Source organism: Thioalkalivibrio sp. ALE9 (assembly GCF_000377445.1).
Lineage (GTDB): Bacteria > Pseudomonadota > Gammaproteobacteria > Ectothiorhodospirales > Ectothiorhodospiraceae > Thioalkalivibrio.
Map to the genome: position 1 here is coordinate 86,704 of NZ_KB898126.1, position 103,902 is coordinate 190,605.

The following is a 103,902-nucleotide window of genomic DNA, read 5'->3' on the forward strand; positions in this document are numbered from 1 at the left end:
GGCAAGACCGTCGGGATGGCCGGTGTCTTGACCTTGACCCCCCGTTGTCGTCGCGCCGAGTGGAGAGGGTTTTCGCGGGAGAAAAGGCGCTGGATGTCTGAGCGAAGCGCAGCGTAGCGAGTTCAGCGCCGCCCGCGAAAACCCTCGGAGCGAGGGAAACCCCGGACCGCGCAGCGGGCCGGGGTCGCGGCAGTCGGGCGTGTTTCTTGGGTACTTCTTTGCACGAGCAAAGAAGTACCTCGCGGCGCGCTGGCGAGTCAGCACCGGGCAGTATGTGGACCGAAGGCACCGTAAACACCGGAGGACGAACCAGGACCAGCCTCACAACGGTTGAGATGAACGGTAAGTCAGGTGATAACCGATATGCGTCCAGCGCGATCTGCGCCACACGGGGTGATGGGGAAGCGCCGGATGGCGGGATTTGCGAGACTGACGTTATGGCGATGAAAAAGCGAATTACGGTTGGGCTGATCGTGCTGGCGGGGGTGGCCGCGCTGGTCTGGGCGCTGCGCCCGCAGCCGGTACCGGTGTCGCTGACCACGGTCGAGGCCGGCCCGTTCGAAGAGACCGTGCGCGAGGAAGGGCGCACGCGGCTGCGCGACACCTTTACGGTGTCGGCGCCGATCGCCGGCTTTCTGCATCGCGTCGAGCTGGAAGAGGGGGACGCGGTCGAACTCGGCGACACATTGTTCCGCATGGAGCCCCTGCCGACCCCGGCGCTGGATGTGCGCTCGCGCGAGCAGGCGCGCGAGAACCTGGCGGCCGCGCGGTCGCGCCTGCAAAGCGCCGAGGCGAATCTCGAGAATCTGCGGGCCGAGGCTCGCTTCGCCGAATCCGAGTACCGCCGGCACCAGGAGCTGTTCGAGCGCGGGGCGGTCTCGGCCACCGAGGTGGAGCGTATGGAGACCGCGCGTGACCGCGCGCGCTCGGCGGTGCGCGCCGGCGAGTCCGCGGTAGAGGTCGCGCGCAGCGAGATCGAGGGGGCCCGGATCGTGCTGGAGATCGCCAGCGGCCAGATGCCGGAATCCGAGGCCGAGACCCTGTCCGTGCGCTCGCCAGCCACGGGTGTGGTGCTGGAGCGCCATCGCTGCTGCGAGGGCACGATCGGGGCCGGCGAGCCGGTGCTGGTCGTGGGCGATCTCGATGATCTCGAGGTGCAGGTGGACCTGCTGTCCATGGACGCGGTGCGCGTGGTGCCGGGCATGCGCGTGCGCCTGACCGACTGGGGCCGCGATGCCGAACTGGAGGGCACCGTACGCCGGGTACAACCGTTCGGCTTTACCAAGATCTCTGCGCTGGGCGTGGACGAGCAGCGCGTGCCGGTGATCGTCGACCTCGACGCGGTGGAGGCCCGCATGGCCGGGCTGGCAGTGGGCTACCGCGTGGAGGCCGAGTTCCTGCTGTGGGAAGGGGATGAGGTGCTGCAGGTCCCGACCAGTGCGCTGTTCCGGGACCGCGGCGAGTGGTCGGTGTTCGTGGTCGAGGACGGCCGTGCCGAGCCGCGCCGGGTCGAGGTGGGGCGTCGCTCGGGCTTCGCCACGCAGATCCTCGAGGGCCTGGAGGCGGGCGAGCGTGTCGTCACCCGCCCGGGGGACCGGGTGCGGGCCGGCACGCGGGTTACCGAGAACTGACCGCTGTAGATGGCCACAGAGTTGAATGAGGCGCCGCAGGCCCGGGCGCTGGAAGGTCTGCTAACCCCCCTGGATGCCGCGCTGCAGACGCGCGGTGCCGCCGTGCTGGTGGCCGAACCCGGTGCCGGCAAGACCACCCGCGTCCCGCTGCATCTGGCCGCCGCCAGCCCCGAGGATCGCGTGATCGTGCTGCAGCCGCGCCGGCTGGCCGCCCGCATGGCGGCGACCTACATGGCCGGGCAGCTCGGTGAAGCGGCCGGGCAGACGGTCGGCTACCGCGTGCGCGACGAGCAGAAGGTCTCGGATCGCACCCGGGTGGAGCTGGTCACCGATGGCCTGTTCCTGCGGCGCATCCAGGGCGACCCGCTGCTGGAAGGGGTTGGCACCGTGGTCTTCGACGAATTCCACCTGCGCCGGCCGGAGGCCGAGCTGGCGCTGGCCTTTGCGCTGCAGGTGCGCCGGCTGCTGCGCCCGGAGCTGCGCATCGTGGTGATGTCGGCGACCCTCGACGACGAGGCCGTGGCGCGGCTGCTGGCCGGCCCGGAGGAGGATGCCGTGCCGGTGCTGCGGGCGCGCGGGCGGCAGTTTCCGGTCGAGGTCCGTTATGCCCCGACGGCGAAGGATGCGCCGCTGGCCGACGGCGTGGCGCAGGCGGTGCGGGACGCGCTGGCGGCGGAGACGGGCTCGATCCTGGTCTTCCTGCCCGGGGAACGCGAGATCCGCGAGGTGGCCGCGCGTCTGGGTGAGGGGGTGGACACGGCCTCCGGCCCCGCGCAGATCGCGCCGCTATTCGGGCGGCTGTCGGCGCAGGAGCAGGCCCGGGCCGTGCGCCCGGCGCCCGCGGGCGAGCGCAAGGTGGTGCTGGCGACCGACATCGCCGAGACCAGCCTGACCATCGAGGGCGTGCGCGTGGTGATCGACGCGGGGCTCTCCCGCGAGCCGCGCTTCGATGCGGCGACGGGGCTCTCGCGGCTGGTGACGCTGCCGGCGTCGAAGGCCGCCGCCGAACAGCGGGCCGGGCGTGCCGGTCGCACCGAACCGGGGGTGGCGATCCGCTTGTGGTCGCGGGCCGACGAGGTCGCGCGCGCGGACTACGCGACCCCGGGGATGCAGCAGGTGGACCTGCTGCCGCTGGCCCTGGAACTGGCCGGCTGGGGCGAGGCGGTGGCCGAGCTCGACTGGCTGGAGCCGCCGCCCGCGCAGGGTCTGGCCTCCGCGCAGGCGGTGCTCGCGGAACTGGGTGCGGTGGATGTCGACGGGCGGATGACCGGGCACGGCCGTGCCCTGCTGCGCCTGCCGACGCACCCGCGGCTGGCGCACATGCTGTTGCGGGGCCGCGAGCGGGGGCTGGCGCGCCTGGCCTGCGAACTGGCGGTAGCCGTAGAAGAACCCGGTGTGGCCGGGCCGGAGGCGCCGCTGGAGCTGGGTGCGCGCCTGGAGCGCGCGCGGCGCTCGGGTAGCCGGGCCTGGCCATCCGGCCTGCGGCGTCTGGAGCAGGCGCTGGCACGAGTCGGGGAGCGCCCCGCGGGTACGGAGGCGGCACTGGACGAAAGCACGGCGCTGGGCGTGCTGGCGGCGCTGGCCTGGCCGGAGCGTATCGCGCGTCGCCGCGGCGAGGTGGCCGGGCGCTTCGTGATGGGGAACGGCCGCGGCGCGTGGCTGCCGGAGCGCGAGCGTCTGGCGCATGCCGACTACCTGGTCGCGGTGGATTGCACGGATGCCGACCGCGAGGCCCGCATCCGCTGTGCGGTGATGCTGGACCTGGCGGCACTGGAGCAGGAGGCCCCGGAGCTCTTCCACCGCGAGATGCGCTGCGACTGGGTGGAGGATGGCTCGCGGCTGGAAAACGCGCGGGTTCGGCGGATCGGCACGCTGGTGGTGGAGCGGCAGATGGTCGCGCTGGACGATCCCGCCGCCACCATCCCGCGCTGGTGCGAGCGGCTGCGCCGCGAGGGGCTTGCGCTGCTGCCCCGGGATGACGCGGCGACCCAGCTGCGTGCGCGCATCCAGCTGCTGCACGAAACCATGCCGGAGGCCGGCTTTCCGGACCTGCGCGACGCTGCGCTGCTGATGACCCTCGAGGAGTGGCTGGGGCCGTATCTGGCCGGGATCACGCGGCTCCGGGATCTCAAGCGGCTGGATCTGGCGGCGATCCTGCGCGCGCGACTGGACTGGGACCACCAGCAGCAACTGGAGCGGGAGGCACCGGCGCGGATCGAGGTCCCCTCCGGCTCCGCCCACCGGATTGATTACACGCAGGACCCGCCGGTGCTGGCGGTCAAGCTGCAGGAGCTGTTCGGCCTGGACGAGACACCCCGGGTGGCGGGCGGCCGCGTGGCGCTGGTGCTGCACCTGCTGTCGCCGGCGCGGCGTCCGGTGCAGGTCACCCAGGATCTCGCCAGCTTCTGGGAGAACGGCTATCCGGAGGTGCGCCGCGAGCTGAAGGGGCGCTATCCGAAGCACCCCTGGCCGGAGGATCCGTGGAATGCGCCGGCCACGCGGCATACGAAGCGGCGTGGGTAGCAGGCCCGGGTTTGGCGGGGGCTTCGCCTGCAAGCAGGCTCCCACAAGCGTTCTGCCCGCCAGGGTTGCGGGGCAAAGGCGCGGCCGTCATCAGAGAATGCGGAGGGTGGCGTTCTCGGGTAGTGTCGCGTTCAGTGCCGTCCGACGAGGAAGCGAACCGCGATGCTGAAGTTCCTGACCGTGATCCTGATCCTGCTGTTTGTCTGGTGGCGGGTGTCGCGCTGGATGGATGTGCGCCGCCGCCGCGCGCAGGGGGAGGATGTGTCCTACCAGGTGGACGTCAAGGGGTTTCGGCCGATCACGGTGCTCAGCATCATCTTTCTGATCCTCTACGGCGGCTACGTGATCTGGTTTGCCCTGACCGAGTGGGCGGATCTGCTGTAGCGGCGGACTGGTCGCGCCACCGTTACTCGATACCGAGTTTCTTCAGGCGGTAGCGCAGCTGGCGGAAGCTGAGGCCGAGCAGGCGCGCGGCGGCCGTACGGTTGCCGCCGGTCTGTTGCAGTGCGGTGGCGATGGCCTGGCGCTCCTGCGCGGCGAGCTGGTCGTCCAGTGCGCGGTCGGCCTCGTTGCGGGCGCTGTGGTCGGGGTCAGGCGGGCTGTCCGGGGCGCGGTCCATGACGGGTTCGGTGCCCAGGCCAGTGGCGGGAAGGTCGATGTTGTCGGCGTGGATCAGCCGACCCTCGCACAGGGTGGCGGCGCGCTCCAGGATGTTCTCCAGTTCGCGGACGTTGCCCGGGAAGCCGTGCCCCTGCAGGGCCGCGAGGGCATCGGGGGCCAGTTCCAGGTCGCCGGTCTCCCACTGCTCGCTGATGCGCCGCAGGATACGCGCGGCCAGGCGCTCGATGTCCCCGCGGCGGTTGCGCAGTGGGGGGACCTTCAGCTCGATCACGTTCAGTCGGTAGTAGAGGTCCTGGCGAAAGCGCCCCTCGCGTACGGCCTTCTCGAGGTCGTGATGGGTGGCGCTGAGGATGCGCACGTCCACCGGGATCTCGCGGGTGCCGCCGACCGGCTTGATCGCTCGCTCCTGGATGGCGCGCAGCAGCTTGACCTGCATCGGCAGTGGCAGGTCGGCAACCTCGTCGAGGAACAGCGTGCCGCCGTCGGCGGACTGGAACAGGCCGGTGTGGTCCTGGGTTGCCCCGGTAAAGGCGCCCTTGCGGTGGCCGAAGAACTCGCTCTCCATCAGCTCGCCGGGGATGGCGCCGCAGTTGACCGGGACGAACGGCCGCTCGGCGCGCGGCCCGAGGCGATGGATCTCGCGCGCGACCAGTTCCTTGCCGGAGCCGGATTCGCCGGAGATGAACACCGGCGCCTGGCTGCGGGCCAGCTTGTGGATGGTGGCTCGCAGGCGCTGCATGGGTTCGGAATGGCCCAGCAGGGGACTGTCGTCGGGGCGGGCCGGCGTGGTCGCGTCATCGGGCCCTTCTTCCGGCCCGGGGCCACGGGTCTCCAGGCGCAGCGCGGCATCGATCAGTTCGCGTAGCTGTTTCAGGTCCACCGGCTTGCTGACGAAGTCGAAGGCCCCCAGTTTCAGTGCCTGCACCGCCGTGTCCACGCTGCCGTGGGCGGTGATCACGGCCACCGGCAATTGCGGGCGTTCGCACTGGATGTGGCGGACCAGCTCGAGGCCGTCGCCATCGGGCAGGCGCATGTCGGTCAGGCAGAGGTCGAAGTCGCGTTCGGCGAGCAGGGCGCGGGCGGGTTCCAGGCGGGTGGCCGTGGTCGCTTCCAGGCCCATGCGTGCCAGGGTGATCTCGAGCAGTTCGCAGATGTCGGGCTCGTCGTCCACGACCAGCACGTGACGGATACTCATGCGCCTTGTTCCTTTGGCGATTCGTCTTCCAGGGGAGCGAACAGGATCCGGAAGCAGCCGCCGGTGGGCGTCCGGATGTACTCCAGCGAGGCCCCGTTGTTTTCGCACAGCATGCGCGAGATGTACAGGCCGAGCCCGGTTCCGCCGCTGCGACCGGAGACGAACGGTTCGAACAGGTCCTTTTCCTGTTCCGTGGAGATCCCGGGGCCGGCATCGATGACATCCAGGCTGACCACGCGGGCGACCTGGCCGGCGCCCCCGCGCAACACGATGGGCGGACTGTCGGGTTCGTCGTGACCGCCGTGGATGCGTGCGTTGGTGCACAGGTTCCACAGGATCTGGTTGAGCTGCGAGCGATCGAACTGGATTTCGGAGTCGCCCGGTTCCACCCGGGCATGCAGGGTGGAGCGGGGCAGTTGCAGGGCCCCGCAGAACTCCTCGGCAAAGCGGTCCAGGGTCTCCTGCAGGTTCAGGCGTTCGCGCTCGCCGGTGTCCCGGCGTGACAGGCTGAGGACATTGGAGATCAGTTCGTTCACGCGCTTGCTCTGGTTGTTGATGATGTCGAGCAGGCGCTGGTCGTGAGGCGCGAGGTCCGGTGACTCGCCAAGCAGCTGAGCGCTGTGGCTGATCGCACCGAGCGGGTTGCGGATCTCGTGGGCGATGCTGGCGGTCAGCCGGCCCAGGGCCTGAAGCTTGCTGGCCTGGGCCTGGCGCTGGAGCTCGGCGGCATCCTCCAGGATCAGTAGCGTGCCCTGGTCGCCGCGGTCGCCCAGCGGGGCCAGGCGGATGCGCAGGGCCGGTTGATCGCGATCGCCCGGCAACTGCTGGCTGGTACTGGGCCTGCCGCTGCGCTGCCACTCGCGGATGACGCGGGCCACCGAGGGCGACAGCGACGACAGGTGGCGCCCCGGCCGTGGCGGCAGCAGGCGGCGGGCGGCCTCGTTGATGGAGCGGATGTAGCCCTCCGGGTCCACCGCGATGACCCCGGCGCTCATGCGCGCGATGATCTGGGCATTCAGCTCGGCCAGATTCGCCAGGTCGGCCTCCTGGCGTTCCACCTGGGCGCGCGTCTCGCCGGCCCGGCGGGCGAAGTGGCGCGCCAGCAGGCCGGCCGCGAACAGGGTGGCGCCCAGCAGCCCGGCCTGGGTGATGGCGCTCTCGCCAGGATGGAGGAGCAGGGCGCTGACCGTCTCGGCCAGCAGCAGCGCCAGGGTGGCGATGGCCGCCAGACTCAGCGCGAAGCGCGCGCTGGATAGCAGTACCGTGGCGACCAGGGCGGGGACCAGCAGGAGGCCGATCCCGGTGCCGACCCCACCGGAGACGAGCAGCAGCCCGATCAGGCCGATGCCGTCCCCGGCGCCCCCGATCAGGGCGATGCGGCTGAGGCTGGTGGTGTTCGGGTTGTGGGTGCAACGCCAGGCGAAGCCGGCCGCGGCCAGCGCGAAGGCGAGGTAGGCCGTGGCGATCACCGCGTAGAACTGGGGGGCGACCGCATGCAGTCCCAGCGGGGTATCCGGGAACAGTCCCAGCAGCAGCAGAACCGCTGCGACAAAGACCCGGTAGAGCGCGAACAGCCAGGCGGAACGCCGGGTGTCGGCGTCGATCGGCGTGTGCGCCCCGTTCTGGCCGTCCATGCGCGCGGGGATCAGTCGTCTTCGCTGTGGGTGTCGGCGTCCGAGCGGCTGCGGTCGACCTCGGCGTGCTGGCGCGAGCAGTACAGGCGGTCCCCGTCGCGGTAGGCCTCGGCCTCCGGCACGTGCACGCCGCAGAAGGCGCAGCGGATCACCGCGCCACCTTCCTTGAGGCGTTCGGGGCGTTCCCCGCGGGAGACCTGCTTGCGGTTGCTGCTGGAGCGCACCAGGGTGCGCACCGCGAGGAACACGGCGACGATGGCAACGATCAGGAGCAGCAGGCGCATGACCGGATTCTAGGGGAAACGCTGGTCAATGTGCACATTGATCAGCGTTTCCCTGACGCGATGATGGTCGCGGACCATCGGACCGGCCAGCTCGCGCTCCCGTAAGGGTCAGCCGGTGTTGCGCATGCCGGCGGCGATGGCGTTGATCGAGCGCAGCAGGGGCGACAGCCAGGGATTGTCGGCGTCGTCTCCGGCCTCGGCGTCGAACTCGCGGGATTCGCGCAGCAGGTGGATCTGGATGCTGTTGAGCGGGTCCAGATACGGATTGCGCCGTTGCAGCGAGCGCGCCAGCAGGGGGGTCTCGTCCATCAGGGCGTCCAGCTGGGCGACCCGCAACACCTCGGTCACGGTGCGGCTGTGCTCGTCGCGGACCCGGGCATAGATGCGTTCGGCCAGTTCCGGGTCGCTGCACAGGCGGGCGTACTCGGCCGCGGTGCGCATGTCGGCCTTGGTCAGCGCCATCTGGCAGTTGGACAGCAGCGAGCGGAAGAACGGCCACTCCTGGTACATGCGCTGGAGCTGGGCCAGGCGCTCGGGATCGTCGCCACGCCAGCGCTCCAGCGCGGTGCCGATGCCGTACCAGGCGGGCAGGGTGTGGCGCGCCTGGGCCCAGCCGAAGACCCAGGGGATCGCCCGGATCGAGCTCTTGGAACGATCGGTCTTGCGCCGGTGCGACGGGCGCGAGCCGATGTTCAGGAAGCCGATCTCCTGCACCGGGGTGATCTCGTAGAAGTAGTCGAGCACGCCGTCGGTGCGGTCGATCAGCTCGCGATAGGCATCCTCGCCGCATTGCGCGAGATCCTGCATGGTGGCGCGGTAGTCGTCGCGGTCCTGGCGCGGTGGCCGGATCAGGCTGCGCGAGGCGAGCATGACACCGGTGGCGCCCATACCCAGCTCATAGACCGCGGTCTCCACGTTGGAGTACTTGTACGACAGCACCTCGCCCTGTTCGGTGAACTTGATGCGCCCCTGCACGGTGGCCGGGGGCTGGGCGAGGATGGACTCATGGGTCGGGCCGCCGCCACGGCCGACGGTGCCGCCGCGGCCATGGAACAGTTGGCAGCGCACGCCAAAGCGGTCGGTGATGCCGACGATCTTCTTCTGCGCCTCGTAGAGGTTCCAGCTGGAGGCGAGGATGCCGCCGTCCTTGCAGGAATCCGAATAGCCGAGCATCACGTCCTGGATGTTGCCGGAGGCGGCCAGCAGGCGGGCGTAGACCGGGTTGGACAGCAGGCCCTCGAGGACGTCCTCGACATGCAGGAGGTCCTCGATGGTCTCGAACAGCGGCGAGATGCGCAGGTGGCAGAAGGGGTTGCCGTCTTCGTCGTCTCCGGCCAGGCCGGCCAGGCGCCCCAGCAGAAGGACCTCCAGCACATGCGAGGCCGCGTGGGTCATGGAGATCACGTAGGTCCCGATGCCATCCGGGCCGACCTCGCGGCGCATGCCCTGGATGACCTCGAACACGCGCAGGGTTTCGCGGGTGCCTTCGCCCAGGGCGTCGCGGTCCAGTTCCGGCAGCTGTTCGGCGGCGATCAGGTCGCTCAGGGCCTGCTGGCGGCCGGTCTCGTCCAGGGCGGCGTAATCGGTGTCCGGGGCCAGCTGGCCGAGGATCTCGGCGATCGCGTCGGTATGCACGGTGGATTCCTGGCGCACGTCCAGGTGGTGCAGGTGGAAGCCGAAGGTCTCGACCAGGCGGATCAGATCGGTCAGCGCGCCGCTGGCGATATTGCGGTCGCCGTGGCTGATCAGCGAGTCGCGGATCAGCTTCAGGTCGCTCAGGAAGGCCTGGGCGTCGGCATAGGCGCTGTTGGTCGGAAGCACCGCGGCCTCGCCATGTACCCGCCGGACCACGGTGTCCAGGGTTTCGCGCAGGCGATACCGCATGATGTAGAGCTTGCGCCGGTAGGGCTCGCTCTCGAAGCGGTCGGAGGCCCCCTGGAACACCGCGTTCGCGATGTTGGCGTCGGAGTCCAGGCTGTCGAGGAAGGCCTGCGACGGCTGGCACATGAACGACGAGTGGGTCAGCACGTTGCGCAGGTGGTTGACCCGCTTGATGTATTCGCGCAGGACCTGCTCCATCGCCAGGCGACAGGACAGTTCGGTGACCTCGGGGGTCACGTTCGGGTTGCCGTCGCGGTCACCGCCGATCCAGGAACCGAAGTGCAGGAAGGCCGGGATCCGCACCGGCAGGCTGCCGTCCGGGTGGACGCCGTAGATGCGGCGGATGGCCTTTTCCAGGAAGCGGTAGGACTGCGGGATGGCCTCGAACAGGCTCTCCTCGAAGTAGAACAGACCGTACTTGATCTCGTCCTGGACCTGCGGCTTCTTCACCCGCACCTCGTTGGTGCGCCAGAGGATCTGGATCTGGGTTTCCAGTTCCTCGGTGATCAGGCGGCGTTCCTCCTCGCCCAGACCGGGCTGGTTCAGCCGGTCGGCGGTCTCGAACACGCGGCGCTGGTTCTCCATCGTGGTCCGGCGACGGGCCTCGGTGGGGTGGGCGGTGAAGACCGGCTGGTAGTGCAGTTCGCTGAGCAGCCGTTCCAGCTCCTCGGCGGTGACCCCCTCGTCATGCAGCTGGCGCAGGGTCTGGTCGAAGGAGCCGGTCCACAGCGGTTCGCCGCTGGAGACCTGGGCCCGGCGCCAGCGGTAGAACAGGTCTTCCTCGGCAATGTTGACCAGGCTGAAGTAGATGCTGAAGGCGCGGATCACGCGCTCGGTGAGCGCGGCGTCGAAGTGGGTGATGTCCGCCATCAGCTGGCGGCGCAGGTCCGGGTCCTCGTTCTTGCGCAGGCTGACAAAGCCGCGGCGCAGCTTTTCGACCGCGTCGAATACCGCCTGGCCTTCCAGCTTGTGGATCACGTTGCCCAGGAGTTCCCCGAACAGCCGCACGCGGGCGCGCAGTTCCTTGTCCTTGGGCAGGAATCGGTCGTGTTGATCGCTTCGAGTCATATCGGGCCTGTGCGCGCAGGACGACGATCGCCGCTGCCTGGGCTTGCCGGTTGGGGTCGGGAGGTCGCGAAAAGGACGCGATTATAGCGCAGATGCGGCCTTCGCACGCCGGCTGCGGCGCGGGAGCTGTTCGCGGTACAGGGCGAGATAGGCGTCGGCGCTCGCGTTCCAGCCGAAGTCGCGGGCCATGCCGGTGCGCATCAGTTGTTCCCAGCGGCCGTCGCCGCGGGCGGCGTACAGCCCCAGGGCGCGCTCCAGCGCGCCGCCGAGGGCGGCCACGCTGTCCGGCGAGAAGCTGAATCCCGTGGCCGTGCCGGCGTCCAGATGATCGGGTGTGGCGTCGACCACGGTGTCCGCCAGGCCCCCGGTGGCGTGGACCACCGGCGGGGTGCCGTAGCGCAGGCTGTAGAGCTGGTTGAGACCGCAGGGTTCGAAGCGCGAGGGCATCAGGAACAGGTCGGCGCCGGCCTCGATCTGGTGGGCCAGGGGCTCGTCATAGCCGATGTGCACCCCGACCCGGCCGGGATAGGCGCGCGCCAGGGCGCCGGTGGCGTGTTCCAGGTCCTTCTGGCCGGAGCCGACCAGGGCCAGCTGGATGCGCCCGGTCTCCAGCAGCGGGGTGCAGGCGGCATGCAGCAGGTCTACCCCTTTCTGCTCGACCATGCGGCCCACGTGGCCCAGCAGCGGGATGTCCGGGTCCGGTTCCAGGCCCAGGCGGGTCTGTAGCGCGGCCTTGTTGGCGGCCTTGCCGGCGAGGTCGTCGGCGCTGTAGCGCGCGGCGATATGGCGGTCGCGCGCCGGGTCCCAGTCGCGGTAGTCGACCCCGTTGAGGATGCCGTGCAGGTCCGCGGCGCGGGCGCGCAGCACGCCGTCCAGGCCCATGCCGGAGGCTGGCTCCTGGATCTCGCGGGCATAGGTCGGCGAGACCGTGGTGATGGCGTCGGCAAAGACCAGGGCCGCCTTCATGAACGACAGCTGGTCGTGAAACTCCAGCGCCTCCGGGTGCCACAGGTCCGCGGGCAGATTCAGCTCCTGGAGGGTGCTGGCCGGGAACAGGCCCTGGTAGGCCAGGTTGTGAATGGTGAATACGGTCCGCGGGCGCTCGATGCCGGTGCGCTCCGGGTCCAGCAGCAGCGGCACCAGGCCGGTCTGCCAGTCGTTCAGGTGGATGAGCTCCGGGGTCCAGTCCAGCCCGGCCTCGTCGCGCGCGAGGGCGACGATGGCGCGGGCGAAACCGGCGAAGCGCTGGGCGTTGTCCGGCCAGTCTATGCCGTTGCTGGCGCTGTACGGATTGCCGGCGCGCTGGAAGTACTCCGGCCAGTCGATCAGGTAGACCGGCACGCGAGTGCCGGGCAGGCGGCCCTCGAGGAGCTGCCACGGGGCGTTGTCCGGACCCGGGCGCGGGGTGGCATCCACCAGATTGCGGCAGGCCTCGGGATAACCGGGCAGGACCAGGCGCACATCCTGGCGTCGGCGGCGCAGGGCGGCGGGCAGGCTGGCACTTACATCGGCGAGCCCGCCGGTCTTGACCAGGCTGTAGGCCTCGCTGCTGGCGAACAGGATGCGCATGAAGAGTTCCCCGGGAACGGAACCGGCGGCGCCGGATGGTTTCTATGGATTGTAACGCAGGGGACCGGGCGGCACTCTGGGGAACAGGACAAGCGGGGGCATGGAATGACGACAGGACGGAATACGGGGATGGAGAGTGCCCTGCGGGTCGAGGCCCGCCGGCTGGAGGGCGAGACCTTGCGCGATCTGTTCGCGCGCGATCCCGACCGGGTGCAGCGGGATGTGCAGGAAATCGCCGGCATGCGCCTGGACTGGACGCGTCAGCGCCTGGACGCCCCGGCCTGGGATGCGCTCTTCGAGCGGGCCGCGGCCTGCGAGGTGCCGGAGGCGCTGCGCGCGCTGTTCGCCGGCGAACGGGTCAACACCACCGAGGGCAGGGCGGCGCTGCACACCGCCCTGCGTCTGCCGCGCGAGGCGCGCTGCGAGGTGGATGGCCACGATGTCGTGCCCCAGGTGCATGCCCAGCTGGACCGGGTCGAGGCCTTCGTGCAACAGGTCCACGACGGTACCCACCGGGGCTACAGTGGACGTCCGATCCAGCGGGTGGTGAACATTGGCATCGGCGGTTCCGACCTCGGGCCGCGCATGGTCTGCCGGGCGCTGGCGCCGCACGCGCGGGCGACGGCCGAAGGCGCGCCGCTGGCGGTCCAGTTCGTCTCCAACGTGGACGGCGCGGCCCTCTCCGCCGTGCTGCGCGAGGCCGATCCGGAGACCACGCTGTTCATCGTCGCCTCCAAGACCTTCGGCACCCAGGAGACCCTGACCAACGCCCGCGCGGCCCGCGCCTGGCTGCTGCGCCATGCACCGGACGACTCGGCCGTGGCGCGCCACTTCGTGGCGGTGTCCACCGCGCGCGAGCGGGTGACCGAATTCGGCATCGACCCGGACAACATGTTCGGCTTCTGGGACTGGGTCGGCGGGCGCTACTCCGTGTGGTCCACCATCGGGCTGCCGGTGGCACTGCTGCTGGGCATGGACGGCTTTCGTGCCTTCCTCGGCGGCGCGCACGCCGTGGACGAGCACGTCCGGCGCGCGCCGATCGCGCAGAACGCCGCGGTACGCATGGCGCTGGTGGATCTGTGGAACCAGAATCTGCTGGGCGCGCAGTCGCGCGCAGTGCTGCCCTACGACGAACGCCTGTCGCTGCTGCCCCCGTACCTGCAGCAGGCGGAGATGGAGAGCCTGGGCAAGCGCGTGGGGCTGGACGGCCAGGTGGTGATGGACGATACCGGTGCGGTGGTCTGGGGCGCGGTGGGGACCGACGGCCAGCATGCCTTCTTCCAGCTGCTGCATCAGGGCACGCGCTTCATCCCGGCCGAGTTCATTGGCGTGGCGCGCCCCGAGCACGACCTGCCGGCGCAGCATCCGTTGCTGATGGCCAACCTGGTCGCGCAGGCGGAGGCGCTGGCGACGGGCAAGGACGAGGGCGCGGTGCGCGCGGAGATGGCGGCGGCGGGACAGTCGCCGGAGGCGATCGACGCCCTGGCGCCGCACCGGAGCTTCCCCGGCAACCGGCCGAGCACGCTGATCCTGCTGGAACGCCTGGACCCGGCCACGCTGGGCGCGCTGATCGCGCTGTTCGAGCACAAGATCTACGTGCTGGCCACGCTGTGGGGTATCAACGCCTTCGACCAGTGGGGGGTGGAGCTGGGCAAGCAGTTGGCCGGCCAGATCCTCGCGGATCTGGAGCCGGGGGCGACACCCGCCGCACACGATCCCGCGACCACCGCCACGCTCGACTGGTTGCGCCCGCGGTTACCGCAGGGGGACTGACCCACGTCCGTTCCGACTTGGCTCAGACGGTCAGGGCGTCGTCGGACTCCTCGATAGCGGGGACGTCCGTGGGCAGGGTGATCGTCCGGGTGTCGCCGTCCAGCCAGAAGCGGATCTCGGCCTCCGCGCCATCGGCGGTGGCCGACACCGCCTCGAGGAAGTCCATCGGGGTGGCGGGCACGCGGCCGTTCACCTCCAGGATCAGGGCCCCGTGGCTCAGTCCCGCGGTGGCGGCCCGCCCGGTCGCGCGGCTGACCAGAACGCCGGGTTCGTCGGGCAGTTGCAGGGCCTCGCGCAGGTCGTCGCGGGCCTCGACTACGGTGATGCCCAGGGCGGTGACGACCTCGTCCTCGCCCGGCGGCGTGTAGTCGAAGGGCACCTCCGCCTCGAGGATCTCCGGGGCGACGTGGATCGCCGCCCCGCTGCGAACGGCCAGGGCGAGCGCGTCGCTGGGACGGGTGTCGATCATCCGCGGCTCGTCGTCGCCGGCCACACGCACCTCCAGCCAGCCGAGATAGGTGCCGTTTTCCAGGCCGTCCACGATCACCCGCTCCAGGCGGGCGTTCAGTTGCTCCAGCAGGTCGATCATCAGATCGTGGGTCTGCGGGCGCGACAGCGGGACCTCGTGCATCGCGAGCAGGATCGCGCGGGCCTGATCGGTGCCGATCACGATGGGGACCACCTCGCCGGAGGCCGGGTGGCGCAGCAACGCGATGGGGGCGCCGGAGTTGGCGTCCACCCCGACGGTGGCCAGCTCGACCGGCAACAGGCGATCCGGATCGGTGGCCATCTCCCGCGCCAGGGCATCGCCGGCCAGGGCCAGCAGCAGGACGAGTACGACGGGCAGGGACAACCGGGAGCGAGGCATCAGCAGGGCGCCTGGGAACGGGTGTCTCCCGATCATGGCAGTGCGCTCGCGAGGCGTCCAGAATACCCGGCCTGCTTTTCCGGATGGATGGATACGATGGCCAGTGACAAGCCCTATGCCCCGGCGGCGGAACAGAACCGCGCGCCGATCCTGGAGGTGCTGCGCGAGCGCTTTCTCGCCCACGGTCGGGTGCTGGAGATTGGCGCCGGAACGGGGCAGCACGCGGTGCACTTCGCCGCGGCGCTTCCCCACCTGGACTGGCATCCCAGTGATGTGGCCGAGAATCTGCCCGGTGTAGAGGCCTGGCGGCGCGATGCCGCCGTGCCCAACCTGCGGCCGGCACGGCCACTGGACGTGCTGCGGGACCCCTGGCCGGAGAGGCCGTTCGAATACGTCTACAGCGCCAACACCGTGCACATCATGCACTGGCCGGCGGTCGAGGCGCTGTTCGCCGGCGTGGCTCGGGTGCTGGCGCCGGACGGGCTGTTCGCCCTGTATGGCCCGTTCGCCCACGACGGCGCCCACACTGCCGAATCCAACGCGCGCTTCGACCAGATGCTGCGGGCGCAGGACCCGGGCATGGGCGTGCGCGACCGCGCCGACCTGGACGCGCTCGCCACCGCCGCCGGTCTCGCACCCGAGGCGGTCATCAACCTCCCGGCCAACAACCAGATCCTCCTCTGGCGTCGTGCCTGAAAAGCCGGGGTATGGTCATTACGGCGTCACGAAAGCCTTGGACAACATTAAGGGATATTCACAGGAAGACGGGAAGTTTGGAAGAAATGCCCTGGTGGGTCGTGGCCTGCCCCAGCCCACCAATCAGTCTTTCTTCCAGCCTTCTCATCTTCCTGTTAGCGCCTTTTAGGGCGCGTGACGAAAGCGGAGGTCAGCAGTCGCCGATGCGTTGGCCGCGCATTTCCATGCGCACGTTCATCGGGCCCATCGGGGTGTCCATCTCGCTGGTCATTTCGCCCTCGGCGCGATCGCCCATGAAGCGCATGCTGCCCTCCATCTGCATCTGGCCGCCCTGCGGGTCGGTGCAGCTCATGGTGTAGTCCATGCGGTCGGCGGTCATGTCCATCTGATCCAGGGTGCAGCCCTCCGGCGCCTCGATAATGCTTTCGCCGCGATCGATGTCTTCCTGGGTGACGCACTCGGTCGTGGTCTCGGTCTGGTCCGGCATGTTGCCCATGCCTTCCATGATCATGGTGTTCTGGTTTTCCCACAGGCCCGGCTGGATGTTCGGGGTGTCGGCCTGGGCGGCCAGCGGCAGGGCCACGAGGGGCAGGGCGGCGAAAAGGATGCGCAGCATGACAGTCTCCTGAAACGGGGTAAGGCGATCGTTCAATGGTGCCTGCCCCGCCATGACGGGGCAAACGCTGGTTTCCGCGACCGCGCACTGGCACCTTAAGGAAACATTGATCAGTGGTTCTACAAGGATTCACTCGGAGGAAACGCGATGGCATTGCCGTTGTGGCTGGTCGGGGGTGTCGGCGCGCTCGCGCTGGGGGGTGTGCTGTGGCAGGAGGGGCAGTTGCCGGGCTCGTCCGGTGGGCACGCGCACCTGGCCGCGCCGCGCTGCGAGGTGCCGGTCGCCCTGCACCTGGCGGGCGTGGATCCGCGCTTCCGCCTGGAGCGCGACGCGGTGCAGACGGCCCTGGATGCGGCCGTCCGGATGTGGGACGGGGAGACGCCGGACGTGCTCTTCCGCCAGCGTGAAGGCGAGGGTATGCCGGTGCGGCTGGTGTTCGACGAGCGCCAGGCAGGAGCCGAGAGCCGGGACCGTGCCCGCGCGGAACTGGACCGCCTCCAGCGGGGGATCGCCGAGCGCGAGGAGCGCCTGGATCATCGCCACTCGGCGCTGGCGGCGGATGCCGCGGGCTATCAGCGTCATCTCGAGGATTTTCAGGCGCGCCAGCGCGAATACGAGCAGGCGGTGGCCGCCTGGAATGCCGGTCGCATGGCGCACAGCGCGGGGAATCGCGAACGTCTGGAGCGGCAGCGCCGGGCGCTGGACCGCGCGGGTGACGACCTCGATCAGCGCCGGCGCACGCTGGAACAGCGCCGTGACGAGCTCAACCGCGACATCCGGGCACTGGAGCGCGAGATCGATGGGTTCAACGAGCGGGTCGCGGAGCTCAACCGCGAGATCGGTACGACCGGGGCCTTCGACATGGCGGTGTACGAGCAGCACGGGGCGCGGCGCTCGATCACCGTGTTCAAGGCGAGCGACGCGGACGAGCTGCGCCTGACGCTGGCGCACGAGCTGGGCCATGCCCTGGGGATCGATCACGTGGACGACCCGGCGGCCGTAATGCACGCGATGCTGGGGGAGGCCAACGCCGGGCGGCGCGACCTGAGCGAGGCCGACCGTCGCGCGCTGGCGGCGGCCTGCGACGTGGAGCTTGCGCGGTGATCGCCGGGGTCGGGCGAATGCCCGGCCCCGGTATCGGTGCTAGAAGTGGTAACGCATGGCGGCGGCCAGTACGTGCACGTGACCCGAGGTGGTGCCCTGCATGTTCACAAAGGTATCCGCCTGTCCATCCCCGCTGGAATCGAAGCCCCGGGTGACGTCCAGGTCCTCGCTGCCGATGTGGATGTAGCTGTAACCGAAGTCGAAGGTGAAGCGGTCACTGCTGGTTAAGGTGGCGCCCACGGAGAACCAGGTGCGGTCACCATCCGGGGTGCGTGTGCTGCGGCCGTCGGTCTGGGTCGGGGTCTGGTCATACTGGATGCCGCCGCGCAGGGTCCAGCGCGGGTTCATTTCGTACTCGGCTCCGACCGCCAGGGCGTAGCTGTTGCGGTAGTTCTGTTCCAGCACCTGTTCGTTGCCCTGCGGCAGCTGGATGCGGATCTCGTCGAAGTTCGACCAGTTGAACCAGGTGTACTGAGCCAGGCCGGTCCAGCGGTCATTGAAGCGGTGGCGGATGCCGATGGATGCGATATCAGGCAGCTTCAGGTCGGCCTGCCCGGGCAGCACGGAGACAGGCCCGCCCGCGGGCTCGGTGATGGTCGCCGTGCCGCTCAGGGTGTGGGTGATGCCGTCGCGGTAATGGATGCCGAGGCGGGTGTCATCGCCCAGATCGAACAGCATCCCGATGTTGAAGCCGATATCCCAGTTGTCGCCCTCGAGCTTGAATTCGCCATCGCTGGCGGGCGTGGGCGGGAAGCCGCCGGGGATGGCGCTGCGCAGGGTCGCGTCGGCGTACTGCAGGTCGAGGCCGCCGCCGATGGAGATGCGGTCGGTCAGGTCGAAGGCGATGCTGGGCTGCAGGTTCAGCACCTGCAGGTCGGATTCCAGCGAGTCGTAGCGGGCGAAGAAGTCATCGTTGTATTCGTTCTTCAGGCCGAAGGGCGCGCTGAGGCCAAAGCCCAGCCAGACGCGTTCGGAGTACTGCTCTGCCCAGTACAGGTTGGGGATCGGGGTCGGGTCGTAGGGGTTGTTGCCGTCGCGGCCCTCGTACGGGGCTCCATTGATGGTGGAGCTGCTGCGCCTGACCTTGGCCTCGGGGGCCAGCAGATACACGCCTGCCTGCACCTCGTTGCGTTCCAGGCGGGTCATGCCGGCCGGGTTGAAGTAGATGGTGCTGGCATCGGAGGCGATGGCGGCCTCGCCGGCATAGGCGCGGCCGAGACCGGAGACCCCTTGCTCCTGCAGGTAAAAGCCCGCGGCCAGCAGGGTCGTGGGTGTGGCGAACAGGACGGTGCTGACGGCGGCGGCAAGCGCCAGACGGCGCGAAGGCTTCAAGGTCATGCGGTCTCCCCCTGGTTGTTTTGTTCTGGAGGGAGGCCGCGGTCGGTCTGGCGCACGCGGCGCGGACTCCCCGCAGCGGACACTACCGATTCCGGGGAGACGATGCCAACCGCATCACGTTTTTCGGTCAGGTCACCAGGATCAGGCCCATCAGTGCGGCGACGCCGCCGCCCACCAGCAGCGCGAGGGTGCGCCGGGTAAAGCGGCCGAGGATCAGGCGCGCGGCGCGCTCGCGCATGCCGAAGGCATCCTGCAGGCCCACAATAGCGGCGATCAGGCCCCCGACCAGCAGGATGATTCCAAGGATCTGGGTCATCGGTCAGGCCTTGTGAATCAGCCGGAGCAGGCCCAGCAGAAGTACGGCGCCGACGGTGGCGGCGGCGAGGCTGCCGATCAGCCCGCCGGCCTGGACCCCGAGCTGGGTGAACAGCCAGCCGCCGAGGAAGGCCCCGATCACGCCGACCACGATGTTGAGCAGGATGCCCTGCCCGGAGCCGTGCACCAGCAGTCCGGCGAGCCAGCCGGCGATGCCGCCGATGAGCAGGAGGAGGAGAAGGGATTCGATGGCCATGATGTCGCGCTCCTTGCGGGTAACGGAGTGTTGGAGTGTGCCGAGGTCGCTGCGTTCCCCGAAAAGCACGGTGGCGAAGGGTTCGACTGTACAGGGCACGCGGCTGGGCCGCCCATCAGCGGTGGCCTCCGCAAGGGATGGCAACCCCTTCGTCGTGGGTATTTTTGAGAACCATTCCGCAAAACCCTAGTCTCTGTATCGGACATTCATGGATCCGTCATGGACGGGGTCAGCCAATCCGCGCGGCCTGTCGACGGGAAGGAAACCGGAATGCATGAACCGAATGATCGCGCCGCCGCGGGCTGGCGCCCGTCATCCCGCGGACAGGGCCGCGCGCTGCTGCCCGCCGCGCTGCTGGTGCTGCTCGCGGGTTGTGGCGCCGAGGACGGGCAATCCGACTCGATGGTCTCGAATGCCAGCGCCGGCGAGCGGCTGGCGCCGGTGGAGGAGACCGGCACGCTGCGCGTAGTGACCCGCAATGCCCCCACCACCTGGTACTTTGACCAGCATCTGGAAGCGGCGGGCACGGAGCATGATCTGGTCGAGGGCTTTGCCCAGGCGCATGGCTGGCAGGTGGAGTGGGTCATGGCCGAATCGGTTTCCGGTGTGCTCGAGGCGCTGGCCTCCGGCGAGGCGCATATGGCCGCGGCGGGGCTGACCCATCTCACCTCGCGCGACGAGCGCTTCCGGCGCGGCCCTGAGTACATGGAGATCACCGAGCAGGTGGTCTGCCATCGCGACTTCGATGCCATGCCCGAATCGGCGGACGACCTGGGCTCGGTCGACCTGGTGGTCTCGGCCGGCAGCAGCTACGTGGAGACCCTTGAGCAGGCGCTTCCGGATTCGGCCGGGTTCGAGGTCCGCGAGATCGGTACCGAGCGGCTGATGGCGCAGGTCGCCCGGCAGGAGATTGACTGCACCGTGGCCGATTCGCATATCGTGCGCTACAACCGTCGCTCCTTCCCGCATCTCGACATCGCCTTCGACCTGTCCGACCCGCGCACCCTGGGCTGGTACGTACAGCCGGACCAGGTGGCGCTGGCTGAACTGGCGGGCGACTGGATGCAGGGTGATGGCGGCCGGGAACTGCGCGAACTCGTGGACGAGCGTTACTACGCCTACATCGATCAGTTCGATTTTGTCGACCTGCGGGCGCTCAACCGCCGCATCGAGGACCGCCTGCCGCAGTTCCAGTCGTATTTCGAGGAAGCGGCCGAACGCACCGATCTGCCGGCCGATCTGCTGGCGGCCCTGGCCTACCAGGAGTCGCACTGGGATCCGGAGGCGCGCAGCCCCACCGGTGTGCGCGGCATGATGATGCTGACGCAGCGCACGGCCGAGTCCCTGGGAGTGGATCGCCTGGACCCGGTGCAGAGCATCGACGGCGGGGCGCGCTACCTGCAGCGCCAGCACGAACTGCTGCCCGACGATATTGACGAGCCGGATCGGACCTACCTGGCGCTGGCGGCCTACAACATCGGTCGCGGGCACCTGCTGGATGCGCGCCGGCTGGCGCGCGAGCTGGGGCGTGATCCGGATCGCTGGGCCGACATGCGCGAGACCCTGCCGCTGCTGACCGAAGAGCGCTACTACCAGAACCTGCGCTTCGGCTACGCCCGCGGCTACCAGCCGGTGTATTACGTGCAGCGCATTCGCAACTACCGCGACGTGATCCGCCCGGTCTTCGTGGCCGAGGACGAGGTCCCGTCCGACCGGATCGTGGTCAGGCGCGACTGATCCCGGGCCGGCGGACGTCGCCCGCGACCAGTGCATCCAGCGCCTGCTGCCAGCGCGGTTCCAGCCGAGCCGGCAGCCAGGCGCGCACGTCCGGTGCCGGCGGCGTTCCCTGTTGCAGCCAATGTCGCAGGCGCTCGGTCAGGGCCGCGCCATCGCCGGCGGGATAGCGGCAAGTGTCTGGATATTGCTCGCGGTAGGCCAGGGCATCCGGGACCAGTGGCGTCGCCCCGGCGGCCGTGGCCTCCAGTACCGCGAGTCCCTGGAACTCGTGCAGGGCGGTGCTGACGACGATGCCCGCGCGGCCCAGCAGGTCTTCGTATTCCCGGCGCGGCAGCTTGTCATCCGCCACGATGCGGTCCCCGAGGGCGGCGCGCAGTCGCTGCAGGGCCTCGGGGGGTTGCGCGGGCCGCGCCCCCAGCAGGGCGAGCCGGAAGTCCACGCCCGCCTCCCGCAGCCTTAGCAGCGCCTCGACGAACACCTCCGGCGCCTTGTCGTACTCCCAGCGGTGATTCCACAGGATCAGGCGCGGATCGCGCGGGTTGTCCGCCGCGGTGGGTGGCGCGACCGGGACGGGCAGGACCTCGCTGCGTGCCTGCAGCCGGGTGCGCAGGCCTTCAGGGACATGATCCGGCATCCGCGAGAGCAGGGCGTCCATGCCATCCAGGAACGAGGCGCGGTTGAAGGCGGAGTTGAAGGCCACGCGGTCCGCCGCCAGTGCCGCGTAGATCTGCACCATCTGGGGGTCCACGGAATCCACCTGGTCGCGGCCGACCGGGTAGGCGAACTGGTTTTCGTGCACGTAGTACAGCGTGGGTGGCCGGGCGAGTGACGGATGCAGGCCGCGCAAGGTGGCCAGGTCTACCATCGAGGTGGCGATGACCGCATCGGCCTCCACGCCCGCGAGCCGGTCCAGCCAGGAGACCGGGTTGCCGCGGATGCGCCAGCGGAAGTGCCGCCCGGGCAGTTCCAGCACCTCCCAGTCGAATTGACCGAAGGTCGTGGTCAGCCAGTCGACCCAGGCGGCGTGACTGTCGGCCCGGTAGGCGGATAGCAGGAGGATGCGCGAGCGTGGCGGCATGCAGGCGGGCTGGTGGTCGGGAGCGAGGCCCTACCTTGCCGCTGCGCGGTGCATGCCGCAATCGCATCATCGGCTACGGCATGCGCGGTCAACGCGCGGTTGCGCTCCAGCGTTCGCTGGCCATGGGCGCGTCGACCGGGGTGCCGGCGATGTGGTTGGTGTAGTTGGACAGGGTCTTCAGGCCGATCGCCAGGATGACCTCCAGCATCTGCGCGGGAGTGTGCCCGGCGTCCAGAAAGGCCTGCTGGGTGGGCTCGTCAACCCAGCCGCGCTGTTCGAGCATGGCGCGGGTGAACTGGCGCAGGGCCTCCAGCTGAGGGTCGTCGATCACGCGGTCCTCGCGCAGCGCGGCGATGACGTCGTCGGGTACGCCGGTCATGCGACCGGTCATGCTGTGCGCGGCCATGCAGTAGTCGCATTCGTGGTAGCGGCTGACGGTCAGCAGCAGGACGCCCTGTTCGGTGGGGCTCAGCGACGTCTTCTGCAGCAGGTCGTGGAGCGCCAGGTAGGCCTCGGCCAGGGCCGGCGCGCTGGCCATCTTGCGGATCAGGTTGGGGACCATGCCGAAGGTCTGTTCGGCCCGGTCAAATACGGCTTGCGCCTCCGGGGCGCTGGCGGCGTCGTGCAGGGGGAAGCGTTCATCGTTCATGGGGTACCTCCGGGGGCGAGTGGGTCAGGAGTGTGACCAGCGCCGGGCCCAGGCGCAGGACCGTCGCCGGGTCCTGGTCGGCCTTGGCCATCACCAGGATTCCTTCCATCAGGGCCAGCCACTGCTCGGCCAGCGCCTCGGTGTTGGTATCGCCGGGTAGTTCGCCGTCCTGAACGGCCTCGTCCAATACGGAACGGAAATGGGCGGTGACGGCGTCCAGGTGCCCCCGTATCGCCCGGCGCAGGGTCGGGTTGTGGGTCCCCATCTCCACGGCCAGGTTGCCGAAGGGGCAGCCGGGCAGCTGGCCGGATTCCGCCTGCATGCGGGTCTCGAAGGCGTGGATCGCATGGACGAACGCCTCGATCCGGGCGTGCAGGCCGTTGGCGCCGGCGAGCCCCGGGATCAGCACTTCGCGCTCGAAGTCCGCGTAGAGGGCGTCCAGCATCGCCAGGGTAAGCGCCTCCTTGCCGGGGAAGAAGTGGTACAGGCTGCCCTTGCGAACGCCCGCTCGGGCGCAGATCTCGGCAATCCCAACGCTGGTGTAGCTGCGTCCGACGATCAGCTCGCGGGCGGCCTTGAGCAGGTCCTCGCGGCTGTCGTGTCGGGTGTGATGGGGGGTGGTTGTCTCCATGTCTTTGCACGCTAGTTGACCGGTCGGTAAAGTGCAAGGAGCAATCGCCCAGGAGGGCCCAAGCCGATGTCCCGAATTCCCGACATGCATGCAGCCACTGACGCTGCCGGCGTATCCATTCCCGCGGAGTACGCGGACACCTGGGAGGATGGCTTTGGTGTGCGTGGCTGGAAGCTGGATCTGCCGGGGCGGGGCGCGGACGTCATCGCGGCGACCCCGTATACCGGCGAGCGTATCCCGACCTCGGTGTTCGTGCACGACATCGTCGACCATCACCTGTGCGGTTTCGCCCTGTCCGGTTATACCGACGAGGCGGGGGCGCTGATTCAGCTGGCGGAACGTACTGGCTCCGATCCGGTGCCGGACTTCGTGCAGATCATCGACGAGGACCTGCTGACGGGCGCCTTCGAAAGTGATGACTGGCGCGAACTGCTGCCCGCGTCGCTGATGGCGGTGGTGGAGGCGGCGCCGGATCCGCGCTCCGGAATGGCGCGCCTGCGCGAGCAATGGGGCGACGGGGTGTTGCGCGCGCTGTGGATCGCCGGGTTCGTGGAGACGGGCTGGGGGCTCGCGGCGGGCGCGCGCGAGGCCTGGGGGCGTCACGGGCTGGACTACGCCCGCCGCGCCGCGACCGCGCGCGCACTGCAGCGGCTGTTCGAACGGGTGGATGCCACGGTGCTGGATCAGGGCTGGGTCCGCGCGCGGGGCGTGTTCCGGGTCGCCCCTGCGGGGGTGGGGTTTCGCTTCGAGGAGCCGGCCGCGGGCCGCGACGAGTATCTGCCCATAACGGATGACTGAGGGGGTGTGCGCACCCCATCGGAGTGTTCATGTACGGGCGGTGGGGAGCTCCGGTGACGGGCGGTGCAGGTGGTAGCCCTGGGCCATGTCCACGCCCAGTTCGGCCAGCATCTCCAGGGTCGGGCCGTCTTCCACGCATTCGGCGACGGTCTGCTTGTCGAGGCCCCGGGCGACGTCGACCATCGCGCGGATGAAGGCCTGATTGTCGCGGTTGTTGGGCAGGTCGCGCACGAACATGCCGTCGATCTTCAGGATCTGCACGCCCAGATACTTGAGGTAGGCGAAGGTGGAGAACCCGGATCCGAAGTCGTCCAGACAGACGGTGCAGCCGGTGTGCTGCAACGCCTCGATGAAGCGCTGGGCATCCTGCATCTCGGAGACCGCCGCGGTCTCGGTCAGTTCGATGATCAGCCGTCGCGGTTCGACCCCCTGCTGTTCCAGCTGCTGGGCGATGTATTGCGGCAGTCCCGGTTCGTCGAAGCTGCGGCCGGAGATGTTGATCGCGATCCCGGGGATGGCCGGGTCCCCGGCCAGTCGGCGGATGCTCTCGCGGATCACCCAGCGATCGATGTCGAGGATCTGCCCGGTCTTCTCGGCAATCGGGATGAACTGGCCGGGCATGGCGATTTCCTCCGGGGACGCCGGGTCGCGCATGCGCACCAGGGCCTCCATGTGGTGCAGGTGGCCATCGCCGACCGCGTAGATCCCCTGGTAATGCAGCTCGAAGTGTCCCTGCTCCAGCGCGGTGCCGATGCGCTGGCTCCAGGACATCCGCTCCAGCATGTGCTCGGCGGTGTTGCGGCTGCGGTCGAATACCGCCCAGGTGTTCTTGCCCAGGTCCTTCGCCTGGTACATCGCGGTGTCGGCGTGGGCCACCAGGTCCTCGACGTTGTCGCCATGCTCCGGAAAGTGGGCGATGCCGATGCTGGCGGTGAGCCGGTAGTTCTGGCCGCGGAAGCGGAACGGGATCGCCGAGATCGCGCGGCCCACGCGTTCGGCCAGTTCGATCGGCTCCTGCTCCGACTCGCGATCCACCAGGATCGCGAATTCGTCGCCGCCCAGGCGGGCAAAGATGTCCTGGCTGCGTACCAGCGCGGCGATCTCGCCGGCGGCGCGCACCAGCACGGTATCCCCGGCCCGGTGGCCGAAGGTGTCGTTGATGGTCTTGAACTCGTCGAGATCGAAGTACAGCAGGGCGAAGCGCCCGTTGCGCCGCCGCTCGCTGTGGATCACGTGTTCCAGGCGTTTCTGGAAGTGATGGCGGTTGTACAGGCCGGTCAGCGCGTCGTGTTCTGCGAGGTAGACCAGTTGCTGGGCGGTCTGGCGCTCGTGGGTCACGTCCTCGTACAGCCACAGTCGACCGATGGAACGCTCGTCGGTGTCGTGGACGGGGTAGGAGACCTGGGTGAGGATGCGCCCGTCGTACAGGTCGACCTCGAAGCGTTCGCTGATCTCGTGGGTATCCAGCACGTGCAGCACGTGGCGCGAGGCGTGATCCGGCCGCGCGAAGCGGTGGGTGGAATGTTCCAGTACCTCGCGCGAGGGACGACCCACCAGTTCCACCTCGCTGCCGATGGCCCACATGCGCCGGAAGGCCGGGTTTACGTATTCCACCCGGCCCTCGCGGTCCTCGAACAGGATGCCGATGCTCATCGCCGAGAGCAGCGCGGCCATGCGCCCCTGCTCCCGCCGGGTCAGTTCCAGCAGGCGCGTTTGCTCGTCGCGCGAGGCTTCCAGTTCGGACAGGGCCTGGAGCAGGGCCTCCTCGTTGCGCTTGCGCTGGGTGATGTCGTGCGAGATCGCCACGTAGCGTGCGGTCTCGCCGCGCGGGGCGACCAGTTGCAGGGAGATCTCGACCGGTACCTCGAAGCCGTCGCGATGGCGATGGCTGGTCTCGAAGCGGAACTGGTCACGCTCGCCGCGGCGCAGCGGCTCGATCAGCTGACGAAAGCGCGGCTCGGGGTAGTCCGGCTTGATGTCATAGGGGTGGAGTTCGAGCAGTTCCTCGCGCGGGATGCCGGTCTGGTCCACCGCGCCCTGATTGACATAGATAAAGCGCAGGGTCTCGACGTCGAACAGGAAGACCGCGTCCAGAGTCAGGTCCAGGGTCGAGCGAAAGGATTCCAGTTCGTCGGTCCGGGCCCGCAGGGTCTCGCCGGTGGTGACCAGTTCGTCGGCATCGATAACATGCCCCTGCAAGTACTTAAGGCGCCCGCGATCGTCGAAGATCCCGGCGCCGCGCTCGAACACCCAGCGCTCCCCGCCATTGCGTCCGATCAGGCGCCACTGAATCTGGTACTGGCCGGTCCGCTGCAATCCCTCGGATACCTCGCGCCAGACCCGGTCGCGGTCTTCAGGGTGCACCAGATCGTTGAAGCTGAGGCGTTCGGCGAAGAACCTTTCGCGCGAGTAGCCGGTGAGCTCCTCCAGGGCGCCCTCGGCGTTGATCACGTCCCAGTTCGGGTTGTTGCGGCAGCGATAGACGAAGCCGTCGATGGTGTCGAGTACCCGCAGCAGGTCGTCGCCCTGTTGGGTGCCCAGCGAGCGGGTCAGGGTCATCATCCCGATGACGGCGAGGAGGGCGGCGAACATGCGCAGCAGTTGCACCGGTAGTCCGCTTGCCTCCAGGAAGTCGGCATGGGTCGGCAGCCACTCGGGCAGAGCCGGGTCGACAGTGCCCGGAAACGGCGTGATCAGGGCGTACCCGAGGAAGGCCAGGGCGAGGACGGCCAGGGCCGGGTACTGGCTGGCATGATCGTCGGCGTCGGCGGTGCGCTGGAGGGACCCCCGCAGCAGAAGCAAGAACGCCAGGCCGGACAGTACGGCCCCCGGAAGGCCGACCAGGTAGCGCCCGCCGTTGGCCAGCCCGCGCGCCGGGTCCTCGGCCATACCGACGAGCAGGAGCACCGCGACGGCGATCAGCGGGTAAAGCCACAGGGCGTCAAGGCGCAGGCGCGATGGACTCGCGAGCAGGGCGCGGCGCCCGAACTCCAGAAGCGGCAGGTAGGACAGCAGTTGCCAGGTGGCATTGAGCCACGGGTCGCGCGCCGCCGGATAGTGCAAGCCCGCGGCCTGGAGGAATTCGTAGGCGCCATGGATCAGGCCGAACAGACCCAGCAGCCAGAAATGTCGGGCGAACGGCAGGGATCCGTCCCCGCGGGGCAGGACGAAAGCGACTACGCCAAGGGAGAAGAAGGCCAGGCCATAGACCAGGTACAGGACGGTGAATCCGGCGAGCGAGAGATCCATCAGTGGCAACCGCTGGCATTGGCGGGTGCCTTACCGGCGGGGATGCGGGTCAGCCGGGTCAATGGGTCGGACACGCAGTTTCCTTTCGGCCATAGGGCGGAGCCCGCCGGAGCCGGTCTACGAAATCAGGTGTCTAGCTTGCGGGGTTGTGTGGCGGGGATGCAAGCCATGGCCGGGGAGGGACATGAGAGGGAGTATCCGGCCCGCGGGCGCGGACCGGATATGCGGGCCGGGATCAGGCTCCGACGTATTCGTCGCACCAGCCGTCGGCGTTCACTTGAACGCCCTGGAAGTCGGCGTGGAAGCACTGACCCCACTGGTCATCACCTCCGCCCCAGAAGGCGCAGTTCTTGCACTTCTCGCCTTCGGAGTAGTCCGCGTGGTCGGCGTCGGCCGCATCGTTCACGTAGTTGTGGGCGTGGCCGTCTTCGGCTTTCGTATCGGCCTTGGCCGAGGAGATGCCCACCATGCTGACGACCGGGATGGCCGCCACGGCAGCGGATGCCTGGCGCAGGAACTTACGACGGTTCGCATTCGGTTGATCGGACATGAGGTCCTCCGTTTGCTTTCTGAATGGATGGTTCTTCTTGTTGCCAGTTGGAGCGAACGACGCACGCTGGATACGTGCGGGCTCAACCCCTTCGAGCCCTCGGGCCCTTGAGGGTTCCCTCGATTTTTGCGGGGATCCCCGAAGCCTTCCGGCGATCGTGGTTCGGCAGAGGGGATGCACCGGGGCCGGGAAAAATTCCATGTCGAGCGCCGGGTCCTGCCTGATGTGATGAAGATCGCGTCAGGCTGGTCTACCATTAGAGTTTTCTTATTCATTCGAATCAGGAGGTGCCCGATGCAGTACCGTAAGACGATGGTGATGTTCGCCCTGGGGGCGCTGGTGGCCATGCCGGTGGCCCAGGCCAGCGCGGTGGATCGCGGCATGGAGCCCAGCGTGGCACTGCTCGGCGGTGTGGTCTCGCCGGACCTGTCGGATGCCAGCAGCGATGGTGCCTACGGGGTCGAGATCGGCGCCAACTGTCAGTTGTTCCAGCCGGCCACCGGCGTGCTGCGCCATCATCTGAGCGTGAGCCGTTACAGCGACGACCCGCTCAAGATGACCAGCGCCGAGGTGAACAGCCACTGGATGTTCGAGCCGAACGAACGGCTGTCGCTGGGCTTTGGTCCCGGCATCGGCTACGTGCGGGCCAAGCTGGATGACGACCGCAATGGCCTGTGGGCGGCCCAGCTGGGTGGCAGCCTGAAGTACCAGCTGGACCGGCAGTGGTTTCTGGGGCTGGAGGCGCGTTACCAGTTCACCGAGAGTGACCGCTTCGACGGCCGTCGCGCCGATGCCGACAACATGCGCGTGATGGGCAAGGTGGGCATGCAGTTCTGATCCGGCGGGTTGCCCGGCGTCCGGGGCCTTGCCGGCCCCCGGGCGCCGGGCGACGATAGGGCGACGTTGACACAGCAGGGCGTTGCCCATGACCGATACCCCCGACCCTACCGATCCGGGTGACAACCGGGAGACCCCCGCCTGGCACAGCCGGTCCGCCTATGATGCGCTGGAGCACTGGGGCTCCGCCCGCGAGGGGCTGTCGGCGGTCGTGGCCGAGGAACGTCTGGCGCACTTTGGCCCCAATCAGTTGCGTCCGCCGGAGCGGGCGGGCGTCGTCCGGCGCTTCCTGCGCCATTTTCACAACGTACTGATCTACATCCTGCTGGTCGCGGCGCTGGGGACGGCGCTGCTCGGGCACTGGGTGGATACCGGCGTGATCCTGGCCGTGGTCCTGATCAATACGCTGATCGGGTTCGTCCAGGAGGGCAAGGCGGAGAAGGCCCTGGATGCCATCCGGCGCATGCTGTCCCCGCGCGCGGTGGTAACGCGCGCAGGCGAGCGTCGCGAGATCCCGGCCGAGGAGCTGGTGCCCGGCGATATCGTGCACCTGCAGGCCGGGGATCGGGTACCCGCCGACCTGCGGCTGTTCGAGACCAAGAACCTGCGTCTGGAAGAGGCGGTCCTGACCGGAGAGTCGGTGGCGGTGGAAAAGAATACCGCCACGGTGGAACGGGAGGCGGACCTCGGGGATCGCCGCAGCATGGCCTTCTCCGGGACGCTGGTGGCCTTTGGCCGCGGTGCGGGCGTTGTCGTGGCCACCGGCGAGCATACCGAGATCGGGCGCATCTCCACCATGCTCGGCGAGGTCGAGGGGCTGGAGACGCCGCTGGTCCGGCAGATGGAACAGTTCGGCCGCTGGCTGGCCGCGGTGATCGTGGTCATCGCGGCGGCGACCTTCGCCTTCGGTTACTGGGTGCGCAGCTATCCGCTGGACGAGATGTTCCTCGCGGCGGCGAGCTTGGCGGTGTCCACCATCCCCGAGGGCCTGCCCGCCATCATGACCATCGCGCTGGCCATCGGGGTGCAGAAGATGGCGCGGCGCAATGCGATCATCCGGCGTCTGCCGGCGGTGGAGACCCTGGGGTCGGTCTCGGCCATCTGCTCCGACAAGACCGGCACGCTCACCCGTAACGAGATGACGGCGCAGACCCTGCGCACGGCCACCCGGGAGATCCTCGTCAGCGGCGTGGGCTATGCGCCGCAGGGGCAGTTCTCCGAGGACGAACGGGATCTGGACCCGGACGAGGACCCGCTGTTGCGCGAGGTGCTGCGGGCGGGGCTGCTGTGCAATGACGCCCGGCTCTACCAGAAGGATGGCGACTGGGTGATGGAGGGCGACCCGACCGAGGGCGCCCTGATTACCCTGGCGCAAAAGGCCGGGCTGGACCCGCGCCTGGAAGGCGAACGCCTGCCGCGCACCGACGTGATCCCGTTCGAGTCGGATCATCGCTACATGGCGACCCTGCACTACGACCACGACGGTCACGCCCGCATCTTCCTGAAAGGGGCGCCCGAGCGCGTGCTGGAGCTTTGCAGCGAGCAGCAGGTAGATGGCGAGACCCGCGAGGCGCTGGATGGCGAGCGCTGGCACGTCGCCATGGAGGCCGTGGCGGCCCGCGGTCAGCGCCTGCTGGCCGTGGCCGTGCGCGACACCGAACCCGATCACGGCGAGCTGCGTTTCGATGATGTCGAGGCTGGCGGTTTTACCCTGCTCGCCCTGCTGGGGATCATCGACCCGCCACGCGACGAGGCGATCCGCGCGGTGGCTGAGTGCCGCGCGGCGGGGATCGACGTCAAGATGATCACCGGCGACCACCTGGCGACCGCCCGGGCGATCGGCGAGCAGCTGGGCCTGGGCCGCGAGGCCGAGGCGCGGTCCGGTCACGAGCTGGATGCCCTGGACGAGGCGGCGCTGGCCGACGCCGCGGAGCGTACGGACGTCTTTGCGCGGACCTCGCCGGAACACAAGCTGCGCCTGGTGCGTGCCCTGCAGCAGGGCGGGCGTATCGTGGCGATGACCGGCGACGGGGTGAATGATGCCCCGGCGCTGAAGCGGGCGGATGTTGGCGTGGCCATGGGGGGCAAGGGGACCGAGGCGGCCAAGGAGGCCTCCGAGATGGTCCTGGCGGACGACAATTTCGCCTCCATCGCGCATGCGGTGGAGGAGGGCCGGACGGTCTACGACAACATCCGCAAGGCCATCCTGCATATGCTGCCGACCAATGCCGGGCAGTCGCTGACCATCATGATGGCGATCCTGATGGGGCTGGCGTTGCCGCTGACCCCGGTGCAGGTGCTGTGGGTCAACATGGTGACCTCGGTGACCCTGGCCATGGCGCTGGCCTTCGAGAAGGCCGAGCCGGGTGTTATGCAGCGCCCGCCACGGGCGCCGGACACGCCCCTGTTGTCCGGGTTCCTGCTCTGGCGCATCCCGTTCGTGGCGTTGCTGCTGTGGGCCGGGACCTTCGGGCATTTCGTCTACATGGAGACCCTGGCCGGGGTGGCCGACGAGGTCGCGCGTACCGTGGCGATCAATACCCTGGTGGCCGGGCAGGCCTTTTACCTGCTGAATCTGCGTCTGATCCATCAACCGGTGCTGCCGGGCGGCGAGCTGTTCCGCTCGCGCGCGATGTGGCTGGCCATCGGGGTCCTGGTGCTGCTGCAGCTGGCGTTCACCTACGTGCCCGTAATGCACACCCTGTTCGGGACCACCGCCATCGGCGCGGACGACTGGGCGCGCATCCTGGCCTTTGGCCTGGCGGTGTTCGTGATCGTGGAACTGGAAAAGCTGGTGGTGCGCCAGGTGCTGGCACGCCGGCGCGGGGTGTTTCCGCGCGCCGTCTGACCGAACGCGCGCGGGTCGGGCAGAGCGCGTTTCCCGGAGCCCCGGCTCAGTGGGCGGGCCGGGCCGGCAGTTTCCCGCCGAGCAGGGCGGTTGCCTGTGTCGCGTCCACCGGGGGCGAGTAGTAATAGCCCTGCGCCAGCGAGCAGCCGAGGGCGCGCAGCGTGGCGGCGTGGGTGTGGCTTTCCACGCCCTCGGCCACGGCCTCGAGCCCGAGATTGCGGGCCATGTGGATCACGGTCTGCACCAGGCGCTGGCTGTATTCGTCGCGATCCAGGCCGGCTACGAAGCTGCGGTCGATCTTGAGGATATCCAGTGGCAGGCGGTGCAGGTAGCTGAGCGAGGAGTAGCCGGTGCCGAAGTCGTCCATCGCCAGGCTGATGCCCAGGGCCTTCAGCCGGTGCAGGGTCTCGATCAGTTCGTCCAGGTTGCCGAGGGTGGCCGTCTCGGTAATCTCCAGGCGCACCTGTGCGGCCGGGGCGCCGGTGCCTTCCAGGATGGTCTGCACGTCCCCCACGAGTTCCGGGCGGGTGAGCTGACGGGCGGAGAGGTTGGTGCTGATGGTCAGGGGCGTTCTCGCCCCGTCCGCGTTCCACTCCACCAGCTGGCGGCAGGCAGTGTAGAGGACCTGCATGTCGATCAGGTGCACCTGCCCGGTGTCCTCCGCGATCGGGATGAAGTGATCGGGCGGCACCAGTTCCCCGTTGCGCTCCCAGCGTACCAGGGCTTCGAAGCCGGTGATGCGCTCCTCGCCGAGCGACATGATGGGCTGGAAATGGACGCGGAAGTCGCCACGTTCCACCGCCAGGCGCAGGTCGGTCTCCAGCGCCAGGCTTTGCAGGGCCTGGGTCTGCATGCCCGGGTCGCAGAACTCGCACCGGGCCTTGCCGAGTGACTTCGCGCGGTACATCGCCATGTCCGCCTCGCGCATCAGGTCATCCGGTGTGGCCGGACGGGCCGGGTCGTCTGGCTGGCCGGGTCCCTGGACCGGGCAGCTCTGGCCGTAGGGCCGGGTCGCGATGCCGATGCTGACGGTGACGTAGACGTCCTGCCCGGCGATGGAGAACGGCTCGTGCAGCACGGCCTGCAGGCGCTCGGCCACGCGCAGGGCATCCACCGGCTCGTGCAGGCCCTCCAGCAGGATGGTGAACTCGTCGCCACCCAGCCGCGCAAGGGTATCGTCCGGGCGGTTGGTCTCGTCCCCCTTGGGGCGCGAGACCGTGTCGTTCTGGCGCAGCGCGGTCAGCAGGCGCTGGCCCACGCGTACCAGCAGCTCGTCGCCGGCCGGATGGCCCAGGCTGTCGTTGACGACCTTGAAGCGGTCGATGTCCACGAACAGCACCGCGAACAGGTTGAAGGGCTCTCGCGTGGCACGGGCGATCGCGTGCGCCAGCCGGTCGTGGAACAGGCGCCGGTTGGGGAGGCCGGTCAGCTGGTCGTGGGAGGCGTTGTGGAGCAGGCGTTCCTCGTGGCGGTTGCGCTCGATCACGCGGCCGAGCTGCACGCCGATCTGCCACATCAGCCAGAGCAGGTCGGGGTCGGTGGTGGTGGGCTCGGTGGCGAAAAATTCGAGGACACAGGCCACCTCGTGGCCGACCATGACCGGGAAGGCGAAGCCGGAGCGCAGGCCGCTGGCCGTTGCCTGAGGCGCGCGCGGGAAGTTGTCGTCCGCCGCGAGATCCTCGATCCACGCGGGCTCGCCGTGGTCCAGCACACGGCCGGGCAGCCCCTCGCCGGGGCCGAAGCTCGTGTTCTCGGTGCTGTCGCGAAAGGCGGTGAAGGGCTCAGCAGAGGCGAGATGCCAGATGCCGGTGGGGTCTAGCTGGCTGTGGCCACTGTGTTGGTTCGGTCGGGCCAGGTAGGCATGCCCCACCGGCCAGTCCAGGTAGCGTCCGATCGCGGCCAGCGCCGCGCGCAGTACATGCGCGATGGAGTCGGACTGGTTCGCGGTGGAGGCAATGGTGTTGAGCAGCTCGATCTGCTGCTGCTTCGCGTAAACGTCCTGCAGCCGGGTCTCGGCCAGCGTCTCGGCGCGGCGGCGAGCCGCGCGTTCCTGCTCGACCAGGGTCTGCAGGCGATCCCGTTCGCTATCCGTCGCGAAGTCGCGCGCGCGTCGGTTCACGCGCACCCCCCGTGGGCGAAGCAAATTGTGCGCGTCCGAGGCCTGCGCGTCTGGGTGTACTGCATGGGCCACTCCCGGCCGTCATGATTGCGCTGCGTCCCTTGCCAGCCGGTATGCGCGGTGGCGTCTCATCCGAAAGACGCCTCCGTGGCCCGTGCCATTCCGTGCGCATTGTAGGGCCCCGGCATGCGCGCCGCATCATTCGTCGGGATGGGTGACCCAGGGTTCGCCCATGGCCTCCTCCCAGTCCGCCTGGGTGGGATGGTTGCGGTCGTAGCGTTTCCAGGCCTCGAAGATCTCGTCCGGCCAGTGTGACTGCAGCCAGGCGATGATCGCCTCGACGTCCGCCTCCGACAGGGTGTCCTCGAAGCTGGGCATGGCGCCGCCGCGCGCCTCGGCGCCATAACGGATCATGTCCTTCAGCTGCCAATAGGGGTGGTGCCAGGTGTGGGCGCTGCCATCCAGCGGGGGCGGCGGCAGGGTACCGTCCGGGTTGCGCTGGCGCCAGTTCTCGGCGCCCTCGCGCTGGGCCCCGTGGCAGGCGATGCAGTGCTCCTGATAGAGCCGTTCCCCGCGCTGCAGGATCTCCGGGTCGGTGGTGCGTTCGAGGTGGTCGGGGGTGCCGGAGGCCCCGCCGAAGCCGTCGCAGCCCGCCAGCGTGGCAGCGGACAGGAGCAGCACCGCACCGGCGAAACCGGCGCGGAGGGTACGCGGGTCCGGCATCAGTCCTGAACGTCCGGCTCGCCGGTGCCGTCGGCCGGCGCGTCGTCCCCGCGGAAGGCGTCGCGTACCGAGCCCCAGGCCTTGCGCGAGCCGTCACGGATGCCGCCCCAGGCGTCGCGGGCGCCATCGCGCACCCCGCCCCAGGCGCCGGAGGAGCGCTCGCGCATCTCGCCCGACCATTCGGCCAGGCGGTCCCGTTCCTCGACCAGGCCGTCATAGGCCCGTTCGCGGCGCTCGCGGGTGGCGTCGCTCAGGTCGTCCCAGCCCTCGCGGATGTTGTTGCCCAGGCGGCTCAGTTCGCGGTCCATCGCGTCCAGGGTCTCGCGGGTACGGGAGCGGGTGGCCTCGCCGGCCTCCTCGCCTTCCTCCTGGAGTTCCTCGCGGGTCTCGGCCCAGGACTCGCGCAGTTCCTCCATCTCGCTGGCGGTGGCATCGTCCTCCATGGCGGCATCCGATTCGTCGGTGGCCGTGGGTTCGTCCCCTGCGTGGGTGTCGTGATCGGCGGCATACAGGGGGCTTGCGGCCAGCATCAGACCGCACAGCCCGGCGAGCAGGATGGGGCGCACTTCGAGCAGGTTCATGTCGGGTCCTCCGGGGTGCCGCGGGGCGGCTGACCAATGATGTTGATCTCTCATGGTAGGACGTTTCGCGCTCCGGTATGTTTCCAGGCAGCGGATGATTTGCGAGGCAGTCCACGTGATGTACTGGAGAAGGCAGGTTGCAGGGGGTGTGCTGGCGCTGCTTCTGGCGGGTTGCGCCACGTCGACCCCGGATCCGGGCGATGACGGCACGTCCGTGGGGTTGCCCGAAGGATGGGAACCCGCGCCGACAGCCTTCGAGGCCCAGGCGGTGCCATCGCTTGAGCCGAGGGTGATGCCGGGTGCCGCGGTGATGGAGTGGTTCGCGGCCAGTGGCTGGAAATCCGGCCTGGCCGTCGACTACGCGGGGCTGGAGATCGACCAGCCGCGCCCGGAACGCGCGGAGGTCCGCCTGACCGGGCTGCGTGATGATGCCGTCGAGGCCTACGAATTCCGGCTGGAGCTGGACGAGACGGAGGCGGGCTGGGTGGTGCGCACGGTGGAACGCCGGGCCATCTGCCGCCGCGGTCTCGCCGACAGCGGCCTCTGCCTGTAACGCTTCCCGAGGCCCTTGGCAATCTTCGAGCCCAGAAAAGCGATTTACAGGAAGATGGGAAGACGGGAAGAAATTCTGAATGAGCAATGCGTTGGTGGTCCCTGGGCTACCCATTCCGGCTTCCACTCTTCACGTCTTCCTGTAGATCGTCCTTGACCTTGACCTTGACCTTGACCTTGACCGGTCCCTTCTCCGGGCTCTCTGTGTCCTCCGTGGTGAATCCAGAGCCGGGTCTTGCTCAGCGGCGGCGGGCGAGGGTCAGGCCGTCGCCGATGGGGGCCAGCGAGAGGTCGATGCGTTCGTCGTGGTGTAGGGCATCGTTGAAGGCGCGGATCGCGCGGGTGTCTTCGCGCGTGTCGTCCGGGTCGGCGACGCTGCCATGCCACAAGGTGTTGTCGACCAGGATCAGGCCGCCGGCACGGACCAGGCGCAGGCAGTGCTCGAAGTAGTCGGGGTAGCCGGTCTTGTCCGCGTCGATGAAGGCCAGGTCGAAGCGGCTGGTCTCGCCTTCGGCCTCCAGTGCCTGCAGCGTGTTGCCGGCCTCGCCCAGCTCGAGCCGGATGCGACCGCTGACCCCGGCGCGTTCCCAATAGCGCCGGGCCGTGGTGGTCCACTGCGCGCTCTTGTCCAGGGTAACGACCGTGCCGTCCTCCGGCAGGGCCAGCGCGATCGCCAGCGCGCTGTAGCCGGTGAAGGTCCCGATCTCCAGATAGCGCCGCGCCCCCATGAGCCGCGCCAGTAGTGCCATGAACTGGCCCTGCTCCGGGGCGATCTGCATGTTGGCCTCGGGCAGGTTCGCGGTCTCGGCACGCAGCTCGGCGAGTATCTCCGGCTCGCGCAGCGAGTGCTCCAGGAGGTAGTCATACAGGGGGCCATCGAGTCCGATGGAACGATTGGACATCACGCGCTCCGGGGTTGTGGGTGAGGGATCAGACGGTCCAGCCATCGGCGCAGGACCGGTGTGGCCAGGACGATCAGGATGACCAGGGCGCTCCACTCGAGCCAGGCGGGCAGCATCTCGCCGGCGGTGCCCATCTGCGTGGCGACGTCGATCCCGGTGTGGGCGAGTCCGGCGTCCAGGGCGAGCCCCAGCGCGATGGTGGTGACCGCGATACCGGTCAGGTAGAGCAATAGCGCCGGCGTGCCCAGTTCGCGGCGAAACACGCCCAGGGTCGCCAGGCTGGTGATCGGTGCGGCCAGCAGGAACACCAGCACGGTGCCGGGGGAGGCCCCGGCCGCGATCAGGCCCACGGCGATCGGTGTCGCGGCGGTCGCGCAGAGGTACATGGGGATGCCGATGACGGCCATTACGAGCATGGCCGGCAGGCCCGATCCCCAGGCGGCCAGCGTGGCCGGTGGGACCAGGGCGAGCAGGGCGCCGGCGACCAGCAGGCCGATCACCAGCCACAGGCGGATATCGTCGAGCACGTCGTCAAAGGCATAGGCGAGGCCCGCTCGCAGCCGTGCGGACAAACGCTCCGGGGCCTCGGGTGTGGCGCAGCCGTCGTCGGTCCCGCAGCATCCGCCGCAGCTGTCGGGTTCGCCCCGGGTTGGGTCGGGACGCTCGGTCGCGGAGCGGGTGCGGCCCACCAGCAGGCCTGTGGTGATGGCCGTGACAATGGCGCCCAGGGCCCGGGCCACGGCCATCATGGGGCCCAGCAGGGCATAGCTGATGGCGAGCGAGTCGACGCCGACGCCCGGCGTGCCGATCAGGAAGGCGGTGGTGGGGCCCCGCCCGGCCCCGCCGCGGTGCAGGGCCAGTGCGGTCGGGATGGCCCCGCAGGAGCAAAGGGGCAGGGGGGCGCCGACCACGGCGGCCCGCGCGGTGGCGGGAATGCCCGAGCCGCCCAGCCAGCGCTGCAGGGCAGCCTCCGGAATCAGTGCCTTGACGCCGCCGGCCGCGAGCAGGCCCAGCAGCAGCCAGGGCGCCGCCGTCAACGCGACACTCAGCGTCTGCCTGAGGATGTCGAGGATCATGGCCCGATGTTCCGTCGCGGCGGGGGCAACTGCAAGAAGCCCGCCCGCGGGCGGACGGTTCGGCCGAGGTCTCGGGCGTCAGCCGCGCTGGCGCGAGATGCGCAGGACGTCGGGCAGGCGGCGCAGACCGCGCATGATCTGGGCCAGGTGCTGGCGATCGCGCACGGTCAGCAGGAAGGTCATCGCGGTGGAGTGGCCATCCTGCTCGTTGAAGGAGATGTGCTCGATGTTGGAGCCATGGTCGGCGATGACCGCAGCCATGTCGGCCAGGGCCCCGCGGCGGTTGGCCGTGCGGGTGCGCACCGCGGCGGTGAACTGCAGGGATGGCTCGTGCGACCATTCCAGCGTGATGGTGCGGTCGCTGCGGTCGCGGCTTTCGTGCAGGACGTTGCGGCAGTTTTCCCGGTGGACCACCAGGCCGCGGCCGGCGCTCAGCTGGCCGATGATCGGGTCACCCGGGATCGGGTGGCAGCACCGGGCGTAGTTCAGCACCAGGCCCTCGGTACCGCTGACCGCGAGGGTGGTGGGTGCCTCGTCGGCCGCGGGCTCGGGGGCGTCCCTGCCGGCCATCTGGCGGGCGACCAGCGAGGCCATGCGGTTGCCCAGGCCGATGTCGACCAGCAGTGCGTCCAGGTCCTTCAGCTGCATCGCGTCCAGCATCTGGTCCAGGCGTGCCGGCGAGATCCGCGGCAGGCTGGTGTCCAGCGACTCCAGCGCCTTCTCCAGCAGGCGTTCGCCCAGGGTGCGGGCCTCCTCGGACTGCATCGACTTCAGGCAGTGGCGGATGCCGGTACGGGCCTTGCCGGTGACCACGAAGGACAACCAGGCCGGGTTGGGGCGCGCGCCGGGGGAGGTGACGATCTCCACCGTCTGGCCGCTTTGCAGGCGCACCGACAGCGGCGCCAGCTGACGGTCGATCTTGGCCGCCACACAGCGGTTGCCGACGTCGGAGTGCACCGCGTAGGCGAAGTCGATCGGGGTCGCGTCGCGCGGCAGGACCATGATGTCGCCACCGGGGGTAAAGGTGTAGACCTCGTCGGGGAACAGGTCGACCTTCACGTTCTCCAGGAACTCGATCGAGTTGCCCACGCTGTTCTGGATCTCGAGGACATCCTTCAGCCATTCGCGCGCGCGGCTCTGGGCGGTCCGGGTGGATTCGCCCCCGGCCTTGTACTGCCAGTGCGCGGCGATACCACTCTCGGCCACGCGATCCATCTCGGTGGAACGGATCTGGATCTCGATGGGCACGCCCTGCGGGCCGAACAGGATGGTATGCAGCGACTGGTAGCCGTTGGATTTGGGGATCGCGATGTAGTCCTTGAAGCGACCCGGTACCGGCTTGTAGAGGTTGTGCACCACGCCCAGGGAGCGGTAGCACGTATCGACGTCGTCGACGATGATGCGGATGGCGAAGACGTCGAACACCTCCTCGAACGAGTGGTGCTTGTCGCGCATCTTGCGGTAGATGCTGTACAGCCCCTTCTCGCGTCCGGAGATGCGCCCGACGATGCCGGCGGCCTCCATGCGCGAGCAGATCGCCTGCTCGATATTGCGCATGGGCTCGCGGCGGTTGCCGCCGGCACGGTGCACCGCGCGTTCCAGTACGGCCGCGCGCCACGGGTGTTTGGCGGAAAAGCCGAGGGCCTCCAGCTCGCGGCGCATGGCGTTCATGCCCAGGCGCTGCGCGATGGGGGCGTAGATCTCCAGGGTTTCCTTGGCGATGCGCCGGCGCTTGTCCGGGCGCATCACGCCCAGGGTGCGCATGTTGTGCAGGCGGTCGGCCAGCTTGATCAGGATCACCCGAATATCACGGGTGATCGCCAGCATCATCTTGCGGAAGTTCTCCGCCTGCGCCTCGGCCTTGGTCTGGAACTGCAGGTGGGTGAGCTTGGAGACGCCGTCCACCAGCTCCGCGACCTCTTCGCCGAACTCGGCGTGGATGCGGTCCTTGCTGGTAGCGGTGTCCTCCATCACGTCATGCAGGATGGCGGCGCAGATCGCCTGGTGGTCCATCCGCATCTCGGCCATGGTGCGGGCCACGGCCAGGGGGTGATAGATGTAGGGTTCGCCGGTCTTGCGGGTCTGGCCTTCGTGGGATTCCGCGCCCAGGAGATAGGCGCGATAGACCTCCTCGACCTCTTCCGGCTCGAGATAGGCCTCGAGCTCGGAACACAAATCGCTGATCAGGAATCGGGTCGAATCACCCGTTGCCGCCGAAACGGCCCCGGGCGCGGCTGGCTGCCCAGCGGCCATTGAAAACCCTCGCCTAGCGTTCGTCGGCTTCCAGCTGTTCCAGATGACGGATGGTGCTGAAGTCCAGCATCTGGTTCTGGGGCCGTTCGTCGTGTTCGTCGAACACCTCCGGACCGACCACGCCGGCGGCGATCTCGCGCAGGGCGATCACCGTGGGCTTGTCGTTGTCCTCGGGTACACGCGCTTCCTTGCCGTGGGCGATGTGGCGGGCCCGGCGGGCGGCCATCAGCACCAGCTGAAAGCGGTTTTCGACATTTTCGAGGCAGTCCTCGACGGTAACGCGTGCCATCGGATACTCCGGTCAGTAAATTCTTGAAATCCATGCGGCACAGCCGCAGTTCACTAGCATGTTACGCCGACCCCGGCGCCGCCGCCAACAGGTTCCCGATCGTGGGTGCGGCTCGGGTCTCCTGTTCCACGGTGCGCAGACGATTGGCGCGGAAGATACAGGCCAGGTCGCGCACGGCCTCGTCGAAATCGGCATTGACCACGGTGTAGTCGTACTCGCGGAAATGCGTGCAGTCGGATTCGGCGTCGCGCAGGCGGCGCTGGATCACGTCCTCCTCGTCCTGGCCGCGGCCGCGCAGGCGGCGCTCCAGCTCGTCGCGCGAGGGGGGCAGGATGAAGATGGAGTGGGCGTCCGGTACCGCCGCGCGCACCTGGCGCGCGCCCTGCCAGTCGATCTCCAGGATCACGTCGACGCCAGCGTCCAGGCGCTCGTCGACGCTGGCGCGCGCGGTGCCGTAGAAGTTGTCGAACACCTTGGCGTGTTCCAGTAGCTGCCCGTCCTCGATCATGCCGAGGAAGGTCTCGGCGGAGACGAAGTGGTAGTGCTGCCCGTCCACCTCGCTGGCGCGCGGCTTGCGCGTGGTGTGCGAGACCGAGACCTCCACGGCCTCCACCGTCTCCAGGAGCGCCGCGACCAGGCTGGTCTTGCCGGCGCCGGACGGGGCGGAAACGATATAGAGGGTGCCGCGAGCGGCCGGGGTGCTGGCGGTCATGGACGTGTCCGCGGAACCTGAACGTGATCGGGACCTGGCGGTCTCCCGGGCGGGCCGTTTGCGGCGAGCCACAGGCGGGTAGCCAGGGTCAAAGAAGAAGGTTGGTCGGAGTGAAAGGATTCGAACCTTCGACCCCTGCCTCCCGAAGGCAGTGCTCTACCAAGCTGAGCTACACTCCGAACCGAGCCCGCTATTATGCCGAGCCTCTCCCGGCGTGTCCATGCCCCCGCAGGATGAAAATCGGGTCGGGCGCGGTCGTCAGTGGTTGCGCCCGACGGCGAAGCGGGCGAGGTCGATCAGCGCTTGGCGGTGCGGTGAGTCGGGCAGGGTGGAGATGGCCTCGATCGCGGCGTCGGTTTCCGCCTCCGCGCGGGACCGGGTATAGGCCAGGCCGTCCGTCCCGTGCACCACCTGCAGCACCGTGTCGACCCGGTCGCGCCCGCCGTCCTCGATGGCCTGGCGCACGATCGCCTGCTGCTCCGGTGTGCCGACGCGCAGGGCGTGGATCAGCGGCAGGGTGGGCTTGCCCTCGGCGAGGTCGTCCCCCATGCGCTTGCCGGTGACCTCGTCATCCGAGGAGTAGTCGAGGACATCGTCGATCAGCTGGAAGGCGGTGCCCAGATGCATGCCGTAGCGCGCCAGCGCCTGTTCGTCGGCCTGCGGGCGTTCGCCCAGGATTGCGCCCAGCTGGCAGGCGGCCTCGAACAGCTTGGCGGTCTTCGACTGGATCACGTGCATGTAGCGTTGCTCGTCGACGTCGGCGTCGTGGCAGTTCATCAGCTGCATGACCTCGCCCTCGGCGATCACGTTGGTCGCGTGGGAGAGGATCTCCATCACCCGCATGGAGCCGACCTCGACCATCATCTCGAACGCGCGCGAGTAGAGAAAGTCGCCCACCAGCACCGCGGCCTCGTTGCCGAAGATATGGTTGGCGGTCTCGTTGCCGCGGCGCATCTCGGAGGCGTCGACCACGTCGTCGTGCAGCAGGGTCGCGGTATGGATGAACTCCACCACCGCCGCCAGCGTGACGGGGTCCTGGCCCTGCACATGGCAGGCGCGCGCGGACAGCGTGGCCAGCAGCGGCCGCAGGCGCTTGCCGCCCGAGTGGATGATGTAGTGCCCGAGCTGGTTGATCAGCACCACCGGCGAGCTCAGGCGCTCGCGGATGCACTGATCGACGGCCTGCATGTCGTCGGCCGCCAGTTCTCGGATCGCGTCAATGGACATGGGGGTAGGCAAGCGGGCTCTGTCAGGATATGTAGAGTGGTCGGGAGGGGCGAAGGCATGCTAGGGAAACGCCACCGAATGTACAAGCTCGCGCGCGGGCGGGCGCGGCTTGTCTTCCAGACAGAGAAGCACTGATAAATGTACACGCTCGCGCGCGAGTCGCTTTTGCGTGCATTTAATGCGTGGTGACTGCCGTGCAGCCATTCTGTACAAGGGAACCGCAAGGCCGTGCGCCTGCTGGAGACGGGCTGGTCCCGGCATTGACCCGCAAGCGAAGCGCTGCTAGCATTTCCGCCCTTTCGCGAGACCAGTCCCGTCGGCTGGTCCACACAAGGTATCGCAACGGAGTCCCAGGGAAATGTACGCGATCATCGCAACAGGTGGTAAACAGTACCGCGTCGCCGAAGGCGACGTGATTCGCATCGAAAAGCTCGAGGCCGAGGCCGGTTCCGAGGTCGAATTCGACCAGGTGCTGATGGTCGGTGCGGGTGACGATGTCCGCGTCGGGGCCCCGCTGGTGGACGGTGGCAAGGTCACTGCCAAGGTCGAAGACCATGGCCGCGCCAAGAAGGTCCACATCATGAAATTCCGGCGGCGCAAGCATTCCCAGAAGCAGATGGGGCACCGCCAGCACTACACCACCGTGCGCATCACCGGCATCGCCGGCTGATCGGCGCAGGCATTCAGGAGAACTGAACCATGGCACATAAGAAGGCAGGCGGGAGTACCCGCAACGGGCGCGATTCCGAGAGCAAACGCCTTGGCGTGAAGCGCTTTGGCGGTCAGGTCGTGCGCGCCGGCAACATCCTCGTTCGTCAGCGCGGGACGCAGTATCATCCCGGCGAGGGCGTGGGTTGCGGCAAGGACCATACGCTGTTCGCCAAGGTCGACGGCCAGGTCGTCTTCAAGGTGGGTGGTCCGCACAACCGTCGTTTCGTGAGCGTCCAGCCGCAGCAGTAAGCCGGCCGGCTAGGGAGACGCTGATTGAATCGCACGTCCGCGTTGGTGCCCCCTGTTTCCCGAGACAAGGCGTGTCGTGCAGCGGGTAGTGGTTCTACCCGCAAGCGGCGCAACGCAGGATCGGGGAACAGGGGGCACCAACCCCACAAGCCATTGAAAGCAGGGGCTCGGCCGCTTTCGCGCGGGAACGGCGTTGCGGCTCCCTTGTGCAGAATGACTGCACGGCAGTCACCGCGCCTTGTTCGCACGCAAAAGCGACTCGAGCGCGGACGTGCGATTCAATCAGCGTCTCCCTAGCGAAGCGTTCGCGAAAAGCCCCGTTCGACGGGGCTTTTTTTGTTCTGTACTGCGGGAAACAAGCAATGAAGTTCATCGACGAGGCCACTATCACCGTGAAGGCCGGCGACGGCGGCAACGGCTGTGTCAGCTTCCGCCGCGAGAAGTACATCCCCTTTGGCGGCCCGGACGGGGGCGACGGCGGGGATGGTGGCTCCGTGTGGCTGGTGGGTGACGAGGGCCTGAATACCCTGGCCGACTTCCGTTACCAGCGTCGCTTCGATGCCCAGCGTGGCGAGAACGGCATGGGGCGCCAGCGCACCGGGGCCTCCGGCGAGGACCTGGAGATCCCGGTCCCGGTCGGCACCCAGGTGCGCGATGCCGAGACCGACGAGATCCTCGGGGACGTGACCCACGAGGGCCAGCGGCTGCTGGTCGCGCAGGGGGGCTTCCACGGGCTCGGCAACACGCGCTACAAGTCCTCCACCAACCAGGCGCCGCGCCAGAGCAAGCCGGGCACGCCGGGCGAGCTGCGCAAGTTGTCGCTGGAGCTGATGGTGCTGGCGGATGTCGGGCTGCTGGGACTGCCGAACGCGGGCAAGTCCACGCTGCTCGCGCGCGCCTCCGCCGCGCGCCCGAAGATCGCCGACTATCCGTTCACTACCCTGATCCCGCAGCTGGGCGTGGTGCGCATCGGTGTGAACCAGAGCTTCGTGATCGCCGACATCCCCGGGCTGATCGAGGGCGCGGCCGAGGGGGCCGGCCTGGGCACGCGGTTCCTCAAGCACCTGGCGCGCACGCGGCTGTTGCTGCACGTGGTGGACGTGGCGCCGCCCGACCCGGAGGCCGACCCGCTGGTGGATCTGCGCACCGCGATCACCGAGCTGGAGCACCACAGCGACCAGCTGGCCGCGTTGCCGCGCTGGATCGTGCTGAACAAGAAGGAGCTGCTGGACCCCGAGGATCTGGCGGCCCTGGTCGAACGCGTGCGTGCCGACCAGGGGGCGGAACGTCCGGTGTTCGCCATCTCCGCCGCGACCGGCGAGGGCGTGGATGCCCTGCTCCAGGCCGTGATGCGCCATATCGAAGAGACCGCGCAGGCGGCGGCCGAGGCTGGCCGGCGCGATGCGATCGCCAACCCGGAGGACCCCGCGTGACCGCGGGGGACATGCGTGCGCTCCCGGCGATCCGCCGGGTGGTGGTCAAGATCGGGAGTGCCCTGATCACCGCGGATGGGGCCGGGCTCGACCGCCCGGCGCTGGAGTCCTGGGCGCACCAGATCGCGGCGCTGCGCCGACGCGGTCTGGAGGTCATCCTGGTCTCCAGTGGCGCGGTGGCCGAGGGCATGCGCCGGCTGGGCATGACCGAACGGCCGCACCAGTTGCATCACGTGCAGGCGGCCGCGGCGGTCGGCCAGATGGGGCTAGTGCAGGCCTACGAGCGCGAGTTCGCCAGCCACGACCTGCACGCGGCCCAGGTCCTGCTGACCCACGACGACCTGGCCGATCGCTCGCGCTACCTGAATGCCCGCAGCACCATGCAGGCGCTGCTGGAGATGGGCACGATCCCGGTGGTCAACGAGAACGACACGGTGGCCTACGAGGAGATCCGGCTGGGGGACAACGACACCCTGGCGGCGCTGGTCGCAAACCTGGTGGTGGCCGACCTGCTGCTGATCCTGACCGACCAGGATGGCTTGTTCGATCGCGATCCGCGCAAGCATGCGGACGCCCGCCTGATCGCCGAAGGCCGGGCCTCGGATGCCCAGCTGCACCGCTACGTGGCCGCCGATTTCGGGCACCTGGGGCGCGGCGGCATGGCGACCAAGCTGCTGGCCGCCGAACGCGCGGCGCGCTCCGGTACGCATACCGTGATCGCCTCCGGGCGCGAGGCGCAGGTGATGGGGCGGGTGCTGAAGGGCGAGCCGCTGGGGACCTGGCTGAAGCCGGACCGCGAACCCCTGGCGGCGCGCAAGCGCTGGCTGGCGGATCAGCTGCACTCGCGCGGGCAGTTGCAGCTGGATGCCGGGGCCGCGCGCGTGTTGCGCGAGTCGGGCAGCAGCCTGCTGCCGGTGGGGGTGGTCGGAGTCGAGGGCGATTTCCGCCGCGGCGAGGTGGTGACCTGCCTGGACCCGGACGGGGTCGCGGTGGCGCGCGGGCTCACCAACTACGGGGCCAGCGAGATCCAGCGCATCCGCGGCCAGCGCGCCGACCGCATCGAGGCGGAGCTGGGCTACCTGCTGGAGCCGGAGCTGATCCACCGCGACAACCTCGTCCTGCTCTCCTGATTCGCCTGCGAGCGCGTACGCGTTCGTACCCAGCCGCCCTCGGCGGGGCTCCATGCACCCCCTGTGGGAGCGTGCTTGCACGCGAAGCCCCTGCCAGAGTCGGACGCGGGCAGGGGCTTCGCGTGCAAGCACGCTCCCACGGTGTATTGCGTGTGCCGAGCCGATCGCCATCCCGGCTCTGCGCCGCGCTGCGGCCCGGGATGACCCCGCGCCTCACGGGTCCCTGCTACGGGCTCAGGGCCTCCGTGGTTAAAGACCAGGAGGTCGCGCGCTTCAGTCGTCGGTTTGGGTGGCGGTGACGTCCAGGTCCAGGCGGCCGCGCGCCAGGCGCGCGCGCAGGTGCTGGCCGGGGGCGGTCTGGTCCGCGCGGCGCAGGACCTCGCCCTCGGGGGTCTGCAGGATCGCGTAGCCGCGTTCCAGTACCGCCTCCGGGTCCAGGGAGCGGAGCTGGCGCGCGGTGGCATCCAGGTGGCGCTGGCGGGTGGCGAGCGCCTGTCGGGTGGCGCTCTCCAGTTGCCGCTGGAGCCGTGCCAGGGCCTCCCGCCGCTGGGTGATGTCGTGGTCGGGGCGCACCCGGGCCAGACGCTGGCGCAGGTGCTCCAGGCGCATGCGCGCGGCAGCCAGGCGGTTGCCAGGCGAGGCCCCGGCCAGGCGCAACTGGGCGCGCTGCAGCCGCGATCGGGCGCGTTCCTCGAGGCGTGACCAGGCGCGGTTCAGGCGCTCGCGCTGGTCGTCCAGGCGCTGGGCATTGCGCTCCAGGAGCTGGCTGGGGTGGCGGCGCTCCAGGCGGGTGTGCAGGGCGGTGAGGGTCTGCCGGTGGCGCGCGATGCGCTGGCCCAGCAGGCCGGTGAGGCGTTCGCGGGCCCGCGCCAGCTGGTGGCGCAGGGTGGCGGCATCCGGGCTGACGGCCTCCGCCGCGGCGGTCGGCGTGGAGGCGCGCAGATCGGCGACGAAGTCGGCGATGGTGGTGTCGGTCTCGTGCCCCACGCCGGTGACGATCGGGATGGGGCAGGCGGCGATGGCGCGTGCGACGCTTTCCTCGTTGAACGCCTGCAGGTCCTCCAGTGAGCCGCCGCCGCGGGCGAGGATGAGCACGTCGACTTGGCCCTCGGCCGCGGCCTGTTCGAGCGCGGCGATGATCTGGCCGGCGGCCTGGGCGCCCTGTACCGCGGTGGGATAGAGCGTGAGCGGAAGCAGCAACGGGAAGCGCCGGGCCAGAGTGCGTTCGATGTCGTGGCGCACGTCGCCCTGGGTGGAGGTGATTACGCCCAGGCGGTGGGTCCAGGCGGGCAGCGGCTGCTTGCGCTCGGCGTCGAACAGGCCCTCGGCGGCGAGTTTTTCCTTGAGTCGCTGGAAGGCGGCCAGCAGCCGGCCTTCGCCCGCTGGCTGCAGGGCCTCGACGATGATCTGGAACTGGCCACGGGCGCCGTAGATCCCGGCGCGTCCGCGGATCTGGACCGCGTCGCCGTCGGCAAAACGCGCCGCCTGGCGGGCCTTGCCGCGAAACAGCACGCAGTTCACCGAGGCGTTCTCGTCCTTCAGCGAGAAGTACTGGTGACCCGAGGCGTACTGGCGGAGGTTGGAGACCTCGCCCTCCACGCGTACGACACCCAGGCCGTCGCGCAGCAGCCCGTCGGCGCACTGGTTGAGTTCGGTGACGGAAAAGACCGGGGTATCGCTCATGCGGCCCTCGCTTACAGGCGGCTGAAGACGCGCTGGAACACGTCGGTGCCGCGCCCGACCGGGTCGACCCGCAGGCGGGCCTCTTCCTCGGCCATGGCATGGAACAGGCCGTCCATGGTGTGTTCCAGCACATGCTCGGCAAGGTCCAGACGCACGTTCGCGAGGAACGGGATGTCGCGCATGCGCGCCTCCAGTTCGCGATAGGTTGTCAGGGCCTCCACGGCGTCCAGGCTGCTCTCCACGGCCGGGCGCATGGCATCGGTCAGGCGCGGGCGCATGTGGGCCTCCAGATGGCGGGTGGCGGCGTCCTCGTCGCCGAGCAGGATGCCCCGTGCATTGTCCAGGTCGAGGGCGAAGATGGCCCGGATGAAGGGCTCCCGTGCCTGCCAGACGGCGTCCTCGGCCGCGCGGTTCATGCGCTCCTCCAGGATGTCCAGCGGCGCGGCCATACCCAGGCGCCCCAGGGAGCGCCGGGTGGTCGCGAGTACCTCGGGCAGGGGGATGCGCACGTCGGGATTGCCGTAGAAGCCGTTGCGGCGGCTGAGGGTCTCGGAGGCTGCGTGGGTCGCGATGACCAGTGCTTCGTGGACGGCCTCGATCAGCTCCGCGGTGGACAGCCCGGAGAACTCCGGCGGCCGTGTGATCAGCGCGCGGAACATGTCCTGGCCGAAGCGCCACCAGTCGGCTCGGGCGCTGGACGCGGTGGCCAGGCCGAGGCCGGGGGCCAGCAACAGGGCCAGCGCGGTGCGGCGGGTGATGCGGGCCGGGGGCGCGCGTTCGGGCATGGGTTCTCGCCTGGCGGAGGGTCCGGAGTGAACCGGCATCCTATCAGGGTGCTTCGGCAGCGTCTGCGATTCGCCCTTCGCAGGCCCGTGTGCGCTTGTCGCGGGAGAGTGCGAATTCTATACTGCAGGGCTATTTATCTACCCCCGGGATTTCCTCCCCCTGCGTCCCGGCGGGCCTGTCCTGGAGTGGTGCATGCGGATACTCGGTGAAGCCCTTACCTTTGATGACGTGCTGCTGATCCCGGGACATTCGGATGTCGTTCCGCGCGATGTCGATCTGAGTACCCGGATCACCCGCGAGATCACGCTCTCCGCCCCGGTGGTGTCGGCGGCAATGGATACGGTTACCGAGGCCAGCCTGGCGATCGCGATGGCTCAGGAGGGCGGGCTCGGTATCGTCCACAAGAACATGTCGGTGGAGGCCCAGGCGGCCGAGGTCCGGCAGGTCAAGAAATACGAAAGCGGCGTGATCAGCGAGCCGATCACCATCGGCCCGGGCGCTACTATCGGCCAGGTGGTGGAGCTCACCGAGGCCAATCACATCTCCGGCGTGCCGGTGGTGGATGGCAACGATCTGGTCGGCATCGTGACCTCCCGTGACCTGCGCTTCGAGACGCGGATGGAGGCGCCGGTCACCGAGATCATGACCCCGCGCGACCGACTGGTGACCGTGCCCGAGGGGGCCGACCGCGAGATGGTGCTGGAACTGCTGCACAAGCATCGCATCGAGAAGGTGCTGGTGGTCAACGACGACTTCCAGCTGCGCGGGATGATCACCGTCAAGGACATCCAGAAGTCCACCGAGCATCCCAATGCCTCCAAGGACGAGCGCGGCCGCCTGCGCGTGGGCGCGGCGGTCGGCGTGGGCGATGGCACGGACGAGCGCGTGGCCGCGCTGGTCGAGGCCGGGGTGGATGTGCTGGTGGTGGATACCGCGCACGGTCATTCCCAGGGCGTGCTCGACCGCGTTGCCTGGGTGAAGAAGCACTACCCGGACGTACAGGTGGTCGGCGGCAACATCGCCACCGCCGCCGCCGCGAAGGACCTGGTCGCGGCCGGGGCGGATGGCGTGAAGGTGGGGATCGGGCCGGGCTCGATCTGCACCACCCGCATTGTGGCCGGCGTAGGCGTGCCGCAGATCACCGCGATCTCGGATGTGGCCGAGGCGCTCCAGGGCACCGGCGTGCCGCTGATCGCCGACGGCGGCGTGCGCTTCTCCGGGGACCTGGCCAAGGCGATCGCCGCGGGCGCGGACTGCGTGATGCTGGGTTCGATGTTCGCCGGGACCGAGGAGGCCCCGGGCGAGGTCGAGCTCTACCAGGGCCGCTCCTACAAAATCTATCGCGGCATGGGCTCGCTGGGTGCGATGCAGCAGGGCTCCTCGGATCGCTATTTCCAGGACCCGAACGCATCGGCCGACAAGTTCGTGCCCGAGGGCATCGAGGGTCGCGTGCCGTACAAGGGCTCGATCGTCGCGATCATCTACCAGCTGATGGGCGGGCTGCGCTCGTCCATGGGGTATGTCGGCGCGCACAACATCGAAGAGATGCGGACCAAGCCGCACTTCGTCCGCGTGACCGCCGCCGGCATGCGCGAGAGCCACGTGCACGACGTGGCGATCACCAAGGAAGCCCCGAACTACCGAATGGACTGACCGGCCCGACACGGCCCGGTCCCGATACCCCACCGGCCGTCCGGCCGGTATAGCGGATGACCTCATGACCCAGGATCTTCACGCCCACCGCATTCTGGTGCTGGACTTCGGCTCCCAGTACACCCAGCTGATCGCCCGCCGCGTGCGCGAGGCCGGGGTCTACTCCGAGGTACACGCCTGGGACATGCCGGCGGCGGACATCCGCGCGTTCAATCCCACCGGGATCATCCTGTCCGGTGGCCCGGAGTCGGTAAATATCGACCAGCCGCCGCGCGCCGAGGACACAGTGTTCGAGCTGGGCGTGCCGGTGCTGGGGATCTGCTACGGCATGCAGACCATGGCCGCGCAGTTGGGCGGCCGGGTCGAGCCCTCCGAGCGTCGCGAGTTCGGCTACGCCCAGGTGCGCGCCCGCGGTCATACCCCGCTTTTGCGCGACATCGAGGATCACACCACACCGGAGGGCTACGGCCTGCTGGACGTGTGGATGTCGCATGGCGACCACGTGACCGAAATGCCGGAGGGCTTTCGCCTGATGGCCTCCACCGACTCCGCGCCGATCGCCGGCATGGCCGACCCGGAGCGCGGATTCTACGGCGTGCAGTTCCATCCCGAGGTCACGCACACGACTCAGGGCCAGCGCATCATCGAACGCTTCCTGCACGAGATCTGCGGCTGCGAGGCGCTGTGGACCGCCGACAACATCATCGACGACATGGCCGCGCGGGTGCGCGAACAGGTTGGGGATAACCACGTGGTGCTGGGCCTGTCCGGCGGGGTGGACTCCTCGGTGGTCGGGGCGCTGCTGCACAAGGCCATCGGTGACCAGCTGACCTGCGTGTTCGTGGACACCGGACTGCTGCGCGAGGGCGAGGGCGACCACGTGATGGCGACCTTCGCCCGCCACATGGGCGTGAACGTGATCCGCGTGGATGCCGAGGACCGCTTCATGCGTGCGCTCGCCGGGGTCGAGGATCCGGAGGCCAAGCGCAAGGTCATCGGCGGGCTGTTCATCGACGTGTTCGACGAGGAGGCCGCAAAGCTGAACAACGTGCAGTGGCTGGCCCAGGGCACGATCTACCCGGACGTGATCGAGTCGGCCGACTCCAAGACCGGCAAGGCGCATGTGATCAAGTCGCACCACAACGTGGGCGGGCTGCCCGAGAACATGAAGCTGGGGCTGGTGGAGCCGCTGCGCGAGCTGTTCAAGGACGAGGTGCGCAAGATCGGCGTGGAGCTGGGCCTGCCCACCGAGATGGTCTACCGCCACCCGTTCCCGGGGCCGGGTCTGGGCGTGCGCATCCTGGGCGAGGTGAAGAAGGAATACGCCGAGCTGCTGCGCCGGGCGGATGCGATCTTCATCGAGGAACTGCGCAAGGCCGATCTGTACGACAAGACCTCGCAGGCGTTTGCGGTGTTCCTGCCGGTGAAGTCGGTCGGGGTGATGGGTGACGGCCGGCGCTACGACTACGTGGTCGCGCTGCGTGCGGTGGAGACCATCGACTTCATGACCGCCCGCTGGGCGCACCTGCCGTACGACTTCCTCGACCACGTCTCGCGCCGGATCATCAACGAGATCCCCGGTATCTCGCGCGTGACCTACGACATCTCCGGCAAGCCTCCCGCCACCATCGAGTGGGAATAGTCCTCTTGGACGGCGCCTCATAGTTGGGGGCAGAAAGCTGGACGTGGCAGTATCGGGTATTCCCGAGTTGTGCGTGGTCAAATTCTGTTGAAAACGCCTCCGTGCCCCGGCAACGAAAAAGAGCGGCTGCGAGCGCTGCGGGCTCGAGGGCTATTGGATACCGCCGCTGAGGAGCGGTTCGACCGACTGACGCGTCTGGCGCGGCGGATGTTCGGGGTGTCCATCGCGCTGGTTTCGCTGGTGGACGAGGACCGGCAGTGGTTCAAGTCGCGGCAGGGTCTCGAGGTGGCGGAGACCGGGCGTGATATCTCCTTTTGCGGGCATGCGATTCTCGGGGGCGATATCTTCGAGATTCCCGATGCGCGCGCGGACGCCCGGTTTGCCGGCAACCCACTGGTGACCGGGGAGCCGCAGATCCGGTTCTACGCCGGTGCGCCACTGACAACCGCCGACGGTTACCGGATCGGGACGCTTTGCCTGATCGACGGCCGGCCGCGGCAGTTGAGCGAAGGCGAGCGACGCTCCCTGCGTGACCTCGCCGATGCGGTCGCGGCGGAAATCGATTCCACCGAGCAGCGGGCGCTTGCCAATGCGCTGAGCGATCTGCGGCAGCTCGGCGAGGTGATTACCCGTGCGCAGTCGGCGTTTATTCGCGATGCCGATCAGGACCGTGGGCAGATCTTTGACGGAATGCTTGCGGATACCCTCGAGCTGACCCACAGCGAATACGGCTTTATCGGAGAGGTGTTGCACACGCCTGAAGGTTCGCCTTACCTCAAGACCAGTGCCATCACCAATATCGCCTGGGATGACGCGACCCGCGACTTCTACGCGGCCAACGCACCCCAGGGGCTGGAGTTTCACAATCTGGAGACCCTGTTCGGCGCGGCCCTGACCGGCGCGGGGCCGGTGATTGCCAACGACCCCGCCGGAGACCCGCGCAGCGGGGGGTTGCCCGAAGGACATCCGCCGCTCAAGGCCTTTCTGGGGATACCCATCGAGCACGGGGGCGAGCGGATCGCCGTGCTGGGGATCGCCAACCGTCCGGGTGGCTACGACCCGGAACTGGTGGAGTTTCTCCAGCCGCTGCTCGCTACGCTGGGGCAATTGGTGGATGCGGCTCGCACCCGTCGTCGTTACCGGGCGGGCCAGTTGGAGCTGGCGCGGCTGTCCCGGGTGGCGAGCGAGACGACCAATGGCGTGATCATTACCGACGCCGACGGCCGGGTCGAGTGGGTCAACGACGGCTTTACCCGCTTGAGTGGCTATACCCTGGACGCAATGCTTGGCCGCCAGCCAGGTGAACTGTTGCAGGGTGCCGGGACCGATCCGGAGACGGTAGCCCGGATCGGTGGGGCGCTGGCGCGGGGCGAACCATTCGTTGAAGAGCTGTTGAACTACCGGATCGACGGCCACCCGTACTGGGTGCGTATTCAGTGCACTCCATTGCGCGACGAGCAGGGGATGTTGCAGGGGTTCATCGCGATCGAGTCCGATGTGACCCGGGAACGCGAGGATGCCGAACGGATCCGCGAGAGCGAGCAACAGTTCCGCTCGCTGGTCGACAATATCCCCGGAATCACCTATCGCTGCCTGCCGGATTCGGACTGGACCATGCTCTACATGAGCGACCAGGTGGATCCGCTGTCGGGCTATCCTGCCAGCGACTTCATCGACAATGCCGTGCGCAGTTACGCCAGCGTGATCCACGAGGATGACCAGGCACGAGTCCAGGATGCGGTGGAACAGGCCTTGAGCGCCGGCAACGACTGGTCCGTTGAATACCGTATTTGGCATCGTGACGGCAGTATCCGCTGGGCCCAGGAACGGGGCTCCGCCATTCGTGATCCGGATGGCCGAGTGCGCTACCTCGACGGCTTCATCCTCGATGTGACCCGGGATCGAGAACATCGTGAACAGCATCAGCGCCAGCTGGACGCGTTCGCGGCGCTCAACGAGATCGCATCCCTGGTGGCGCTGGACCTCGATGACCAGCTCGAGCGCGCGCTACAAATGGGGGCCAACTTTCTTGGGCTGGAACTGGGCATCGTCAGCCGGATCCGCGGCGACGACTATACGGTGCGTGCGTTCGTCGCGCCGGCTGGCGCCCCCCTCGAGCGTGGTCAGCGCTTTGCACTCGGGCATACCTACTGTGCGCTGACCCTTGCGCACAACGACCTGCTGACGATCGAGCACATGGGCGCGTCCGAGCACCAGGGCCACCCGTGTTACGCGGACTTCGGCCTGGAAGCCTACATCGGTGTCGTGCTGGAGGTTGAGGGGCAGCGCTTTGGCACCCTGAACTTTTCGTCGGCGCACCCCAGACCGGCCGCGTTCAGCGAGGGTGAACGCATGTTCGTGCGTCTGTTGGGGCGCTGGGTGGCCGCGAGCCTGGAGCGGGAACAGTCGCACGAGCAGTTGAAGAAGCTGACAACGCAGGTCCCGGGTATGGTGTACCAGTATCGGCAGTGGCCGGACGGGCGCGCTGCCTTCCCGTACAGCAGCCCCGGCATCCGGGGCATCTACGGCATCAGCGCAGAGGCGGCACGCGAGGACGCCAGCGCGGTGTTCCGCAGTCTGCACCCGAGGGACCGGGATCGGGTGGCGCAGTCCATCGAACGGTCGCGGCGGGAACTTAGCAACTGGCATTGCGAGTATCGCACCCTGCGGGATGATGGTCGCGTGGGGTGGGTGCAGGGTCACGCCTCGCCCGAGCCCCTCGACGACGGCAGTACGCTGTGGCACGGATATATTCGGGATATCACGGATGAAAAGGAGGCCGAGCTGGCCGTCGCGGACAGCGAGGCCCGCCTGCGGGGGCTGTTCGAGCTCTCACCGGTGGGGATCGCTCTGAACGATTACGAGACCGGGGCGTTTGTGGATCTCAACGCGGCCCTGTTGCGCCCGACCGGTTATACCCGCGAGGAGTTCGTTGCACTCAGCTACTGGGATGTGACTCCCCGGGAGTACGCAGCGCAGGAAGCGCAGCAACTGGAGAGCATGGAACAGACGGGCCGTTACGGCCCCTACGAGAAGGAATACATCCGCAAGGACGGCACCCGGTATCCGGTACTGCTCAACGGAATGGTCGTGCACGACAAGGCCGGGCGCAAACTGATCTGGTCGATCATCGAGGATATCTCCGAGCGCAAGCGCATCGAGCGCATGAAAAACGAGTTCATCTCCACGGTCAGCCACGAGCTGCGCACGCCGCTCACGTCCATCTCCGGGGCCCTGGGGCTGTTGACGGGCGGGGCTGCAGGGGCGTTGCCGGAGCGGATGCAGGAGATGCTGGAGATTGCCCACAAGAACAGCCAGCGTCTGGGGCTGCTGATCAACGATCTGCTGGACATGGAAAAGCTGGTGGCCGGCAAGATGCGCTTCGAGATGCGAGAGCAGCCGCTGTTTCCGTTGCTGGAGCAGGCTGTGCGCAGCAACCAGAGCTATGCCGACCAGTACGAGGTGCACCTGGTGCTGGATGCGGAGGACGACGGGGTTCGGGTCGAGGTGGATGCCGACCGCCTGCAACAGGTGCTGGCCAATTTGCTCTCCAACGCAGCCAAGTTCTCGCCGGAGGGTGAGGAGGTGCGGGTGGCGGTGGAGCATGGCGAGGCGCAGGTGCGCGTCTCGGTGATCGATCACGGCCCCGGGATCCCGGAGGCGTTCCGCGAACGCATCTTCCAGAAGTTTTCCCAGGCCGATGCCTCCGACACCCGCCAGAAGGGCGGTAGCGGCCTGGGACTGTCGATCACCCGGGAGTTGGTGGAACGCATGGGCGGCGAGGTCGGGTTCGACTCCGTGCCGGACACGGGGGCGACTTTCTGGTTCGACCTGGTATGCCACCGCGAGGAGGCCCGCGGATGAGGCAGCAGTGGTCAGACCCGGTGGAGCGCGGGCTTGCGACGTTGGCGCTGGCCCTGCTGGCGGTGGCCGGTAATTACTTCCATCTGCCGCTGCTGTTCGGTCTGGACTTCATCTTCGGATCGATCGCGGTGATGCTCGCGGTGCTGCTGCTGGGGACGCTGCCCGCGGTGATTGTCGCGATCGCCGGGGGGCTCTACACCCTGGTCCTGTGGGGCGTTCCGTATCCGATGGTGGTGTTCGTGATCGAGGCACTGGTAGTGGGCCTCGTTTACCGGCGCTGGCTGTACAACGTGGTGGTGGCCGACCTGCTGTACTGGGTGGTGATCGGGGTTCCGCTGGTATTGCTGTCCTATCGCGGCTTGATCGGGATGGACTGGGAACCCACCACCATGATCGCCCTGAAGCAGGCGGTGAATGCGCTGTTCAACACACTGATCGCCAGCCTGCTGGTGATGCTGTGGCGGTTGTCGGGTCGCGGCGCGCAGGCCTCCCGGCTGGGCAGGCCGTCGCTCGCGAGTCTGTTGTTCCACGCGATGCTGCCGGTCACCCTGCTGGCGGGCCTGGTCCCGATCCTGCACGAGGGCTATCAGCAGCGCGACGGGCACGAGGCCTTCATGGTCGAACGCCTGCAGGAACGCGCCGAGAATCTGTCCGAGCGGCTCGCAACCGATTACCGAGAGGGTCGGGTCCGCTATGACTACCATCTGGGGCGGGTGCAGACGCGCGAGGACCTGGGACTTGCGATTGTGTCCCCGGAGGGTCGGGTGCTGGCCAGTCGGGGCGAGGTCCGCAGCGTGCTGGAGGCGTCGGACGGCCAGGTGGAGCCCCGGGATCGAGAGCTTTCGATCTGGTTGCCGGGCGGTTCGATGTCGGCCGTGGGTCGCTGGGGACAGGGTTCCTATTTCGTTGACGCGCCGGTGGGTCCAGTGCCGGATGTCGGGCAGGTGTATGCGGAGATGCCGGCGGCGCCGGTGGTCCGGGCCCTGGAGCATCAGCGCGTCGAGTTGTTTGCTCTCCTGACGGTGATCGTGGCCCTGGCCATCTTGGTCTCGGCCGCCTTGAGTTATGCCATCAGCCGTCCATTGCGCAAGCTGGATGCGGTCAGCGCAGGACTGGGTTCGGACATCGCCGCGGGGCGTGCGCCGGTACTGCCGGAAAGCCGGATTTTCGAATACGACGGCCTGGCCGGGACCCTGCGGGAGATGTCGCGGCAACTGGTGGCCAGTTTCCGCCAGCAGGCGCAGGCGCGAAGCGAACTCGAGTCCGAGGTGCAGACGCGTACCGCAGAGCTTGCGCAGACCGCCGATCAGTTACAGGCGGTTCTGGCGGCGGCGTCGGAATTCGCCATTGTGGTGACCGACCGCGATGGTCTGATCACCCTGTTCAATCCGGGCGCGGAAAAGATGACGGGCTATGCTGCCGACGAAATGGTGGGCCAGCAGTCACCCGCCCTGTTCCATGTGCCCGAGGAGATCGCCGCGCGCGCGACGCAACTGAGCGCCGCCAGTGAACGGCCGATCGAAGGCTTCCAAGTCTTTACCGAGGTCGCGGATCGCGAGGGAGCAGAAACCCGGGAATGGACCTTTGTGCGCAAGGGCGGCATGCGCATTCCCGTTTCCCTGACGGTGACACCCCAGACCGACAAACAGGGAAATATCAACGGCTACCTGGGTATCGCCGAGGACATCACCGAGCGCAAGGCCGCTGAACGGGCCGTGCGCGAGAGCGAAAAACGCTTCCGGGATGCCACCCAGCAGTTGACGCTGGCCACCGAGGCGGCGCATCTGGGTGTGTGGGATTTGAACCTCACCACTGGACGACTTGACTGGGATTCCGGAATGTTCCGTCTTTACGGCGTGTTACCCCGCGATTTCGGTCACCATGCCGATGACTGGAGGCGCGCATTGCTGCCCGAAGACATGGAGCACGCAGAAGCCAGCCTCGAAACGATCCTTGAACGTCCCGGGACACCCCGCGAGTTCACGTTCCGAATCCGTCGGGGCGATGGGGCGACACGTCATATTCGCGCCATGGCACAGGCGATAACCGATGCGGCAGGTGTGGTCGTGCGGGCGATTGGCGTGAACGAAGACGTTACCGAGCGTATGGAGGCGGAGCGAGCCCTGGCGGAGCAGGCGCTTCGCACGCAGACGATTATCGATAATATCGTAGACGGGATCATCACGATCGATCGCGATGGGTTGATCCAGTCGTTCAATCCGGGTGCAAGTCGCATCTTCGGGTATACGTCCCGTGAGGTTGCCGGTCGCAATGTAAGCGTGTTGATGACCGGGCCTGATCGTGAGAGCCATGACGTTTACCTGCGTAATTATCAGGCCACTGGCAACCGGCGGGTGATTGGCACCAGCAGGGAACTGCAGGGGCGCCGCAAGGATGGAACCGTGTTCCCGATGGAACTCGCCGTATCGGAGGTCACGCAACACGGCGAGCCCCTCTATGTGGGGGTTGTGCGTGACATCACCGAACGCAAGCGGGTGGAGCGCATGAAGAACGAATTCGTCTCCACGGTCAGCCACGAACTGCGGACACCACTGACGTCGATCTCGGGCGCCCTCGGGATGATTGCCAGCGGCGCGCTCGGCGAACTGCCCGGCAAGGTCGGCGAAATGGTCACGATTGCCCAGCGCAACAGCCAGCGGCTAACGCTGTTGATCAACGATCTGCTCGATATGGAGAAGATCGCGGCGGGCAAGCTGCACTTTGATATGCGTGCGGAGCGGCTCGAGCCGCTGCTCGAACAGGCGCTCGAGAGTTATCGGGGTTATGCCGAACAACACCAGGTCCAGCTGGTGCTCGATAGTGGCGCGCCCGGGGTTGCGGTTCGGGTCGATGACCAGCGCCTGTTGCAGGTGCTCGCCAATCTTCTCTCGAACGCAGTGAAGTTCTCGCCCCCGGGCGGCAGCGTGCGGGTTTCGGTGCAGGCGTTGAGTGAACCGACTGAAGGCGTCCGGGTCAGTGTGGCGGATGATGGGCCGGGTGTTCCGGACAACTTCCGCGAGCAGATCTTCGGGAAATTCGCACAGGCGGATGGCTCCGACAGCCGAACGAAGGGCGGGACCGGGCTCGGCCTCGCGATTAGCCGGGAACTGGTAGAGCATATGGGTGGGCATATAGGGTTTGACTCGAGAGAGGGCGCCGGAGCGACGTTCTGGTTCGAGTTGCCGCTTGCCCGCGACGCGAATGGTTATCCATCCAGTTCAGAACCAGGGTCCGGCTACGGCCCGCACGTCACGGACCCGTAGCGGTTCACCCCAGGGGAGTCGAAAGTGTCCGAGTTGCAACGCATTCTCTATGTCGAAGACGAGCCGGATATTCAGGCGGTTGCCGAACTGGCCCTGGAGACGGTGGGTGGTTACACCGTGAAGACCTGTGCTTCGGGCGAGGAGGCGGTACGCGAGGCCGAGGGTTTTGCACCGGACCTGGTCCTGCTGGATGTGATGATGCCCGGGATGGATGGTCCCACGACTCTGGAAGCCCTGCGCGGGATTCCGGCACTGGCCGAGGTGCCGGTGGCGTTCATGACCGCCAAGGTGCAGCCCTCCGAGATCGCACACTACAAGTCGCTGGGGGCGCGTGACGTGATCGCCAAACCGTTCGACCCCATGACGCTTTCCGACGAGGTACGGCGGATCTGGCAGGGGGCGGCATGACAAGTGCTGGCGCCGAGCAGGCCTTGAAGGACCGCCTGGCACAACTGCGTGCTCGGTATCTGCAACACCTCCCGGATGAGCTGGCTGCATTGAGTTCTCTGCAGGGCCGGTTGGCCGGGAAGGAGCAGGACCGCGAGGTGCTGGACGAACTGCAACAGCGTCTGCACAAGCTGGCCGGCAGCGGGGGCAGTTTCGGCTGTGCGTCGCTGAGCACGGCAGCCCGTGCGCTGGAGCAGCGAATCGGGGACTGGCTGCAGGTGCGGGAATTGTCGCTGGATGCGCCGACTCGGCGGTCCCTGGCGAACGAGCTGGCGGCCCTTGCGCGTACGGTGCCCGAAAGCCCGGAGCGCTCGGCGGTCCGGTGGGTGCCGGATGCACGGAGTGCCGTTGACAACGCCATGGCAATCTGGCTCGTCGAGGACGACGCGGAACTGGCCCGTCAACTCAAGCAGCAGCTGGAATCCTTCAACTACGAGGTTCGGGTGTTCAACGGCATCGACGCGCTCCGGCGTGCGGTGGAAGACCAGCAGCCGGATCTGCTGCTCGTGGACGTGATGCTGGAAGATGGTCGCGAAAACGCGACCGAGCGGCTGGTGGATTGCCCGCAGGTGCAGGCGCTGGATTGCCCGCTGATCTTCATCTCCGTGAATGACGACTTCCCGTCGCGTGTGCGCGCGGTACAACTAGGTGCGCATGGGTATTTCCTGAAACCGCTGGATGTACCCCGGCTCGTGAGCCGCATCTCGCAGATCTTCGAAGAACGCCGTGCGCCGGCGCAACGGGTGCTGATCGTGGATGACGATGGCGATCTTGCCGAGCATATGCAGCTGGTACTGACCGCGGCCGGGATGGAGGCCCGGGTGCTGAATGCGCCGCGCGAGATCATGGATACGATCGCCGCCTTTCGGCCGGAACTGGTGCTGATGGATCTGTATATGCCCGAATACGCGGGCACCGACCTGGCGGGGGTGATCCGCCAGCACGAGGCCTATATCCATCTGCCGATTGTGTATCTGTCCGCGGAAACCGATATCGAGCGCCAGATCGAGGCCATGGGTCGGGGCGCGGACGACTTTCTGACCAAGCCGATTTCCGACCTGCAACTGGTGGCGGCCGCCCGCTCGCGGATCGCGCGCGCACGCCAGCTGGAGGAGCGGATCAGCAAAGACAGTCTGACCGGACTGCTCAAGCATGCCAGCATCAAGGAGGCCGCCAGTCGGGAGGTGTTGCGCGCCCGCCGGATCGGGCGACCCGTCACGCTTGCGATGCTCGACATCGACCACTTCAAGAGGGTCAACGATACTTACGGGCATGCCGTGGGGGACGTGGTGATCATGTCGATCGCGACCCTGCTGCGACAGCGCCTGCGCCAGTCCGACATCATCGGCCGCTATGGCGGGGAGGAATTCGTCGCGGTGCTGCCGGAGTGCGACGCGGAGAATGCCCGGCGGGTGCTCGAGGATATCCGCCGGAACTTCGCTTCCCTTGATTTCAACCATCGGGACGAGCGCTTCGGCTGCACTATCTCGATCGGTATGGTGTGTTCGGCCGACTATCCCGAGGAGGATGGTCCCGATCTGCTGGTCGTTGCCGACGAGGCGCTATACCGGGCCAAGTGGGGTGGGCGTGATCAAATCCAGCAGGCGTTCCCGGCGCCCACGCTGCCGCAATGTTCCGAGGCCTCTACGACGTGACGAGCAGGTAGGTCGCGGCTCCTATCACGCCGAGCACGATCGCCACCGCGACCAGGCCGATCCCGAACAGCGCACGGGTGCTGCCCCGTGTGGCATCTTCCGCCTTGCCGCCCGTCGACCCCGCTCCCTCGGCAGGTGCGTTGTCCCGGCCCTGACGCAGCAGGTCCAGCATTGCGTCGATACGGTCATCGTCGAAGGCGAAGGGGTCGAACTGGCGCTGGCCAAAGCGCTGTAGCAGCTGACGGACGTCCCCCGCTGCCGGGACGTATTTCATCGACCATTCGCCAAATCCCGGGCTGTCCAGTGACTGCTCGCGTAGCACCCGGACCTCCTCGTGGCGATCGTCACGCCGGATCCGCTCCAGGGTGTCGCGTACGGCCTCGGGCTCGCCCTCCAGACACTGGAAGAAGTGGCCATCCCCGTAATAGAGCGCGCCGACAATCCCGCTGCGCGGGTTGTTCTGGCGTGACTGCATCAGGATGCGGCTGACTTCGGGCTCGATGCCCTGGCTGGAGGTGTTCTCGCGGAAGGTGGCGCGAGAGGCGTAGACGAGCTGGAGAATGGCGGGCATGCGGGCGTCCGTTCCGGGGCGATATGAAGAAGACCGCCTGCGCCCCGCGGGGTTCATTCGATCATCTGGTTGACGTGTTCCAGGCCGATTGCGTCGTCTTCCCAGTTCAGCCGGGTGGTGCCGGGCTTGGCCGCCAGACGGCGGATGGAGGCGACCGAGCTGCGGTCGATATGGGCCAGTCGATGCCGGGTGGCGTTGTGGCTCTCGATGTTGGCGGCCTGCAGAATGTCGCTGTAATTGACCGGTTCGCCTTCCTCCGGCTCGCGCTTGAGGTTTTCGTGTTCGGCCACGGCGCGGATGATCTCCGGCTCGAAGTTCCAGCTCTTCAGCATCGCACGGCCGATGGCGACGTGCGCGGCATCGGCCGCGGCCTGCAGGGCGCGCGGATCCTCGTAGATCTCCTGGGTCTTCTCTGCGCGGCGCAGGATCGGGATCATGCCGATGTCGTGAACGAGCCCGGCGAGCAGGGCGGTATCCGGGTCCAGATGGGGGTGGCGACGGGCCAGCAGGTAGCTGATGATCGCCACCTCCAGGCTGTGATTCCACAGCTCTTCCATCCGGATGCGGATGGCCTCGTTCCCGCTCTGGAAGACCTCCTTCATGGACAGCGCGGTGATGGTCTGGCGGGCGCGCTCCATGCCCAGGCGGGTGACCGCGGAGCGGATGGTGGCGCAGCGGGTCAGCCCCCGGTAGGCCGGGCTGTTGGCATGGCGCACCAGGCGCGAAGCCAGGGCCGTGTCGCGCGAGATCAGGTTGACCAGATCGGCGATGGAGCTGGATTCGTCCTGGGTGATGAACAGCGCCTGCACCGAGACATCGGGCAGGGTCGGGATCTCGATCTGGTGACGTTCGAGGTCCTCGCGCAGGCGCTCCAGGAATTTTTCGACTTCCGCTCGGGTGGCCAAGGGCAATCCGTGTCCGGCTGGGTAAAGACGCGCCGATTATGCCACAGGCGTTGGCACGGGCGGGGTGTGGCGGGCCGGTTGACGGGCTGCCGGCCCCTGCCGATGATGAAGGGAGCCGACAGGAGGTCGTGATGCGCCGATTCGTGCTGGATACCAGCGTCTTTACCAACCCGCATGTGGCCGGGCAGTTCGGCGAGGACCCCGAGGACATCCTGCGGACCTTTCTCAATCTGGCGCGCCACTGCCCCGCCGAGTTCTACATGCCGCTGTCGGTGTACGAGGAGTTTCGCGGCATGCGCGACCTCGAGGCCCTGGCGGCCGACTTCGAGACCGTGGTCTGGGTGCGCTCCCCGCGGCGTTTCGCCCTGACCCTGCCGAGCGACATCCTCTACGAGTTCATCGACGAGGTGCGTACCCGCATCGACCGCGGCCTGCGCATCGCCGAGGAGCACACGCGTCAGGCGGGGGCGGCCGAGTCGCTGCGCCCGGAGCTGATCACGCAGCTGCGCGAGCGTTTCCGCGAGGCGATGCGCAAAGGCCTGGTGGACTCGCGCGAGGATGTCGATGCCGTGCTGCTGGCGATGGAGCTGGATGCCGAGCTGGCCAGCGCCGACGAGGGCATGCGCAAGCTGGGCAACCGCATGGGCATCAAGCTGGTCACCGCCGACTACCTGCGCCAGGTGATGGAGAACCTCTCCGAGTCGGGCATCCCCGGTCAGGGCGGCGCCTGAGGCCGCAAGTCGGGGCCTTTCCCGAGTTCGCCTGCAAGCAGGCGAAGGGCTCAGTCGTATTGCCGGTCACCCGCCAGGGCCGAGGCGAGGGTGCCGGTGATGCGGTCGAACAGGCGTTCGAACTCCAGCAGCCAGTAGCCGCTTTCTTCCTGACGCGGGGTGTCCGGCAGGAAACGCACGTGGCGCCCGCCGGTTGCCTGCATGTGGTCGACAAAGCGCTGCGCCCCCGCGCGCTCGCGAAAGCGGCAGCGGTAGGTATGGCCGACGCGTCCCTCGCGCCGGCTCTTGTCCACTGCGGTTGCCAGTCCGGACAGCAGGGCCTCGCCCAGTTCCCTTTCCACGGCGGCAGGTTCGGTGGGGGGATGCTCCGCGAGGAACACCGCCAGGCGGGTCAGGCGGTTGGTGAAGTATTCCGGCGGCAGGTCCAGCAGCTGCTCGGAACACACCCGGATGTCGTTGATGCAGGAGCCCCCGGCCACGTACTTGGCGCGGTGCTGGCCGTCCGCGGTCTTCAGTACCAGCCCTTCGGCCCCCTCCGCATCCAGTTGTCGGATCAGGCGTCCCAGTGCTGCGCTGTCCGCGGGCGTGAACCGTCCGTGCAGGGGTGCCGGGGGTAGCTGGTGGCGTTCCATCAGGGCGAATTTCTCGTCCTGCGGCACGAAGCCGGGGCGGCCGAGCCGCATCAGGTCGAACACGAACAGGCCAACATCCTGTGCCACGCGCGGCGTGGAGCCCTCCAGATAGGGGGTGTCCGGTCCGGCGATCTCCGCGCACAGCACCAGGTCGGGTTCGGCGTCGAACACCGCGAGGTCCACGAAATCGGGCACCCGGTCGGTGCTGAAGGCGCAGACGAAACCGCCCCGACTGAAGGCGTAGACCCGGCCGTCTCGGCGCAGGATGCGCACGTTGAAGCCGTCGATCTTTTCCTCCGCCCAGAACGGCTGCTCGAACTGGCGCGGCAAGCCGGCCTCCAGTGACTGGATCCGCCCAATGGCCGGGTAGCCGGGCACCACCGAGCCGTCCGGCAGCACCACGGAACCACGCGGGTAGTGGTTCACCGGTTCCAGCAGCCGGGCGTATTCCAGCCCGTCAAAGGTCAGGGCCTCGGCCCGGTGGTTCGCGATCGCGTCCTGCAGCGTGTCCCGGTCGATCATGCGTTCTCCATTGCCAACGCGAGCGTGTGCATCAATCCGTGTTTCCCTTGCGCAGCCCCCGGATCTGGTCTTTCAGCGCCTCGGTGTGGTGACGCGCCTTGGCCGCCTGAGTGACCAGGCGCCGCGCCATGCTGATGATCCGCAGCTGGCGTTCCATCTCGGCCATGCTCAGCGAGCCGAAGGTACCCTCGCGCAGCAGGGCGGCCTTCAGTTCGGCGTAGGTGGTCTCCACCGTGTCCACAGCCTCGGCGGCGGCCAGATCATGGCCATTGTCGACGTCATCCGCCTCCAGGTTGCACAGGTCCAGGGCGCGTATCGCCTGTTCCTGCCAGGCGCGGCGCTGCTCGGTCACGATCGGGCGCTCCTCGCCGCTGGACTGGCGGCGCAGGTCGGCGATCTCGTCGGCCAGTATGGCGACCTCGCGGTGGTAGCGGGCGATGCGCACGGCCTCGGCGATGTCATGGCCAACCTGTTCCGGCATCGGGTGGTTGGCCGTGTGCGCCGCGAACTCCGCGATGGACTGGGTCAGCTGCTCTGCGGCCAGGCGCCGGCGGTCGAGGATGCCGGCCGCCGGCGGTGCGGTCTGCAGGGCCTCGCGCGCCATCGAGTGGCCGATGTCGGCCAGGCGTTCGGTCTCCTGGATCAGCGACTGCAGGGCGAGATCCGGTACCCCGGAACTGCTGCGGTCCAGATACCGGGGATGGGCGATGTCTTCCTCGATGGTGCGGAAGCGGCCCTGCAGCCAGCGGATCATAGGCGGGGCGACCGGGATCATCAGCGCTACCCCGAGCAGGTTGAATGCGGTATGGAACAGCGCCAGCAGCACCGCCGGGGCCGGGGCCTCGCCGGTGCTGCCCCAGATCCAGGCGATCGCGGCCAGAAACCAGGGCAGGATCAGCAGCGCGACGATTGCGGTCAGGCCGTTGAAGATCACATGGGCTGCGGCGACGCGCTTGGCGTTCGGGGTCGCGCCGATCACCACCAGCAGCGCCTTGACCGTGGTGCCGAGGTTGGCGCCGATCACGGCCGCGGCGGCCGCCTCCAGCGGGACCGCACCGCTCATCGCGGCGGTCAGGGCCATGGCCATGGAGGCCGAGGAGCTCTGCATCAGCACGGTCAGCAGCGCGCCGATGCCGACCATGATGACCAGCCCGAGGAAGCCGGGGCGGGCCAGCGCGCCGAGGTCGAAGGTGGCACTAAGCCCCTCGAAGGCCTCGCGCAGTACGTCGATGCCGAAGAACAGCAGGCCGAAGCCGGCCAGGGCCAGGCCCAGGTAGCGCGGCCGCGCGGCCTTCATGAACAGGTAGAGCAGGGCGCCGATGCCGATCGCCGGCAGGGCGAAGGCCTCAATGCGGATGTTGAAGCCGATCAGCGCGACCAGCCAGCCGGTCATGGTGGTGCCGACGTTAGAGCCGAAGATCACCCAGACCGACTGTCCGAGCGTCAGCAGGCCGGCGTTGGCGAAGCCGATGGTGGCCACGGTGACCGCGCTGGAGGACTGCACCAGTGCGGTCACGCCCATGCCCGAGGCGAGGGCGCGCGGCCGGGTGCGGGTCCATTGCCCGAGGATATGCTGCAACGCCTTGCCGCCGGCGGTCTTCAGGCCGTCGGTCAGCAGGGTCATCCCGAGCAGGAACAGGCCGAGACCGCCGAGAAAACCGGCGATCAGGGCGTAGGTGCTGACGGCTTCGGCCTCCGGCATCGCAGCTGTGGGGATGCGGCGTTACAGGGTGATGGTCTCGCCGAAGGCGGGCACACGCGCCTCGGCCCCCAGCTCGTCACGCAGGCTGGCGGCCAGGGCCTCGCGCGCCTCCGGCTCGCCGTGGACCAGATGGAACACCGGCTGGTCCTGAAAGCCGCGTGCCCAGTCGAGCAGCTGGCTGCGCCCGGCGTGAGCGGAAAAGCCGCCCAGGGTATGGATCTTGGCGTTCACCGCGACCTCGTCGCCCAGCAGCTTGACCTTCTCGGCGCCATCCACCAGACGCCGCCCGAGCGTGCCGGCGGCCTGGAAGCCGACGATCACCAGGTGCGCCTCGCGCCGCCACAGGTTGTATTTCATGTGGTGACGAATGCGCCCGCCATTGCACATGCCGGAGCCGGCGATGATGATCGCGCCGCCCGTGATGCGGTTGATCGCCATGGATTCTTCCACCGTGCGACAGACCTGCAGCCCGGGCAGGTAGGCAGCCGGATCCCCATTCGCGGCCTGGTGCAGCCGGTCCATGTCCTCCGGGTCCAGCGTTCGGCGCAGGCGGGCGTACAGCTCGGTGACCTTGATCGCCATCGGGCTGTCGAGGAAGACCTTTTGCTGCGGCAGGCGCCCGGCGTGGTGCAACATGCTCAGGTGGTAGAGGACCTCCTGGGTGCGGCCGACCGCGAAGGCCGGGATCAGCACGTTGCCGCCGCTCTTGTCGGCCTCGGCCAGCACCTGCGCGAACTCCTCGACCGTCTCCTCCATCGGGCGGTGGTCGCGGTCGCCGTAGGTGCTCTCCAGCAGCACGTGGTCGGCGTGTTCCGGGCGCGCGGGCTCGTGCATCAGCACGGCGTCGGCATTGCCGAGATCGCCCGAGAACACCAGGTGCCGGTCGCGACCGCCAGCGGGCACGATCAGGTCCACGATCGCGGAGCCGAGGATATGCCCGGCATCGCGAAAGGTCAGGCCAATCCCGCCCGCGATCTTGCGCGCCTGGCCGTAGGGCACGGCCTCGCACAGCCCGAGGGTGGTGGCGACATCATCGATGTCGTAGACCGGCTCCAGCAGCGGCTTGTCCGCCCGCCGGCGCCACTTGTTCTCCCACTCGATGTCCTTGCTCATTACGAACGCGGCATCCTCGAGCATGATCTCGAGCAGTTCCTCGGTGCCCGGCGTGCAGTAGATCGGGCCGCGGTAGCCATCGCGCACCAGCTTGGGCAGGAGCCCCGAGTGGTCGAGGTGGCCGTGTGACAGCACCACCGCGTCGAGGCTTTCCGCCAGTTCGGCGAGCGGGGCGCGGTTCGCCTCGTCCGCATCGCTGTTGCCCTGATACATGCCGCATTCCAGCAGGACGCGGGCGTCGTCGGTCTCGAGGAGATAACGCGATCCGGTGACCTCGCCGGTCGCCCCCTGAAAGGTCAGTTGTGCCATGGGGAGAAGTGTACGCGGGACGCGGGTGCGATGGGCAGTCAAAGTGTCCGGGCTTGATCCCGATCAATCCGGCCCCGGATTGTCCGACGCACGGCTTGACCCGCCCTCGGCCGCGGGCGAGCCTGTAATCGGGTCATGGAGGAGGATGCGGGCCATGCGATTGAGCAGTCCGGCGTTTGCTGACGGAGAACGGATGCCGGTCGAGGTCTCGGCGCGGGATGCCAACGAGCTGCCGCAACTGGAGATCCGCGAGGTGCCGGCGGGCGCGCGCAGCCTCGCGCTGATCCTGGAGGACCTGGATTCGCCGCTGGGGGAGGTCACTCACTGGCTGGTCTGGAACCTGCCGCCGGATACGCATTGCGTGGATGCCCTGCACCTGCCCCGCGAGGGGCGCGTGGGGATGGATGCCTTCGGCAAGGTCGGCTATCTCGGCCCGGTACCGCCGGAGGGCTGTCATCACTACCGCTTCCGCCTGCTGGCGCTGGATGCCGAGCTGGAGCTGGAGGCGGGGGCGACCCGCAGCCAGTTCGATGCCGTGGCCGAGGGGCACGTGCTGGACGAGGCGGATCTCACCGGGGCGCTGTGCTCCGCCGACGAGGGCACGGATCCCGATGCGCCGGGCTGATCCGGCCCGCGCGGAGGCCGCGGCATGAGCCACTATCGCCCGGAGGCCTTCTTCGCCACGGTGAACCCGACGGTGTTCACCGCCTCCGCGATCATGGTGGTGGTGTTCGTCGCCTTCGGGGTGATCTTCCCGTCCACGGCCAGCGAGGTGTTCGCCAGCATCCACGGCTTCATCACCGAGTATCTCGGCTGGGGCTACCTGCTGGTGGTGACCTTTTTCCTCGGCTTCCTGATCTGGCTGGGTTTCAGCCGCTATGGCGTGATCCGGCTGGGGCAGCCGGACGACCGGCCGGAGTTCGGCTTTGCCGCCTGGTTCGCGATGCTGTTCTCCGCCGGTATGGGGATTGGCCTCGTGTTCTGGAGTGTGGCCGAGCCGATCCTGCACTACCAGCACCCGCCGACCGGCGATGGCGAGACCGACGCGGCCGCACGCCAGGCGATGGTCTACACCTTCTTCCACTGGGGCCTGCATGCCTGGGCGGTGTACGTGGTGCTGGGGCTGTCGGTCGCCTATTTCAGCTTCCGGCACCGCCTGCCGCTGACCATCCGCTCGATCTTCTACCCGCTGCTGGGCGATCGCATCTACGGCCCGATCGGGCATGTGATCGACATCCTTGCAGTGTTCGGCACCCTGTTCGGGCTGGCCACCTCGCTGGGCTTCGGGGCGATGCAGCTCAATACCGGGCTCAACGTGCTGGTCGACATGCCGGTCTCGCACTGGTGGCAGGTGGGCATCATCACCGCGATCACCGCGGTGGCGGTGCTGTCGGTGATCTCCGGGCTGGATCGCGGGCTGAAGTGGGTCAGCGTGTTCAACCTGGTGCTGGCGGTCAGCTTCATGCTGTTCGTGCTGATCGCCGGGCCGACACTGTTTATCCTGCGCTTCTTCCTCGACTCCACCGGCGGCTATCTGCAGCAGATCATCCAGCTCAGCCTGCACACCGACGCCATCGGCGGCTCGCAGTGGCAGAAGGACTGGACCATGTTCTACTGGGCTTGGTGGATCGCCTGGTCGCCGTTCGTCGGCATCTTCATCGCGCGCATCTCGCGCGGGCGCACCATCCGCGAGTTCATCGTCGGCGTGCTCGCCCTGCCCAGCCTGTTCGTGTTCGCCTGGATGGCGATCTTCGGCGGCACCGCGTTGCACATGGAGCTGTTCGACGACGGCGCGGGCATCGCCGCGGCGGTCGCCGAGGACACCACCGTGGCCCTGTACGCAACCCTCGCGCAGCTGCCCTGGACCACGATCGCCTCCGGCGTGGCGACCCTGCTGATCGCGACCTACTTCATCACCTCGTCGGCCTCCGGCACCTACGTGGTGGATGCACTGATCTCGCGCGGTTCGAAGCACTCGCCGAAGCGCCAGCGGGTGATCTGGGGGATTACCGAGGGGGCGGTGGCCGCGACGCTGCTGATCGTCGGCGGCGAGCGCGCGCTGGACAGCCTGCAGACCGGCTCCCTGACCGCCGGGCTGCCAGTGGCAATCATCCTGGTCTTCTGCTGCTTCAGCCTGCTGCGCGCGCTGGGCCGCGAGTACCGGGTCGAGGGCGTGGAGCCGCCCTGGCGTTGAGCCGCGTTCAGTGTTTCCCGAGCGTCTTGCGCAGGTGCTCGATCTGTTCCGGCTTGATGCCGGCGATGTCCTTGATCGGCAGGGTCACGGCAAACCCGTTGCCCAGTCGGCTCAGTTCCAGTTCCGCGTCCAGGTGGTCTAGCATGCGCCGGGCAAGGCTGGACTCCAGCACCATCAGCAGCACCTTGCGGCCGGAGGTGTCCTTCAGGTCCATGACCGGGTTGCGCCGTAGCTGGGCGATGCCCTGGGCATCCAGTAGGGTCAGGCCGGCGGCCCCGTCGCGCTGAACGATCTCGATCGCGCGGTCGGCCAGGCTGCGCGGGATGACGGCGGCGAGCAGAACGAATTGCATGGCAGAGTCTCCGTATCCGGGGGCGTCAGGGCGTGGTGGTCAGGTGGCCGACGAACTCCATGCCCTGAAGGGCGTTCACGTCCAGGGTGAAGGCAAGCCCGTTGTAGGGCTGGAACAGGTCGAGCTCCAGGTTCAGGCGCTGCGCAATGCGTTCGGCGCGCGCGGTATCCAGCTGCCAGATGCAGACCGACTCGTTGCCCTGGTAGGTCACGCCGAGAAAGGTCATGTGCTCGGGGAAACCGAGGCCCGAACCCTGGATCACCGCCCCGTCCGCGCCGCCTTCCTCGGCGGCGATGGCCAGGGCCTGCTCCTCGCGGTTCTGGTCGACGATCGCGATCAGAAAGGTCTCCTCCATGATGCTGCCCCCCCGTGACGGGTTCCGTCAGTTGCCGAGATAGCGCCGCAGCACGCGCTGCCATTCGTCGGATTCCAGAATCTCGAGGATAGCGACGTTTATCGGGGCGCGCAGCAGCGAGCCCTGGGGCAGGGCCAGGGCATAGTCCTGGCGCAGAAACTCGACCGGCAGGACCTCCAGTTGCCCCGCAAAGTGCTCGCGGACCTGATAGCGCAGCAGCGGAGCGTCGTAGACCATGGCGTCGGCCCGGCCCTCGGCGACTGCGCCCAGTGCGGTGGCGAGGTCCGCATGGTCACGGTAGGCAAAGCCCTGGTCGTCCAGCCAGGCGGCGGCACTGGAGCCGCCGATGGTGGCGATGCGCTGGCCCTCCAGGTCGGAGACATTCTGGATGCCGGTATCCAGCGAGCTGACCGTCAGCGTGGTCGCAATGGCGGCGGTGAAGGTGGAGACCAGGATCAGCGCCGCGAACATCCAGACCAGCGCAATCGCGCGGCCGGGCAGGGTGCGCGGGGCCTTGTCGCCATAGCCCACCGTGGTCATGGTCACGGCGGCCCACCAGAACGCGGAGCCGAGCCCTTGTGCGGCACTGCCGCCGAACTCGTCAGCGTTGCGCCGGCGTTCGAACAGCCACAGCAGCGCACCCACCAGCAGGAGCAGTCCGGAGAGCGCGAGGATGACCATCAGGAAAGGTATGGAGATGAACGCGCGCAGGGCCCCGGCGACCGGGTTGCCCTGCTGGGGCACGGCAATCGACAGCCCGGTGCTGTAGTACGGATGGGTGAAGTCGACCCGTTCGGCGCGTTCAGCGGTCGCGGTTAGGGCCGCGACCGAGATATCGATACGGTCATCCCCCAGGCCCTCGATGAGTCCCTCGAGGCTGGTCTCCCGGTAGTTGGAGTCCAGTTCCATGCGTTCCGCGACCCGCTCCCACAGTTCGATGGCAATGCCGGAAGGAGCGGCGCCCGGCTCCTCCGGCGCAATCACGAACGGTGGCACGAAGCGCGTCCCCACGCGCAGGGTCGAATCGGCGCCGATGCCGCGGGCCCCATCTCCCTCGGCCTGAGCGGACGGCAGGCTCAGCAACGTGGCGAACACGAACACTGCGCCGGCCAGCAGCGAAACAAACGGGGGCGAGCAGAGGGTGCGGGGCATGCGGACATCCGGTGGGCGCTTGCCCGTACCATAACCGGGAGATCGTCAACGAGGCAGTCTACGGGAGGGTGTTCATGCGGGATCCATTCGCCAATCCGAATAACAGTGAAGCGCGACCGACGCAGGGAATGGCGGTGGATGTCGGCTTCACGCTGGACTGGGCGAGTGCCGAGGCCCGTCACCGGGAGTGTCTGTTCCTGCCGTGGTTGGAGCTGGAACGGGACCGCTGGCCGGGCGATCTCGGGGCCGCCCTGCGCGGCTCGGGCGCGGGGGCGGTGCACGAGGCCTCCCGCGAGGCCGCCGCGGCCCTGGTTCCGCAAGAGGAGCCCGACCGCGTGCTGGAGCTCCCGGCGTCGGCATTCAACCGGGACCTGCGCCGGCATCGCCGGGTGGAGCCCCGTGCGGGGCGTTTCTACCCGCGTGCGTTCCTTGCCGGTTATGCGGGGATCGAGGCCGGGGATCGCGAGCTGTTCCGGATCGGGGCGCTGGAGGGTGATCACCTGGTGGCGGATCTGAATCATCCGCTGGCAGGGCACGACCTGCGGCTGCAGGCGCGGGTTATGGCGCGCCACGAGGTTGGGCGCGACGATGAGCGGACGGTGGATGTTGCCCGGCTGCTGACGGCCCGCGGGCCGGGCATGCAGGCCCGCTGGCGTGGACGGCCGACCGACTTCTGGGCCGACGGGGCGCTGGGGCGCGAGGACCCGGAGTCCGATGCGGTGTTCTATGCCGAGCCGCGCCGGGTGCACCACCTGGACGCGACCGCGCGGTCCGAGATCGCCGCGCTGTATGCCTCCTGCATCCCGGCGGGTGCGCGGGTGCTCGACCTGATGAGCAGCTGGGAGTCCCACCTGGACCGAGTCGAGTCGCCGGAAGCCGTGATCGGGCTGGGCATGAACGCCGAGGAGCTGGCGGACAACCCCCGGCTGACGTCATCCCTGGTGCACGACCTGAACCTCCGTCCGGAACTGCCATATGCGGCGGCGAGCTTCGATGCCGTGGTCTGTACCGCGTCGGTCGAGTATCTGACGCAGCCCGAGGCGGTGTTCCGCGCGGTACGCGAGGTGCTGCGCCCGGACGGGGTGTTCATGGTCACGTTCTCCGATCGCTGCTTTCCGACCAAGGCGATCGCGGCCTGGGAGCCGCTGTACGACTTCGAGCGCATGGGGCTGGTCCTCGACGTCTTTCTGCGCGCCGGCTTCGTGGATCTGTCGACCTTCTCCCTGCGTGGGCTGCCGAGACCCCCGGACGACCTGTATGCCGGGCGACTGGGGCATGCCGATCCGGTGTTCGCGGTCTGGGGCCGGCGGCCGTGAGCGGCACCGTCCGCATCATCGGGGTCGATTGTGCGACCCAGCCACGCAAGACGGGCCTGGCTCTGGCCCGCTGGTCCGGCGGGGTTCTGCGTCTGGAGGCGGCACGGCGCGCATCCCCGACTGAACCGCCCGCCGCGATCCTGGGCGGCTGGATGGATACGCCGGAACCCGTTCTGCTGTGCCTGGATGCGCCGCTTGGCTGGCCATCGAGCCTGGCAAGCGAGCTGGCCGGGCACCAGGCCGGGGCGGGCATCGCGGCGCACGCCGATGCAATGTTCCACCGTCATACAGACCGGGTGATCCGGGAGCGCCTTGGCAAACGCCCGCTGGAGGTGGGGGCGAACTTCATCGCGCGCACCGCGCTGGCGGCGGTCAACCTGTTGCAGGCCCTGCGCGACCACAGCGGGCAGTCGCTTCCGCTGCCCAGGGTGGCCGGGCCGATTGCCGATTCGACCGCGATCGAGGTGTATCCGGCCGCCTTGCGCAAGGTCCGAGGCTGGGAGACTCGGGTCGACGTCCGAGCCCGGCTTCCGGGGTCCTTCGAGGTGTCCGTGCCGGACCTGGACGATGTCACTGACGATGTGGTGGATGCCGTGCTGTGCGTACTGGCCGGGGCCGATTTTCTGGACGGGCAGGCGGTTGCGCCGACGGCAGACGAGGCCGCGATCGCCGCGCGCGAGGGATGGATCTGGTCCGCCGACCCGGAACCGGTTCGCAGCCCGGGCCGGGCGCGCCCACGAACGCCGGTTTAACCGGTAAACTGCGCGATGATTCGAGTTGCCCGCGGCGCGGGCCTGACCAGTGGGGAGTGCATGGCCGCAAGCAAGGCCAAGACCGGGGGCAAGGGCAAGAAGACGGCGGAGCCGGTGGCCCCGCCGAGCCTGAGCGGGCAGCTGCTGCGCGGGCTGCGCGAGGGCGCGCTGCTGATCTTCGGCATGCTGGCGCTCTATCTGCTGGTGGCGCTGGCCAGCTATCACCCCGGCGATGCGGCGTGGTCGACCACCGGCGACGGCGAGGGCCTGCGCAATCTCGGCGGTACCACCGGGGCCTGGTTCGCGGATATCGCCTTTCACCTGCTGGGCTATCTGGCCTACCTGATCCCGCTGGCGGTCGCCGGCATTGGCTGGTGGCTGTTCCGGCATCGCCGCGAGGCGCAGATCGCCAGCCCGATGGAGCTGACCGTGCGGGGCCTGGCGCTGATCGTGGCGCTGATCGCCGGGTCGGCGCTGGCCGCGCTGCACCTGATGCCGGGCGGCATGCCGGTGCATGCCGGCGGCATCCTGGGCGATCTGTTCGGTGGCTGGGCGGTCGCCGGGTTGAGCCTGGTGGGTGGCACGCTGGTCCTGCTGGCGCTGTTCCTCGCGGGGGTGACCCTGTTCACTGGGTTGTCCTGGTTTCTGCTGATGGACCGTCTTGGCCAGCTGGCCGTGCGCGGTTGGGAGCGGACCCGCGCGGCGATCGACTCAGCCCGTGACCGGCGTATCGGCGCCCGCGAACGCGCCGAGCGCGAGACCCGCGTGGAAAAGGAACGCAAGCGCACCGAGAAGCGGCCGCCCTCGCGGGTAGAGCCGCGCATCGAGACGCCGCCGCCCAGCCCGCGCGTGCAGAAGGAGAAGCAGGTCCCGCTGTTCACCGAGGGCAGCGGGGCCGATCCGCACCCGCCGCTGTCGCTGCTGGACGAGCCGCCACCGCCGCCCGAAGGTTTTTCGGAGGAGTCGCTGCAGGCGCTGTCGCGGCTGGTCGAGCTGAAGCTGAAGGATTTCGGCGTGGAGGTCGAGGTGGTCGCGGTGCAGCCGGGCCCCGTGATTACGCGCTTCGAACTGCAACCGGCCGCCGGGGTCAAGGCCTCGCGTATCTCCGGGCTGTCCACCGACCTGGCGCGTTCGCTGTCGGTGATGGCGGTGCGCATCGTCGAGGTGATCCCGGGCAAGTCCACGGTGGGCCTGGAGATCCCGAACGAGAATCGCGAGATCGTGGCGCTCTCCGAGATCCTGCGCTCCGACCTGTTCGACTCGAACAAGTCGCCGCTGACCATGGCGCTGGGCAAGGATATCGGCGGTGCCCCGGTGATGGCCGATCTGGCGAAGATGCCGCACCTGCTGGTGGCCGGGACGACCGGTTCCGGGAAGTCGGTGGGCGTGAACGCCATGCTGCTGTCGCTGCTGTACAAGGCGACCCCGGACGAGGTCCGGCTGATCCTGATCGACCCGAAGATGCTGGAGCTGTCGGTCTACGAAGGCATCCCGCACCTGTTGTGCGAGGTCGTGACCGACATGAAGGATGCCTCCAACGCCCTGCGCTGGGCGGTGGCGGAGATGGAACGCCGCTACAAGCTGATGTCGGCAATGGGCGTGCGCAATATCGGCGGCTACAACAAGAAGGTGCGCGATGCCCAGGCGGCCGGCGAGCCCCTGAAGGACCCGCTGTTCAAGCCCGAGGAGGCGATTACCGAGACCGAGGCGCCGGAACTGGAGCCGCTGCCGTTTATCGTGATCGTGGTCGACGAGTTTGCCGATATGATCATGGTGGTCGGCAAGAAGGTCGAGGAGTTGATCGCGCGCCTGGCGCAGAAGGCCCGCGCCGCCGGTATCCACCTGATCCTGGCGACCCAGCGTCCGTCGGTGGACGTCATCACCGGCTTGATCAAGGCGAATATCCCGACCCGCATCGCCTTCCAGGTTTCCTCGCGGGTGGATTCGCGCACCATCCTCGACCAGATGGGGGCCGAGCACCTGCTGGGCCACGGCGACATGCTCTACCTGCCGCCGGGCAAGGCGATGCCGGAGCGCGTGCATGGTGCCTTCGTCGGCGACAACGAGGTACATCAGGTGGTCGAGTACCTGAAGTCCACCGGCGAGCCGGACTACAACGAGGCGATCCTCGAGGAGCCCGAGGCGGGTGCGGCCAGCATCCCCGGGCTGGAGTCGCCCGAGGGGGGCGAGAGCGAGTCGGATCCGCTGTATGACCAGGCGGTGCAGGTAGTGATCGAGTCGCGCAAGGCCTCGATCTCGTTCGTTCAGCGTCGACTGAAAATCGGCTACAACCGCGCTGCGCGCATGGTCGAGGACATGGAGGCTGCCGGCCTGGTCAGCCCCGTCCAGTCGAATGGTAACCGCGAGGTCCTGGTGCCCGGGCCGAACGACTGAGCACCTTGAACCCCGGCGCAGCGACAGGGTCCATGTTCCCGATCGGTGACGTGGTGCGCCATCCCCGAACGATACATTCACGCCCGGTTAAGCGACCGGGCGCAGGATGAGGTCAACCATCCTTCCGGAGCTTGCATGAACGTTCGTCTTCTTCCCCGCTTGCTGGTGGCCGTGGTCGTCGCGACCGTGCTGTTCGCCGGCGCCGTGCAGGCGGCTGACCGCACGCCCGCTGCGGATGCCCGCGCCGCGCTGGATCGCTTTGTCGACGGGCTGGAGAGCTTCTCCGCCGTTTTCACCCAGACGGTGCGCGACGACACGGGGTACGTGCTGCAGGAGTCCGACGGGCGCATGCAGCTGGGCATGCCCAACCGCCTGCACTGGGAGGTGACCGAGCCGTTCCCGCAGACCATCGTCTCCGACGGCCAGGACCTGTGGATGTACGACCCGGACCTGTCGCAGGCCACGGTGCGCCCGCTGGGCGATGCCTTCGATGCGACCCCGATCGCCGCGATCACTCAGCCGGAACGTCTCGACGAACACTTCCGCATGTCGCTGCGCCCGGTGCCGGGGGGCGACGCCCTGCGCCTGGTGCTGGTGCCGCGCAACGAGCAGGCCGACTTCACCAGCCTGGACCTGGACCTGACCGCGGAGGGGGATCTGACCCGCATGGCCTTCCGCGACATCTTCGGCCAGGAGACCGTTATCCGCTTCCACGAGACCGAGCGCAACGCCGACCTCGACCCGGCCATCTTCACCTTCGACCCACCCTCCGGCACCGACATCTACCGCCCGTAACCAAGCCCGCGCCCTGTTATTCACCACGAAGCGCACGAAGGCACGAAGAAGGTCAAGGGCTTTTGCAGGAGGGTGGGTAGACTGCAAGGAGGGCGCAGGAACTGTGGCGCTTTGGCCTGAATGCCGACGGCCCGGGCTACGTGACGACGTTGGTGTAATCCCGACCACCCCGCAACGCCGAACCATCCGTCATGGTGTGTCTGGACGGACGCCCTGCGCGCTGTCATTCCGGCCGGAGCGTTCGTACATCCTCTTTGCTGTGGAGTTTGCAACGCCAACAACAGCTCTTCTCCGTGTTCTCTGTGCCCTCCGTGGTGCAATCCGGCCTTGACCTTCTTCGTGCCTTCGTGCGCTTCGTGGTGAAAAAAGGGTTTTCGCCCGAAGGGTTACAATCTCCGTTATGAGCGATTCCCCCGAAGGTGATCTGTTCGGCCCGGATCCGGACATGGCGTCGCCCGAACCCGAACCGGAGCCGTCCCCCGCGGGCCCCGACCCGACCGCGCCGCTGGCCGAACGCATGCGTCCGGCGCGGCTGGACGAGATGGTCGGTCAGGACCACCTGGTGGGCCCGGATGCCGCCCTGCGCCAGGCGATCGAGCAGGGCCAGACGCCGTCGATGATCCTGTGGGGCCCGCCCGGCTGCGGCAAGACCACGCTGGCGCGGCTGGTGGCGGCGGCCGGGGCCCAGCGACTGGTCACGCTGTCCGCCGTACTGGCCGGGGTGAAGGACGTTCGTGCGGTCGTGGAGTCCGCGAAGGCGCGCCGGCGCAATGGGGTCGGCACGCTGTTGTTCATCGACGAGATCCATCGCTTCAACAAGGGCCAGCAGGATGCGCTGCTGCCGCATATCGAGGACGGCACGCTGACCTTCGTCGGCGCGACCACCGAGAATCCGTCGTTTGCCCTGAACAGCGCGCTGCTGTCGCGGGCGCGGGTGTATCGCATGGAGGCGGTGGGGGCGGAAGCGGTCGAGTCCCTGATCGAGCGCGCCCTGGAGGATCCGGAGCGGGGTCTGGGCGGGCGTGGCCTGACGCTGGACCCGGAGGAGCGTCAGCGCCTGGCGCGGGCCGCGGACGGGGATGCCCGGCGTGCCCTGAACTGGCTGGAGACCGCCTCCGACCTGGCCCGCGACGGGGCGATTACCGGAGACGCCCTGCGCGCGGTCATGGGCGCGCAGTCCCTGGCCTTCGACCGCCAGGGCGATGCCTTCTACGACCAGATCTCTGCCCTGCACAAGTCGGTGCGCGGTTCCGACCCCAACGCGGCGGTGTACTGGCTGACCCGTATGCTGGATGCCGGTTGCGATCCGGACTACCTGGGCCGGCGGCTGCTGCGCATGGCCTACGAGGACATCGGCCTGGCCGCAGTCGGGCTGGGCGCGCGGGTGCTCGCGGCCTGGCAGACCCTGGAACGCCTGGGCCGGCCGGAGGGCGACCTGGCGCTGGTGCAGGCGGTGATCGAACTGGCCGCCGCACCCAAGAGCAACAGTGCCTACGTTGCGCTGAACCAGGCGCGCGCGGCGATCCGCGAGACCGGGAGCCCGGGCGTGCCGCTGCATCTGCGCAACGCGCCGACCGAGCTGATGCGCGCGGAAGGCTTCGGGGCCGGGTACCGCTACGATCACGACGAGCCCGATGGCTTCGCCCGCGGGCAGGTCTACCTGCCGGAGGGTCTGGAAGACGAGCGCTTCTACAGCCCGCGCCGGGACGGCACCGAGCGCGCGCTGGCGGAGCGCCTGGACCGTCTGCGCGACGCGGGCGACAACCCCGGCGCGGAGGGCTGACCGGGTTGCGCATCCGGCATCACAAGCGGTGGCTGACGGTGGCGGCGATCCTGTTCGGCGTGTCGCTGGCGTGGATCCTGCTGACCACCGAGTGGCCGAGCCTTGGCTTCCCGCTGGGCGAGGTGGAGGCCTGGCTGCGGGGCTGGGGTGCGGGTGCCTATCTGGTATTCGTGCTGGCCTTCATGCTGCTGGCCCTGTTCCCGCTGCCCAGTACCTTCTGGATTCTGCTGGGCGGGGCGTTGTTCGGCCCCTTCACCGGCGCCGCCCTCAGCCTGCTGGCAGCGACCCTGGCGGCGGTCATTGCCTTCCTGCTGGCGCGTACCTGGCTGCAGCCCTGGCTGGCCCCGCGCATGGGGCCGCGCAGCACGCGGCTGCGGGCGGATGTGGAGGCCGAGGGCTGGCGGGTCGTGGCCCTGACCCGCCTGGTGCCAGTGTTTCCGTTCGCCCCGACGAACTATGCCCTGGGGCTGGTGCGTCTGCCGCTGCCGGTCTTCGCGCTGACCACCATGCTGGCCCTGATCCCCAGCCTGTTCGCCTATGCCTGGCTGGGGCACGCCACCCGGGAGATGGCCAGTGGCGCCGACAGCGGGGTCCAGCTGGGGCTGGCCCTGCTCGCGGTGCTGGCGCTGCTGTTGCTGCTGCCGCGCCTGGTGCGCCGCATCTGGCTGGGCCAGAAGACACTGCACACCGAGGCGCCAATGACTTCAGTGTCTCCCTCAGACCCAGGCGAGCAGGACCCCGAGGCCGAGGGCGAAGAACAGCAGGGCGGCGAGCGCGCGTAGCAGTCGCAGCGGCAGGTGGCAGGCGAAGCGCTGGCCCAGCCAGACGACCGGGGCATTCGCCAATACCATGCCGATGGTCGAACCGATCACGACCAGGAGCAGGCTGTCGAAGGTCGCGGCCAGCGCGCCGGTGGCGACCTGGGTCTTGTCGCCCATCTCGACCAGGAAGAACAGCACCGTGGTGGTCCAGAACACGCCGTGTTTCGACGCGGCCGGCAGCTCGTCCTCGCCATCCGGGACCAGTACCCAGGCGGCCATCACGATGAACCCGATCCCCAGACCCCAGCGCAGCCAGTCCTCCGGGATGCTGGCGCCGATCCACACGCCCACCAGCGCGGCCAGGAAGTGATTGGCCAGCGTGGCCACCACGATGCCCCAGATGATGGGCCAGGTCTGCTGGTAGCGGCAGATCAGGAGCAGGGCGAGGAGCTGGGTCTTGTCGCCCATCTCGGCGATGGCGACGATGACGGTAGAGACGAGCAGGGCTTCCATGACGGTCTTCCGGGCCGGGTGGGTGGGCAAGACACGTGACATCGCACCACCCACCCGGCCACGGATCGGGGCGCCATGCCACAGGTCTCGCGGGGCCCGGTGCCGCATCGGCGGCGGGGCTGTCTGCACCACGGTCCTCCGGGCGGAGGATCGAATCTGTTGATGCAGACCCCGGTGAGGCCAGGCCACCCGGGTCGCTACTCCCCTGAAGCTGGCCGGATTCTAGTCATCCCGGTCCGCGCGGGCAAGGACGATCGCGGCTCCGGGCTGCGGCGCTGACGAGGCTTGGGTAGCATGCGCGCGATGAAAACCTTCGTTCACTGGGTCGATCGGGCCCCCCTTTGGCTGTTCGCACTGCTGGTTGCGACCGTCGGCCTGGCCCCCTGGATCCCCGAGCCGCATGTCGCGGAGAAACTGCGCTGGCTGTTTGCCGGGGAACTTACCCGGCCACTCGACGTGCTCGACCTGGTCGTCCATGCCGTGCCCTGGCTGTTGATGGCGTTCAAGCTCTATCGCAACAGTCTCACCACGAAGGGCGCCCCCTGAGCCGATTGTTTCTCCCTGGCTTGTGGGAAATCGACGCGCCGCTTGCCGGCCGCTACCGTTTTCGCACCTTTTCAACCCCGGGAGACTCCCATGCGCTTTATTGTTGCCGTCACCGCCGGTACCGACGACCCGACCCGCGCCACGCTTGGCATGATTGCCGCCAATGTGGCCAAGCAGCAGGGCCACGATGTGACCGTCTGGCTGCAAGGCGAGGCCGTGAACATCGCCAACCGCAACGTGTACGACAAGATCGTTGGCCACAACATGCCGGCAATGAAGGACATCGTGGATTCGCTGGTGAGTGAAGGCGTCCCGTTCTGGGCCTGCGAGGCCTGCGCCAAGGGTCGCGACGTCGGCGAGCACAACTTCCTGCCGAACGCCGAGATGGCCGGCATGGGCCACTACGTCCAGGCCGTCGCCGAGTTCGACCGCTCCATGAGCTTCTGATCGGCCGTGCCGTTCCGCGGGCGGGGCGTGATGCCCCGCCCGTTTTTGTTTGTACCCCCGCTGTCAGTCGGTCGAACTGGCACATCGCATGCTTGTTTGTTCCGGGAGTGATTCACGGACGACGAGCATGACCCAGAACACATCCCCGAATTTTTCCCTCGAAGAGTCCATTGGCGATTTCCTGGTCGCCTCGCGCAAGTGCGAGGTGGTGAGCCTGGAGCGCCTGCTGGAGGCGGTGCAGCTGGTCGGGCGCATCCGCGCGCTGGTGCATGCCCTGCAGCGCGAGCGCGGGGCCTCCAGCCTCTGGATCGGGTCCGGCGGCCAGCGCTATACCCGCGAACTGGAGCAGTACCGGGCCGAATCGGACGCCGCCGCGGCCGCGTTCCGCGAGCACCTGGATGGCTGGCTGGCCCCGGACGCCTGCGCCCATGGCCGCAGTCGGCTGCTGGGGCGCATGGCGCTGGCGCTGCATGGCCTGTCCGGCCTGGGCAGCCTGCGCGAGGAGGTCCTGGAGCTGACCCTGAGCCCGATGGACTCGACCCGCGGCTTCAGCGAGCTGATTCGCGCCCTGATGGCCCTGGTGTTCGAGGCTGCGGATTCGGCGACCGATCCCGAGGTCTCGCGGGCCCTGGTGGCCCTGCTGAACTTCATGCAGGGCAAGGAACTGGCAGGGCAGGAGCGCGCGATCGGGGCCGCCGGGTTTGGCGCCGCGAACTTCGAGCCCGAACTGCGCCAGGCGCTGGTCCATCGGATCGATGCCCAGGAACGGGCGTTCCGCATCTTCTCCGAGTTCGCGGCACCGCCGGCCTGTGCCGCCTGGCGCGAGCTGCAGACGGCGGCCTTCGCCGCCGACATCGAGCGTCTGCGCCGCCGGGCCTGTACCGAGGCCTCCGGGCACCACGACCCCGCCCGGGCCGAGGAATGGTTTGCCTGTACCACCGCGCGCATCGACGCGATGAAGGAGATCGAGGATCTGCTGGAGATGCACCTGAACGAGTGCTGCTCGGCACGCATCACGGCGGATCGCGCGGACCTCGGCGCGGTGCGTGACCGGGTCGCGCAACTCGCCGAGTCGGAACTGCGCGACAGCGTCCCGTATGCGGTGTTCTTCGGCGCGCCGGAGGGCCTGGAGCCCGCGCAGGAGGAGGGCGATGCCGCACTCAACGTACCGATCGTCGGACACTCGGTGATGGACCTGGTGCAGCGCCAGGCGGCCCGGCTGCAGTCGGTGGAGGACGAGCTGCATGCGGCACGCCAGGCCCTGGCCGAGCGCAAGACCATCGAGCGTGCCAAGGCCCTGCTGATCCAGCACCGTGGCCTCAGCGAGGATCAGGCCTACAAGCTCCTGCGCCAGACGGCGATGAACCAGAACCGGCGCCTGGCCGAGGTCGCCGAGGCGACCGTCGCGATGTCCGATCTGCTGGGCAAGGGCGGCCTGTAGCCAGCCTTGGGAAAGGGATGCCGGTGGGGGTGCCCCTGTGGGAGCGGGCTTGCCCGCGAAGCCCCTGCCCGTGGCGGACACTGGCAGGGGCTTCGCCGCCAGGGCGGCTCCTACAGGTAGTGCACCAGCCCGGTTCATCTGCACCGCCAGCGCGCCCCAGGTTGGTGCCTCCGGGATCGGCTTCGGGACTTCGGGCTTCCCGCAAACGTTCGACCCGATGTTCGAAACCATCCGATTTTCCCGTGCCATGGCGCGATTGTGCCTCGCGGGGTCGATTCGTAACGGCGAATTGGCACACCTCCTGCAGGAGTATCGGTAAGACGAGCCAACGGCGGTTCGTCGCCTGACAACAGGGAGACCCGGTGACCGGGCCTCCGATGGGACTGGACAAAGGCGTCCATCACCCGGCTGCAAACGCGGCCGGGCTGATGCGGCGCCTTTTTTCGTTTTTGGGATGTGTTTGCTGACAAGGGGAGTGAACCCGCAATGACCGATCACACGAATGACACGAAAAAGACCGCCGGCCTGTCGCGCCGGCGCTTCCTTCAGGCCGGCGGCGTTCTGGCAGGTGGCGCCGCCTTGGGGATGCATCCGGACTTTTTCCGGGCGGCGGCCTATGCCGGGGGATCCGAAGGGCTGGAAAAGACCAGCCTGGAGTTCGGATTTATCCCCCTGACCGACTGTGCCCCGCTGGTCGTTGCCCAGGAGAAGGGGTATTTCGCGCGCCACGGTCTCGACGTCCATGTGGCCAAGGAGGCTTCCTGGGCCAATATCCGCGACAAGGTCTCCGTTGGGAGCCTGGATGGCGGGCACATGCTGGCGGGAATGCCGATTGCCGCGACGCTGGGCGTGGGTGCTACCCAGCGCAACACGATCACGGGGTTCAGCATGGACCTCAACGGCAACGCGATCACCGTTTCCAACGAGCTCTACGACCGGATGGTCGAGGCCGATCCCGAGGCCATGAACGAACGGCCGATTTCCGCGCGCGCCCTGAAGAAGGTCATTGATGCCGACCAGGCAGCTGGCCGTGCCCCGATGACCTTCGCCATGGTGTTCCCCGTATCCACGCACAACTATGAACTGCGCTACTGGATGGCCGCGTCCGGGATCAATCCGGATCGGGATGTACGCCTGGTCGTGATCCCGCCACCCCAGATGGTGGCCAACCTGCGCGCGGGCAACATGGATGGCTACTGCGTGGGCGAGCCCTGGAACATGCGTGCGGTGGACATGGGGATCGGCAAGACCCTGGTGACCAACTACGAGATCTGGAACAACAATCCAGAGAAGGTGTTCGGCGTACTCGAGAGCTGGGCGGAGAAACATCCGAATACGCACCAGGCCGCGCTGCGTGCCTTGATCGAGGCCAACGAGTGGATGGACAAGCCTGAAAACCGCGAAGAGGTGGTGCGCATCATTTCGGGCCGCCGTTTTGTCAACGCGCCCGAACACGTCGTCGCCATGTCGATGACGGGCACACTGCAGTTCACCCCGGACGGAGATCCCGAACCCTTCCCGGACTTCAACGTATTTCATCGTTACGCGGCCAGCTTTCCGTGGCGTTCGCACGCGGCCTGGTTCGTCACGCAGATGGCCCGTTGGGGGCAGTTGGAGGATCCGGTCGACATGCGTGCGGTTGCGGAGAAGGTCTATCGACCGGACCTGTACCGGAAAGCGGCCGCCGAGGTGGGTGTCGACTATCCGGAAATCGACTGGAAAAAGGAAGGCACCCGAGAGGATCACTGGACATTGGAAGAGGCCTCCTCGCCCATCGCGATGGGCCCCGATCGGTTCATTGATGGCCGGATTTACGATCCCGACGACCTGACGGGGTATGTCGCCGGATTCGACGTACATAGCCGCAAAGTCGCATTGGACGACCTTGCCGCGGCGAACGGATAAAGGAGGCCCCCGTGTCTACGAATTACGCCGACATGCGTCTCGCGGTGGATCGCGAGGTCGCTGACGATATCGAGGCCCGTACGGTTGCCGAAACGGTGGCCGAACCGGAACCGGATGCACGCGTGGGTACGCCGGGAGAGGCCGGTGGAGTGCACGATGACCGGTTCGAGGTGATGGCGGAGAAACTGCAGCGCTGGCTTCCGGTGCTGGTACTCCCGCTGGTCGCGTTCGCCCTGTTGTTGGGGGGCTGGGTCTGGCTCCAGTCCACGGTCGCTCCGGATCTCCCCACCCCGGGGCAGGTCTGGGCCGAGGCGGTCTATCTGCTTGGCAATCCGTTCTATGACTACGGCCCGAACGACATGGGGATTGGCTGGCAGGTGCTGTATTCCCTCGGTCGCGTCCTGGCGGGCTTCGGCCTGGCGGCACTGGTGGGAATCCCACTGGGACTGATGATGGGCGCGTCCCTCACGGCTCGTCGCGCCATCAGCCCGGTGGTGCAGCTCCTGCGTCCGGTTTCGCCCCTGGCGTGGCTCCCGCTGGGTCTGCTGGTGTTCCAGGCGGTCAACCCCTCGGCGATCTTCGTGATCTTCATCACCAGCATCTGGCCGATCGTGATCAATACCGCCGCTGGGGTGCAGGCGATTCCGCGCGACTACACCAACGTGTCCCAGGTTTTGCGCCTGGGGCGTCTGGAAGCGGCGCGCAAGATCCTGGTCCCCGCAACCATGCCCTACATCCTGACGGGTATGCGCCTCGCGCTCGGGATCGCCTGGATGGTGATCGTGGCGGCCGAGATGCTCACCGGTGGGGTCGGGATCGGATTCTTCATCTGGGATGAATGGAACAACCTCAATGTGGCCTCGATCATCGTGTCGATCTTCGTCATCGGCCTGGTGGGTATCGCCCTGGACGGCGCGGTCGGCCTGATCAAGAAACGCTTTGACTACGCACCCGCGTAAGGAGAGACCCATGAGTCACTATCTCAATCTCGACCATTTGGACATGACGTTCGCCACCCCGCGCGGGCCGCTCAACGTGCTCAACAACGTCAATCTGAAGGTCCAGCAAGGCGAATTCGTGTCCATCATCGGGCATTCCGGATGCGGCAAGTCCACCGTGCTGAACATCGTGGCCGGACTGCTGCGTTCCTCCACCGGGGGCGTTCTTTTGGAAGATCGCGAGGTGGTGGAGCCCGGACCGGAGCGTGCCGTGGTATTCCAGAACCACTCCCTGCTGCCCTGGATGACCGTGTACGAGAACGTACGTCTGGCGGTGGACAAGGTGCGCAGCGGGGCTGCCAGCGCCGAGCGTGACGCCTGGACCCTGGAGAATCTCGAACGCGTCCACATGACCCATGCCAGGGATCAGTACCCCGGCGAGACCTCCGGTGGCATGAAGCAGCGCGTGGGCATCGCCCGAGCGCTGGCGATGGAGCCGAAGGTCCTGCTGATGGATGAGCCCTTCGGTGCGCTGGATGCGCTGACCCGGGCGCATCTTCAGGACGAAGTGATGAGGTTGCAGGCCGAGCTGGGCAACACCGTGCTGATGGTCACCCACGACGTGGACGAGGCGGTGCTGCTGTCCGACCGCATCGTGATGATGACCAACGGCCCGGCCGCGACCATCGGCGAGATCCTGGAGATCGACCTGCCGAAGCCGCGCGAGCGCCTGGCGATGGCCGACAACGCCGAATACAACCACTACCGGGCCGAGGTGCTGCGCTTTCTCCACGAGCGCCACAAGAACCCCGAGTCGGAGGCCGCGTGATGGATACCGCGAACGACGAGCCGCGGCTGGTCCTGATCGGCAACGGTATGGCCGGGATGCGTACGGTCGAGGAGCTTTTGAAGCTCAAGCCGGACATGTACGACATCACCGTGTTCGGTGCCGAGCCCTGGGGCAACTACAACCGCATCATGCTCTCGCCGGTGCTGGCCTCGGAGAAGACCGTCGACGAGATCATGCTCAACGACGATGCCTGGTATGCCGAACGCGGCATCACCCTGCACAAGGGCAAGCGCATCGAGCGGATCGACCGCGTGAACCGGCGAGTGATCGCCGAGGACGGCACCGAGGCGCCCTATGATCGCCTGCTGCTGGCGACCGGCTCCGATCCGGTGATGATCCCGGTGCCGGGGCACGAACTGGAGGGCGTGGTCGCCTTCCGCGACATCCACGACGTGGACGCGATGCTCGCGGCCAGCCGCGCACACCAGCATGCGGTGGTGATCGGCGGCGGCCTGCTGGGCCTGGAGGCCGCCAACGGCCTGATGCGCCAGGGCATGGAGGTCACCGTGGTGCACCTGATGGACCACCTGATGGAGCGCCAGCTGGATGCCGAGGCTGCCGGGATGCTGCGCAGCTCGCTGGAGGAACGCGGCATGCGTTTTCGCATGGCGCACCAGACCGAGGCGATCCTGGGCGAGGACCGCGTCACCGGCGTGCGCTTCACCGACGGCAGCCAGATCGAAGCGGATCTGGTGGTGATGGCGGTGGGCATCCGCCCGAACACCGCGCTGGCCGAGTCCGCCGGGCTGCACTGCGAGCGCGGCGTGGTGGTAAACGACACCCTGCAGACCTATGACCCGTCGATCTACGCGGTCGGCGAGTGCGTGCAGCACCGTGGCGCCACCTACGGCCTGGTCGCGCCGCTGTGGGAGCAGGCGAAGGTCTGCGCCAACCACCTGGCCGAGTACGGCATCGGGCGCTACGAGGGCTCGATGACCTCCACCAAGCTGAAGGTGACCGGGATCGACCTGTTCTCCGCCGGCGACTTCACCGGTGACGAGACCACCGAGGACCTGGTGTTCAAGGATGCCGCGCGCGGCGTCTACAAGCGTCTGGTGCTGAAGGACAACCGCATCCAGGGGGCCGTGCTGTACGGCGATACCCTGGACGGCTCCTGGTACTTCCAGCTGATGCGGGACGCCACGCCAGTGGCCGACATCCGCGAGAACCTGCTGTTCGGCCAGGCGCATATCGGCGACTCCGGCCACGGCGACGAGGCCTCGCGGGTCGCGGCGATGCCCGACGAGGCCGAGATCTGCGGCTGCAACGGCGTGTGCAAGGGCGAGATCGTCCAGGCAATCAGCGAGCACAAGCTGTTCACGCTGGAGGACGTGCGTGCCCACACCAAGGCGTCGAACTCCTGTGGCTCCTGCACCGGGCTGGTGGAGTCCGTGCTCGCCACCACGCTGGGCGGCGACTACTCCGACGCCCCGGCGAAAAAGCCGGTCTGCGCCTGCACCGACCACAGCCACGACGAGGTGCGCGCGGCGATCAGCCGCGACGGGCTGAAGACCATGGATGCGGTGTTCGAGGCCCTCGACTGGAAGACCCCGAACGGCTGCCATGTCTGCCGTCCGGCGCTCAACTACTACCTGCTGGCGGCCTGGCCGAAGGACTACCAGGACGACGCCCAGTCGCGCTTCATCAACGAGCGCGCGCACGGCAACATCCAGAAGGACGGGACCTATTCCGTCGTGCCGCGCATCTGGGGCGGGGTGACCACGCCGGCCGAACTGCGCGCGATCGCCGAGGTGGCCGAGCGCTACCAGGTGCCCACGGTCAAGTTTACCGGCGGCCAGCGCATCGACCTGCTGGGAGTCCAAAAGACCGACCTGCCGGCGATGTGGCGCGATCTCGGCGACGCCGGGTTTGTCTCCGGCCATGCCTACGGCAAGGCCCTGCGCACGGTGAAGACCTGTGTCGGTTCCGAATGGTGCCGCTTTGGCACCCAGGACTCGACCGGGCTCGGCATCCAGCTGGAGCGGATGACCTGGGGCTCGTGGACCCCCCACAAGTTCAAGATGGCCGTCTCCGGCTGCCCGCGTAACTGCGCCGAGGCGACGATCAAGGACCTCGGCGTGGTTTGCGTGGACTCCGGCTACGAGTTGCACGTCGGCGGCAACGGCGGGGTGAAGGTGCGTGCCACCGACTTCCTCTGCAAGGTGGAGACCGAGGCCGAGGTGCTGGAATATGCCGGGGCCTTCATGCAGTTCTACCGCGAAGACGCGCGCTATCTGGAACGCACCGCCCCGTGGATCGAGCGCGTCGGGCTGACCCGGGTGAAGGAACGCCTGGTGGACGACGCCGAGAACCGCGCGGCACTGTACGCCCGCTTCCTGGAGTCGCAGGAGGTGGCGCAGGTGGACCCCTGGGCCGAGCGGGCCGCCGGGCATGCGGCGCACGAGTTCATTCCGATCACGCCGGTGGACGCGCCCCCGCGCCAGGGGGTGTCGGCATGAGCTGGCTTGCGATCTGTCCGCTCGAGGACATCCCGTCGCTGGGTGCACGCGTGGTGGCGGGCCCGAACGGCGACATCGCCGTGTTCCGCACCGCCGATGACCGCGTGTTTGCCCTGCGCGACCAGTGCCCGCACAAGGGCGGGCCGCTGTCGCAGGGCATCGTCCACGGCGAGCGCGTGACCTGCCCGCTGCACAACTGGGTGATCGACCTGCCCTCCGGCGAGGCCACCGGGGCGGACAGTGGCTGCACCCATGCCTTCCCGATCCGGGTGACCGACGGTCAGGTGTGGCTGGATCTCTCCGGCGCCGCAGACGATACCGCTGCGGCACCGGTCGCCTGCCGTGAGGCGGGCTGAGATGGCCACGCCCGAGCCGGTGACCCGCACCACCTGCCCCTATTGCGGGGTGGGCTGCGGCGTGGAGGTGACCGCGACGCCGGGCGGCGAGTTTCCGGTCGCGGTGCGCGGTGACCCCGCCCATCCGGCAAATGCCGGTCGCCTGTGCTCCAAGGGCGCGGCACTGGCCGAGACCCTTGGCGACGAGGGCCGGCTGCTGCACCCGGAGATCGGCGGGCGGCGTGTCGACTGGGAGACCGCGCTGGATCATGTGGCGGACGGCTTTCGCGAGACCATCGCGGCGCATGGGCCGGATGCGGTCGCCCTGTATGTCTCCGGCCAGATTCTGACCGAGGACTACTATGTGGCCAACAAGCTGATGAAGGGCTTCATCGGCTCGGCCAATATCGACACCAACTCCCGGCTCTGCATGTCCACGGCCGTGGCCGCCCATACCCGCGCCTTCGGCGTGGATGGCGTGCCGGGAAGCTATACCGATCTCGAGCAGGCCGATCTGGTCGTGGTGACGGGCTCCAACATGGCCTGGGCCCACCCGGTCCTGTTCCAGCGCCTGCAGGCCGCCCGCGCGGCGCGCCCGGAGATGAAACTGGTGGTGATCGACCCGCGGCGCACGGCCACCGCCCAGGCGGCCGACCTGCACCTGCCGCTGGCGCCGGGCACGGATGCCTGGCTGTTCAATGGCCTGCTGGACCATCTGCGCCGGGAGGATGCGCTGGACCCCGGCTTTCTGGAGCGGCATGTCGACGGCTTTGCCGACGCCCTGGCGGCCGCGCGGGCCTCCAGCCCGTCGATCGCCGCGACCGCCGAGGCCTGCGAACTGGAGCCGGAGGCCGTGGCAACGTTCTTCCAGTGGTTTGCCCGTACCGAACGCACCGTGACCGCCTTCTGCCAGGGCATCAACCAGTCCGACAGCGGCGTGGACAAGGCCGGGACGATTCTCAACGTCCACCTGGCCACCGGCCGCATCGGGCGCCCGGGCATGGGCCCGTTCTCGCTGACCGGCCAGCCGAACGCGATGGGCGGGCGCGAGGTCGGCGGACTGGCCAGCCAGCTGGCCGCCCATATGGGCTTCGACGACGCGGCCCTGGACCGGGTCGGACGTTTCTGGGGCGCACCGAACCTCGCGCGCCAGCCGGGGCTTAAGGCGCTGGACCTGTTCCGCGCGGTCGAGTCGGGGCAGGTGAAGGCGGTCTGGATCATCGGCACCAATCCGCTGTTCAGCCTGCCCGAGGCCGCGCGTTTCGAGCAGGCCCTGGCCGAATGCCCGCTGGTCGTGGTCTCCGACTGCGTGCGCGAGACCGAGACCACGCGGGTGGCCGACGTCCTGCTGCCGGCGACCACCTGGGGCGAGAAGGACGGCACGGTAACCAACTCCGAGCGCCGCATCTCGCGCCAGCGCCCGTTCCGGGCGCCCCCGGGCGAGGCCCGCCACGACTGGTGGGCGCTGGCCCGGGTCGCGCAGCGGCTGGGTTTCGCCGCGGCCTTTCCCTACACCCGCCCGGGCGAGATCTTCCGCGAGCATGCGGCGCTGTCCGCCTTCGAGAACCACGGCACGCGCGACTTCGACATCGGCGCGCTGGCCGGGCTTTCCGACGCCGAGTACGACGCCCTGGAGCCGGTGCAGTGGCCGCTGCCGGCGGGGAGCCGGACGGGTGCCGAACACCTCTATGCCGATGGCCGTTTCTTCACCAAAAGCGGCCGGGCGCGGCTCGCGGCCGTGACTCCGCAGGCCCCGACCGACCCGGTCGCTGCTGACTATCCGCTGCGCCTGAACACCGGCCGCATCCGCGACCAGTGGCACAGCATGACCCGGACCGCACGCACCCCGCGCCTGAGTGCGCATCAGCCGGAGCCGTTCGTCGAGATCCATCCGGTGGATGCCGGGCTGTTCCGGGTGCAGGCAGGCGATCTCGCCGAGGTGACCAGTCGTCACGGGCGCCTGCTGGCGCGGGTGCAGACCCGCCGCGAGCAGCGCCCGGGCAGCGTGTTCGTGCCCATGCACTGGAGCCGGCCGATCGCGCGCCTCGCCCGGGTGGACGCGCTGGTGCCCGCGCATGTCGACCCCGTCTCCGGGCAGCCGGCGTTCAAGCACACGGCCGTGGCCGTGCGCCCGGCGGCGCTGGACTGGCACGGCTTCGTGCTGAGCCGCGAGCCGGTCGCTGCGCCCGCAGCCGACTATGCGGTCACCGCCCGTGGTCCCCGGCACCTGCGCACCGAACTGGCCGGCCGGGGCGCACCGCCCACGATGGATGCGTGGCGCGAATGCCTGGACGGGCCGGGGGAATGGCTGGAGTTCGCCGACCCCGCCGGGGGACGCTATCGCGCCGCGCGGATCCACGAGGGGCGGCTCTCCTGCGTACTGTTCGCGGGTCCCGACCGGGGCCTGCCCGAACGCGAGTGGCTGGGTGGCCTGTTCGCGGCCGAGACGATCAGCGATGCCGAACGGATGGCTCTGCTGACCGGGCGACCGCCGAACGGCCGGGCCGCGCGCGGGTGCATGGTCTGCGCCTGCTTCGGCGTGGACGAGACGTGCATCCGCACTGCGATCCGCGAGCAGGGGCTGGCCACCTGCGAGGCCGTGGGGGCGGCCCTTGAGGCGGGGACCAACTGTGGCTCCTGCCGACCCGAGATCCAGACCCTGTTGAATGAAGAAGCCGAGGTGCCCACGAACCCCGTGGCGCGGGAGGGATAAGCATGGAACACCTGCCGATTTATATGCAGTTGCACGGCCGCGAGGCCCTGGTGGTCGGGGCCGGGCCGGTCGCCACGCGCAAGGCGGCGCTGCTGCTGGAGGCCGGGGCGCGGGTGCGCCTGCGGGCCCCGGCGTACAGCGACGCCGCCGAGCGCCTGCTGCGCGAGCAGTCCGGGTCGATCCGTCGCGATCCGGGGGGCTATGACACCGAATGCCTGGATGGGGTGTCGATCGTGATCGCCGCGACCGACGACGCGGCGGTCAACCGTCAGGTCTCCGAGGACTGCATCGCGCGCTCGATCCCGGTGAACGTGGCCGACCAGCCCGAGCTGTGCAGCTTCATCCTGCCGGCCATCGTCGAGCGCGGGCCGCTGACCATCGCGGTCGGCTCCGGTGGCCGCGCCCCGGTGCTGGTGCGCCTGCTGCGCGCGAAGATCGAGAGCCTGATCCCGGCCGGCTATGGCCGGCTGGCCGATCTCGCCGGGCGGCTGCGCGACCGGGTGCGCGCCCGTTTCGACCACGTGAACGCCCGCCGCGCCTTCTGGGAGCGGGCCTTTGCCGGGCCGGCCACCGAGCTCGCCCTGGCCGGGCGCATGGACGCGGCCGAGGCGCGCCTGGAACAGGAACTGGCGGACGCCGCGGCTAGTACGCCGGGCGAGGTCTACCTGATCGGCGCCGGGCCGGGCGATCCCGACCTGCTGACCTTTCGCGCGCTGCGCCTGCTGCAGCAGGCGGATGTGGTCGTCTACGACCGCCTGGTGTCCTCCGAGGTGGTGAACCTGGCGCGGCGCGAGGCCGAGCGTTTCTATGTCGGCAAGGAGCGCGACCACCACTGCGTGCCGCAGGAGGAGATCAGCGCGCTGCTCTCCCGGCTGGCGCGCGAGGGCAAGCGCGTGGCGCGGCTGAAGGGCGGCGACCCGTTCGTGTTCGGCCGTGGCGGCGAGGAGCTGGACGTGCTGGCGCGCGACGGCGTGGCCTACCAGGTCGTCCCCGGCATTACCGCGGCCAGCGGCTGCGCCGCCTATGCGGGCATACCGCTGACCCACCGCGACCATGCCCAGTCGGTGCGGTTCATCACCGGCCATACCCGCGAAGGGCGGCTGGATGTGGACTGGTCGCAGTTGACCAGTACCCGCGAGACCCTGGTGTTTTATATGGGCCGCAAGGGGGTGGGCGAGATCTGCCGGGGGCTGAAGGGTGCCGGCCGCGCCGGACAGACCCCGGCGGCGATCATCGAGAACGGCACCACCGCCCGCCAGCGCGTGGTCAGCGGCACGCTGGATACCCTGGCCGCGCGTGCCGAGCGCGAGCAGGTGGGTTCGCCCAGCCTGATCGTGATCGGCGAGGTGGCGGCCTGCCACGCGCGTCTGGCCTGGTTCCAGCCGGATGCCGGGGCCTCCACGGTGTTCCCGCAGCCGATGCCGATGCCGATGCCGATGTCGGGGCCGGGGCCGCGGGCCGCGGCGGCGAGCGCGGCGTGACGGCCGCATCCGTCCTGCCGGAGGCGGCGGCCAGTGGCCTCGCGGGTCGCCGGGTGGCCCTGCCGGAGAGCCGGGCGCTGGAGGTCTTCGCCAGCCTGCTGGAGCGGCGCGGGGCCGAGGTCTGGCGCTGCCCGCTGATCGCGATCCACGACAGCCCCGACCGCACGGCGATCGAGGCCTGGTTGCACAGGGCGATCGAGGCCCCGTTCGATCGCCTGATCTTCCTGACCGGCGAGGGCTTTACCCGCCTGACCGGCTTTGCCCGGCGTGCCGGAGGAGAGGACGCCTGGCTGGCGGCCGTGGCGCGGACGCCCACCCTGGTGCGCGGCCCCAAGCCCGGCCGGGCGATGAAGCCTTTCGGCGTGCGGCCGGATGCGATCGCGGCCGCACCGACGACCGAGGGCATCATCGAAACCCTTTCCGGGCAGCCTCTGGCCGGGCAGCGCATCGGGGTGCAGCTCTACGGCGCGGAACCCAACCGCCGCCTGCTCGGGTTCCTGGAGCAGGCGGGCGCCGAAGTCTTTCCCGTCTGGCCCTATCGCTATGCGGACGCCGCCGAGACCGGGCGCGTGAGCGGGCTGATCGAGGCCCTGATCGCGGGGGAGGTGGATGCGATCGCCTTCACCAGCCAGGCCCAGGTCCGGCGCCTGCTGCACGTCGCCCGCGACGCGGGGCGCGAGGACGCGCTGCTGGCAGCGCTCGGCCGCACCGTCGTCGCCGCGATCGGCCCGGTGGTGGCCGACGAGCTGCGCGCCCACGGGGTGCACCCGACGGTGGTCCCCGAGAGCCGCTACTTCATGAAGCCCCTGGTCTCGGCGCTCACCCGACATCTGCGGGCGGCTGCGTAGGGAACTTGTGGCCTGGGCGGATGGCCCACGGATTGAATCCCCTGCGGTGATCCGGGCCATGAAACCAACGTCCACACGGCGTTCGCGCCGATCCTTCCTGCGCTGGATGGCCGGCTCCGCCCTTGCGGCCGGGGCGGGCTGGCCGGTCGTCGCGGGCGCCTCCGAAGGCCGTGAACCGCAGCGCAAGCCGATCCCGTCGTCCGGGGAACGCATCCCGGTGATCGGCATGGGGACCTGGATTACCTTCAACGTGCCGGAGGACCCGGAGGCGCTGGCGGTGCGCACGCGCATCCTCGACACCTTCATCCGTCGCGGCGGCGGAATGATCGACTCCTCCCCGATGTACGGCCGGGCCGAGGCGGTGGTGGGCCACGGGCTGCGCGAGCTGGGGCATCCGGAAGGTGCCTTCGCGGCCACCAAGGTCTGGACGCGCAGCACCGCTACCGGGCGCGAGCAGCACGCGAAATCCCGGGAGCTGTGGGGCGTCGACACCCTCGACCTGCAGCAGGTGCACAACCTGCAGAACTGGGAGGCCCACCTGGAGACGCTGCGCGAGCGTCGCACGGCGGGGGAGCTGCGCTATATCGGCGTGACCACCTCGCACGGACGCCGCCACGACGAGCTGGAGCGTATCCTGCGGCGCGAGGATCTGGACTTCGTGCAGCTGACCTACAACATCCTCGACCGCGAGGCGGAACAGCGCCTGTTGCCCATGGCACGGGAGCGCGGGGTCGCGGTGATCGCCAACCGGCCGTTTCGGCGCAAGGCGCTGATCAATCAGTTCGAGGGTCATCCTCTGCCGGACTGGGCGGCGGAGATCGAATGCGCGAACTGGCCGCAGTTCCTGCTCAAGTTCATCGTCTCGCATCCGGACGTGACCTGTGCGATCCCGGCGACCTCGGTCGTGGCGCACATGGAGGAGAACATGGGCGCGCTGTACGGCCCGCTTCCGGATGCCGACATGCGCAGCCGCATGGTCGCCTACGTCGGCGACCTGTAGGAGGCCAGCCCTCTGGCCGACGAGTCTAGTCGCACGCCGAATCGGCCAGAGGGCTGGCCTCCTACAGTAATGATTTTCAACCTATGGATACGGGGTAGATAGATGCTGCCGTTCGATAGCGCCACCTGGCTGGCCATCCTGGGCCAGTACAACGCCGCCATCTGGCCACTGCACGCGGTCGGCGCCCTCCTTGCGCTGGTGGCCGTCGCGCTCGCGTTCACGTTCAGGCGCGGGGCAGCCCGCGTCTTGGGCCTGATGCTGGGCGTGCTGTGGATCTGGACCGGAGTGGTCTTCTTCGGCGGCTCGCTCGCACCCTTCCACTTCGCCTCCGAATGGCTGGCCGGGGTGTTCGTCGCCCAGGGCCTGATGCTGCTGTTCGCGCTGACCCTGATGGGGCAGGCCCGCTTCGGCTGGCCCGGCGGGCTGGCGGGCAGCGGCGCGGTCTTGATGATCGTCTACGCGCTGGCCGGCTATCCATTGCTCGAGCTCGCGCTGACCGGCACACCCTGGGCCCAGTTGCAGTACTTCGGCGTCGCGCCCGGTCCCACCATGCTGCTGACGCTCGGGCTCCTGCTATTCGCCGGCCCGCGGCCCCCGCTGGTGCTGGCCATCATCCCGCTCCTGTGGGCGCTGGTCACCGGATACATCGCCTGGGAGCTGGGCCTCTGGCTGGAATACCTGCCGGCCGCGCTGGGTGTGCTCACCTTCGTGTTGCTGCTGGTTCGCTGGCTGCGTTCGGGTGATCGGGCTCGTTAAGATGACGGCTGATCCCGACAAGGAGACCGTCATGTCCATCGAAGTGATTCATCGCCCGGAGCAGGACCATCTGGAGCGTCTGGGGGTGTTCGACTGGCCGGTGTGGGAGAAGGAGGTCTCGACCTTCCCCTGGCACTACGATGAGCGCGAGGTCTGCTACATCCTGGAGGGTCAGGTGACGGTGACGCCGGATGATGGTGGCGAGCCCGTCACCGTAGGCGAGGGCGATCTGGTGACCTTCCCCGAAGGCATGGGCTGTACCTGGGAGATCCACCGCGACATCCGCAAGCACTACCGCTTCGGCTGAGGCTCGTGTCAGTGGATTGAGTTGACCACTGTAACGTTACAGATTACATTTTAGTCGTGTGCCAAGGAAGGCCGATGATCAGGAAGATTCGTCACAAGGGGCTCAAACGGCTTTACGTGAAGGGCGACCGCCGTGGGTTGCCGGCGGACCATGTGGAAGACCTGGAAGATATTCTCGCGCTGCTGGATGCGGCGACCCATCCCGGACAGCTGGATCTGCCGGGCATGGACTTTCATCCGCTACGTGGGGATCGCGCGGGCTTTTTCTCGGTGCATGTGAACGGCAACTGGGTTGTCACCTTCACGTTCAGTGGAGACGATGCGGATCAGGTGGATTATGAAGACTACCATTGACCCTCAGGAACACGCGGCGATGCGGAACCCGCCCCACCCAGGGCGGATCCTGCGCCGGCGTGTGCTGCCCGGGCTGGGCCTTTCGGTGACGGAGTTTGCGCAGCATCTGGGGATGTCCCGCAACGCGGTCTCGCGTGTCCTGAACGAACATGCCGCGATCTCCCCGGACTTTGCCGTGCGCCTCGAGAGCGGTGGCATCGGCGAGGCGCGCCACTGGCTCACCATGCAGACGAACTTCGATCTGGCGCGGGCCGAATCCCGCGACGAGAACCACATCCGGCGCTTCGCGGCCGCTTGATTGTGGCGGGCCCTTGCGGTCAGCCGCATTGGGCAAGAAGTTCAGCCAGTCGAAGCGTCGGTTCGCGCCCGGGCTGGCAGCAACCGCCAGCACAGGGTGCGGTTGCGCGCAGCGACAAGCACCTTCGGGTCCACGATCCCCCGGCTTTGTCATCCCGGAAACCGCGCAGCGGTTATCCAGGATCTCCGCGGTTGGGGGTGTCCCGACGTGGGAGATCCCGGCTCTTCGCTGCGCTGCGGCCGGGATGACGAGGGGGGTAGTGCGGTGGCCGGGGTTGCTCCATCGAGGAACAGGGCCTGGGAGTAGTCCCCCGAGCTTGGGCTTCCTGCGCCGGGCTGTCGCCGGTACGGCTGACGCGCGGCGCCAATCAGGAAGGAAAAGGATTTCGCTCACGCCCTTCCCGCAGTTTTTGTGGGAGCGCGCGTGCGCGCGAATGCAGGGCCCGATCCGGGGCTGACGCCGGTTCGCGGCCAAGGCCGCTCCCACAGGGGCTTTAGCGGGCGAGCCAGTGGGTGTCGAGGGGGGTGTTGAAGGTCTCCTCGACGCGGCGCAGGTAGTAGAGCAGGTCGACGGGCAGGTTGATGCCGTCGTGCATCTGCAGGGGGTAGAGGTCGGCGGCGATCACGCAGTCGGCGATGGACGGGTGGCCCAGATAGAAGCGACTGGCGGCCAGGTGCTTGGCCAGCTCCGGCAGGTGGCTTAGTTTTGCGAGCTGGTTGTAGCCGTCGTAGCGGTCGTTGGCCAGTTCCTCCAGCGACATGCCGAAGCGGTGCTGCACCTGGGCCTTGAAGTCGGCCAGGGCCTCGGCGCTCTCGCCGATGCCGTGAAAGCCCGGTGCCAGCGGGGCGTAGAGGCGGTCCAGTACGATCTCCACCTTGGCGCGCCAGTCCACCAGGGCCTGCCAGGCGTCCTCGGCGATCACGCCGTCGGACAGTGGTTCGCCGGTCGGGAACAGGCGGTCGATGTCGCGCAACGCGGCGAGCGTGTCGGTGACCAGGGAGCCGTCTGCCATCTGCAGGATCGGCGACTGGCGCGCCACGCCCAGTTCGAAGAAGGTCTCGTCGTCGAACCAGTCCAGCGCGCGGGTTTCGAGCTCCACACCCTTGTAGCCACAGGCCAGGCGCAGGCGGTCGGCCTTCGCGTCGTGCGGGAAGTGGTAGAGCGTGGCCACGGGGCTATTTCCCGCGCTGGGCGTGGCTCAGGATGAAGTCCCACTGGTCCTGGGTGATGGGCATGACCGACAGGCGGTTGCCGCGGCGTACCAGCGGGCAGTCCTCGAGCTGCGGCTGCTGCTTCAGCCAGTCGAGGGTGATGATGTCGCCGAATTTTTCCTCGAAGGCGACGTCCACCCGCAGCCAGCGCGGGTTGTCCGGGTCGCTTTTGGGGTCGTAGTGCGGGTCTTCGGGGTCGAAGGCGCAGGAGTCCGGGTAGGCCTCTTTCTCGATGCGCAGGATACCGACGATGCCCGGTGGCTTGGCGTTGGAGTGGTAGAAGAAGGCGAGATCCCCCTTCTTCATCTCGTCGCGCATCATGTTGCGCACCTGGTAGTTGCGGATGCCGTCCCAGGGCTCCACGCCGACGCGTTCCAGGTCGTCGATGCTGAACTCGTCGGGCTCGGACTTCATCAGCCAGTAGGCCATGCGGGCTCCTCGTGCCAAATCAGGGGTGGGTTCAGGTGTGCGTATTGTGCCGCGCGCGGTCCGGCAGCGCATGCCAGCCCTGTTCGGTCACGACGGCGTCCAGCGGGACGTCCCAGGGCTGGGTGGGCAGTGCCGCTACGCCCTGCAGCGAGTGGGCTACGCCGATCAGCTTCGGCCGGCGGATGCCGAAGCGGCGCCGGGCGAAGTAGCGGTCGTAATAGCCCGCCCCCATGCCCATGCGGTTGCCGGCCGTGTCGAAGGCCACCAGCGGCATCAGTACCACCTGCATCTCGCGGCGCCAGATGCGCGGGGCCTCCGGGCAGGGCTCGGCAATTCCGAAGCCGTTGTGACACAACGCATCCCCGGGGGCCCAGGCATGGAAATGCATGCGGCCGGGGCGCTTGTCGTCCATCACTGGCAGGGCAACGCGGGTGCCGCGTCCGGCCAGGGCGACAGTCAGCGGGGTCAGGTCGACCTCGCCGCGCAGACCGCGATAGGCGCCGACGCAGCGGGGCTGCCAGCGCTCGAACCAGCGCAGCAGGTGTTCGCAGATGGCGGCGGAGTGCTGGTCAAGCTGGGCGTCCGACAGCGCGGCGCGGGCGCGGCGCAGGCGCAGGCGCAGGGCGCGCAGATCGTCGGGCGATAGCGGGTCTGGAACGGAGACGGTTTCCGAAGACATAGGGATCGGGCTTGAGAAAAGTGGACGCGCCCCGCGGGCGCCGGCGTGACCTTTGACCTTGAACCTGAGGTTCAGGTGGGAGAAGTCTCCGAATCTTTAGGCTTTCCGCTCGAAGACGGACCTGCACAGCGAAACGGAAGTACTCGGTCCCGTGGTGAAGAATTAAGGCTCAAGGGTACCACCGGGCCACAATCGAACGCCGCAGCGACGCGTCCGGCCCCATTATGGACCAATCGCCCCGGGGTGCGCGCAACCCCCGTGACAGTGGGGGATCCACGGGGATATGAGTGCTTCAGCACTGCTCCCAGGGCAGGCCGTGGTAGCGCCAGCCGCCGCGGGTGGAGCGCTGGTGGTGTTCGTCCAGCGGGCCCTCGAAGCCTTCCTCTACCGAAAAGACATGTTCGATGCCGGCATCCACCAGGGCCTGGCCGGCATCCAGCGTGCGCTTGCCGCTGCGGCAGATCAGGTACAGGGCCGGGGCTTCGTCGCTGTGGTCGCTGACGCCGCCCAGCAGCAGCTTGCGGACCTGGGGCACGAACTGCGGGTTCACCGTCCAGTCCGGTTCGTCGATCCAGGGAATGTGGACCGAACCGGTCGGATGGCCGACGAACAGGTATTCCATGGTCGAGCGGATGTCGATCAGCAGGTCCCGTGGGCGTGCCTGCAGCCGCTCGTAGGTCTCCACCGGCGAGATGCGAATGGGGGGTCTGGAAGGGTTGTCTGGGGGCATGGTCTCGATCCGGCTATCGGGGTGGGCGCCGTCCCTGGCGCCCGAGTGGACTACATCACGAAGTCGAGACGTTCCTGGACCCGGTCGATCCCGGCTTGCGCGCATTCCTCGTCGAGGTCGCCGCCCGGCGCCCCGGAGACGCCCACCGCACCCAGCATGCTGCCGGCCGCTTCGACGGGTAAGCCACCGGCCAGCATGATGATGCCGTCCACGTGGTTCATCTCCATGCGGATGTCTTCGCGGTTGTCGCGGAAGTTGGCGGAGGTAGTGCCGGACATGGTGACGGCGCGAGCCTTGTCGCCGGCGATCTGGATGGTCTGCACGCCCGCCATGCGATCGCGCAGGACCACCTGGTCGTTGCCGGCCCGGTCGACCACGACGACCGAGGTCTGGTAGCCCATGTCGCGGCAGGCCTCGACGGCGCCCATGGCGATGTCATTGGCCAACTCCAGGGTCATGAATCGCTGGGTGTAGACGTCATCGGCCTGGGCGCTGCTGGCCAAGCCCAGGCAGAGGGCGGCAACGGCACCGGTGGCGAGTCGGGTCAGGGATTTCGGCATGGTGTCCTCCTTTTGTGGTCTTGGATGCTGCACACCGATCATGGCAGATAGGGGACGGGGTTGCCGAGGGCTGCATTCCACAGGCTGCCGACCGGCCGCCGGGTGGGGGAACAGGCGACAGCCGGGCCGGCCGCGGCTACACTACGCGCATGTCGGGAAACAGCTTTGGGCGACTGTTCGTCGTCAGTACCTTTGGTGAGAGTCACGGGCCGGCCCTGGGCGCGGTGGTGGACGGTTGTCCGCCCGGTCTGGAGCTGTGCGAGGCGGATCTGCAGTTCGACCTTGATCGCCGCCGGCCGGGGCAGTCGCGCCACACTACCCAGCGCCGCGAGCCGGACCAGGTGCGCATCCTCTCGGGGGTCTTCGAGGGGCGCACCACCGGCACGCCGATCGGCCTGCTGATCGAGAACGTCGACCAGCGCTCCAAGGACTACAGCGAGATCAAGGATCGCTTCCGTCCGGGGCATGCGGACTACACCTATCACCAGAAATACGGCGTGCGCGACTATCGCGGCGGCGGGCGCAGTTCCGCGCGCGAGACCGCGCTGCGCGTGGCGGCCGGCGGCATCGCCCGACGGTATCTCGAACAGCGCTACGGCATCACCATCCGCGGCTGGCTGTCGCAGCTGGGCCCGATCGAACTGGAAGCGAAGCAGCCGGAGATCGCGAACGACAACCCGTTCTTCTCCCCGGATCCGGACAAGGTGCCGGAGCTGGAGGAGTACATGGACGCCTTGCGCAAGTCGGGCGACTCCATCGGCGCGCGGGTCACCGTCGAGGCCACCGGCGTGCCCGCCGGCTGGGGCGAGCCGGTATTCGACCGCCTGGATGCCGAGCTGGCGCACGCGCTGATGAGCATCAACGCGGTGAAGGGCGTGGAGATCGGCGCGGGCTTCGAGTCCGTGACCCAGCGCGGCACCGAGCATCGCGACGAGATCACCCCCGAGGGCTTCCTCTCCAACCACGCTGGCGGCGTGCTGGGCGGGATCAGCACCGGTCAGGCGGTGCGGGCCAGCATCGCGCTGAAGCCGACCTCCAGCATCCGTCTGCCCGGGCGCAGCATCAACACCGCGGGCGAGTCGGTCGAGGTGGTGACCAAGGGGCGGCACGACCCCTGCGTGGGCATCCGCGCAACCCCGATCGCCGAGGCGATGATGGCCCTGGTGCTGATGGATCACGCGCTGCGCCATCGCGGGCAGAACGCGGACGTGGCGGATACGGGCCTCGCACTGCGCGATCATCCCGGCGAATGACGCGGCCGTCCGGCCGTAGTCTCCTGAACCGCTAGGGCCCCTGCAATGGCCGTGACGCAGAACGCGCGCCTGTCCGGGGTCTATTTCTTCTACTTCGCCAGCCTCGGTGCGTTCATGCCGTTCTGGGGGCCGTATCTCTCCGAGGAGGGGTTCAGCGGCGCCCAGATCGGCGAGCTGATGGCGATCGTGCTGGCGACCAAGATCATCGCCCCGAACGTCTGGGGCTGGCTGGCCGACCGTGCTGGCGCGCACATGCCGATCGCGCGCTGGGGCGCGCTGGGCGGGGCGGTGGCCTTCACCGGCGTGCTGCTGTACACCGGCTACTGGTGGCTGGCGGTGGTGATGGCCGCCTACAGCTTCTTCTGGAATGCGATCCTGCCGCAATTCGAGGCGACCACCATGCGCTCGCTGGGGCAGGATGCGCACCGCTATGCCCTGGTGCGGCTATGGGGCTCGGTGGGCTTTATCGTCGCGGTGGCGCTGCTGGGCTGGGCCTTCGATCACATCGACGTGGCCTGGCTGCCGTGGATCGTGCTGGCGATCCTGATCGCGGTGGTGGCGGCCGCGCAGTTCGTGCGCGAACCGGCGCGCAACCACGAGGAAGACAACAACGCCCCACCGCTACTGACCGTGCTGCGCCGGCCGGAGGTGATCGCGCTGTTCGTGGCCTGCTTTTTCATGCAGGCCAGCCATGGGCCCTACTACGCCTTCTTCACCCTGTACCTGGAACAGGCCGGGTTCTCGCGCGCGGTGGCCGGGCAGCTGTGGGCGCTGGGGGTCGCGGCCGAGGTGGTGCTGTTCCTGCTGATGCCGCGGCTGATCCTGCGCTTCGGGGCCTGGCTGCTGGTGTCGGCGGCCCTTATTCTGACCACGCTGCGCTGGGGGCTGCTGGCGGCGGTGCCGGATTCGCTGCCGATGTTGCTGTTCATTCAGGTGCTGCATGCGGCCAGCTACGGGGTGTACCACGCGGCGGCGATCTCGCTGATCCACTATTTCTTCCCGGGCCGGCTGCAGGGGCGCGGGCAGGCGCTGTACTCCTCGCTGGCCTTCGGGCTGGGCGGGGCGATGGGCTCGCTGGTGGCCGGCTATCTGTGGGACGGCATCAGCCCCGCCTCGGTGTACGTGTTCGCGGCGTTCCTGGCGGCGGCCGGGGTGATCGCCTCGGTGTACGGCGAATGGCGTTTCCGCACCCCGGTGCGAACCCTGTAACTGGCACGTTGCGGCAAAGCTTCGTAGGGTGCGCATACCCCGATGGAACGACAGAACCGGATGGAACAAACGATGATTCGAATTGCGATTGCGGGCGCCGGCGGGCGCATGGGCCAGAACCTGGTGCAGGCGGTGGACGAGCACCCCGAGGCGCAGCTGGGCGCGGCCAGCGAGCGGCCGGGTAGCGAGGCGATTGGAGAGGTCGTCGGTCAGGAGGGCCAGGTGCGCCTGGTCGAGGATCTGGCAACCGTGACCGACGACTTCGACGTGCTGATCGACTTCACCGCGCCGCAGGCCACCATGCAGCACCTGGATCTGTGCGCGCGCGCCGGCAAGGCCCTGGTGATCGGGACCACCGGTCTCGACGCGGAGCAGGAGCAGCGTCTGCGCGATGCGGCGGCCACGATGCCGGTCGTGTACGCGCCGAACATGAGTGTCGGGGTGAACCTGACCTTCAAGCTGGTGGAGCTCGCGGCCCGGGCGCTGGGCGACAGCGTGGACGTCGAGATCCTGGAGGCGCATCACCGGCACAAGGTGGATGCGCCCTCCGGTACCGCGCTGAAGCTGGGGCGTGTGGTCGCGGAGACGCTGGGACGGGACCTGGAGCACGATGCCGTGTATGGCCGCGAGGGCCAGACCGGCGCCCGCGACCGTCGCACCATTGGCTTCGCCACGGTACGTGGCGGCGACATCGTGGGGGAACACACGACGCTGTTCGCGGGCGATGGCGAACGCGTGGAGATCACCCACAAGGCCTCCAGCCGGACCGTGTTTGCTTCCGGTGCAGTGCGGGCCGCCGTCTGGCTGGCCGGCGCCGGCAATGGGCTGTTCGATATGCAGGATGTACTGGGGTTGCGGGACCTCTAACCGGCGGCGCCGACAGGCGCTTCATCGGCCTCAGTATCCTTTGCTGTCCGTGTCTCGGTGCCTTCGTCTAGCCGCCTTCCTCGTGGTGGCTGGTCCTGGTTCGACATCCGGTGTTTAGGGTGCCTTCGGTCCGCCGCTTGCGCTGTATTGGTGGCTGGTCCCGGTTCATCCTTCGGTGTTTACGCTGCCTTCGGTCTGCATACTGCCGTGCGCTGACTCGCCAGCGCGCCCCGAGGCACTTTCTTGCTTGCCCAAGAAAGTGCCCAAAGAAGGGCACCCGGATTTCGCCCGGGAACCTTGCTCCGGACGTGCTGGGCCGGCGGCGCTGAACTCGCTGCGCCTTCGGCTCCGCTCAGACATCCAGCGCCCCGAATTTATAGAAAACGGGCCGGCCCGAGAACCCTTCCGCAAGGGGCTCCATACGGGAGGCGAAGGTCAAAACCGACCGTATCCCTACGCTTACTCCTAACCATAGGCAGCGCCCCCCGAAAGCCCCGGCGCCCGCTACGCGGGCGCGGCACGCAACGGCCGAAGGCCGAGCGTGCCCAGATGTCCGAAGACCTAGCCTTCGTCCACTCGCAATATCGTCGGGACGGCCGTTGTTTGGACCTGCCTCCCCGTTGTCGTCGCGCCGAGCGGAGAGGGTTTTCGCGGGATCAGAGGCGCTGGATGTCTGAGCGGAGCCGAAGGCGCAGCGAGTTCAGCGCCGCCCGCGAAAAGCCTCGGAGCGAGGGAA

At 68.3% G+C, this 103,902-nt stretch carries 89 protein-coding genes, 1 tRNA gene, 1 other RNA gene and 1 pseudogene; 49 read left to right on the forward strand and 43 right to left on the reverse strand.

What is annotated here, in order from left to right; genetic code table 11:
* Window positions 1–437 precede the first annotated feature (437 nt).
* From D106_RS0108470 to D106_RS0108480, 3 genes are all read left to right on the forward strand, one after another.
* Window positions 438–1,631, forward strand: coding sequence for an efflux RND transporter periplasmic adaptor subunit (locus tag D106_RS0108470; protein WP_018879783.1), 1,194 nt, complete (start codon window positions 438–440; stop codon window positions 1,629–1,631).
* Between the two features lie 9 nt (window positions 1,632–1,640).
* Window positions 1,641–4,154, forward strand: a complete 2,514-nt coding sequence (gene hrpB, locus D106_RS0108475) for an ATP-dependent helicase HrpB (protein ID WP_018879784.1) — start codon at window positions 1,641–1,643, stop codon at window positions 4,152–4,154.
* A gap of 162 nt (window positions 4,155–4,316) precedes the next feature.
* Window positions 4,317–4,538, forward strand: coding sequence for a hypothetical protein (locus tag D106_RS0108480; RefSeq protein WP_018867901.1), 222 nt, complete (start codon window positions 4,317–4,319; stop codon window positions 4,536–4,538).
* 22 nt (window positions 4,539–4,560) lie between these two features.
* Here D106_RS0108480 and D106_RS0108485 read toward each other — a convergent pair whose 3' ends face one another.
* The 5 genes from D106_RS0108485 to glgA all read right to left on the reverse strand — a co-directional run bounded on the left by D106_RS0108485 (window position 4,561) and on the right by glgA (window position 12,406).
* Entirely contained in the window at window positions 4,561–5,970 is a 1,410-nt protein-coding gene (locus tag D106_RS0108485; RefSeq protein WP_018879785.1) for a sigma-54 dependent transcriptional regulator, read from the reverse strand.
* Window positions 5,967–7,604 carry a PAS domain-containing sensor histidine kinase gene (locus D106_RS0108490; RefSeq protein WP_018879786.1) on the reverse strand — a complete coding sequence of 546 codons (1,638 nt, stop codon included), beginning with the start codon at window positions 7,602–7,604 and terminating at the stop codon, window positions 5,967–5,969. Before D106_RS0108490 ends, D106_RS0108485 begins: the two co-directional genes overlap by 4 nt.
* A gap of 11 nt (window positions 7,605–7,615) precedes the next feature.
* The gene (locus tag D106_RS0108495) at window positions 7,616–7,888 is read right to left on the reverse strand and encodes a PP0621 family protein (protein WP_018867898.1); all 273 of its coding nucleotides are present in this window, start codon (window positions 7,886–7,888) and stop codon (window positions 7,616–7,618) included.
* Window positions 7,889–7,996: 108 nt separating this feature from the next.
* Window positions 7,997–10,837 (reverse strand): phosphoenolpyruvate carboxylase, encoded by a 2,841-nt coding sequence (gene ppc / locus D106_RS0108500; protein ID WP_018879787.1) that lies wholly within the window; start codon window positions 10,835–10,837, stop codon window positions 7,997–7,999.
* Window positions 10,838–10,918: 81 nt separating this feature from the next.
* Window positions 10,919–12,406, reverse strand: coding sequence for a glycogen synthase GlgA (gene glgA, locus D106_RS0108505; RefSeq protein ID WP_018879788.1), 1,488 nt, complete (start codon window positions 12,404–12,406; stop codon window positions 10,919–10,921).
* 129 nt (window positions 12,407–12,535) lie between these two features.
* Here glgA and pgi point away from each other — a divergent pair, with 129 nt between their 5' ends.
* Window positions 12,536–14,179: a glucose-6-phosphate isomerase gene (pgi, locus tag D106_RS0108510; protein WP_018879789.1), complete on the forward strand. Its 1,644-nt coding sequence runs from the start codon at window positions 12,536–12,538 to the stop codon at window positions 14,177–14,179.
* Between the two features lie 22 nt (window positions 14,180–14,201).
* Here the strand turns inward: pgi and D106_RS0108515 are convergent, their stop codons facing one another.
* Window positions 14,202–15,047, reverse strand: a complete 846-nt coding sequence (locus tag D106_RS0108515) for a bifunctional nuclease domain-containing protein (RefSeq protein WP_018881264.1) — start codon at window positions 15,045–15,047, stop codon at window positions 14,202–14,204.
* Between the two features lie 96 nt (window positions 15,048–15,143).
* Here D106_RS0108515 and D106_RS0108520 point away from each other — a divergent pair, with 96 nt between their 5' ends.
* Window positions 15,144–15,743, forward strand: coding sequence for a DUF938 domain-containing protein (locus tag D106_RS0108520; RefSeq protein ID WP_018879791.1), 600 nt, complete (start codon window positions 15,144–15,146; stop codon window positions 15,741–15,743).
* A 190-nt stretch (window positions 15,744–15,933) separates the two neighbouring features.
* On the opposite strand, the gene D106_RS0108525 is transcribed toward D106_RS0108520, so the two are convergent.
* The gene (locus D106_RS0108525; protein WP_018879792.1) at window positions 15,934–16,359 is read right to left on the reverse strand and encodes a DUF3617 domain-containing protein; all 426 of its coding nucleotides are present in this window, start codon (window positions 16,357–16,359) and stop codon (window positions 15,934–15,936) included.
* 147 nt (window positions 16,360–16,506) lie between these two features.
* Between D106_RS0108525 and D106_RS0108530 the strand changes: the two genes are divergently transcribed.
* Window positions 16,507–17,463 carry a matrixin family metalloprotease gene (locus D106_RS0108530; protein WP_038045771.1) on the forward strand — a complete coding sequence of 319 codons (957 nt, stop codon included), beginning with the start codon at window positions 16,507–16,509 and terminating at the stop codon, window positions 17,461–17,463.
* A 39-nt stretch (window positions 17,464–17,502) separates the two neighbouring features.
* Here D106_RS0108530 and D106_RS0108535 read toward each other — a convergent pair whose 3' ends face one another.
* From D106_RS0108535 to D106_RS0108545, 3 genes are all read right to left on the reverse strand, one after another.
* Window positions 17,503–18,801 carry an OmpP1/FadL family transporter gene (locus tag D106_RS0108535; RefSeq protein ID WP_018879794.1) on the reverse strand — a complete coding sequence of 433 codons (1,299 nt, stop codon included), beginning with the start codon at window positions 18,799–18,801 and terminating at the stop codon, window positions 17,503–17,505.
* Between the two features lie 127 nt (window positions 18,802–18,928).
* Window positions 18,929–19,117, reverse strand: a complete 189-nt coding sequence (locus D106_RS0108540) for a DUF3185 family protein (RefSeq protein ID WP_018867889.1) — start codon at window positions 19,115–19,117, stop codon at window positions 18,929–18,931.
* Between the two features lie 3 nt (window positions 19,118–19,120).
* Entirely contained in the window at window positions 19,121–19,372 is a 252-nt protein-coding gene (locus tag D106_RS0108545; protein WP_018879795.1) for a GlsB/YeaQ/YmgE family stress response membrane protein, read from the reverse strand.
* Window positions 19,373–19,642: 270 nt separating this feature from the next.
* Between D106_RS0108545 and mltF the strand changes: the two genes are divergently transcribed.
* Window positions 19,643–21,109, forward strand: a complete 1,467-nt coding sequence (gene mltF, locus D106_RS0108550) for a membrane-bound lytic murein transglycosylase MltF (RefSeq protein WP_018879796.1) — start codon at window positions 19,643–19,645, stop codon at window positions 21,107–21,109.
* Here the strand turns inward: mltF and D106_RS0108555 are convergent.
* The 3 genes from D106_RS0108555 to D106_RS0108565 all read right to left on the reverse strand — a co-directional run bounded on the left by D106_RS0108555 (window position 21,096) and on the right by D106_RS0108565 (window position 23,467).
* A complete protein-coding gene (locus D106_RS0108555) occupies window positions 21,096–22,187 on the reverse strand; it encodes a DUF3524 domain-containing protein (protein ID WP_018879797.1) in 1,092 nt (363 codons plus the stop codon). The two genes, mltF and D106_RS0108555, sit on opposite strands and share 14 nt — an antisense overlap.
* A gap of 88 nt (window positions 22,188–22,275) precedes the next feature.
* Window positions 22,276–22,836 (reverse strand): carboxymuconolactone decarboxylase family protein, encoded by a 561-nt coding sequence (locus D106_RS0108560; protein ID WP_018879798.1) that lies wholly within the window; start codon window positions 22,834–22,836, stop codon window positions 22,276–22,278.
* Complete coding sequence (locus tag D106_RS0108565; protein ID WP_018875586.1) at window positions 22,826–23,467, reverse strand: TetR/AcrR family transcriptional regulator; 642 nt, start codon at window positions 23,465–23,467, stop codon at window positions 22,826–22,828. Before D106_RS0108565 ends, D106_RS0108560 begins: the two co-directional genes overlap by 11 nt.
* An 84-nt stretch (window positions 23,468–23,551) precedes the next feature.
* Between D106_RS0108565 and D106_RS0108570 the strand changes: the two genes are divergently transcribed.
* A complete protein-coding gene (locus D106_RS0108570) occupies window positions 23,552–24,265 on the forward strand; it encodes a hypothetical protein (RefSeq protein WP_018879799.1) in 714 nt (237 codons plus the stop codon).
* A 27-nt stretch (window positions 24,266–24,292) separates the two neighbouring features.
* Here D106_RS0108570 and D106_RS0108575 read toward each other — a convergent pair whose 3' ends face one another.
* Window positions 24,293–27,514, reverse strand: coding sequence for an EAL domain-containing protein (locus D106_RS0108575; RefSeq protein ID WP_018879800.1), 3,222 nt, complete (start codon window positions 27,512–27,514; stop codon window positions 24,293–24,295).
* 235 nt (window positions 27,515–27,749) lie between these two features.
* Window positions 27,750–28,064 (reverse strand): high-potential iron-sulfur protein, encoded by a 315-nt coding sequence (locus D106_RS0108580; RefSeq protein WP_018867881.1) that lies wholly within the window; start codon window positions 28,062–28,064, stop codon window positions 27,750–27,752.
* A 294-nt stretch (window positions 28,065–28,358) separates the two neighbouring features.
* Here D106_RS0108580 and D106_RS0108585 point away from each other — a divergent pair, with 294 nt between their 5' ends.
* Both D106_RS0108585 and D106_RS0108590 read left to right on the forward strand, forming a co-directional pair.
* Entirely contained in the window at window positions 28,359–28,901 is a 543-nt protein-coding gene (locus D106_RS0108585) for an outer membrane beta-barrel protein (protein ID WP_018879801.1), read from the forward strand.
* 88 nt (window positions 28,902–28,989) lie between these two features.
* Window positions 28,990–31,749, forward strand: coding sequence for a cation-transporting P-type ATPase (locus tag D106_RS0108590; protein ID WP_018879802.1), 2,760 nt, complete (start codon window positions 28,990–28,992; stop codon window positions 31,747–31,749).
* Window positions 31,750–31,795: 46 nt separating this feature from the next.
* Here D106_RS0108590 and D106_RS0108595 read toward each other — a convergent pair whose 3' ends face one another.
* The 3 genes from D106_RS0108595 to D106_RS0108605 all read right to left on the reverse strand — a co-directional run bounded on the left by D106_RS0108595 (window position 31,796) and on the right by D106_RS0108605 (window position 35,172).
* On the reverse strand, window positions 31,796–33,874 hold the full coding sequence (locus D106_RS0108595) for a bifunctional diguanylate cyclase/phosphodiesterase (protein WP_196994413.1): 2,079 nt from the start codon (window positions 33,872–33,874) through the stop codon (window positions 31,796–31,798).
* 192 nt (window positions 33,875–34,066) lie between these two features.
* On the reverse strand, window positions 34,067–34,591 hold the full coding sequence (locus tag D106_RS0108600; RefSeq protein WP_018875592.1) for a cytochrome c: 525 nt from the start codon (window positions 34,589–34,591) through the stop codon (window positions 34,067–34,069).
* A complete protein-coding gene (locus tag D106_RS0108605) occupies window positions 34,591–35,172 on the reverse strand; it encodes a hypothetical protein (RefSeq protein WP_018879804.1) in 582 nt (193 codons plus the stop codon). The genes D106_RS0108600 and D106_RS0108605 overlap by 1 nt, the downstream gene beginning before the upstream one ends.
* Window positions 35,173–35,320: 148 nt before the next feature.
* On the opposite strand from D106_RS0108605, the gene D106_RS15380 reads away from it, so the two are divergent.
* On the forward strand, window positions 35,321–35,725 hold the full coding sequence (locus D106_RS15380) for a hypothetical protein (RefSeq protein WP_369773053.1): 405 nt from the start codon (window positions 35,321–35,323) through the stop codon (window positions 35,723–35,725).
* Window positions 35,726–35,963: 238 nt separating this feature from the next.
* Here the strand turns inward: D106_RS15380 and D106_RS0108615 are convergent, their stop codons facing one another.
* The 7 genes from D106_RS0108615 to ispB form a co-directional block, all read right to left on the reverse strand.
* A complete protein-coding gene (locus tag D106_RS0108615; RefSeq protein WP_018879806.1) occupies window positions 35,964–36,626 on the reverse strand; it encodes a class I SAM-dependent methyltransferase in 663 nt (220 codons plus the stop codon).
* On the reverse strand, window positions 36,626–37,702 hold the full coding sequence (locus tag D106_RS0108620; RefSeq protein WP_018879807.1) for an SO_0444 family Cu/Zn efflux transporter: 1,077 nt from the start codon (window positions 37,700–37,702) through the stop codon (window positions 36,626–36,628). Before D106_RS0108620 ends, D106_RS0108615 begins: the two co-directional genes overlap by 1 nt.
* A 78-nt stretch (window positions 37,703–37,780) precedes the next feature.
* Window positions 37,781–39,955, reverse strand: coding sequence for a bifunctional GTP diphosphokinase/guanosine-3',5'-bis pyrophosphate 3'-pyrophosphohydrolase (gene spoT / locus D106_RS0108625; protein ID WP_026280628.1), 2,175 nt, complete (start codon window positions 39,953–39,955; stop codon window positions 37,781–37,783).
* A gap of 13 nt (window positions 39,956–39,968) precedes the next feature.
* Window positions 39,969–40,244 (reverse strand): DNA-directed RNA polymerase subunit omega, encoded by a 276-nt coding sequence (gene rpoZ / locus D106_RS0108630; protein WP_018867870.1) that lies wholly within the window; start codon window positions 40,242–40,244, stop codon window positions 39,969–39,971.
* A gap of 61 nt (window positions 40,245–40,305) precedes the next feature.
* Entirely contained in the window at window positions 40,306–40,956 is a 651-nt protein-coding gene (gene gmk / locus D106_RS0108635; protein ID WP_018867869.1) for a guanylate kinase, read from the reverse strand.
* A 102-nt stretch (window positions 40,957–41,058) separates the two neighbouring features.
* Window positions 41,059–41,135, reverse strand: a tRNA-Pro gene (locus D106_RS0108640).
* Between the two features lie 79 nt (window positions 41,136–41,214).
* Complete coding sequence (gene ispB, locus D106_RS0108645) at window positions 41,215–42,183, reverse strand: octaprenyl diphosphate synthase (RefSeq protein WP_018867868.1); 969 nt, start codon at window positions 42,181–42,183, stop codon at window positions 41,215–41,217.
* Window positions 42,184–42,541: 358 nt separating this feature from the next.
* Between ispB and rplU the strand changes: the two genes are divergently transcribed.
* The 4 genes from rplU to proB all read left to right on the forward strand — a co-directional run bounded on the left by rplU (window position 42,542) and on the right by proB (window position 45,706).
* Window positions 42,542–42,853 (forward strand): 50S ribosomal protein L21, encoded by a 312-nt coding sequence (gene rplU / locus D106_RS0108650; protein WP_017941885.1) that lies wholly within the window; start codon window positions 42,542–42,544, stop codon window positions 42,851–42,853.
* Window positions 42,854–42,882: 29 nt separating this feature from the next.
* Window positions 42,883–43,143 (forward strand): 50S ribosomal protein L27, encoded by a 261-nt coding sequence (rpmA, locus tag D106_RS0108655; RefSeq protein WP_018867867.1) that lies wholly within the window; start codon window positions 42,883–42,885, stop codon window positions 43,141–43,143.
* Window positions 43,144–43,505: 362 nt separating this feature from the next.
* Complete coding sequence (cgtA, locus tag D106_RS0108660; protein WP_018879809.1) at window positions 43,506–44,576, forward strand: Obg family GTPase CgtA; 1,071 nt, start codon at window positions 43,506–43,508, stop codon at window positions 44,574–44,576.
* A gap of 11 nt (window positions 44,577–44,587) precedes the next feature.
* Entirely contained in the window at window positions 44,588–45,706 is a 1,119-nt protein-coding gene (gene proB / locus D106_RS0108665) for a glutamate 5-kinase (protein WP_038045784.1), read from the forward strand.
* Window positions 45,707–45,979: 273 nt separating this feature from the next.
* Here proB and xseA read toward each other — a convergent pair whose 3' ends face one another.
* A complete protein-coding gene (gene xseA / locus D106_RS0108670; RefSeq protein WP_018879811.1) occupies window positions 45,980–47,389 on the reverse strand; it encodes an exodeoxyribonuclease VII large subunit in 1,410 nt (469 codons plus the stop codon).
* 11 nt (window positions 47,390–47,400) lie between these two features.
* Entirely contained in the window at window positions 47,401–48,174 is a 774-nt protein-coding gene (locus D106_RS0108675) for a DUF4197 domain-containing protein (protein ID WP_018879812.1), read from the reverse strand.
* A gap of 193 nt (window positions 48,175–48,367) precedes the next feature.
* Between D106_RS0108675 and guaB the strand changes: the two genes are divergently transcribed.
* The 6 genes from guaB (at window position 48,368) to D106_RS0108705 (ending at window position 60,699) form a co-directional block, all read left to right on the forward strand.
* Complete coding sequence (guaB, locus tag D106_RS0108680; protein ID WP_018866382.1) at window positions 48,368–49,828, forward strand: IMP dehydrogenase; 1,461 nt, start codon at window positions 48,368–48,370, stop codon at window positions 49,826–49,828.
* A gap of 64 nt (window positions 49,829–49,892) precedes the next feature.
* Window positions 49,893–51,470: a glutamine-hydrolyzing GMP synthase gene (gene guaA, locus D106_RS0108685; RefSeq protein ID WP_018879813.1), complete on the forward strand. Its 1,578-nt coding sequence runs from the start codon at window positions 49,893–49,895 to the stop codon at window positions 51,468–51,470.
* A 153-nt stretch (window positions 51,471–51,623) separates the two neighbouring features.
* Window positions 51,624–55,334 carry a PAS domain S-box protein gene (locus D106_RS0108690; protein WP_018879814.1) on the forward strand — a complete coding sequence of 1,237 codons (3,711 nt, stop codon included), beginning with the start codon at window positions 51,624–51,626 and terminating at the stop codon, window positions 55,332–55,334.
* 20 nt (window positions 55,335–55,354) lie between these two features.
* The gene (locus tag D106_RS0108695) at window positions 55,355–58,597 is read left to right on the forward strand and encodes a PAS domain S-box protein (protein ID WP_018879815.1); all 3,243 of its coding nucleotides are present in this window, start codon (window positions 55,355–55,357) and stop codon (window positions 58,595–58,597) included.
* A gap of 24 nt (window positions 58,598–58,621) precedes the next feature.
* Complete coding sequence (locus D106_RS0108700; RefSeq protein ID WP_018866386.1) at window positions 58,622–59,005, forward strand: response regulator; 384 nt, start codon at window positions 58,622–58,624, stop codon at window positions 59,003–59,005.
* A complete protein-coding gene (locus D106_RS0108705) occupies window positions 59,002–60,699 on the forward strand; it encodes a diguanylate cyclase (protein ID WP_026280630.1) in 1,698 nt (565 codons plus the stop codon). Before D106_RS0108700 ends, D106_RS0108705 begins: the two co-directional genes overlap by 4 nt.
* On the opposite strand, the gene D106_RS0108710 is transcribed toward D106_RS0108705, so the two are convergent.
* Together D106_RS0108710 and D106_RS0108715 are read right to left on the reverse strand one after the other, a co-directional pair.
* Window positions 60,689–61,270, reverse strand: coding sequence for a BLUF domain-containing protein (locus tag D106_RS0108710; protein ID WP_018879817.1), 582 nt, complete (start codon window positions 61,268–61,270; stop codon window positions 60,689–60,691). The two genes, D106_RS0108705 and D106_RS0108710, sit on opposite strands and share 11 nt — an antisense overlap.
* Before the next feature lie 53 nt (window positions 61,271–61,323).
* Entirely contained in the window at window positions 61,324–62,175 is an 852-nt protein-coding gene (locus D106_RS0108715; protein WP_018141872.1) for an HDOD domain-containing protein, read from the reverse strand.
* Window positions 62,176–62,306: 131 nt separating this feature from the next.
* On the opposite strand from D106_RS0108715, the gene D106_RS0108720 reads away from it, so the two are divergent.
* On the forward strand, window positions 62,307–62,906 hold the full coding sequence (locus tag D106_RS0108720; RefSeq protein ID WP_017941871.1) for an RNA ligase partner protein: 600 nt from the start codon (window positions 62,307–62,309) through the stop codon (window positions 62,904–62,906).
* Window positions 62,907–62,956: 50 nt separating this feature from the next.
* Here D106_RS0108720 and D106_RS0108725 read toward each other — a convergent pair whose 3' ends face one another.
* From D106_RS0108725 to D106_RS0108735, 3 genes are read right to left on the reverse strand one after another with little or no spacing between them, the layout of a single operon-like run.
* Window positions 62,957–64,060 carry an RNA ligase gene (locus D106_RS0108725; protein ID WP_018879818.1) on the reverse strand — a complete coding sequence of 368 codons (1,104 nt, stop codon included), beginning with the start codon at window positions 64,058–64,060 and terminating at the stop codon, window positions 62,957–62,959.
* A gap of 31 nt (window positions 64,061–64,091) precedes the next feature.
* Entirely contained in the window at window positions 64,092–65,762 is a 1,671-nt protein-coding gene (locus tag D106_RS0108730) for a Na/Pi cotransporter family protein (protein ID WP_018879819.1), read from the reverse strand.
* A gap of 21 nt (window positions 65,763–65,783) precedes the next feature.
* Window positions 65,784–67,184, reverse strand: coding sequence for an MBL fold metallo-hydrolase RNA specificity domain-containing protein (locus D106_RS0108735; protein ID WP_018879820.1), 1,401 nt, complete (start codon window positions 67,182–67,184; stop codon window positions 65,784–65,786).
* A 193-nt stretch (window positions 67,185–67,377) separates the two neighbouring features.
* On the opposite strand from D106_RS0108735, the gene D106_RS0108740 reads away from it, so the two are divergent.
* Window positions 67,378–67,809 (forward strand): YbhB/YbcL family Raf kinase inhibitor-like protein, encoded by a 432-nt coding sequence (locus D106_RS0108740; protein ID WP_018878013.1) that lies wholly within the window; start codon window positions 67,378–67,380, stop codon window positions 67,807–67,809.
* Window positions 67,810–67,833: 24 nt separating this feature from the next.
* The gene (locus D106_RS0108745; RefSeq protein WP_018879821.1) at window positions 67,834–69,378 is read left to right on the forward strand and encodes a BCCT family transporter; all 1,545 of its coding nucleotides are present in this window, start codon (window positions 67,834–67,836) and stop codon (window positions 69,376–69,378) included.
* A 7-nt stretch (window positions 69,379–69,385) separates the two neighbouring features.
* On the opposite strand, the gene D106_RS0108750 is transcribed toward D106_RS0108745, so the two are convergent.
* The 3 genes from D106_RS0108750 to D106_RS0108760 are packed head-to-tail and all read right to left on the reverse strand — an operon-like array spanning window position 69,386 to window position 71,237.
* Window positions 69,386–69,730 (reverse strand): hypothetical protein, encoded by a 345-nt coding sequence (locus D106_RS0108750; RefSeq protein WP_018872340.1) that lies wholly within the window; start codon window positions 69,728–69,730, stop codon window positions 69,386–69,388.
* Window positions 69,731–69,755: 25 nt separating this feature from the next.
* The gene (locus D106_RS0108755) at window positions 69,756–70,085 is read right to left on the reverse strand and encodes a hypothetical protein (protein ID WP_018866395.1); all 330 of its coding nucleotides are present in this window, start codon (window positions 70,083–70,085) and stop codon (window positions 69,756–69,758) included.
* A gap of 27 nt (window positions 70,086–70,112) precedes the next feature.
* Window positions 70,113–71,237, reverse strand: coding sequence for a transporter substrate-binding domain-containing protein (locus D106_RS0108760; RefSeq protein WP_018879822.1), 1,125 nt, complete (start codon window positions 71,235–71,237; stop codon window positions 70,113–70,115).
* Between the two features lie 74 nt (window positions 71,238–71,311).
* Here D106_RS0108760 and D106_RS0108765 point away from each other — a divergent pair, with 74 nt between their 5' ends.
* From D106_RS0108765 to D106_RS0108790, 6 genes are all read left to right on the forward strand, one after another.
* Window positions 71,312–72,553, forward strand: coding sequence for a methyltransferase domain-containing protein (locus D106_RS0108765; protein WP_026280631.1), 1,242 nt, complete (start codon window positions 71,312–71,314; stop codon window positions 72,551–72,553).
* Entirely contained in the window at window positions 72,550–73,305 is a 756-nt protein-coding gene (locus tag D106_RS0108770; protein WP_018876972.1) for a DUF429 domain-containing protein, read from the forward strand. The genes D106_RS0108765 and D106_RS0108770 overlap by 4 nt, the downstream gene beginning before the upstream one ends.
* Before the next feature lie 60 nt (window positions 73,306–73,365).
* Window positions 73,366–75,699 (forward strand): DNA translocase FtsK, encoded by a 2,334-nt coding sequence (locus D106_RS0108775; protein WP_038036977.1) that lies wholly within the window; start codon window positions 73,366–73,368, stop codon window positions 75,697–75,699.
* Between the two features lie 135 nt (window positions 75,700–75,834).
* Window positions 75,835–76,494: an outer membrane lipoprotein chaperone LolA gene (gene lolA / locus D106_RS0108780; protein ID WP_026280633.1), complete on the forward strand. Its 660-nt coding sequence runs from the start codon at window positions 75,835–75,837 to the stop codon at window positions 76,492–76,494.
* 400 nt (window positions 76,495–76,894) lie between these two features.
* On the forward strand, window positions 76,895–78,277 hold the full coding sequence (locus D106_RS0108785) for a replication-associated recombination protein A (RefSeq protein WP_018879826.1): 1,383 nt from the start codon (window positions 76,895–76,897) through the stop codon (window positions 78,275–78,277).
* Between the two features lie 5 nt (window positions 78,278–78,282).
* Entirely contained in the window at window positions 78,283–79,059 is a 777-nt protein-coding gene (locus tag D106_RS0108790) for a TVP38/TMEM64 family protein (RefSeq protein ID WP_018879827.1), read from the forward strand.
* Here D106_RS0108790 and D106_RS0108795 read toward each other — a convergent pair.
* On the reverse strand, window positions 78,994–79,551 hold the full coding sequence (locus D106_RS0108795) for a TMEM165/GDT1 family protein (RefSeq protein WP_018879828.1): 558 nt from the start codon (window positions 79,549–79,551) through the stop codon (window positions 78,994–78,996). The two genes, D106_RS0108790 and D106_RS0108795, sit on opposite strands and share 66 nt — an antisense overlap.
* 303 nt (window positions 79,552–79,854) lie before the next feature.
* Between D106_RS0108795 and D106_RS0108800 the strand changes: the two genes are divergently transcribed.
* The 16 genes from D106_RS0108800 (at window position 79,855) to D106_RS0108880 (ending at window position 96,228) form a co-directional block, all read left to right on the forward strand.
* Window positions 79,855–80,097: a hypothetical protein gene (locus D106_RS0108800; RefSeq protein ID WP_026280634.1), complete on the forward strand. Its 243-nt coding sequence runs from the start codon at window positions 79,855–79,857 to the stop codon at window positions 80,095–80,097.
* 90 nt (window positions 80,098–80,187) lie between these two features.
* Complete coding sequence (locus D106_RS0108805; RefSeq protein WP_017941855.1) at window positions 80,188–80,544, forward strand: DsrE family protein; 357 nt, start codon at window positions 80,188–80,190, stop codon at window positions 80,542–80,544.
* Window positions 80,545–80,671: 127 nt separating this feature from the next.
* Window positions 80,672–81,985, forward strand: a complete 1,314-nt coding sequence (locus D106_RS0108810; RefSeq protein ID WP_018879830.1) for a nitrate regulatory protein — start codon at window positions 80,672–80,674, stop codon at window positions 81,983–81,985.
* A gap of 486 nt (window positions 81,986–82,471) precedes the next feature.
* Window positions 82,472–83,890: a CmpA/NrtA family ABC transporter substrate-binding protein gene (locus tag D106_RS0108820; RefSeq protein WP_018879832.1), complete on the forward strand. Its 1,419-nt coding sequence runs from the start codon at window positions 82,472–82,474 to the stop codon at window positions 83,888–83,890.
* A gap of 11 nt (window positions 83,891–83,901) precedes the next feature.
* Window positions 83,902–84,849, forward strand: a complete 948-nt coding sequence (gene ntrB / locus D106_RS0108825; RefSeq protein WP_026280635.1) for a nitrate ABC transporter permease — start codon at window positions 83,902–83,904, stop codon at window positions 84,847–84,849.
* Between the two features lie 10 nt (window positions 84,850–84,859).
* A complete protein-coding gene (locus D106_RS0108830; RefSeq protein ID WP_018879834.1) occupies window positions 84,860–85,657 on the forward strand; it encodes an ABC transporter ATP-binding protein in 798 nt (265 codons plus the stop codon).
* Window positions 85,657–88,137, forward strand: a complete 2,481-nt coding sequence (gene nirB / locus D106_RS0108835) for a nitrite reductase large subunit NirB (RefSeq protein WP_018879835.1) — start codon at window positions 85,657–85,659, stop codon at window positions 88,135–88,137. Before D106_RS0108830 ends, nirB begins: the two co-directional genes overlap by 1 nt.
* Entirely contained in the window at window positions 88,134–88,493 is a 360-nt protein-coding gene (gene nirD / locus D106_RS0108840; RefSeq protein WP_018879836.1) for a nitrite reductase small subunit NirD, read from the forward strand. The genes nirB and nirD overlap by 4 nt, the downstream gene beginning before the upstream one ends.
* A gap of 1 nt (window position 88,494) precedes the next feature.
* Window positions 88,495–91,185, forward strand: a complete 2,691-nt coding sequence (locus D106_RS0108845; RefSeq protein ID WP_018879837.1) for a nitrate reductase — start codon at window positions 88,495–88,497, stop codon at window positions 91,183–91,185.
* Between the two features lie 2 nt (window positions 91,186–91,187).
* A complete protein-coding gene (cysG, locus tag D106_RS0108850; RefSeq protein WP_018879838.1) occupies window positions 91,188–92,666 on the forward strand; it encodes a siroheme synthase CysG in 1,479 nt (492 codons plus the stop codon).
* Window positions 92,663–93,514, forward strand: a complete 852-nt coding sequence (locus D106_RS0108855) for a uroporphyrinogen-III synthase (protein ID WP_018879839.1) — start codon at window positions 92,663–92,665, stop codon at window positions 93,512–93,514. The genes cysG and D106_RS0108855 overlap by 4 nt, the downstream gene beginning before the upstream one ends.
* 58 nt (window positions 93,515–93,572) lie before the next feature.
* Window positions 93,573–94,514, forward strand: coding sequence for an aldo/keto reductase (locus tag D106_RS0108860; RefSeq protein ID WP_026280636.1), 942 nt, complete (start codon window positions 93,573–93,575; stop codon window positions 94,512–94,514).
* A gap of 102 nt (window positions 94,515–94,616) precedes the next feature.
* Window positions 94,617–95,270 carry a DUF6064 family protein gene (locus D106_RS0108865; RefSeq protein ID WP_018866415.1) on the forward strand — a complete coding sequence of 218 codons (654 nt, stop codon included), beginning with the start codon at window positions 94,617–94,619 and terminating at the stop codon, window positions 95,268–95,270.
* 31 nt (window positions 95,271–95,301) lie between these two features.
* Window positions 95,302–95,577 carry a cupin domain-containing protein gene (locus tag D106_RS0108870; RefSeq protein ID WP_012982192.1) on the forward strand — a complete coding sequence of 92 codons (276 nt, stop codon included), beginning with the start codon at window positions 95,302–95,304 and terminating at the stop codon, window positions 95,575–95,577.
* 74 nt (window positions 95,578–95,651) lie between these two features.
* Window positions 95,652–95,930 carry a type II toxin-antitoxin system RelE/ParE family toxin gene (locus D106_RS0108875; RefSeq protein ID WP_018879841.1) on the forward strand — a complete coding sequence of 93 codons (279 nt, stop codon included), beginning with the start codon at window positions 95,652–95,654 and terminating at the stop codon, window positions 95,928–95,930.
* Window positions 95,931–95,949: 19 nt separating this feature from the next.
* Window positions 95,950–96,228 carry a HigA family addiction module antitoxin gene (locus D106_RS0108880; protein WP_018866417.1) on the forward strand — a complete coding sequence of 93 codons (279 nt, stop codon included), beginning with the start codon at window positions 95,950–95,952 and terminating at the stop codon, window positions 96,226–96,228.
* 493 nt (window positions 96,229–96,721) lie between these two features.
* Here the strand turns inward: D106_RS0108880 and D106_RS0108885 are convergent, their stop codons facing one another.
* The 6 genes from D106_RS0108885 to D106_RS0108905 form a co-directional block, all read right to left on the reverse strand.
* Window positions 96,722–97,399 (reverse strand): glutathione S-transferase family protein, encoded by a 678-nt coding sequence (locus D106_RS0108885; RefSeq protein WP_018879842.1) that lies wholly within the window; start codon window positions 97,397–97,399, stop codon window positions 96,722–96,724.
* A 4-nt stretch (window positions 97,400–97,403) separates the two neighbouring features.
* Window positions 97,404–97,868, reverse strand: coding sequence for an EVE domain-containing protein (locus D106_RS0108890; RefSeq protein ID WP_017941841.1), 465 nt, complete (start codon window positions 97,866–97,868; stop codon window positions 97,404–97,406).
* Window positions 97,869–97,899: 31 nt separating this feature from the next.
* Window positions 97,900–98,547, reverse strand: a complete 648-nt coding sequence (locus tag D106_RS0108895) for a 5-formyltetrahydrofolate cyclo-ligase (RefSeq protein WP_018879843.1) — start codon at window positions 98,545–98,547, stop codon at window positions 97,900–97,902.
* 25 nt (window positions 98,548–98,572) lie between these two features.
* Window positions 98,573–98,758: non-coding RNA, 6S RNA (gene ssrS / locus D106_RS14795), on the reverse strand.
* An 81-nt stretch (window positions 98,759–98,839) separates the two neighbouring features.
* A complete protein-coding gene (locus D106_RS0108900) occupies window positions 98,840–99,277 on the reverse strand; it encodes a rhodanese-like domain-containing protein (RefSeq protein ID WP_018879844.1) in 438 nt (145 codons plus the stop codon).
* A gap of 50 nt (window positions 99,278–99,327) precedes the next feature.
* On the reverse strand, window positions 99,328–99,837 hold the full coding sequence (locus tag D106_RS0108905) for a heme-binding protein (protein ID WP_018876950.1): 510 nt from the start codon (window positions 99,835–99,837) through the stop codon (window positions 99,328–99,330).
* Between the two features lie 149 nt (window positions 99,838–99,986).
* On the opposite strand from D106_RS0108905, the gene aroC reads away from it, so the two are divergent.
* From aroC to dapB, 3 genes are all read left to right on the forward strand, one after another.
* The gene (aroC, locus tag D106_RS0108915; protein WP_018879845.1) at window positions 99,987–101,090 is read left to right on the forward strand and encodes a chorismate synthase; all 1,104 of its coding nucleotides are present in this window, start codon (window positions 99,987–99,989) and stop codon (window positions 101,088–101,090) included.
* 45 nt (window positions 101,091–101,135) lie between these two features.
* A complete protein-coding gene (locus D106_RS0108920) occupies window positions 101,136–102,299 on the forward strand; it encodes an MFS transporter (RefSeq protein WP_018879846.1) in 1,164 nt (387 codons plus the stop codon).
* Between the two features lie 72 nt (window positions 102,300–102,371).
* Entirely contained in the window at window positions 102,372–103,166 is a 795-nt protein-coding gene (gene dapB / locus D106_RS0108925; RefSeq protein WP_019592969.1) for a 4-hydroxy-tetrahydrodipicolinate reductase, read from the forward strand.
* A 352-nt stretch (window positions 103,167–103,518) separates the two neighbouring features.
* On the opposite strand, the pseudogene D106_RS15275 reads toward dapB, so the two are convergent.
* Window positions 103,519–103,715 (reverse strand): annotated as a pseudogene (locus D106_RS15275) (hypothetical protein).
* Between the last annotated feature and the right edge of the window lie 187 nt (window positions 103,716–103,902).

Bases quoted from the DNA above. Each gene is read 5' to 3' on its own strand.
- D106_RS0108900 (WP_018879844.1), bottom strand. From the start codon at position 99,277: ATGCCCCCAGACAACCCTTCCAGACCCCCCATTCGCATCTCGCCGGTG.
- D106_RS0108820 (WP_018879832.1), top strand. From the start codon at position 82,472: ATGACCGATCACACGAATGACACGAAAAAGACCGCCGGCCTGTCGCGC.
- D106_RS0108760 (WP_018879822.1), bottom strand. From the start codon at position 71,237: ATGCCCCGCACCCTCTGCTCGCCCCCGTTTGTTTCGCTGCTGGCCGGC.
- proB (WP_038045784.1), top strand. From the start codon at position 44,588: ATGCGTGCGCTCCCGGCGATCCGCCGGGTGGTGGTCAAGATCGGGAGT.
- guaB (WP_018866382.1), top strand. From the start codon at position 48,368: ATGCGGATACTCGGTGAAGCCCTTACCTTTGATGACGTGCTGCTGATC.
- D106_RS0108740 (WP_018878013.1), top strand. From the start codon at position 67,378: ATGCCGGTCGAGGTCTCGGCGCGGGATGCCAACGAGCTGCCGCAACTG.
- D106_RS0108555 (WP_018879797.1), bottom strand. From the start codon at position 22,187: ATGCCGCCACGCTCGCGCATCCTCCTGCTATCCGCCTACCGGGCCGAC.
- D106_RS0108880 (WP_018866417.1), top strand. From the start codon at position 95,950: ATGCGGAACCCGCCCCACCCAGGGCGGATCCTGCGCCGGCGTGTGCTG.
- D106_RS0108895 (WP_018879843.1), bottom strand. From the start codon at position 98,547: ATGTCTTCGGAAACCGTCTCCGTTCCAGACCCGCTATCGCCCGACGAT.
- rpmA (WP_018867867.1), top strand. From the start codon at position 42,883: ATGGCACATAAGAAGGCAGGCGGGAGTACCCGCAACGGGCGCGATTCC.
- D106_RS0108870 (WP_012982192.1), top strand. From the start codon at position 95,302: ATGTCCATCGAAGTGATTCATCGCCCGGAGCAGGACCATCTGGAGCGT.
- D106_RS0108775 (WP_038036977.1), top strand. From the start codon at position 73,366: ATGGCCGCAAGCAAGGCCAAGACCGGGGGCAAGGGCAAGAAGACGGCG.
- aroC (WP_018879845.1), top strand. From the start codon at position 99,987: ATGTCGGGAAACAGCTTTGGGCGACTGTTCGTCGTCAGTACCTTTGGT.
- mltF (WP_018879796.1), top strand. From the start codon at position 19,643: ATGCATGAACCGAATGATCGCGCCGCCGCGGGCTGGCGCCCGTCATCC.
- D106_RS0108725 (WP_018879818.1), bottom strand. From the start codon at position 64,060: ATGATCGACCGGGACACGCTGCAGGACGCGATCGCGAACCACCGGGCC.
- rplU (WP_017941885.1), top strand. From the start codon at position 42,542: ATGTACGCGATCATCGCAACAGGTGGTAAACAGTACCGCGTCGCCGAA.
- hrpB (WP_018879784.1), top strand. From the start codon at position 1,641: ATGGCCACAGAGTTGAATGAGGCGCCGCAGGCCCGGGCGCTGGAAGGT.
- D106_RS0108545 (WP_018879795.1), bottom strand. From the start codon at position 19,372: ATGGCCATCGAATCCCTTCTCCTCCTCCTGCTCATCGGCGGCATCGCC.
- D106_RS0108600 (WP_018875592.1), bottom strand. From the start codon at position 34,591: ATGCCGGACCCGCGTACCCTCCGCGCCGGTTTCGCCGGTGCGGTGCTG.
- D106_RS0108470 (WP_018879783.1), top strand. From the start codon at position 438: ATGGCGATGAAAAAGCGAATTACGGTTGGGCTGATCGTGCTGGCGGGG.
- D106_RS0108515 (WP_018881264.1), bottom strand. From the start codon at position 15,047: ATGCCTCGCTCCCGGTTGTCCCTGCCCGTCGTACTCGTCCTGCTGCTG.
- D106_RS0108795 (WP_018879828.1), bottom strand. From the start codon at position 79,551: ATGGAAGCCCTGCTCGTCTCTACCGTCATCGTCGCCATCGCCGAGATG.
- D106_RS0108580 (WP_018867881.1), bottom strand. From the start codon at position 28,064: ATGTCCGATCAACCGAATGCGAACCGTCGTAAGTTCCTGCGCCAGGCA.
- D106_RS0108590 (WP_018879802.1), top strand. From the start codon at position 28,990: ATGACCGATACCCCCGACCCTACCGATCCGGGTGACAACCGGGAGACC.
- cgtA (WP_018879809.1), top strand. From the start codon at position 43,506: ATGAAGTTCATCGACGAGGCCACTATCACCGTGAAGGCCGGCGACGGC.
- D106_RS0108920 (WP_018879846.1), top strand. From the start codon at position 101,136: ATGGCCGTGACGCAGAACGCGCGCCTGTCCGGGGTCTATTTCTTCTAC.
- D106_RS0108525 (WP_018879792.1), bottom strand. From the start codon at position 16,359: ATGCTGCGCATCCTTTTCGCCGCCCTGCCCCTCGTGGCCCTGCCGCTG.
- D106_RS0108520 (WP_018879791.1), top strand. From the start codon at position 15,144: ATGGCCAGTGACAAGCCCTATGCCCCGGCGGCGGAACAGAACCGCGCG.
- D106_RS0108750 (WP_018872340.1), bottom strand. From the start codon at position 69,730: ATGCAATTCGTTCTGCTCGCCGCCGTCATCCCGCGCAGCCTGGCCGAC.
- lolA (WP_026280633.1), top strand. From the start codon at position 75,835: ATGAACGTTCGTCTTCTTCCCCGCTTGCTGGTGGCCGTGGTCGTCGCG.
- D106_RS0108860 (WP_026280636.1), top strand. From the start codon at position 93,573: ATGAAACCAACGTCCACACGGCGTTCGCGCCGATCCTTCCTGCGCTGG.
- D106_RS0108480 (WP_018867901.1), top strand. From the start codon at position 4,317: ATGCTGAAGTTCCTGACCGTGATCCTGATCCTGCTGTTTGTCTGGTGG.
- D106_RS0108675 (WP_018879812.1), bottom strand. From the start codon at position 48,174: ATGCCCGAACGCGCGCCCCCGGCCCGCATCACCCGCCGCACCGCGCTG.
- D106_RS0108495 (WP_018867898.1), bottom strand. From the start codon at position 7,888: ATGCGCCTGCTGCTCCTGATCGTTGCCATCGTCGCCGTGTTCCTCGCG.
- rpoZ (WP_018867870.1), bottom strand. From the start codon at position 40,244: ATGGCACGCGTTACCGTCGAGGACTGCCTCGAAAATGTCGAAAACCGC.
- ispB (WP_018867868.1), bottom strand. From the start codon at position 42,183: ATGTCCATTGACGCGATCCGAGAACTGGCGGCCGACGACATGCAGGCC.
- D106_RS0108575 (WP_018879800.1), bottom strand. From the start codon at position 27,514: ATGGATCTCTCGCTCGCCGGATTCACCGTCCTGTACCTGGTCTATGGC.
- D106_RS0108605 (WP_018879804.1), bottom strand. From the start codon at position 35,172: ATGAACCTGCTCGAAGTGCGCCCCATCCTGCTCGCCGGGCTGTGCGGT.
- D106_RS0108535 (WP_018879794.1), bottom strand. From the start codon at position 18,801: ATGACCTTGAAGCCTTCGCGCCGTCTGGCGCTTGCCGCCGCCGTCAGC.
- dapB (WP_019592969.1), top strand. From the start codon at position 102,372: ATGATTCGAATTGCGATTGCGGGCGCCGGCGGGCGCATGGGCCAGAAC.
- D106_RS0108710 (WP_018879817.1), bottom strand. From the start codon at position 61,270: ATGCCCGCCATTCTCCAGCTCGTCTACGCCTCTCGCGCCACCTTCCGC.
- D106_RS0108800 (WP_026280634.1), top strand. From the start codon at position 79,855: ATGAAAACCTTCGTTCACTGGGTCGATCGGGCCCCCCTTTGGCTGTTC.
- D106_RS0108570 (WP_018879799.1), top strand. From the start codon at position 23,552: ATGCATGCAGCCACTGACGCTGCCGGCGTATCCATTCCCGCGGAGTAC.
- D106_RS0108810 (WP_018879830.1), top strand. From the start codon at position 80,672: ATGACCCAGAACACATCCCCGAATTTTTCCCTCGAAGAGTCCATTGGC.
- D106_RS0108785 (WP_018879826.1), top strand. From the start codon at position 76,895: ATGAGCGATTCCCCCGAAGGTGATCTGTTCGGCCCGGATCCGGACATG.
- D106_RS0108735 (WP_018879820.1), bottom strand. From the start codon at position 67,184: ATGGCACAACTGACCTTTCAGGGGGCGACCGGCGAGGTCACCGGATCG.
- D106_RS0108890 (WP_017941841.1), bottom strand. From the start codon at position 97,868: ATGGCCTACTGGCTGATGAAGTCCGAGCCCGACGAGTTCAGCATCGAC.
- D106_RS0108560 (WP_018879798.1), bottom strand. From the start codon at position 22,836: ATGAACGATGAACGCTTCCCCCTGCACGACGCCGCCAGCGCCCCGGAG.
- D106_RS0108615 (WP_018879806.1), bottom strand. From the start codon at position 36,626: ATGTCCAATCGTTCCATCGGACTCGATGGCCCCCTGTATGACTACCTC.
- cysG (WP_018879838.1), top strand. From the start codon at position 91,188: ATGGAACACCTGCCGATTTATATGCAGTTGCACGGCCGCGAGGCCCTG.
- guaA (WP_018879813.1), top strand. From the start codon at position 49,893: ATGACCCAGGATCTTCACGCCCACCGCATTCTGGTGCTGGACTTCGGC.
- D106_RS0108490 (WP_018879786.1), bottom strand. From the start codon at position 7,604: ATGGACGGCCAGAACGGGGCGCACACGCCGATCGACGCCGACACCCGG.
- D106_RS0108745 (WP_018879821.1), top strand. From the start codon at position 67,834: ATGAGCCACTATCGCCCGGAGGCCTTCTTCGCCACGGTGAACCCGACG.
- xseA (WP_018879811.1), bottom strand. From the start codon at position 47,389: ATGAGCGATACCCCGGTCTTTTCCGTCACCGAACTCAACCAGTGCGCC.
- D106_RS0108705 (WP_026280630.1), top strand. From the start codon at position 59,002: ATGACAAGTGCTGGCGCCGAGCAGGCCTTGAAGGACCGCCTGGCACAA.
- spoT (WP_026280628.1), bottom strand. From the start codon at position 39,955: ATGGCCGCTGGGCAGCCAGCCGCGCCCGGGGCCGTTTCGGCGGCAACG.
- D106_RS0108565 (WP_018875586.1), bottom strand. From the start codon at position 23,467: ATGGAGACAACCACCCCCCATCACACCCGACACGACAGCCGCGAGGAC.
- D106_RS0108830 (WP_018879834.1), top strand. From the start codon at position 84,860: ATGAGTCACTATCTCAATCTCGACCATTTGGACATGACGTTCGCCACC.
- pgi (WP_018879789.1), top strand. From the start codon at position 12,536: ATGGAGAGTGCCCTGCGGGTCGAGGCCCGCCGGCTGGAGGGCGAGACC.
- D106_RS0108805 (WP_017941855.1), top strand. From the start codon at position 80,188: ATGCGCTTTATTGTTGCCGTCACCGCCGGTACCGACGACCCGACCCGC.
- nirB (WP_018879835.1), top strand. From the start codon at position 85,657: ATGGATACCGCGAACGACGAGCCGCGGCTGGTCCTGATCGGCAACGGT.
- ppc (WP_018879787.1), bottom strand. From the start codon at position 10,837: ATGACTCGAAGCGATCAACACGACCGATTCCTGCCCAAGGACAAGGAA.
- D106_RS0108485 (WP_018879785.1), bottom strand. From the start codon at position 5,970: ATGAGTATCCGTCACGTGCTGGTCGTGGACGACGAGCCCGACATCTGC.
- D106_RS0108905 (WP_018876950.1), bottom strand. From the start codon at position 99,837: ATGCCGAAATCCCTGACCCGACTCGCCACCGGTGCCGTTGCCGCCCTC.
- nirD (WP_018879836.1), top strand. From the start codon at position 88,134: ATGAGCTGGCTTGCGATCTGTCCGCTCGAGGACATCCCGTCGCTGGGT.
- D106_RS0108765 (WP_026280631.1), top strand. From the start codon at position 71,312: ATGCGGGATCCATTCGCCAATCCGAATAACAGTGAAGCGCGACCGACG.
- D106_RS0108620 (WP_018879807.1), bottom strand. From the start codon at position 37,702: ATGATCCTCGACATCCTCAGGCAGACGCTGAGTGTCGCGTTGACGGCG.
- D106_RS0108875 (WP_018879841.1), top strand. From the start codon at position 95,652: ATGATCAGGAAGATTCGTCACAAGGGGCTCAAACGGCTTTACGTGAAG.
- D106_RS0108585 (WP_018879801.1), top strand. From the start codon at position 28,359: ATGCAGTACCGTAAGACGATGGTGATGTTCGCCCTGGGGGCGCTGGTG.
- D106_RS0108865 (WP_018866415.1), top strand. From the start codon at position 94,617: ATGCTGCCGTTCGATAGCGCCACCTGGCTGGCCATCCTGGGCCAGTAC.
- D106_RS0108540 (WP_018867889.1), bottom strand. From the start codon at position 19,117: ATGACCCAGATCCTTGGAATCATCCTGCTGGTCGGGGGCCTGATCGCC.
- D106_RS0108845 (WP_018879837.1), top strand. From the start codon at position 88,495: ATGGCCACGCCCGAGCCGGTGACCCGCACCACCTGCCCCTATTGCGGG.
- D106_RS0108530 (WP_038045771.1), top strand. From the start codon at position 16,507: ATGGCATTGCCGTTGTGGCTGGTCGGGGGTGTCGGCGCGCTCGCGCTG.
- D106_RS0108730 (WP_018879819.1), bottom strand. From the start codon at position 65,762: ATGCCGGAGGCCGAAGCCGTCAGCACCTACGCCCTGATCGCCGGTTTT.
- D106_RS0108755 (WP_018866395.1), bottom strand. From the start codon at position 70,085: ATGGAGGAGACCTTTCTGATCGCGATCGTCGACCAGAACCGCGAGGAG.
- glgA (WP_018879788.1), bottom strand. From the start codon at position 12,406: ATGCGCATCCTGTTCGCCAGCAGCGAGGCCTACAGCCTGGTCAAGACC.
- D106_RS0108720 (WP_017941871.1), top strand. From the start codon at position 62,307: ATGCGCCGATTCGTGCTGGATACCAGCGTCTTTACCAACCCGCATGTG.
- gmk (WP_018867869.1), bottom strand. From the start codon at position 40,956: ATGACCGCCAGCACCCCGGCCGCTCGCGGCACCCTCTATATCGTTTCC.